The sequence below is a fragment of the Methanospirillum stamsii genome (assembly GCF_003173335.1).
GTDB classification, from domain to species: domain Archaea; phylum Halobacteriota; class Methanomicrobia; order Methanomicrobiales; family Methanospirillaceae; genus Methanospirillum; species Methanospirillum stamsii.
In genome coordinates, this window is sequence record NZ_QGMZ01000010.1 from 110,483 (window position 1) to 210,018 (window position 99,536).

At 41.6% G+C, this 99,536-nt stretch carries 91 protein-coding genes and 1 pseudogene (1 of these 92 cut by a window edge); 43 read left to right on the forward strand and 49 right to left on the reverse strand.

Annotated elements, in window-relative coordinates; all coding sequences use genetic code 11:
* The 4 genes in view from DLD82_RS04785 to DLD82_RS04800 are tightly spaced (each overlapping or abutting the next) and all read right to left on the reverse strand, a layout consistent with a single transcriptional unit that may run on beyond the window.
* On the reverse strand, positions 1-1,289 hold the start of the coding sequence (locus DLD82_RS04785; protein WP_109939968.1) for a hypothetical protein. Its footprint begins 1,861 nt before the window's first position; the window shows 1,289 of its 3,150 coding nt (coding positions 1-1,289); the start codon lies at positions 1,287-1,289; its stop codon lies off the left edge, out of view.
* Positions 1,286-1,600 carry a hypothetical protein gene (locus tag DLD82_RS04790; RefSeq protein WP_109939969.1) on the reverse strand — a complete coding sequence of 105 codons (315 nt, stop codon included), beginning with the start codon at positions 1,598-1,600 and terminating at the stop codon, positions 1,286-1,288. Before DLD82_RS04790 ends, DLD82_RS04785 begins: the two co-directional genes overlap by 4 nt.
* Positions 1,597-1,929 (reverse strand): hypothetical protein, encoded by a 333-nt coding sequence (locus DLD82_RS04795; protein ID WP_109939970.1) that lies wholly within the window; start codon positions 1,927-1,929, stop codon positions 1,597-1,599. The genes DLD82_RS04790 and DLD82_RS04795 overlap by 4 nt, the downstream gene beginning before the upstream one ends.
* The gene (locus DLD82_RS04800; protein ID WP_109939971.1) at positions 1,926-2,285 is read right to left on the reverse strand and encodes a hypothetical protein; all 360 of its coding nucleotides are present in this window, start codon (positions 2,283-2,285) and stop codon (positions 1,926-1,928) included. Before DLD82_RS04800 ends, DLD82_RS04795 begins: the two co-directional genes overlap by 4 nt.
* A gap of 863 nt (positions 2,286-3,148) precedes the next feature.
* Between DLD82_RS04800 and DLD82_RS04810 the strand changes: the two genes are divergently transcribed.
* The 6 genes from DLD82_RS04810 (at position 3,149) to DLD82_RS04835 (ending at position 10,502) form a co-directional block, all read left to right on the forward strand.
* Positions 3,149-6,133 (forward strand): BPTD_3080 family restriction endonuclease, encoded by a 2,985-nt coding sequence (locus DLD82_RS04810; RefSeq protein WP_109939973.1) that lies wholly within the window; start codon positions 3,149-3,151, stop codon positions 6,131-6,133.
* Positions 6,130-6,372, forward strand: coding sequence for a type II toxin-antitoxin system HicB family antitoxin (locus tag DLD82_RS04815; protein ID WP_245920365.1), 243 nt, complete (start codon positions 6,130-6,132; stop codon positions 6,370-6,372). Before DLD82_RS04810 ends, DLD82_RS04815 begins: the two co-directional genes overlap by 4 nt.
* 13 nt (positions 6,373-6,385) lie before the next feature.
* Positions 6,386-6,682, forward strand: a complete 297-nt coding sequence (locus DLD82_RS04820) for a nucleotidyltransferase family protein (protein WP_181391260.1) — start codon at positions 6,386-6,388, stop codon at positions 6,680-6,682.
* Complete coding sequence (locus DLD82_RS04825) at positions 6,679-7,023, forward strand: HepT-like ribonuclease domain-containing protein (RefSeq protein WP_219968304.1); 345 nt, start codon at positions 6,679-6,681, stop codon at positions 7,021-7,023. The genes DLD82_RS04820 and DLD82_RS04825 overlap by 4 nt, the downstream gene beginning before the upstream one ends.
* A gap of 9 nt (positions 7,024-7,032) precedes the next feature.
* Positions 7,033-9,825, forward strand: coding sequence for a site-specific DNA-methyltransferase (locus DLD82_RS04830; protein ID WP_109939975.1), 2,793 nt, complete (start codon positions 7,033-7,035; stop codon positions 9,823-9,825).
* 140 nt (positions 9,826-9,965) lie between these two features.
* Entirely contained in the window at positions 9,966-10,502 is a 537-nt protein-coding gene (locus tag DLD82_RS04835) for a hypothetical protein (RefSeq protein ID WP_109939976.1), read from the forward strand.
* On the opposite strand, the gene DLD82_RS04840 is transcribed toward DLD82_RS04835, so the two are convergent.
* The 7 genes from DLD82_RS04840 to DLD82_RS04860 all read right to left on the reverse strand — a co-directional run bounded on the left by DLD82_RS04840 (position 10,503) and on the right by DLD82_RS04860 (position 17,174).
* A complete protein-coding gene (locus tag DLD82_RS04840; RefSeq protein ID WP_109939977.1) occupies positions 10,503-12,566 on the reverse strand; it encodes a DUF262 domain-containing protein in 2,064 nt (687 codons plus the stop codon).
* A gap of 671 nt (positions 12,567-13,237) precedes the next feature.
* On the reverse strand, positions 13,238-13,378 hold the full coding sequence (locus DLD82_RS19510; protein ID WP_369333088.1) for a Fic family protein: 141 nt from the start codon (positions 13,376-13,378) through the stop codon (positions 13,238-13,240).
* Positions 13,330-13,680, reverse strand: coding sequence for a hypothetical protein (locus DLD82_RS04845; RefSeq protein ID WP_146199696.1), 351 nt, complete (start codon positions 13,678-13,680; stop codon positions 13,330-13,332). Before DLD82_RS04845 ends, DLD82_RS19510 begins: the two co-directional genes overlap by 49 nt.
* Positions 13,677-14,522: a PDDEXK nuclease domain-containing protein gene (locus DLD82_RS04850; RefSeq protein WP_245920366.1), complete on the reverse strand. Its 846-nt coding sequence runs from the start codon at positions 14,520-14,522 to the stop codon at positions 13,677-13,679. Before DLD82_RS04850 ends, DLD82_RS04845 begins: the two co-directional genes overlap by 4 nt.
* Before the next feature lie 85 nt (positions 14,523-14,607).
* A complete protein-coding gene (locus DLD82_RS19150; RefSeq protein ID WP_245920367.1) occupies positions 14,608-14,811 on the reverse strand; it encodes a DUF1016 N-terminal domain-containing protein in 204 nt (67 codons plus the stop codon).
* Positions 14,812-14,950: 139 nt separating this feature from the next.
* On the reverse strand, positions 14,951-16,243 hold the full coding sequence (locus tag DLD82_RS04855; RefSeq protein ID WP_109939979.1) for an RNA-binding domain-containing protein: 1,293 nt from the start codon (positions 16,241-16,243) through the stop codon (positions 14,951-14,953).
* A 457-nt stretch (positions 16,244-16,700) separates the two neighbouring features.
* Positions 16,701-17,174 carry a Fic family protein gene (locus DLD82_RS04860; RefSeq protein ID WP_109939980.1) on the reverse strand — a complete coding sequence of 158 codons (474 nt, stop codon included), beginning with the start codon at positions 17,172-17,174 and terminating at the stop codon, positions 16,701-16,703.
* Positions 17,175-17,241: 67 nt separating this feature from the next.
* Between DLD82_RS04860 and DLD82_RS04865 the strand changes: the two genes are divergently transcribed.
* On the forward strand, positions 17,242-17,679 hold the full coding sequence (locus DLD82_RS04865) for an EVE domain-containing protein (RefSeq protein ID WP_109940059.1): 438 nt from the start codon (positions 17,242-17,244) through the stop codon (positions 17,677-17,679).
* Positions 17,680-17,705: 26 nt separating this feature from the next.
* On the opposite strand, the gene DLD82_RS04870 is transcribed toward DLD82_RS04865, so the two are convergent.
* A complete protein-coding gene (locus DLD82_RS04870; protein WP_109939981.1) occupies positions 17,706-18,257 on the reverse strand; it encodes a hypothetical protein in 552 nt (183 codons plus the stop codon).
* A gap of 178 nt (positions 18,258-18,435) precedes the next feature.
* Here DLD82_RS04870 and DLD82_RS04875 point away from each other — a divergent pair, with 178 nt between their 5' ends.
* The 3 genes from DLD82_RS04875 (at position 18,436) to DLD82_RS04885 (ending at position 20,383) form a co-directional block, all read left to right on the forward strand.
* Positions 18,436-18,633: a type II toxin-antitoxin system HicB family antitoxin gene (locus tag DLD82_RS04875; RefSeq protein WP_109939982.1), complete on the forward strand. Its 198-nt coding sequence runs from the start codon at positions 18,436-18,438 to the stop codon at positions 18,631-18,633.
* Between the two features lie 45 nt (positions 18,634-18,678).
* The gene (locus DLD82_RS04880; protein ID WP_109939983.1) at positions 18,679-18,975 is read left to right on the forward strand and encodes a nucleotidyltransferase family protein; all 297 of its coding nucleotides are present in this window, start codon (positions 18,679-18,681) and stop codon (positions 18,973-18,975) included.
* Between the two features lie 253 nt (positions 18,976-19,228).
* The gene (locus tag DLD82_RS04885) at positions 19,229-20,383 is read left to right on the forward strand and encodes a hypothetical protein (RefSeq protein WP_109939984.1); all 1,155 of its coding nucleotides are present in this window, start codon (positions 19,229-19,231) and stop codon (positions 20,381-20,383) included.
* A gap of 336 nt (positions 20,384-20,719) precedes the next feature.
* Here the strand turns inward: DLD82_RS04885 and DLD82_RS04890 are convergent, their stop codons facing one another.
* Positions 20,720-21,052 carry a nucleotidyltransferase domain-containing protein gene (locus DLD82_RS04890; protein ID WP_109939985.1) on the reverse strand — a complete coding sequence of 111 codons (333 nt, stop codon included), beginning with the start codon at positions 21,050-21,052 and terminating at the stop codon, positions 20,720-20,722.
* Positions 21,053-21,342: 290 nt separating this feature from the next.
* On the opposite strand from DLD82_RS04890, the gene DLD82_RS04895 reads away from it, so the two are divergent.
* Together DLD82_RS04895 and DLD82_RS19515 are read left to right on the forward strand one after the other, a co-directional pair.
* Complete coding sequence (locus DLD82_RS04895) at positions 21,343-21,675, forward strand: nucleotidyltransferase domain-containing protein (RefSeq protein ID WP_109939986.1); 333 nt, start codon at positions 21,343-21,345, stop codon at positions 21,673-21,675.
* Between the two features lie 131 nt (positions 21,676-21,806).
* Positions 21,807-22,079, forward strand: a pseudogene (locus tag DLD82_RS19515) (HEPN domain-containing protein); the annotation flags it as partial.
* 133 nt (positions 22,080-22,212) lie between these two features.
* On the opposite strand, the gene DLD82_RS04905 reads toward DLD82_RS19515, so the two are convergent.
* The 4 genes from DLD82_RS04905 to DLD82_RS04920 all read right to left on the reverse strand — a co-directional run bounded on the left by DLD82_RS04905 (position 22,213) and on the right by DLD82_RS04920 (position 24,437).
* Positions 22,213-22,902, reverse strand: coding sequence for an MBL fold metallo-hydrolase (locus DLD82_RS04905; RefSeq protein WP_109939987.1), 690 nt, complete (start codon positions 22,900-22,902; stop codon positions 22,213-22,215).
* Positions 22,903-23,010: 108 nt separating this feature from the next.
* On the reverse strand, positions 23,011-23,514 hold the full coding sequence (locus tag DLD82_RS04910; RefSeq protein ID WP_109939988.1) for a hypothetical protein: 504 nt from the start codon (positions 23,512-23,514) through the stop codon (positions 23,011-23,013).
* Between the two features lie 361 nt (positions 23,515-23,875).
* Complete coding sequence (locus tag DLD82_RS04915) at positions 23,876-24,190, reverse strand: hypothetical protein (RefSeq protein WP_109939989.1); 315 nt, start codon at positions 24,188-24,190, stop codon at positions 23,876-23,878.
* A 13-nt stretch (positions 24,191-24,203) separates the two neighbouring features.
* Positions 24,204-24,437, reverse strand: coding sequence for a hypothetical protein (locus tag DLD82_RS04920; RefSeq protein WP_109939990.1), 234 nt, complete (start codon positions 24,435-24,437; stop codon positions 24,204-24,206).
* A gap of 146 nt (positions 24,438-24,583) precedes the next feature.
* Here DLD82_RS04920 and DLD82_RS04925 point away from each other — a divergent pair, with 146 nt between their 5' ends.
* Together DLD82_RS04925 and DLD82_RS04930 are read left to right on the forward strand one after the other, a co-directional pair.
* Complete coding sequence (locus tag DLD82_RS04925; RefSeq protein ID WP_109939991.1) at positions 24,584-25,378, forward strand: FHA domain-containing protein; 795 nt, start codon at positions 24,584-24,586, stop codon at positions 25,376-25,378.
* Entirely contained in the window at positions 25,375-26,616 is a 1,242-nt protein-coding gene (locus tag DLD82_RS04930; RefSeq protein ID WP_109939992.1) for a serine/threonine protein kinase, read from the forward strand. The genes DLD82_RS04925 and DLD82_RS04930 overlap by 4 nt, the downstream gene beginning before the upstream one ends.
* A gap of 61 nt (positions 26,617-26,677) precedes the next feature.
* Here DLD82_RS04930 and DLD82_RS04935 read toward each other — a convergent pair whose 3' ends face one another.
* Positions 26,678-26,959: a hypothetical protein gene (locus DLD82_RS04935; RefSeq protein WP_109939993.1), complete on the reverse strand. Its 282-nt coding sequence runs from the start codon at positions 26,957-26,959 to the stop codon at positions 26,678-26,680.
* A 526-nt stretch (positions 26,960-27,485) separates the two neighbouring features.
* Here DLD82_RS04935 and DLD82_RS04940 point away from each other — a divergent pair.
* Entirely contained in the window at positions 27,486-28,058 is a 573-nt protein-coding gene (locus tag DLD82_RS04940; RefSeq protein ID WP_109939994.1) for a ferritin-like domain-containing protein, read from the forward strand.
* A gap of 260 nt (positions 28,059-28,318) precedes the next feature.
* On the forward strand, positions 28,319-28,831 hold the full coding sequence (locus tag DLD82_RS04945) for a hypothetical protein (protein WP_109939995.1): 513 nt from the start codon (positions 28,319-28,321) through the stop codon (positions 28,829-28,831).
* Positions 28,832-29,022: 191 nt separating this feature from the next.
* On the opposite strand, the gene DLD82_RS04955 is transcribed toward DLD82_RS04945, so the two are convergent.
* The 3 genes from DLD82_RS04955 to DLD82_RS04965 all read right to left on the reverse strand — a co-directional run bounded on the left by DLD82_RS04955 (position 29,023) and on the right by DLD82_RS04965 (position 33,262).
* Positions 29,023-31,269 (reverse strand): efflux RND transporter permease subunit, encoded by a 2,247-nt coding sequence (locus DLD82_RS04955; RefSeq protein WP_109939997.1) that lies wholly within the window; start codon positions 31,267-31,269, stop codon positions 29,023-29,025.
* Positions 31,270-31,293: 24 nt separating this feature from the next.
* Positions 31,294-32,682, reverse strand: coding sequence for a COG1361 S-layer family protein (locus DLD82_RS04960; RefSeq protein ID WP_109939998.1), 1,389 nt, complete (start codon positions 32,680-32,682; stop codon positions 31,294-31,296).
* A gap of 139 nt (positions 32,683-32,821) precedes the next feature.
* Positions 32,822-33,262 carry a MarR family winged helix-turn-helix transcriptional regulator gene (locus tag DLD82_RS04965; protein ID WP_109939999.1) on the reverse strand — a complete coding sequence of 147 codons (441 nt, stop codon included), beginning with the start codon at positions 33,260-33,262 and terminating at the stop codon, positions 32,822-32,824.
* Positions 33,263-33,617: 355 nt separating this feature from the next.
* Here DLD82_RS04965 and DLD82_RS04970 point away from each other — a divergent pair, with 355 nt between their 5' ends.
* The gene (locus DLD82_RS04970; RefSeq protein WP_109940000.1) at positions 33,618-36,053 is read left to right on the forward strand and encodes a PAS domain S-box protein; all 2,436 of its coding nucleotides are present in this window, start codon (positions 33,618-33,620) and stop codon (positions 36,051-36,053) included.
* A 75-nt stretch (positions 36,054-36,128) separates the two neighbouring features.
* Here DLD82_RS04970 and DLD82_RS04975 read toward each other — a convergent pair whose 3' ends face one another.
* Positions 36,129-36,539 (reverse strand): HIT family protein, encoded by a 411-nt coding sequence (locus DLD82_RS04975; RefSeq protein ID WP_109940001.1) that lies wholly within the window; start codon positions 36,537-36,539, stop codon positions 36,129-36,131.
* A gap of 180 nt (positions 36,540-36,719) precedes the next feature.
* Between DLD82_RS04975 and DLD82_RS04980 the strand changes: the two genes are divergently transcribed.
* A complete protein-coding gene (locus DLD82_RS04980; protein WP_181391261.1) occupies positions 36,720-38,843 on the forward strand; it encodes a HAMP domain-containing methyl-accepting chemotaxis protein in 2,124 nt (707 codons plus the stop codon).
* A 56-nt stretch (positions 38,844-38,899) separates the two neighbouring features.
* Here the strand turns inward: DLD82_RS04980 and DLD82_RS04985 are convergent, their stop codons facing one another.
* The 3 genes from DLD82_RS04985 to DLD82_RS04995 all read right to left on the reverse strand — a co-directional run bounded on the left by DLD82_RS04985 (position 38,900) and on the right by DLD82_RS04995 (position 46,636).
* Positions 38,900-39,925, reverse strand: a complete 1,026-nt coding sequence (locus tag DLD82_RS04985; protein ID WP_109940003.1) for an ATP-binding response regulator — start codon at positions 39,923-39,925, stop codon at positions 38,900-38,902.
* Between the two features lie 230 nt (positions 39,926-40,155).
* Positions 40,156-43,266, reverse strand: coding sequence for a PAS domain-containing protein (locus tag DLD82_RS04990; RefSeq protein WP_109940004.1), 3,111 nt, complete (start codon positions 43,264-43,266; stop codon positions 40,156-40,158).
* Positions 43,244-46,636, reverse strand: a complete 3,393-nt coding sequence (locus tag DLD82_RS04995; RefSeq protein WP_109940005.1) for a PAS domain S-box protein — start codon at positions 46,634-46,636, stop codon at positions 43,244-43,246. Before DLD82_RS04995 ends, DLD82_RS04990 begins: the two co-directional genes overlap by 23 nt.
* Positions 46,637-46,965: 329 nt before the next feature.
* Here DLD82_RS04995 and DLD82_RS19155 point away from each other — a divergent pair, with 329 nt between their 5' ends.
* The 5 genes from DLD82_RS19155 (at position 46,966) to DLD82_RS05015 (ending at position 52,773) form a co-directional block, all read left to right on the forward strand.
* Positions 46,966-47,559 carry a PDC sensor domain-containing protein gene (locus tag DLD82_RS19155; RefSeq protein ID WP_245920368.1) on the forward strand — a complete coding sequence of 198 codons (594 nt, stop codon included), beginning with the start codon at positions 46,966-46,968 and terminating at the stop codon, positions 47,557-47,559.
* 53 nt (positions 47,560-47,612) lie between these two features.
* Positions 47,613-48,902: an ATP-binding protein gene (locus DLD82_RS05000; protein WP_245920369.1), complete on the forward strand. Its 1,290-nt coding sequence runs from the start codon at positions 47,613-47,615 to the stop codon at positions 48,900-48,902.
* On the forward strand, positions 48,899-49,276 hold the full coding sequence (locus DLD82_RS05005) for a response regulator (RefSeq protein WP_109940006.1): 378 nt from the start codon (positions 48,899-48,901) through the stop codon (positions 49,274-49,276). The genes DLD82_RS05000 and DLD82_RS05005 overlap by 4 nt, the downstream gene beginning before the upstream one ends.
* Positions 49,276-50,421 carry a response regulator gene (locus DLD82_RS05010; protein ID WP_109940007.1) on the forward strand — a complete coding sequence of 382 codons (1,146 nt, stop codon included), beginning with the start codon at positions 49,276-49,278 and terminating at the stop codon, positions 50,419-50,421. Before DLD82_RS05005 ends, DLD82_RS05010 begins: the two co-directional genes overlap by 1 nt.
* Positions 50,422-50,580: 159 nt before the next feature.
* Positions 50,581-52,773: a PAS domain-containing sensor histidine kinase gene (locus tag DLD82_RS05015; protein ID WP_109940008.1), complete on the forward strand. Its 2,193-nt coding sequence runs from the start codon at positions 50,581-50,583 to the stop codon at positions 52,771-52,773.
* 33 nt (positions 52,774-52,806) lie between these two features.
* On the opposite strand, the gene DLD82_RS05020 is transcribed toward DLD82_RS05015, so the two are convergent.
* Together DLD82_RS05020 and DLD82_RS05025 are read right to left on the reverse strand one after the other, a co-directional pair.
* The gene (locus DLD82_RS05020) at positions 52,807-58,587 is read right to left on the reverse strand and encodes a hybrid sensor histidine kinase/response regulator (RefSeq protein ID WP_109940009.1); all 5,781 of its coding nucleotides are present in this window, start codon (positions 58,585-58,587) and stop codon (positions 52,807-52,809) included.
* 12 nt (positions 58,588-58,599) lie between these two features.
* Entirely contained in the window at positions 58,600-59,787 is a 1,188-nt protein-coding gene (locus DLD82_RS05025; RefSeq protein WP_109940010.1) for a response regulator, read from the reverse strand.
* A gap of 849 nt (positions 59,788-60,636) precedes the next feature.
* Between DLD82_RS05025 and DLD82_RS05030 the strand changes: the two genes are divergently transcribed.
* The 6 genes from DLD82_RS05030 to DLD82_RS05060 all read left to right on the forward strand — a co-directional run bounded on the left by DLD82_RS05030 (position 60,637) and on the right by DLD82_RS05060 (position 67,979).
* Positions 60,637-62,259 carry a hypothetical protein gene (locus tag DLD82_RS05030; protein WP_146199697.1) on the forward strand — a complete coding sequence of 541 codons (1,623 nt, stop codon included), beginning with the start codon at positions 60,637-60,639 and terminating at the stop codon, positions 62,257-62,259.
* Complete coding sequence (locus DLD82_RS05035) at positions 62,259-62,933, forward strand: type IV pilin N-terminal domain-containing protein (protein ID WP_109940012.1); 675 nt, start codon at positions 62,259-62,261, stop codon at positions 62,931-62,933. Before DLD82_RS05030 ends, DLD82_RS05035 begins: the two co-directional genes overlap by 1 nt.
* 250 nt (positions 62,934-63,183) lie before the next feature.
* On the forward strand, positions 63,184-64,029 hold the full coding sequence (locus DLD82_RS05040; RefSeq protein ID WP_181391262.1) for a type IV pilin N-terminal domain-containing protein: 846 nt from the start codon (positions 63,184-63,186) through the stop codon (positions 64,027-64,029).
* A gap of 3 nt (positions 64,030-64,032) precedes the next feature.
* Positions 64,033-64,491 carry a type IV pilin N-terminal domain-containing protein gene (locus DLD82_RS05045; protein WP_109940014.1) on the forward strand — a complete coding sequence of 153 codons (459 nt, stop codon included), beginning with the start codon at positions 64,033-64,035 and terminating at the stop codon, positions 64,489-64,491.
* A 9-nt stretch (positions 64,492-64,500) separates the two neighbouring features.
* Positions 64,501-65,742, forward strand: coding sequence for a DUF4114 domain-containing protein (locus tag DLD82_RS05055; RefSeq protein WP_146199698.1), 1,242 nt, complete (start codon positions 64,501-64,503; stop codon positions 65,740-65,742).
* A gap of 632 nt (positions 65,743-66,374) precedes the next feature.
* Entirely contained in the window at positions 66,375-67,979 is a 1,605-nt protein-coding gene (locus DLD82_RS05060) for a tetratricopeptide repeat protein (protein ID WP_109940017.1), read from the forward strand.
* A gap of 256 nt (positions 67,980-68,235) precedes the next feature.
* On the opposite strand, the gene DLD82_RS05070 is transcribed toward DLD82_RS05060, so the two are convergent.
* The 4 genes from DLD82_RS05070 to DLD82_RS19525 all read right to left on the reverse strand — a co-directional run bounded on the left by DLD82_RS05070 (position 68,236) and on the right by DLD82_RS19525 (position 69,666).
* Positions 68,236-68,472 carry an antitoxin family protein gene (locus DLD82_RS05070; RefSeq protein WP_146199699.1) on the reverse strand — a complete coding sequence of 79 codons (237 nt, stop codon included), beginning with the start codon at positions 68,470-68,472 and terminating at the stop codon, positions 68,236-68,238.
* 111 nt (positions 68,473-68,583) lie between these two features.
* Complete coding sequence (locus DLD82_RS19520; protein WP_109940020.1) at positions 68,584-68,916, reverse strand: HepT-like ribonuclease domain-containing protein; 333 nt, start codon at positions 68,914-68,916, stop codon at positions 68,584-68,586.
* A gap of 24 nt (positions 68,917-68,940) precedes the next feature.
* The gene (locus tag DLD82_RS05080) at positions 68,941-69,237 is read right to left on the reverse strand and encodes a nucleotidyltransferase family protein (RefSeq protein ID WP_181391263.1); all 297 of its coding nucleotides are present in this window, start codon (positions 69,235-69,237) and stop codon (positions 68,941-68,943) included.
* A 150-nt stretch (positions 69,238-69,387) separates the two neighbouring features.
* Positions 69,388-69,666 (reverse strand): antitoxin family protein, encoded by a 279-nt coding sequence (locus DLD82_RS19525; RefSeq protein WP_109940022.1) that lies wholly within the window; start codon positions 69,664-69,666, stop codon positions 69,388-69,390.
* A gap of 124 nt (positions 69,667-69,790) precedes the next feature.
* Here DLD82_RS19525 and DLD82_RS05090 point away from each other — a divergent pair, with 124 nt between their 5' ends.
* Positions 69,791-70,117, forward strand: coding sequence for a nucleotidyltransferase domain-containing protein (locus tag DLD82_RS05090; protein WP_109940023.1), 327 nt, complete (start codon positions 69,791-69,793; stop codon positions 70,115-70,117).
* Positions 70,095-70,595 (forward strand): HEPN domain-containing protein, encoded by a 501-nt coding sequence (locus DLD82_RS05095; RefSeq protein ID WP_109940024.1) that lies wholly within the window; start codon positions 70,095-70,097, stop codon positions 70,593-70,595. The genes DLD82_RS05090 and DLD82_RS05095 overlap by 23 nt, the downstream gene beginning before the upstream one ends.
* Positions 70,596-70,872: 277 nt before the next feature.
* Here DLD82_RS05095 and DLD82_RS05105 read toward each other — a convergent pair whose 3' ends face one another.
* Entirely contained in the window at positions 70,873-71,133 is a 261-nt protein-coding gene (locus DLD82_RS05105; protein ID WP_109940026.1) for a hypothetical protein, read from the reverse strand.
* Between the two features lie 355 nt (positions 71,134-71,488).
* On the opposite strand from DLD82_RS05105, the gene DLD82_RS05110 reads away from it, so the two are divergent.
* Positions 71,489-71,686 carry a type II toxin-antitoxin system HicB family antitoxin gene (locus DLD82_RS05110; protein WP_109940027.1) on the forward strand — a complete coding sequence of 66 codons (198 nt, stop codon included), beginning with the start codon at positions 71,489-71,491 and terminating at the stop codon, positions 71,684-71,686.
* A gap of 45 nt (positions 71,687-71,731) precedes the next feature.
* A complete protein-coding gene (locus tag DLD82_RS18205) occupies positions 71,732-71,833 on the forward strand; it encodes a type II toxin-antitoxin system HicA family toxin (RefSeq protein ID WP_146199700.1) in 102 nt (33 codons plus the stop codon).
* Between the two features lie 3 nt (positions 71,834-71,836).
* On the opposite strand, the gene DLD82_RS05115 is transcribed toward DLD82_RS18205, so the two are convergent.
* Entirely contained in the window at positions 71,837-73,585 is a 1,749-nt protein-coding gene (locus DLD82_RS05115) for a histidine kinase N-terminal 7TM domain-containing protein (RefSeq protein WP_109940028.1), read from the reverse strand.
* Positions 73,586-73,738: 153 nt separating this feature from the next.
* Between DLD82_RS05115 and DLD82_RS05120 the strand changes: the two genes are divergently transcribed.
* The 3 genes from DLD82_RS05120 to DLD82_RS05130 all read left to right on the forward strand — a co-directional run bounded on the left by DLD82_RS05120 (position 73,739) and on the right by DLD82_RS05130 (position 76,337).
* Positions 73,739-74,020, forward strand: a complete 282-nt coding sequence (locus DLD82_RS05120) for a nucleotidyltransferase domain-containing protein (RefSeq protein WP_109940029.1) — start codon at positions 73,739-73,741, stop codon at positions 74,018-74,020.
* Complete coding sequence (locus tag DLD82_RS05125; protein WP_109940030.1) at positions 74,017-74,484, forward strand: hypothetical protein; 468 nt, start codon at positions 74,017-74,019, stop codon at positions 74,482-74,484. The genes DLD82_RS05120 and DLD82_RS05125 overlap by 4 nt, the downstream gene beginning before the upstream one ends.
* Positions 74,485-74,612: 128 nt before the next feature.
* On the forward strand, positions 74,613-76,337 hold the full coding sequence (locus DLD82_RS05130; RefSeq protein ID WP_109940031.1) for a bifunctional metallophosphatase/5'-nucleotidase: 1,725 nt from the start codon (positions 74,613-74,615) through the stop codon (positions 76,335-76,337).
* A gap of 36 nt (positions 76,338-76,373) precedes the next feature.
* Here the strand turns inward: DLD82_RS05130 and DLD82_RS05135 are convergent, their stop codons facing one another.
* From DLD82_RS05135 to DLD82_RS05155, 5 genes are all read right to left on the reverse strand, one after another.
* Positions 76,374-77,858: a PAS domain S-box protein gene (locus DLD82_RS05135; RefSeq protein WP_109940032.1), complete on the reverse strand. Its 1,485-nt coding sequence runs from the start codon at positions 77,856-77,858 to the stop codon at positions 76,374-76,376.
* Between the two features lie 90 nt (positions 77,859-77,948).
* The gene (locus tag DLD82_RS05140; RefSeq protein ID WP_109940033.1) at positions 77,949-79,427 is read right to left on the reverse strand and encodes a PAS domain S-box protein; all 1,479 of its coding nucleotides are present in this window, start codon (positions 79,425-79,427) and stop codon (positions 77,949-77,951) included.
* 56 nt (positions 79,428-79,483) lie between these two features.
* A complete protein-coding gene (locus tag DLD82_RS05145) occupies positions 79,484-82,819 on the reverse strand; it encodes a hypothetical protein (protein WP_109940034.1) in 3,336 nt (1,111 codons plus the stop codon).
* Entirely contained in the window at positions 82,819-83,601 is a 783-nt protein-coding gene (locus DLD82_RS05150) for a PP2C family serine/threonine-protein phosphatase (RefSeq protein ID WP_109940035.1), read from the reverse strand. The genes DLD82_RS05145 and DLD82_RS05150 overlap by 1 nt, the downstream gene beginning before the upstream one ends.
* A 6-nt stretch (positions 83,602-83,607) precedes the next feature.
* Positions 83,608-84,309 (reverse strand): vWA domain-containing protein, encoded by a 702-nt coding sequence (locus tag DLD82_RS05155; protein ID WP_109940036.1) that lies wholly within the window; start codon positions 84,307-84,309, stop codon positions 83,608-83,610.
* A gap of 84 nt (positions 84,310-84,393) precedes the next feature.
* On the opposite strand from DLD82_RS05155, the gene DLD82_RS05160 reads away from it, so the two are divergent.
* Both DLD82_RS05160 and DLD82_RS05165 read left to right on the forward strand, forming a co-directional pair.
* Positions 84,394-84,846: a hydrogenase 3 maturation endopeptidase HyCI gene (locus DLD82_RS05160; protein ID WP_109940037.1), complete on the forward strand. Its 453-nt coding sequence runs from the start codon at positions 84,394-84,396 to the stop codon at positions 84,844-84,846.
* 58 nt (positions 84,847-84,904) lie between these two features.
* A complete protein-coding gene (locus DLD82_RS05165) occupies positions 84,905-85,336 on the forward strand; it encodes a hypothetical protein (RefSeq protein WP_109940038.1) in 432 nt (143 codons plus the stop codon).
* Between the two features lie 21 nt (positions 85,337-85,357).
* On the opposite strand, the gene DLD82_RS05170 is transcribed toward DLD82_RS05165, so the two are convergent.
* The 8 genes from DLD82_RS05170 to DLD82_RS05205 all read right to left on the reverse strand — a co-directional run bounded on the left by DLD82_RS05170 (position 85,358) and on the right by DLD82_RS05205 (position 91,445).
* Positions 85,358-87,607, reverse strand: coding sequence for a DEAD/DEAH box helicase (locus DLD82_RS05170; protein WP_109940039.1), 2,250 nt, complete (start codon positions 87,605-87,607; stop codon positions 85,358-85,360).
* Positions 87,585-88,670, reverse strand: a complete 1,086-nt coding sequence (locus DLD82_RS05175; protein WP_109940040.1) for a ribonuclease H-like domain-containing protein — start codon at positions 88,668-88,670, stop codon at positions 87,585-87,587. Before DLD82_RS05175 ends, DLD82_RS05170 begins: the two co-directional genes overlap by 23 nt.
* Before the next feature lie 74 nt (positions 88,671-88,744).
* Positions 88,745-89,377, reverse strand: a complete 633-nt coding sequence (locus DLD82_RS05180; RefSeq protein WP_109940041.1) for a flavodoxin family protein — start codon at positions 89,375-89,377, stop codon at positions 88,745-88,747.
* Positions 89,374-89,991, reverse strand: coding sequence for a flavodoxin family protein (locus tag DLD82_RS05185; protein WP_109940042.1), 618 nt, complete (start codon positions 89,989-89,991; stop codon positions 89,374-89,376). Before DLD82_RS05185 ends, DLD82_RS05180 begins: the two co-directional genes overlap by 4 nt.
* Before the next feature lie 9 nt (positions 89,992-90,000).
* Positions 90,001-90,660 carry a peroxiredoxin gene (locus DLD82_RS05190; protein WP_109940043.1) on the reverse strand — a complete coding sequence of 220 codons (660 nt, stop codon included), beginning with the start codon at positions 90,658-90,660 and terminating at the stop codon, positions 90,001-90,003.
* Positions 90,657-91,004, reverse strand: a complete 348-nt coding sequence (locus tag DLD82_RS05195; protein ID WP_109940044.1) for a carboxymuconolactone decarboxylase family protein — start codon at positions 91,002-91,004, stop codon at positions 90,657-90,659. The genes DLD82_RS05190 and DLD82_RS05195 overlap by 4 nt, the downstream gene beginning before the upstream one ends.
* A gap of 7 nt (positions 91,005-91,011) precedes the next feature.
* Positions 91,012-91,137, reverse strand: coding sequence for a desulfoferrodoxin FeS4 iron-binding domain-containing protein (locus DLD82_RS05200; RefSeq protein WP_109940061.1), 126 nt, complete (start codon positions 91,135-91,137; stop codon positions 91,012-91,014).
* A 68-nt stretch (positions 91,138-91,205) separates the two neighbouring features.
* Entirely contained in the window at positions 91,206-91,445 is a 240-nt protein-coding gene (locus DLD82_RS05205) for a zinc ribbon-containing protein (RefSeq protein ID WP_245920370.1), read from the reverse strand.
* 144 nt (positions 91,446-91,589) lie between these two features.
* Here DLD82_RS05205 and DLD82_RS05210 point away from each other — a divergent pair, with 144 nt between their 5' ends.
* Positions 91,590-92,189, forward strand: a complete 600-nt coding sequence (locus DLD82_RS05210) for a flavodoxin family protein (RefSeq protein ID WP_109940045.1) — start codon at positions 91,590-91,592, stop codon at positions 92,187-92,189.
* 1 nt (position 92,190) lies between these two features.
* Here the strand turns inward: DLD82_RS05210 and radC are convergent, their stop codons facing one another.
* Positions 92,191-92,880 carry a RadC family protein gene (radC, locus tag DLD82_RS05215; RefSeq protein WP_245920371.1) on the reverse strand — a complete coding sequence of 230 codons (690 nt, stop codon included), beginning with the start codon at positions 92,878-92,880 and terminating at the stop codon, positions 92,191-92,193.
* An 87-nt stretch (positions 92,881-92,967) separates the two neighbouring features.
* Here radC and DLD82_RS05220 point away from each other — a divergent pair, with 87 nt between their 5' ends.
* The 4 genes from DLD82_RS05220 (at position 92,968) to DLD82_RS05235 (ending at position 98,570) form a co-directional block, all read left to right on the forward strand.
* On the forward strand, positions 92,968-93,468 hold the full coding sequence (locus DLD82_RS05220) for a rubrerythrin family protein (protein WP_109940047.1): 501 nt from the start codon (positions 92,968-92,970) through the stop codon (positions 93,466-93,468).
* A 201-nt stretch (positions 93,469-93,669) separates the two neighbouring features.
* Positions 93,670-94,080 carry a DUF2493 domain-containing protein gene (locus DLD82_RS05225; protein WP_109940048.1) on the forward strand — a complete coding sequence of 137 codons (411 nt, stop codon included), beginning with the start codon at positions 93,670-93,672 and terminating at the stop codon, positions 94,078-94,080.
* A 207-nt stretch (positions 94,081-94,287) separates the two neighbouring features.
* The gene (locus DLD82_RS05230) at positions 94,288-95,619 is read left to right on the forward strand and encodes a response regulator (RefSeq protein WP_109940049.1); all 1,332 of its coding nucleotides are present in this window, start codon (positions 94,288-94,290) and stop codon (positions 95,617-95,619) included.
* 299 nt (positions 95,620-95,918) lie between these two features.
* Complete coding sequence (locus tag DLD82_RS05235; protein WP_109940050.1) at positions 95,919-98,570, forward strand: PAS domain S-box protein; 2,652 nt, start codon at positions 95,919-95,921, stop codon at positions 98,568-98,570.
* Between the two features lie 129 nt (positions 98,571-98,699).
* On the opposite strand, the gene DLD82_RS05240 is transcribed toward DLD82_RS05235, so the two are convergent.
* Together DLD82_RS05240 and DLD82_RS05245 are read right to left on the reverse strand one after the other, a co-directional pair.
* Positions 98,700-98,942 carry a hypothetical protein gene (locus tag DLD82_RS05240; RefSeq protein WP_109940051.1) on the reverse strand — a complete coding sequence of 81 codons (243 nt, stop codon included), beginning with the start codon at positions 98,940-98,942 and terminating at the stop codon, positions 98,700-98,702.
* A 78-nt stretch (positions 98,943-99,020) separates the two neighbouring features.
* A complete protein-coding gene (locus DLD82_RS05245; protein ID WP_109940052.1) occupies positions 99,021-99,428 on the reverse strand; it encodes a bacteriohemerythrin in 408 nt (135 codons plus the stop codon).
* Positions 99,429-99,536 lie beyond the last annotated feature (108 nt).

Here is a 99,536-nt window from a genome sequence, read left to right on the forward strand (position 1 = left end):
ACAACTTCGTCACCTTCATGGTCAGCAGCAAATGACTCAAGAAGATATTCGATGGGATTTCTATCCCGAAGCACCCGGAATGCTTCTTCGATGATATCAGGATTTACATATGCATCATGTTCCGGTTTTAGAGAACCCACCGTATTTTCAGAATTATTTTTTTCTTCCAAAGGCATTGGACGATTGCCATAATAGGCGGCTTTTGCCTCTGCCCGGTCTCGTGCTAGTTGTTTGAGGCGGTTATCATAATCCCGTTCAGTCCGGGGGGTTTTGCCTTCTAATCGTGCCCGAAGTTCACTCCATCGCTGGGTTCCACCACCACAACTGTTGTGATGGCATCCGGCGAATATTCCACCGTTTTGGAACTGGATTGCATAGGCTCCATCCTTGTGAGCGGAAGAGAACGGGCATTCGTCAAAGAGAAAGAGTCTTCCTCCGGCATAGGGCTTTTCAGTGCAGGAGATGTTATTTTCAGCGAGCCATGAACCAAGATCGATGGAGCGGGAGTCCTGCGAACTATCAGGCCGGATTTTCTGGTTTCCCGGGTTATTTTCGTTTTCATCCGGGATGAGAGCAGCAAGACGGAGGAGAAGGTCTCCGGAGACTGTCTTTACCGATTCCGGGGATGAAAGCACCCGGGATCTCCGGTGTGGCCGCTCTGGTGTTGAGTCCCCTTTTCTTGACTGCGTCCCATAAAGTTTCCAGATTCGTGAAGCATTTGAAACAGCCGTGTCAATCTCGGAATGGTTGTCTGAAAAGAATGCAGAGAGAACGTTCAGACAACTCCGGATAAGTTTCGTGGCTTTTGCATCATTTGGAAGGTCGATTAGATAGAGGAGGTGTGCACCATTTCCGGAGTCGGCACTGACAGGGTCAGGCCATCCGAGTTCAGAGAGAAATTTCCGGATCTTTTCAGCCTTTTCCAATGCTTCATTGTGTTCTTCGTCTGATGAGGATATCCCGGACGGACGCTTTGGATCGATGTCAACCGGGAACCAGTGCCGGCGGATGATATCTTCGTCTCCGGTCGTCCGGTCATCTTTTGAAAGTCTCATATCGGTCCGGTTTGCTCTCCGGGATACGAGTGCAGGGTTTACTTCGTTTAAGGTGACATAGATGCCGGTTATGTCACTTGTAGAGTCCAGTACCTCTGCATCCCGGGCAAGTTTTTCATGGTCGGTGAAGTACCCTGATGCAATTCCTCCGGATTTCCGGAGAGCACGAAGCTCTACGACATTTTCCCGTGGAAAAAGGAGAGAAAGAACCGAAAGGATGTTATTATCGTTCATTTCGACTCCTCCCTGTTTTTCTTTGTCTTCTTTGTACTCCTGGTTTCCCTGGTCTCTCTAATCTCTCTGATTTTCCATACCAACGATGATGACGTTTTCTCCGGAGAATCAGTCCAGCAAGGATGCCGGGCGTTCATTATCCTGCTGATGATGTTCCTTCGGTTTGTCTGGGTTTCAAGGGTAAGGAGCGGATACATGCCAGGGTTATCCAGGATCTGGTATTCGATGCTTTTTCGTGAAACAAGGGAACTGTTATTTCCGGAGGCATGATGGGAGGCATCGATGACTTCGGCTGTAATGTCAGGATTCATACCAATCTCCCAGAGATCTCAATTGCTCCACCAGGGAGAACCTGGTACCGTTTCCATTCATATGACTGAAAGAGCCAGACCTGTATCTCACCTGGAAAGAGTTGTTTCTGAACGAGTCCGGCAAGTTCTGCGATGAGTGATGAGTATCCGGCTATTCCTTTTGTCCGGGATCTCCTGATGACAAATCCGATGAGTTTGTCCCGGTTCCATGCGATGATGTCAAACTTCCGGGACGATCCGGTTACTTTTTCAGCGATGTATCCGGATGATTTGAGGATGGATATGGCAGTATATACCGCCGTACGGCCTGCTTTTCCAATGGTGTTCATAACCGGATACCTCCGGCAGATGATGCAGGTGTCGTGAAAAGGCAGGAGAATAAAGAGAAAGATAATGAACTTATAACATGATATATCCGGTAATCCCCTGCTGAAGTCGGCAGCCCGTCAAAGTTACTGATCAGGCGGGGGTTTTCTCTGTTCTTTCCAAAGTTTTTGTTTTCGGTACATTTCTGCGTTTTTTCTGTGATTGTATCACCTCTACGGTCGGTTATGGCCGTGCCCTGAAATGTCTGTAGAGGGGTAGATAATTCACACCATTTCCAGGCGTCCTGATGACCGAAATGTATTAACCGGTTAGAGACGTTCCGGAGTTGGAGAGGCGTTGATCGCGGAAAAATACTCACCTGAATTTACGCGCAAATAGCGCCTGAATTTTGTTTTCAATAATATATAAGGCTGTAAACAAAAACAGGATCTCCTTATATGCTCAGGTTTCCGGAGTGAAAATATCGGTTAAATGAACGGGATTTTTCTCTGCGGCATGGTCATTTCGGATCACTCCTGCTGACTCCGGGTGATGGCATGAGAGAGTGAGAGAAGCAGAGTCCGGGGGTTGCCGCAATGGGAGAATATAAAGAGAAAATAAATCCGGTTGTGGTCAGGAAGGAACGCAGAAAAATTTCGTTCAGGAAGGGTTCCGGGGAGAGAGGGATGTTGTTTTAGAGTATTTTAGATGTCTGTAGAATACTTTAGATAGTGCGGCAGGGCCTTGAGGTGATTGGTGATGAGTTTTCAAGGGGTCTTGTTCTTCCGGGTTCTATTGAAACCATTATCATATGAGATAAGAGTGATTTTTTGGATGTTAGAAATAGCATATTTATATCCATCATCAAAATCGAGGTCATATCTATTTGATCCGTATATCGATTCCGGGGGATATTCCGGAATAAATGAGGTTATTTTTTCCTTCCGATTTGAAAACCTCATTCGCAAATCGAAGGTAGAGTTCCTTTTTATCTTTATTAAAGAAGTGCAATCCGATTGAAGGAAAGGAATAATCACTAATTAAGCAGATATTCCCAAAAGTCCGGATAAATTTTATTACAACAACAGCGTGTTTTCTTCCTAAAAGTAAGTTCAGGAGAATATTTGTATCGAGGATTGTCATGCCCACATATTATTAATCCAGTTTTCAAAAGGCCAAATGTCTACACTTAAATGGTTGTAAGTAAAAAGTTTTGATTCATTATAATAACATCGCGATCAAATGCCACAAACTGTTATTGAAAATCCAGTGATAAATTCTCCATATACTGAACCTGACAAACATTTTCGCTTTTCCGATGAAGGAATTACTAATGAAATAATATCAGGAAGGCGGGTTAGTTCCTATTTTATCCCAATTCCACAACCGAAACAAAAAACGAAACAACTTACCATTACTGAAAGTGAGTGGGTGGGTGACAGAATTGAAGAGAACACCTTTATTAATCAGATACGCGACCGGGTAAAAATCTGGCGGGATAACAATTGGCCGGGGACTACTGAAGTTACCCGAAAACTTCTTCGCTATTGGACTTCTTCAGAACGTGAAAAACCCTTATTTTTTTGTCAGATAGAAGCACTAGAAACGGCAATATATCTTACTGAGGTAGCAGAAAAGCAGGGAGATTCCTGGATTTTGGAACAACTTAAATCCGCGAATAATGAGGTCAATCCAGGACTATGGCGTATCGCATTTAAAATGGCAACCGGCACTGGTAAAACCGTTGTCATGGCGATGATCCTTACCTGGCAAACCCTGAATAAGATTCAGAATCCACGAGATAGCCGGTTTTCTGATACATTTCTTATCGTCACCCCAGGCATTACCATTCGGGACCGGCTTCGGGTCTTATACCCGAATGATGTTGATAATTATTACCGTCAACGTGATCTCGTTCCTCCGGATATGCTCGAGCGACTTGGTCAGGCAAGAATCCATATAACTAATTTTCATACATTTCAGCTTCGTGAAACGGTTTCTGTAAGTAAACTTACCAAAACAATTCTTTCAAAAGGGGAAAATGGAATATTTACCGAGACACCCGATCAGATGGTCAGAAGAGTCTGCAGGAGTTTTGGAAATAAAAAGAATATAATTATCCTGAATGATGAGGCTCATCATTGTTACCGACCCAAGCCCCGTGATCCATCTGAAAAATTAACCGGGGAAGAGAATGCAATCGCAAAGAAACAGGAAGATGAAGCAAGAACCTGGCTTTCAGGTATAGAGGCGATAGCAGCAAAAATCGGTGTTCGGAATGTTTTTGATGTTTCAGCAACTCCTTTCTTTTTAAAGGGGTCTGGTTACCGGGAAGGGTCACTTTTTCCCTGGGTGGTATCTGATTTCTCTCTCATTGATGCAATTGAATCGGGGATTGTGAAAGTTCCCAGAGTTCCGGTGTCTGACAACTCAATGTCAGGGAATGAGCCCACATACCGGGATCTCTGGTATCGGATCCGGGATAATCTTCCCAAAAAAGGAAGAAAGACTGAAGCGATTTCAGGAGAGCCGAAATTACCTCCTGAGCTTGAAGGAGCGATTCATAGTCTGTATAGTAATTATGAGCAGTACTTCAAACTCTGGGAACAGGATACTATCGGTCGTGAAAATGGAAGAACTCCTCCGGTTTTTATAGTGGTCTGTAATAATACCAACGTCTCCAAACTTGTATTTGATTACATATCCGGGTGGGAACGGGATATTGACGGGCAAAAAGTTGTTGCTGCAGGAAATCTTCCACTCTTTGCGAATGATAACGGGAATGGAAGATGGCTATCCAGACCGAATACCATTCTTGTTGATAGTGAGCAGATTGAATCGGGAACTGCTATGAGTGCCGAGTTTAAGCGGGCTGCCTCCCGGGAGATTGAAGAGTTTCGAAATGAACTTCGGGAGCGGTTCCCTGGCCGGGATGTTTCCACCATTGATGATACCGAGATTCTTCGTGAAGTTATGAATACAGTAGGAAAACCAGGAAAACTCGGAGAACATATCAGGTGTGTCGTGAGTGTTTCGATGCTTACCGAGGGGTGGGATGCTCAAACGGTGACTCATATTCTCGGTATCCGGGCATTTGGAACCCAGTTACTCTGTGAACAGGTTGTGGGAAGAGCTCTTCGAAGGCAGAGTTATTCAGTCGGTGATGATGGTCTGTTTCCGCCAGAATATGCTGAGGTATATGGAGTTCCCTTTTCCTTTATTCCCTGCAGTGGAAGCACCAAGATCCCACGAGCACCAACGCCGACGACCCGTGTCCGTGCTCTTGAAGAGCGTATTGAGTGTGAGATTTCATTCCCAAGGCTGGCAGGATACCGGTACGATATCGGGTCTGAACAACTGTCTGCCTCTTTTACCAAAGCATCCCAGTTTGCTCTTTCAACCGCGGATATTCCGACACAAACCGAAAATGCCCCGATTATTGGTGAGAGTAGTATTCATACCCTGGATGATTTGAAACGACACCGGCCAAATGAGGTGGCGTTCCAGCTGGCAAAGCGGGTGTATGAACAAAAATTCCCGGATAAAAAAATAGAAGATCAACCGTGGTTATTCCCTCAGGTTCTTTCGATTACCAAACAGTGGCTTTCAGAATGCCTGTACTGTAAGGATAATACGTTTATTCAACTGCTCCTCCTTGTGGGTCCGGCTGATAATGCAGCAGAGAAGATCTATCATGCAATCGTAAAAGGGAACACATCTAATCCTTGTGTTCTCCCGGTAATGATGTCATATGATTCGATTGGGTCTACCCGGTATGTTGATTTTGACACCTCAAAACCAATCTGGCCTACATCTCCACAAAAATGTCATATCTCTCATGTGGCAGCGGATACTACCTCATGGGAACAGAAGATGGCACAGGTTCTTGAGGAGATGGATGAGGTTGTGCATTATGTTAAGAACCAGAGTCTTGGTTTTACGATTCCTTATACCATAAACGGGCAGGAACACCAGTACAATCCTGATTTTATTGCGAGGATTGATGACAGTCATGGCCCAGATGATCTTCTCTCCCTTATCGTTGAGGTGAGCGGGCAACAGCGACTTGATAAGGATGTAAAAGTTTCAACCGCCCGAGAACTCTGGATTCCTGCGGTAAATAATCATGGCGGATTTGGCAGATGGGGATTTATTGAAGTGACCGATCCATGGGATGCTGCTCATGCGATCAGAGGGTATATTTTAAGTGAAAGGAATAATTCATGAAGGGAGACCTGAATTCGTTCTCCGTAAGAATAGAAAAGGCAGGGAACAATTACTCCGGATTTGTTCCTGATCTTCCCGGTTGTATTGCCACCGGGAAGACCAGAAAGGAGACAGAGAAACGTATGATTGAAGCGATTTCCTTTCATATTCAGGGACTTATGGAAGACGAACCAGGTCTGCGAAAAGTAGAGTCAAGCTCTCCAATAATAGAATTTCAATATTCAGATAGTTCAGAATGACAGGGTGATGATAATGACAGAACGGGAAGAGGTACTTTCAATCTTAAAACGCGAATCTCATGATTTAAAAGACCGGTTTGGGGTTTTAAAGGTCGGTCTTTTCGGATCCGTAGTTCGGAATGAAGCAGGAGAGAGTAGTGATATTGATCTCTTTATTGAGTTAGATCCAGAATCGGTAACCTACAAAAAATATCTTGATCTTGAAGTGTATCTCCAGTCATTATTCCCCAGAAAAATTGAGATTGTCACTACTGATGGTGTTTCTCCTTACATCCTCCCGTATATCTCCCGGGAGGTGGTCTGGGTTTGAAAGCATCCATCCCGTTTCTGTATCACATCCTGGATGAAATTCAGTATATTCTCGATAAAACTGATACTCTGACTGTTGACGATATCAGATTAGATCCTGATCTCAGTCGTTCTATTCCCCGTTCTCTTGAGATAATCGGTGAAGCGGTGAAAAATCTCTCTCCTGATCTTCGGGATGCTCATCCGGAGATTCCCTGGAGTGATATTGCCGGTATGAGGGATAAACTCATTCACGGGTATTTTGGTATTAAATGGATAGTCGTTTGGTCAGTAATCAAATATGATATTCCTGACCTTGATAGAAAGATCCGGAGGATCATTGAGGATATTAAAACCGAATAGAGTATAATCATGCCACCAAAAAAACAACCCGCAAAATCAGGTATCGACGCAATACGTCACAATGAGAAGCGAAAAAATATTCCCACCGAAGAACTTCGTGATTTTGTTATAGGAGATGAACATAATCCATCCATTCTTCGGTATCCCCGTGATCCTTCTCTTGATCCCCAATTGGTCTGGAAGGGGAAGGATGAACAGGATGGAAAAGATCTTGAGGTTCCATCTGTTCCGATCTACATACAGGAGAAGATCCATCCCAAGGTCATTATTGAAGAGTTTTTAGAGAACCAGAAGAAAGCAGACGGAGTAAAAGAGGCAGGCAGCACCTATCAGGTCTCGCTCTTTGATGATTTTAACGGGCTTCCGGAAGAATTTGATGAGCGGGTAGAGTTCTACCAGCATGACCAGAATTGGAGTAACCGGATGATTCTGGGTGATAGTCTTCTCGTGATGGCTTCCCTGGCCGAGAAAGAAGGGCTGAAAGGGAAAGTCCAGACGATATACCTGGATCCCCCCTATGGGATTAAATTTGGGAGTAACTGGCAGGTTAGTACGAGAAAAAGAAATGTCTCTGACAGTAAAGCAGATGATGTGACCAGGCAACCCGAACAGGTAAAGGCTTTTCGTGATACCTGGGAATTAGGGATTCATTCTTATTTGTCGTATATTAGAGATAGATTAATCATCGCAAGAGAATTATTGTCTGAATCGGGGAGTATTTTTATTCAAATAGGCGATGAAAATGTTCATTTGATCCGCTCATTATTAGATGAAATTTTCGGAACAGAGAATTTTTGTGCTCAAATCGCTTTTGTGAAAACAACAAGTCAGACGAGTAAACTTGCTGCTTCATCTATTGATTATATTCTTTGGTATGGAAAAAACCGAGAATGTATTAAATATCGTCAAATTTTTCAGGAAAAAGGATTACTAACTGATAAATCAGGAGTATATAGTTGGATAGAATTTCCAAATTTAATGCGGCAAAAATTAACTCCCATGCAGAAAGCAGAAATAATAAACTCTCCAAAAATTCCAGGTAAAATATTCATGACCAGTGATATTACAAGTCAATCTGGTGGGAGTACAACGGGATATGAAATAACTTTTTATGGGCAAAAATATTTACCAGGTAAAGGATTTTGGAAAACGCATTCGGTAGGAGTTGCAAGATTAATAAGATCAAATAGAATTACACGTTCGGGATCAACTCTTAGATATGTTAGATACATTGATGATTTTCCAGCATATCCATATGTGAATTTATGGACTGACACAGGTACAGGTAGTTTTACTGAAGACAAGGTTTTTGTTGTTCAAACCTCGACAAAGGTTATCGAACGCTGCATCCTCATGACCACGGATCCCGGAGATCTTGTCCTCGACCCAACCTGTGGATCCGGGACCACTGCTTACGTAGCAGAACAATGGGGTCGTCGCTGGATAACTATCGACACATCACGGGTTGCACTGGCATTAGCCAGAACACGGCTCATGGCAGCCAGGTATCCGTTCTATTATCTCTCTGACTCTCCTGAAGGATTGGAGCAGGAAGCGAAGATTATAGGAAGAGACCCGATCAAAACAAAGACTCTCCATGACATCAGGAAGGGGTTTGTCTACAAACGAGTACCCCATATCACGCTCAAATCTATCGCAAATAACGAAGATATCGATTCCATCTATGAAAAATATCTTGCTCTCATGGAACCGGTACGTGAGAAGATCAATAAAAAGGCGAAACAGAAATGGGAAGAATGGGAGATTCCACGACCTGAAGACGGACCAAAAGAGATTACTGATCTTCTCGAAGAATGGTGGAATATACGCATACAACGGCAGGATTCCATTGATGAATCTATCGCTCAGCGGGCAGATACTGAACTTCTCTATGACCAACCCTATGAAGATAAAAAGCGGGTTCGTGTCACCGGTCCCTTCACGGTGGAATCCCTCTCTCCTCACCGTGTTCTCCCTGCTGACGGGAATATTGACGGGGTGGTTTCATCAGAAGAGAAAGAGCAGCATCAGGACTTTACCACCATCATTATTGATAATATCCGGAAAGCCGGGGTGCAGAATACCAAGAAGAATGAGCGGTTAAAACTGGACACCCTGGAGTTATTTGCCGGTTCATGGATTCATGCAACCGGTACATATCATGAGGAAGACGGGACCGAAAAACGTGTTGCACTTTCCATTGGTCCGGAACATGGAACTGTCGGGCCTCAGCAGGTGAAAGAAGCCGTAAAAGAAGCTGTTCAGGGTCTAGGATATGATCTTCTCCTGGTCTGTGGGTTTGCTTTTGATCCGCACGTCTCTGAAGAAGTAAAGAGGTATGGCAATTTGATGGTATTACCGGTGAAGATGAACCCTGACCTTGCTATGGGAGATGAACTCCTGAAGAAGACCGGAAGCGGGAATCTCTTTATGATCTTCGGAGAGCCGGATATCGATATTGTTAAGGATAAAGGGTTCATTACCGTAGAACTGAAGGGAGTGGATGTTTATGATCCGACAACCGGACAGGTCCGGAGTTCTTCGACAGATGATGTTGCCTGCTGGTTTATCGATACCGATTACAATGGAGAGAGTTTCTTTGTCCGTCATGCTTACTTTACCGGTGCAGATAAACCGTATGATAAGTTGAAGAAAGCACTCAAAGCTGAAGTGAATGAGTCTGCCTGGGAAGAGATATACAGAACGGTGAGCAGAACGTTTCTCGTTCCGGAGAGTGGGAAGATTGCAGTGAAAGTGATAAACCACTATGGGGATGAGGTGCTGAAGGTGTTTGGGGTGTGAGGGGAGGAATCGTCACAAACCATTTTCATAAATGGAAGTAGATCATAATATTCATCAATACACTCCATTAAATGTCAAATATAAGATTCTTATGAAAAAATTTGTAACTCATAAATAATTATTTCGTGAAGGAATAAATTATGGATTATTTATTAAAAGAAATAATTGATTGTTCTTGTGGTAGCACAAATATTTTTTATGACACCGAGGCTTTAAATAAAAATTTATTCTGTATCTCATGTGGAAAAAAATTGGAAAATCCAAATGTCATTGCAAATTTAGAAGAATTTGCAAAAAAGACGCTTCCACGAGGGACTAAGTTCTCTATTATGGATTCAAATATTTGGATTTCTACTCATATCGCTGGAGAATTATTGCTAGAAACGGGATTTGGAAAAAATATTAAATCTATACAAACACAAATTCGAGAAAAAATCAATAAGGGGATTATTAATGGAGAAAAAATTGGTCGAATCTATAGAGTAGCATGGCCCTCCATTTTTGATTATATGAATAAAAAGCAGAAAGAAGTGGTTCGTGGAAAATCTACAAAAGAAATTGCGTTAGAACTTGGTATTACTGTTGCAAGGTTGTATAAATATTTGCAAAATGATGATCATCCTAAATATTATGGGATTAAAGGGGATAATAATCGATGGATAATTAAAGAAAGGTAGTCAAGCAAATTGATATTTTATTTTATCTTTCTTCGCAACTCCATACCAGTCAACATTTGGTTCCCATCCTGCAGACTCAATTAGGTTTCTACAAAATTTGTAAGCATTCTCCAATTTAGGAATTTTTTTACAATAAATTATCCCATTTTCACCACAATCAAAAATATAATCTGATTTCTCTAATTGAACCAGGGATATTTTTTTTTCAATATCCTTATCTATTAAATTTTTAAGTGTCCATTGTTTATTAGATAAAATTCCTTTAATTGTTAATTCAATTAGTGGGGTAATTTTCGTTACATCATATGTTTCACCTTTAATTGTGAGAGATAATAATTGTGAGTTTTTTTCGAGTGGCCGAAATTCTATTCCTTCTAAACCCTGCCAAATTTTTAATGCGATCTTAGAAAATTCCTCAGCTCTTTTTTCTATATCGTTGATTTTCCATTGATTTTTGCATGACAATTCATTATTGATACAAAATCCAGTCTTTTTCAACTCTTCGAATTTAAATGTACAATAATTGTTATATAGTGTGCAATTAACTTGAGACGTAACTAAAGTCAGGTTACCAATCGTGTGAACATAGTATTCATGGTCATTGACAAATCTCCCTAAATGCTCTTCCCACTCTTTTGTAAGATTTTGAGGCATAATATGTTCAATAGTAAATTTCTCATCGGGATTATAGTGCACACCCATACCACCTTTACTTTCTTCAATAGATAGTAGAATAAATTGAGTAAGAAGATTAAATTCGCTTGATTTATAAAAATCGCTTTTTTGAAAATTTTTCTCAAAGGTACCATCTGATGGTAACTCCTTAAAAATGACTTTTTTCAGATTGTTCAATAAAGTGATATTAGATTCTGATGGTATTGATGAGCAAAGATCAAAAAACATTTTTTCAGCGATAACAAAATTTTGCCCACAAACTGATCTTCTTACGTAATAAGTTTCAATTGCTCTCACAATTTCTAGAATAGTTTCAATAATAATTTTTTTATTGTCTTTATAGAGGCCATAAACTTTCATTAAATAGGGCATATATTGGGTCCCTCGGAGGTATCTTAATCGTTGAAATGGGACTTTCAATACTTTATCAATTGGAGGTAATTCATTCGGATTCTTTATTATTTTGTAATAGCGAGCATATTTTTTCATTTCTGCTAAAAAGTCTTCAATATCTTTAAATTGAGAATCTGCCCTTAATTCTATTGATAAACGGTCCATTATTGCTTGGGTAAGATGATCCGGTTTAAAAAAACCATTTTTTAACTTTTCAGGTTCTTTTAATAAAAAGTAACGTAAAAAATTTGGAAAGTCTCCGATGTTATTAAATTCTGCTTCTATGTCTCGCCAAAAAGTTTTATATAAAAAATTCATTTTATCAATATCATCAAACTTTCCAAGAATATTATTTCTAATTGTATCTATTGGTTCAAGATGAATACCTGTTAAATTTATAGTTTCAAATATATATCCTGCCTTATCAGTTTTATCTAATTTTATTACAATAAACTGTAATCCATTAAGAATTGAATCTAACACTCGATAAAAATTTAATTGTGATTGCATCTTTTCAAAATTATCTATAAAAAATGCATGACAACGTTTTATTTTAGAATTTGAAAAACAATTATGGTTTTTTAATACTGCAGAAAAGTCAGAATAATTAGTTTCTGATAATTCTAATTTTGATAAAATTGATTGATTTCCATCTTTATTTTTTAAGAATAATACCGAATCAATTTCACTAGCTTTGCCATCATTATCTGATATAAAGGTTTTTAGTGCAGCCAAAGCTAAGAAGATAGTAGTTAAACGCTGTTGTCCATCTATTACCCAATATTTACTGTTACGATCAGAATTTATCTCCTTTATTACTACACTACCCATAAATTCCAAGTGTGTTGGATCATCTGAATCATATTTCCTCATCAGAGTTGTAAAAAAACCCTCCCATAAATCTTCATCCCATTCAAATGTTCGTTGGAAAACAGGAATTGTATATATTCTTGATTCAGAGAAAATTGTTGAAATTGTTTCTGAGGAGGGAATCATGAATAAATACCGATTTTTTTAATAATCCACTTTTCTTCAATAAATAATGATAAATTTTAACAAATAAGAATAATTTTAAGCAGATCAACTCTTTGAATTTACACAATATATATTATTAACGATTTAATCTCACTACTTACTATTATTATGAGAATCATATCTCTTTTATTTCTTTTACTATGAGGGGAAAATTTGGCTCTGTCTAAAAAACAAGTGATAATACAAACTCAATTATCTTCTCACATTCAAAGATCATTCGATTGGTCTTCTGAATTATAATAAACCAATATGAAAGATTAGTATGAATCAGGTGATAGAAAAATCTGCAGAATCCGAGGCCCTGATAAAACTTCCCCTAAATATTGATTCTTCGTTGTTGTAGGCATTAAAAAAGCATATTGTTATCTACAAATACGCTTGTGTGTATCTGGTGACACACAAATAATACCCATTCATGAAACCAGAACCCTTACCACCACCAGACGGGAAGGAACAGTCATATTCCTCTCATTGGGGCTGTAAATTCAACCCTGATCCGGTTTATAAGACTTTATCAGAGCATCCCGTTAATCACTCAGTAAGCTTTCATATCCTCCGGAAAGAAGGGACACAGGCAACCATGAGAGACCTGTTTCTCTTTGAAGTAGGGAAACCTACATACATCAATTATATTATCCCATTACCCCCATTTTCCAAAAACACCATTTTTCCCGCCGGGTTAACCGGTCCTTCTGTTTCGGGCTATTCGGTGAATCCGGCTGGGTCATCTCAATAAACCCTCCCTCCATGGCAGGTTTAAGATAATGGCACATGAACGTCGGAGGTGATTCAGCCCGACTCCGGACATCATCTCTCTCACGCTCATTGCAGAATTTCCAAAGCAATGAATCGGTCTGGTTACTTGTTCGGTTACTTCTATCCGCTGGCTCTCTGCAAGATATTTAGTTATCCGAACCCGCACCCAGATCTCTGCGATATCCGGCTCAAATAGCCCGAGTTCTTCAGCCTCCCGGAGAATCCTCCAAAATACTGACACCCACTGCCCGATAGGCAGGTTCATATTCACAGAATTGAGAGAACAACAATCCTGGATCATCACCCTGGAAATACTCACCCCTGTTCCCTCATCTGATTCGCAATAAACCGTTGCATCTCTTCTTTGTTCGGTAGTTCTAAAAGATATCGGGATACAAACAGATTATTATCCATCCCTGCCAGGGCATACTCCACGAGAGCATGATCCTTATGGGTACAAAGAAGGATTCCAACCGGGGGATTATCCCCTTCTGTCATCATATTTGCCTGGTACCAGCTCACATACGTATTGAGCTGCCCGATATTCTCATGAGAAAACTCCGCAAGTTTGAGTTCAACAAGCACATGACATTTCAAGATCCGGTGATAAAAAACGAGATCCACATAGTACGAGGTATCCCCGATAAGTATCCGTTTCTGCCGCCCTTCAAAACAGAACCCATGACCCAGTTCAAGAAGGAATTCCTGTAATTTGTCCAGGAGTTGATCCTCGAGATGTGACTCACTCATCACTTCCCTGGGGGTAAGACCCAGAAACTCGAAGACATACGGATCCCTGATGATTCCCTCCGGGTTCGTAGTCTCACTCAAAGAATGGGTGAATTCAGATAACTTATCCTTGTTGGTGGAGAGTCCTGAGCGTTCATAATACAGACCATGGATCTGGCGTTTCAACTCACGGACCGACCAGTTCCCTCTGATGCATTCCACCTCATAAAAAGCCCTCTTTACGTCATCGTCAATCTCTATCAACTCAGAAAGATTCGTGAACGAGAGTCGGGTGATAAGAACGGATCCGGCCGGATGCAATTGTGCAGTCACTGACTGCACAATCTGATCATCGTCCCGGGTGAGGTAATCAGGGGGAACATACTTTGTGAGATCTATGAGTCCTGAACATTGTGGAGTCAGTGACTGCACAATCCGGGGATACGTACGATAGAACTTTCGATACCGGTATAAATCTCTCCGTTCACACCGGGGAAGACCTGCCAGTGAGAGCGTTTCAGTAAGGCCGGTCCATCAACCGTTCACCGTATTCTGCACGGTCAGAACCAGACCGCTCATATTCCTCAATATAATATCCCATCACCCAGTTCCGGAGCGTGAGACTGATATTGATTGCCCAGGTTGCCTGGTCGGTTAATTCCTCATGGATATGACGGATTGAACCGAGAAGGTCCGGGAGTGTTTGTGGATGTACGATCATATCAGGAATACCTTTCCGTATGAAAACTCATGATTCGCCGTGAATTTATTCGCAGATTTTATACTCATCATTTTAGACCAGAACACCTATCAGTTTTTTTATTCATCGGCTGAAGGGTAATTTATTCAATCTATGGATTTTACTGTTTTCTGACATACATGGTCCGTGGACCTGAACCCTTTTTCTCGACAAGCCCAAGGTTCTCCAGGCGGTCAATTCTCCTGAGTATGGTATTTTTGGAAACATTCAGTCTTGCTGCAATATCTCCACTTTTCGTAGGTACCTGAACCAGTTTGAGGATCTGGCTATCCATATCATCAAGATTCGAGGGGATCTCTTTTCTGAATATCACCGTAAAAGAAGATGGAGAGACTTTAAACTCAACCGAACACATCGGATGGCTGGCGACCTCCTCTTCAATCATCTTTATGCCAAACCCATATTGCTCGATGTACCCTGAATCAAACAACAAGTTTGATAATGCAGGATTCCGGGGGATATGCTCTGGATCACTGATTTCTACACCGGGCATTAAGGAACCGGGATTCTTTATCTCAAACCGGTCAGGATACATAAGAATCTTCACATCCGCACTGATGGTGTAGTTCCTGTGAGCAATTGCATTTATCAGAGCCTCACGAATTGCCCGGGGAGGATACTCCTCAATCTTCACTCTTCGTGTGCCTGATACGACATCGATCTTTTTTATATCCCGCATGAGACCGTTATATGCTTCCTCAATTACTTTCCATACCGGCCCTTCATATTCTTCACTCCATTGAGGACCTTCATCACTCATGCCCACTTTTCTTATCCTGGCTGAGGGAATATGTTCAGTGGCCTCTGTGAAAAAGAGTATTCCAGCATTTGTTAGTTTGAAATCATTCTGTGCTCTGGCACTTCTCAGGTATCTGGCCCTGTTTGAAGCAGATATTGATTTACCTCTTGTCTCCTGAACTTTTTCAAAAAACCAGTTAATATACTCGGGTTTTGCCTCTTTTTTAGAGAGCATGGGAATTTCATCCCAATGGATAGTTCCCATCTCTGAAGAGAGCATAATTATCTCCTGAAGAGAAAGGGGCCGGACTCCGGTACCCGCCCGGATATACACAATACCACCGATCGAGCAAAGGGTAGGACTTTTATCTACACTGATTACCAGGATATCCTTACCATCAACTGATATCTTCAGTGTTTTTATCTTGGGTGGTGGAATAATGGATTGGATGGAACTGGTAACCTTTTCAATTGCTTCTTTTACATTCGTCCCGATGATCTTCCCGGAATCAGATACACCGACTAATATCTTTCCGCCATCTGAATTTGCAAAAGCGGCAATTTCATGGTGAATATTTTTGCTTTCCGATTCTTTAAACTCTAATACTTCAGATTCTCCGGATTGTATCAGGTAAATGAGGTCTTCAATATCCATAGGTATCGTTGCAATCTCACCAGACAAAAATGTAACGATAGAGAGGTTACTGTTCCATTACTCAGTGAACAGTAGTGAACAGTAAACTACTGCATAAATGACAATTACACCAGGAAGAATTATCCACCCGAAAGAACGGATTCCCCTCCATTGCAGATTAATTTAACAACCGGATCATTCTATCGTTACATATTTACCGTAACATTATGGAACGATAGAGAAGTTACTGTTCCATTTCTCAGTGAACAGTGGTGAACAGTAGACGGTCGTTATGATGCCGATAAATAGAGGACATATGCACCCAAAAATCGGGATATAACCTCAATATTACCGAAAAATAGTACTGAGTGATATCTCTATCGTTGCACACTCACCAAAGCAGCATGGATGTAGAGTGAGAGTCACGGTTACATCGCATCCCGTTCGACAACCAAAAAAAATCCATTCATCCCTGTTATCACCGGTTTTGACCTTTTTCAGATAAGAACATCACCTGTCCTTTCCGGGAAAGCCGGTATTTCTGGGTCGGGCTTTTTGGTGAATCCGGTTGCGTCATCTCTACAAATCCTCCATCCATGGCCGGTTTCAGGTAATCATACATGAATGTCGGACGATGACTCATCCCTAAGCAGGAGATCATCTCTTTCACACTGAGATCCTTATCTTTCAGACAGTGAATAAGCCGGATTACTTGTTCGGTTACTTGTTCGGTTACATGTATCTTCAGTTGTTCTGCCAGGAATATCGTCACCCTGACCCGCATACCAATCTCTTCAATAACCGGTTCAGAAAGTCCGAGTTCTTCAGCTTCCCGGAGAATCCTCCGAAACCCGGAACCCCACTGCTCAATCAGGTCAAGTTCCCGGAACACCCGTGCTAATACCCGGTTTCGGATCTTTGAAACCCCCTGCTTCACATCCTCAATAGTCATTCCAGGGAGGAGGATGCCGGGAAGGTCGATATATGTTTTTAAATTGTGGTGCGGTGAATCTGATACTATGGCAATATGGATCGCCTCCGGTAACCGGGAGAACTGGGAGGTCGTGAAGAAACACAATATCTGGGGAGTTCCGAAACGGAGCAAAGGACTGCATTCCGGGGTGAAGGTGGGGGATACCATTCTCATCTATGCCCGGTCAGAAACACATGCAAAAGAAGTATTCCCATCGGTCATCATGGGAGAATACAAAGTTACTGAACTCTATGAAGATACAATTCCGCTTTTCACCGCTCCGTCACAAATGGGGGAAGAGGTGTTTCCGTTCCGGTTCCGGTTAAAGCCGGTGAAAATATTCAAGGAGCCGGTTGAGATTAAACCGCTGATTCCGGAACTCGGGTTTGTGACAAATAAGACGATGTGGTCCGGACATTTCAGGCAGGCAATGAGGGAGATTCCGGAAGGGGATTATCGAAAGATTTTGGAGAAAGGAAGATAATTTTCCAGAGATTCAATTACAGGACTTCATCTCAAATTCATATCTCTTTTAAAAGCATCATTAATACTGTCGATTAACTCATATTGATAATAATTATCGTGATATCGCCCCTCGATATCCTTTACTTTTTCTGAAATATCTTTCTTACCGACAATCTTCCCGTCTGATAATTCAAGATCCCAAACAATCCCGTATGCAGACGGTTTCTGAAAGCCCATGTGAATATACTTTTCAGAGTGGAAATCTGCTCCAATTCTCAATAAGCCTGAATACTGGATTGGAAGATTCAGATGAAGATATTCATACGCATCATATCTCCCGGGTGATACATCAATTCCATTAATCGTGGGGTAGGTATCATGCCCATCATTTACACATAATATATCCAGATAGAGAACATTTCTCACAATTTTATAGGTACAGTAAAATCCTCTATAGCAAGCAGTATGCATAACTTGGGGAGATAATCCAAATATTTTCGGATCGAATAACTCCACATCATTTTCTTCTCCTTCATATCCCGGGAGATCATATTTTTTCTTCTTCCATATGACAGTATCAGGGATTTGTCCGGTCATAATTTCTCAATGTGATGATATTGAGATTAACAAGTTAAGAGATTTTTGATTGCTCTTCGTCGTTTCAAGTGGGTGTTGAAGTATAAAGAAAAAAGGATGGAGGTCATCCATCTGAAGGTATTTCTCCAGGTACAGAAATGAGTATTTAGAAACAAACAGCAATTTAGCATGAAAGGATATGCAAAAATTTTTGATAGTTGTTGAAAAAGGTGGTGATAACTATTCTGCATATGTTCCGGACCTTCCCGGAGGTATTGCCACAGGGAAGACAAAAGAGGAGGTCGAAGAACATATGATAGAGGAAATGGAATTTCATATTCAGGGTCATTTACAAGATGAACCTTCACCATTAAAAACAGATTCTATTCCCCAATAATACAATTTCTATATTCAAATAATCCAGAACGACAAGGTGAACATAATGAGAGAACGTGATGAGGTACTATCAATATTAAAACGTGAATCTCATGTTTTGAAAGACCAATTTGGTGTGATAAAGATTGGTCTCTTTGGTTCTGTAGTCCGGAATGAAGCCCTAGACTCAAGTGATATCGATCTTCTCATTGAACTTGATCCGGAATCGGTCACATACAAACAATACCTTGATCTTGAAGCGTATCTCCAGTCATTATTTCCAAGAAAAATTGAGATCGTCACTACTGATGGCGTATCTCCTTATATCCTCCCATATATATCCCGTGAGGTAATCTGGGTATAAGATTCCATCCACTTAAGGTAGCATATTCAAACAAAACTAAGAAGTCATTTTTTTTTTGTTAGTGGTAAATTGGGTTTTAAAACCCGGCTATGTGATTCAAGTATTCTCGTTAGTATGACTCATAACCATTACCCTGACCAACCGGATAGGATCCAGGCGAATTTCCTACTGAAAAGGGTGTGAATGCTTATGAAGGATGAATATAAGGTATTATCGGCAAAAACAGGTAATACTCATTACCTGGTGAACATAAGTGACACTCACACTAACAATCAAGGACTTTGGACCCATTCACTCAGTTTCACTCTCACTCACACCCCTGACAATCCTGACATGCGATGACGATACTGCCCTTTCACTGGTTACCCATCTCATCTATACCCTCTCTGCTGCCCACCGGGACAGTTGGTATATTGTACCTGATTGGGATATCCCAACAGAAAACAGAGATGATCCTCTCCCGGATCTCGCGAAACATATCGCACAATCCGGTATCAGGGATTACTACCATACTTACCTGACCCCAGTTCTCCAACGATATCTTCCCGGATACCCTGACACAGAGAAAGAAGCCACCATCACTATCAGGAATGGTGAGAGTTTTGCAACCCTCCTTATAGAAAAAAACAGTTCAATCACCGTTCCTGAATGTCATTATCCACTTCCACAAGATCTCTTTGAAAAAATTCCATCACACCCTCCAAAAACAGAAAAAGAAAACTATGTAGTAGAATCGTTCATCAAAAAGGCATCAGAATGTTGGTTGGATACAATCTTTCCACATTCCTGCCCGGACCCATATTTCATCCCAGCATCGCGATATGGAATCATGCAGTTATTACCCTGGCTCGATGATAAAGAAACACAATATCCCCCATTTCTTGAAGATTTTATCGCATGGTTAGAAAGCCTTGCATATCATGAAACACCGAAAACAGGATGGTGGAAGGAGTATGAAGAAACACTCCTTGATGGAACAATCATCATAAAAGAGAACAAAGATACTTTCTATGATATCAGGATAAAAAAAGGAAGACTATCACAGAACCTCTTAACCCGTCCGGGGTCAGTAATTGCTCTATCTCCGATTTTTTTGTACACAAAATATCTGTCGGAGGCCGACCAGATCATCATCATTGAAGAAATAGATGCACACCTGACAGAAAATCAGCAGACTCTAATCGGAGAATTCCTGATAGCCATGATTCAATACGGCATACAAATCATAATCACAACAAAAAATGAATATTTCATAAAAAATCTCCGGGAAACTATTCAAAAACTCCCCCCGGAAATGTTTGATGCAGGATTAGTATCGTATGACATGATCTCACTGTGCAAACTGAAGAGTTCATCAACAGGATGTATCGGCACCTCTCAACAATTGTATCCTACTAAAGATCGATAAATTTTTACCGGGCTAACTTATTCATACTATAAAATACCCGGATAGGTTATAGGTACCAGATCCCTATCATGTGATCCACAAACAAGATTGCGGGTATCCGATAACCCACAAATACCACTCCATTCATGAAACCAGAACCCTTGCCACCAACTGAAATTGACCGGATCAATCATATCTCTCTTATTGGTGCTGCAAATGCAGCCCTGGTCCGGTTTGATGGACTACTCCAGAGCACATAAAACCCGGATCTTCTCCTCACCCTGTATATCACTCAGGAAGCCGTCATATCTTCCCGGATAGATGAGAGACCGGTTTTACCAGGTTATTACCATTATTTTATACCAGGGCAGAAACAGGAATTCCCTGACGAATAAATGACATACGTAGAGACTTTTCATTTTCGTACTCTTCAGGAGTAAGAAGAATAAGATCAACAGGTACTTTATAGGTTTTAATTATTTGACGGAGAGAATTTTTAACTTCTTTTCTTCGCTCAAGTGAACTAAGACCAATAAATGAGGGAGAAACAATTGCAAGATCAACGTCACTTTCATTGGTTGCTGTTCCATCAAATTGTGAGCCGAACAGGACAATCACGGCAATCTGTATCCCCTGTTTCTTTATTTCTTCTGATAAATCAGAGATTAAAGATTCAACCCATGAATCCATGTAATAAAATCTCCAGTATCTTCAATAATCATCCGTGCAGTCTTTAGTAATATCATTGAGCAGGATGGCAATAAAGGGGTAATATTCGATCCAACATCCGGACTCAATGAGAAAAATATTACAACTCCTTCTTTTTGAATATGAAATTTTGCTTGATTTTTAGTTAATTTGTGTAGGGTTTTTCAACCAGGAAAAAACCTATCATATTGATAATCTACAAAACCTATAGAATGATACATACTTAAGAAAAATTATATACACCATATCATTAATCAGAAGTTTTTACAAAAATGAGTAATATACCTCCAATCGAACTCCTGTCAAAAATAATTCGCGACGAATTCGCGAAACAGGAGATAGTTGTCATTTCAGTCTATCTATTTGGTAGTCGTGCGAGGGGAACTGCAAAACCGGACAGCGATTGGGATTTTCTTATAATTACAGAGGGAAAAATCCCCCATTTATTGCAAAGAAAAATCATATCAGGAATTAGAAAAATATTCGTTTTTGATTATGATATCGATGCAGATTTTATCGTACTGGCAAAAGATGAAATTCAATCAGCAAACAACGACAAGGGTAGAATCTCGTACTATGCCTTACGGGAAGGATTACCCGTATGAGTATAAATATTGAAACTCTACGACGATGGTGCGTAAAGGCTGATAATGATTTAAAAAATGCATGCCATGAGATAGAACACGAAGATCCGGCTCTGGATACCGTATGTTTCCATGTTTAGCAGACCGCTGAAAAATATCTAAAAGCATTTTTAGTTTTTTCAGATAGTGAAATTCCTAAAACTCATTCATTAATCAGACTCATCAGAGACTGTATACTAATTGATCCATCTTTTAATGAACTAATACAGAAGAACATTGATGAATTAACTGATTTTGCGGTTGAAATCCGATATGCTGATGACTTTTACTTTCCAAGTATAGAAGAATCTCGGGATGCAATAAAGAAAGCCGAATTTGTCCGAGCATTCGTCCTTTCAAAAATAACCAATATTGAAAATAACTAAGAGTTTTTCGCTTTTGGAAATAATATTGAAATTCCGGATTGAAAGAAGGGATAATCCGTAATAATCAGGATTTTTTGTAGTATTGAATGGGAGGACACTTTCTTCTCAGTCTCTAATAATATCGGTACCGGATCTACACATGGTTAATCAGTTCGAGGACATCTTTTCTCATGAAAGGACCTCCATGTCCGGGATAAAAGACCGTAGCATTATCATCGGCAATGGTCCGGATACTTGAGAGTATTTTATCAGGTTCATCAGCCCAGAATGGAAATCCTGGCTTTCCGGATGGAATTTTCGGGAATATCAGATCTCCTGTAAACCTCTCACCTGAATCAAGTGCTACAGACACCGACCCTTTTGCATGGCCGGGAGTTGGAATTACCATTCCGGATATTCCGTAAGAAGAGAGATTATAGGGGGCATCGATGAGAATATCCGGTTTAAATGGAGGAAATGCCGAGTGTTTCTTCATGGAAAAAAAGAATTTTAAAAGATGTCCCGTCATCGAACAGGGCTGTAATTCACCCTGCACCCCTTTTTGCAGTAACTCTGCAGTATTTACATGCGACAATACCGGAGCCGTAGTTCTCTCACGAATAGCAGATACTGATCCGGCATGGTCCTGATGACCATGGGTGAGAATAATAAGCGAAAGATCCTGAAAGTTAATTCCGTTTTCCTTCATTATGTCAAAGATTTTCAATGCACTACCGGGTATTCCGGTATCAATAAGAATAATTCCCTCCTGTTTCACCAGGTATGCATTCACAAACCCGAGCGATATTGGGATTATCTCCAGTGGCGGTACGATGTCAGTCATGCATGAATGATAGATCTGTGAAGTAATAGGATCTTTGGTTGAGGAAAAAAAGAAAATTCAGAAAAAAGGTTCCAATGCAGTAATTCAGCACAAAAAAAGAGAAAAGAATTATGCCAGGGCCGGAATCGTGTCTGCCCAGGTCTCAATGGTTGTGAGAATGCTATCTGCTTCGTAACTTGATACCATGACTCCGGTACGGTTGAACCGGATATTAAAGAGTTCTCCGGTTTCAGTATGACATTTGAGTGTCACGGAGAAGTTATCTTCTGAACTGTCATGTGATGCAGTCCCCCCCATCGCACTTGCCATGGCAGTGTTTGCCAGAACAGTTGAGGTAATGGTGTCAAAGGCTCCGGATGATCCGGCACGGACAGTCACATACCCGACCTGTTTTCCTTCGGTGTTTTCATAGACGACCTTCCCGGTATAATACTCGGAAGTTTTCTGGACCGGAGCAAGAGTTTCCCCTCCGGAAGTGTATGGCGTGCAGTTCCACGGATTATCAGTGATTATTCCGGCGATGATGGTATTCATCGCATCTTTGCTTGCAAACGGAGCTGCGAGAACCCGTTCAGCACTTTTTACGGTTGACTTTGCTACAAAATCTGCCATGTTCGACTTTTCCCCTGTCTCGAACTGAGACATACAGTATTGAACCGGAGTGTATAAGGGAAAAAAACAAAATGAGAACATAGCGAGAATTTCAGCCGATTTAACGATTGATTGGCATTAAAGAGCGTGGCCTGGAAACCTGAAAATGTTTCCATGAAAATAGAAACCAGACCGGAGTGGACTGACTGCTCTTGGCCATATGAATAGGACCACTCATCCACAGAGAAGACAATGTCAGGCTTGCTGTATGAAAAAAGAAGCAGGGATTTTGGTCATTTAGAGGGTTTGATTAAAAAACGGAGGGGAATACCCGTAATGGACGGAAAAATTCACAATCTATGGACCGGATGGAAAAACCATCCTACTGATGGTGGCCTTTTCCATGCCCATGTTGTCCGGACTTTCCACCATTTCCGGATTTGCCTTCTAATCTTCCATACTGCATTCCGGTTCCATCACGGGGCGGGTTTTCGTTATGCGGACAAACCTCCCGGATGCAGGATCCATCAGCACCCTGCTGACCGGCATTGCTTTGATTATTCAGACCAAAGTGGTAGCCGGTTCCATCCTGGGGGCCGGTCTTTCCTGCTCCTGATACCGGAAGAGTCATGATCAGAATCACCAGTACGGCAATGATTCCAATTCCTACAATACCCATGGTGGTTCGTTTCATCATCTCACCTGGTTTCTTATCGCTTCAGGTTTTTTCCATACTGCATTCCGGTTCCATCCCGGGGAGGAGTCTGGTTAAACGGACAATCTTCCTGGGGACAATCCGGATTTGGACACGTTCCAAGGTTCTGGCCTAACTCTCCTCCACTCTGGAGCATCTTTCCATTTCCACCCTGGCCGGCTGCTGATGCCGGGAGTATAAACGCCAGAGCAATCAGACCTAATATGAGAAAAATTGTTATTCCTTTCATGATTTATCTGCACCTCCTGCAGTGCATACTCTTCCATTAGGCTTTGTGAGATATAAACGGACAAAATGGGACTGGTTCCCCCCCTGAACCGGTTGGTTACAAGAGGGTAGACATTGATATTGACCGGCCGCCAATGAACAAGTGAGATGATACATGTGAATCCGGATAAACCAGATGACCGGACGATCCTTACCAGTTCAGATCAGGAATTTATTTCTGAACTCTCAGAATATCTCGATGTTCTTGCAAGTCCCATCCGTCTTCAAATACTCTCATATGTCGGAACCAGGCCCCGGACAGTCAGACAGATCTCACATGAGATTAAAACAAGTTATGAGAATACCAAAAAGCACCTGAATAAACTGTTATCACTGGGTCTGATACAAAAAGAGATAGGGGTTTCAGATGAACCTGCAAACCAGGGTCAGCCGGTGTTCTATTATATTCTCATTCCCGATGCGTTAAAACATGCAGCAAACAATCTTACCATCTTTACCTCGGTAACAGGAAGTAATATTCCGGATTTATCAGAGCGGGCTATACAGGTAAAAACCGGATTGCACAGCATCCTCCCATCATCCGGACCCGGACTTGTTATTACGAGCGGTTCACAGACTGGAGATGTATTTGAATTAACAGAAAATGTCTACCGGATTGGACGGGTAGAAGAGGGATGGGACGGGATCTCTTTGGAACCTGCAATACTGCTCAATGACGGGTATCGATCGGTCAGCCGGGTATCACGTCCCCATGCATGGCTTCGAATACAGTCAGGATTCTGGACGATTTCAGAAGGTAACAGTAAAGGAGGGACGTATGTAAATGGTAAACCCGTGTCTCATGACCCCGTGGTGCTTACAGACGGAGACCATATTGAACTCTCACCCGAATCACTGGGAGTGGCGTTTATCTTTCGTTCAGGAAAAACCGATAATTCATGAAAACCACCATTTTTCCACCAGCAAATACGATTGCAGATAAAAAACACATCTCCGCCGGAATAGGTAATATTCTAAGCCTCATCCTTGCTGTGAATTACCTCCTCGCTTTTGTACTCCTCCTTTCTACATCTGTGCATCATGGACATGGGGGAGGAATGGGAGCCGGGCCGGGGAATGCAATCAATCTCTATATGCCTTCGTTTTTGATACTTTTCCTTCTCCTTATCCTGTTTCACCTCATCTCTCTCTTTCAGGTTCGTCTTCCTGTCCGGTTGATAGTAGTAATCGGCTTTGGTCAGGTAATATCAGGGACACTGGCATTAGGTCTGTTATTATTCTCCCGTCAATCACTCAGTCTTCTTCAGACGGTATACCCGGGCACGACGCTTCTTATCATTTCATTGGCACTATCTATTCTGAGCGGAATGGTAATGATCATAAAGCAGGTCAGACATGGACATTTTTTCGAGATAAAATCTGATTCAAGGAATATTTCCGCATTTCCTCTCCCCATGAACAGATATAAAAATGTCCGGCTCATTGGTGAGGGCGGAGTAGGGGCTGTCTGGTATGCAGAACGCATCGGAGATGGAGTTCCGGTGGTTGTTAAGGTTCCAAGAAGAGATGATGAAAAGACCGGAATGTCATTTATGCAGGAGATAAATATCTGGAAGGATCTGGAACATACGCATATTGCACGGGTTTTTTCGGCTAATATCCTTCCGGTTCCTTATATCGAGATAGAATATCTCCCCGGATCAGTTGCAGAACTGAATACGCCGGTGCAGTTGGAGCAGGCATTAGGGATTATCAGAGGTCTGGTCTCTGCTCTCATGTATGCCCATGCAAGGGGAGTAATTCACTGCGATATAAAACCGACAAACATCCTGTTAACCGCGGAAGGAATCCCAAAACTTACCGATTGGGGTCTTGCCCGGTCAGGTTCATCCCGATGGTCGGTAGAAGGATTTTCTCCAACATATGCATCTCCGGAACAACGAAAAAGTCATCCGGAGTGCAAATTTTCAACAGACATCTGGCAGACCGGGATGGTATTTGCTGAACTTCTGACCGGCAAAGCAGATATTCCTTCAGGTAAAGAACCGGTATTTCTGACAGAAAAGGGAAGTTTAATCCTTTCTATCTTACAAAAGTGCATGGCAATCGATCCAACTGAGAGATACCCATCAGTTCAGGCACTCTCCGATGACCTCTCTCATATCATCATCAGGGAATAATTGAATTATACATCCCCTAAAGCCGGAGAGTTCAGGGATTAAGCAGACTATAAAATTAGATTTAGCGGGGAATTTTCTCATTCAGGAATTTATAAAACTTCACATAGATATCCGGATGTTTTTTCATGTTCCTGAAAATTTTCTGGTTTACCAATTCATCACACGGAAGAAATGGTTCCTGTTTGTTTTTAAGATCTTGTGATGTGATGATGGTTGTTTCTCCCGAATTCAGAGAAAAGATAATAGATCTTTCTTTTTCACCCGGGCCGATGAGCGTTTGAATGGGTTCTCCATGAATATCAGTACGATATCCAAGAACTTTGTTTGGTCGTTTTTGCTGCATGGTCAAATGATACAGTATATATTAGATCTTAATCATAGATAATAGATCGGATAATCCCATTTAATTTAATATTTAAAATAAATAGATGTGATTAACCCTTATTTATGAGTGTTTTTGTAATCTACGTAAAAATACAAAAAATAGGAATAAAGATCACATTCATCAGTAGAATTAATCAACCGATTAGAGGTATCTGCGATGAAATCATCCATTATCCGGAGATATTTTTTCGATATCCCTTTTTTGAACCTCATGGCAGATAGATATGGTATTTGCTGACCTTCCGACCGAAAAAGGAAGTAGCATCTTTTCTATCTTATAAAAGTGCCATGCAGTGGGTCCAACTGATAGATATCAATCTGTTCAGGTACTCACCAATAATCTCTGCCTCATCTCAAAATCAGGAAATAATTGAATTGCATATCCCCTAAAACCAGAAAGTTCAGGGATGTAACCCCCCTGTTTTGAAAGTTTATATCTCTTGAGAATGTATAGATGATTATCCACCAGACAGGCGGTATGCATCATGAAAAAAATTATTGTGCTCCTCATTCTTCTCCTTGCATCCCTGGTAATTATCCTCCCCCTATCTGCTGCCGGACAGGGGAATGGAAACAGATTTGTAGATAATATGAATCTGACCCTTCCAGAGCCGGATACCTACAACCTGACTGATATTGAAGTTTTAGATCTCCTCTTCATCAGAGAAGAAGAACAGATGGCACATGATCTCTATAGAGTATGGTATGATATGTATTCTATTCCGGTATTTGAGAATATTGCAGATGCTGAAGAGACACATGCCAGTGAAGTGCAATTTTTACTTGACAGGTACCAGGTTCCTTCTGACATGATTGGAAATCTTTCATCAGGCTATAGTAACCCGGATATCCGGACATTGTCTGAAGAACTGGCAGAACAAGGAAAACTGTCGCTGACTGATGCACTAAAAGCCGGAGTATCTATCGAAGAAACAGATATTGCAGATCTCGATAAAGCAATTGCAAACACCAGCAAACCGGATATTATTCTGGTTTACACGAACCTCCGGAGCGGGTCGGAAAATCACTTAAGTGCATTTACCAGGCAACTCACTTAAACCGATTTTTATCTGCCCTTATTTTTTTCTCCGGGGATAGGAACATCATGCTCCCTGCACCAGATAGACCAGGATACTAAAATCACAAAATTATTCAGATTTTATAATAGTCGGGGGAATATTCCCTTAAAATGAGTGAGGTCATCTTTTTTTACAATCAATGTAAGTATCAACCCGGGTTAACCGATATTCAAAGAACCATTCGGGCATTATTGCTGCAAACAGGAAGATAATTAATTATTCACAGCAAAAACGTAAGGATGAAAAAAGTAATAATACTGCTTTTCCTTTGCTTTATCGTAGTAATGGTGCAGGGAAGTGATTCTTCCGGCACAAGTGATACCAAAAGGCTGGTTGACTACCAATTAGACAGGTTTAACAAAACACCTGATTTAATCGATACTGAACTTGAACGATTCAATAAAACACCAAAACCTATTGATATAGAAATGGAAAGAATGAACAAGTCACCTGAGTTCATTGATACTGAACTTGAAATTCTCAATAAAACACCAAAACCAATTGATATAGAAATGGAAAGAATGAACACGTCACCTCAATTCATTGATACAAAACTTGAAATTCTCAATAAAACACCAAAACCCATTGACATAGAAATGGAAAGAATGAACAAGTCACCTCAGTTCGTTGATACAGAACTTGAAATTCTCAATAAAACACCAAAACCCATTGACATAGAAATGGAAAGAATGAACACGTCACCTCAGTTAGTTGATACCGAACTCTACCGATTTAATAATACTCCATACTGACCGGGTATCCACAATTCCACAGACCATTAATCTCACCCTTTTTTCAAATTGCCTTCATGGCATCCAATGGTTAATCATAACTCAGATCTCTTCATACCAGTATCTCTGTTTAGTTACAGATACCAAAGACCAGGGAAAATATACGAGATTAAAAAAGATTCATCCGGTTTTTAACCGGAAACATATAAAAATTATTTGTTAGAATGAGGATGATGCAGTACCTCTTCCTCGAATTCATGGACATCATGCATAACCTTGTCAACGAACGAGAGAATTGCGGGCATTACTGCAATTGCTCCAATCAGTGAGAAGAGCACAGCGATAATAGTGGTGAGACCAAAGTTTGAGATAATCGGGAAGGTAGAGAGAATTAATGCCGAGAACCCAAAGAAGGTAGCAAATCCGGATACCATAATGGCAGAGCCTATCTTGCTCACACTGTTCTTGAGTGCTTCGATAACATTCGGAGTAACCTCTTTCTCCTCGATAAACCGTTCCATCACCAGGATAGTGTACTCAGCAGCAACTCCGATGGTCATCGATCCAAGACATGCCGTCATCACATTGTAATCAATTCCAAGAAGATACATCGCCACTGCATTCCACCCGACAACCGCTGCAATGGGCACAATCGGAGTGAGTGCATTGATATTCCGGTAGACAACAGCCAGAAAGAGTACCACCAGGATAAATCCTATGTAGGTGATAAGATCCTTACTCTCAACGATATCATTCACGAGGTTGGTAAACACCGCAAAACTACCGGTCAGATCTGCCTTGATTCCAGGCGGTGGCGGATAGAGTCTTAAATCTCCTTCAATATCCTCTTTAAGATCGCTCTTTGTGGTTGTGGTCAGTTTTACCGTGTAAAACTGGATTACTGCTTCATTGTTCCCATTTATGTATGTCTTTTTGGTACCTTCCGGGATCTTTTCCATTGCTGCATCCAGTTCAGCCTGGGTCGAGGGCATCACTCCGTTATTGTAGGTAATCAGGTAATCTGCAATACTGACTCCCCGGGTAATCTTTGACCGTGTTTTAACCTCAAGATCCGTAAATTCTTTCATCCAGACTATCGAGTCCAGAGTTAAAACATCAGAACCATGAATTACAATAGGTGCTGAGTCAGTTGAGCCTATCGTGCGGGTAACCTTGTCAAGAGTGGTTTTTGCCGGCATATCCGGAGGAACAAAGGAGTTTTCATTCGTATCCACCGGAATCCGGGTATCCATCTGAATACCGATGAAAGCAACGAGCAGGACTGCCAAAAGAACCGGAACAGGACGTCTTGCTATCCATACTGCTATCGCAGATAATCCGGAGTCTACTATTGCTGCCTGTCTGGAAGCCCCATGTCCTTTCGCCTTGTAATTAATGAGTATGGCAAAAAGGGGTATCCCAATCAGTGACGTCAGGTAACAGGTCACAACACCGATGATACTGACAAGACCAAAGCCCTGCATCATCGGTACCGGAGAGATGAACATCGCGATAAAACCCATACAGGTTGCAAGCATCGCAAACATAACGGCAGGTCCGGTTTTGGTGACCGTGGTATGGATGGCTTTTGGAAGAGGATTGTCCCTAGCTTCTTCTTCCAGGCGTGAATGAAACTGAATGGCGTAATCAATACCAAGACCAATCATGACCGGAAACGCAGAAATTACGGCCATACTGATCTGAATGCCTGCAAGACCAATGAATCCGAAGGTAAAGAGAAGTCCGGCTGCTACAATGACTACCGGGAGGAACCGGTGGTTTACATATCCAAAGAGCAGTCCCATCACGATAACCATGAGGACCATTGCAGCCATAATGAGGGTTCCCATGGACGTACCCATTTCAGCCTTCATTTCCTCCTGAAATGCAGCACTACCGGTTAATTTGACCGATACACCCGGTGGCTGGTTGGAACTCTCAATAAACTTTCGAAGGTTTGAAAGTGCACCTGACTTTTGTTCATCGGTTAATCCTGCATCAAGCCCGATTGAAGCCATATTCAGCATTCCGGAGGGCACATACACACTAAGCACATTCTCCGGAACTTTTGCTATTACTTCATTCATCTCTCCGGATGATGTCGGAAGAATGCCGTCATTTAAGGGTTTGATGACATCAACAATGCTTGATATGGAGTTAACGTACTGAAGATTTGTCAGGGGCTCTTCAATCGAATCAATATACCCGAGAAGTTCAGGACTTAAAGAGTTATCCGATTCAACAAGAAGTATCACCGTTTCTTTCTGAAATGTTTCTGTGTAATGCTCATTCAGAATTCCTTCAGGTGATGTGATATCCATATAGGTACTATTACCGGTCTGCATCGTGACCATGGTCATCCCAATCAGGGATATGACCATGAGAACCAGGATTATCTTAGAGAGGGTGCCTGGTTTTTTAACGATAAGATCGGCGATACCTGAAAAAATTGAATCCATGATTTTCTGCTACAGTGTTACTGTTTACTGTTTGCTGTTTTTCCGGCGGTGTTCATAGAGATAGTAACCGCCACCAAGGATGATGACTATGAGTAATCCGACAAATACGGGACTTGAGAGCAGTGCTGCAAGTCCTTCTTTTGGAACTACATCGATTGGTACTTTTATGGTATCAGATACATGGCTGTCGTTTAAGGCATCCCGGTATTTTATCTCTGAATCAAGTCCGTAAATCTTGGTGTCGGCAGTCTCATCAACAGAAAGTCCGAATCTTGCTACTGCACTCTCTCCTGGCTGAATGTCTCCAAGATAGGAGAGATCATCAGCACTGGTGAAGGGATCTACTGCACTGATTCTGACTTCTGCACCATAGACCGGGACAGAACCATCATTTCGGTACGTAACCTCAATGAAATTCTTTTTTCCTGGATTCATCTGTGGTTTCTCACTGGTTATGGTAAATTCAACGTCCGCTCCGACAAATACTCCCACCTTCTGGGGGGTTGTGGTAATTGTCTCTCCGTCTGCATTTTCATACGTCACTGAAATGCCAAGCGGGTAGTCCTGGGGTTCTGCATCTTTTGCAACCGAAACCTTGTACTTTAAGGTTTTTTCACTACCTGGAGCAAACTCTCCGATAAAGACACTGTTTGATACCGGAATGAGTGGTGAGTTTCCGATTCTGCTGATGTTTGCAATGGCATTCTTACCAGAATCAGTTCCGGTGTTTTTGAGCGTAAGGGTAATGAATCCGGAGCCTCCGGAATTAATATTCTCTGCCTGGACATCAGTTACATTCAGGTTGATTGCTGATTTAATGATGAACGGAAGTTCCATCTCGAGTTTTTTGCTCACATACCGATAGACGATGCTATCAGTTCCTTCCTGTTCAGAATTTCCAAGATAGGTATAGTCAAGAACAACCGGAAGAGCATATGTTCCGGCATTTGCCTCTTCAGGTATCCGTATCTCAAAACATACGGGTTTTACTTCAGAGCCAGTGATATCTCCGGCCATCTGCGGATCAGACTTGACGAGAATCGGAGATTCTCCAGGAAGAAGTGTGACGGTTACCATCTTTGCAGTGTTTGGAACATCGTCACTGTCAACAATTCCTGACTGGACGAATTTTATCTGGTTAAGACCCGAGTTCTGGACAAGGATGGTGAGTGGAACCGTCGTTCCCGGAGTAAATTCATTGTTCCCGTCGATGCTTACCGAGAGCTCGGGAGATCCGGTCATGTACTTGGTTCCGGCAAGAACCGGAGTTGTTATGAATGCTGACATAACCAGTAAGGATGCCAGAATTAGAAGGAGTTTTCCGGAAACAGAGAGTTCTGGTTTCCCGTTGTTATTTGTCTTCATTTTTCCGGAATTTCCGGAAAGAGACGAGTATATGAATGATTGTTTCATGAAAAGTTCACCGATGTTACATCAAAGAGAGGAGAGCCGGATTATATAGAAAATCCCTTGCTCCTGACTTTTACCTCTTCCATGGGGAGTATCAATGAGGAGGATTTCAGATTTCATGTGAGAGGTTATGGTAGACGAATTACTGGATTTTCGAGACAATGCTGACAAGACGTTCTCCGGTAGAGCATAAATCTTTTAGATCAGATTCTTCAAGGTCGGAGAGGACTGATCGTAACTGCTTTTGTATCGCTGATTTAACAACATTGAGCCTTTCAAGACCTTTTTCGGTGATACTGATGTTAATTACCCGGCGATCATGATTGTCAGGATGCCGCTCTACCAGTTCTTCTGCTATCAGGGAATCTATCAGGGTTGTCATGTAAGGCTTTGAGATATACAGCATATTTCCAAGTGCTGACATGGATATCATGGGAACAGAGGTTAACAGGAACAGCAGGCGAAATTGTGCGGCCTGTATCCCGGTAAAAGCCTGTTTTTCTGCCTTAAGCAATTTATCATGATAAAATTCCATCAGACGCAGGAGAGTATCTACAGCCTGCTCTTCAATCGTCGCTTCCATAATGTCGTACTACACAAGAGAGTTAATTCCAGAGGTTAATAATTCTTACTACGAACTATTCGTTAACTTAATAATACGCAGACAGAATAAAGCATATCAAAGCAAAAGACAAGCCTTTACCGGTTAAAGAGGTGAGAACCGGCACTGCTTTTATCAAAACCTGGATAAAATGATTAAACCGGCCTGATCAGGATAAAAACCAGAGGATTTCTCTGTCGGGTTTTTGTTCCGGGTAACAACACGCAGGAGATCTATCGCGTTTTGAAGAGGAAGTTTTAGAGACGATAACTTTATTGAAACAGAGACGTAATGCAGGTAGATAAAAGTGAAATAATTTCTGTGTTAAGGAGGCGTCATGCCCATCGGTAGAATAATCCTGCAACAATATATACTAAACCAGGAATTCATAGCCCGTATTCAGAAATATATCATAGAACCGAAATATTGGGCACTTGCTACGATTTTAGTTGGCTTTACAGGATTATTCGGATGGATTTTCTCGTTCAGACACCTTGTAGCAATCATTCCGCAAAGTGTATCTGTTGCTCCGGTCTCAGCGATTTTGTTCATTTTTATAGGAATTAGTCTTTATATCCATGAACGCAGTAAAGCAGATCCCCAGTATTCTGCGATACACCACAGTCTCCTGATAATATCTCTAATTTTAGCAGTTTGGGGAATAATTTCCATTTTTGTCGGAAATCCGGCAGGCATTAACTGGGAGGGTTATACGAGCGAACAGGTATCATGGATTACCCCTCAGGGACAGATGTCCCCGATATCGTCAATCTTGTTTCTTATTCTTATATCCGGGATCGTTTGCAGGCAATATTGCGAGACATATGGAAAAACGGTGAGTGTTATTATTACTGTTGCGGGAGCGGTCATGATCCTGGGATACTGGTTTGGATCTCCGTTTTTTTATGGAGAATCAATAAAACCGGTCTCGTTTCTTACCGCTGCCGGGTTTTTTCTCAGTGGAGTAAGTTTCATGCTGCTTACCCGCCCTTCAGCAATTGATGAGATACTCCACAATGTCAACTCAATTCACTCACAGATACTTCTCTTCTTTGTTCCCTTTATTATTGCAATCCTGCTCATTGAGGGGTGGATAATTTCTTTTTTTCTTAAAAAAACCGACAGCACTCTCGTTCTTACGATTGCGACCATCACTCTCATAAGTATCATCGTCACGGTCATTTTTTCTTCATCATTCTCCCGGATAATAACGGCCAATGTCGAAAATGCTAATAAGAAGAGAATGGCAGCGGAAAAAGCCTTACTAGACTCATTAATACGAGTGAAAATTGCTACCGATGCTGCAAAAATGGGATTTAGTTCATGGGACCTGAAAGAGGATAAAATCACCTGGGACGACAGGATGTATGAACTTTTTGATATCCGGGAGAAAAAACCCATTACCGTTTCAGATATCATGGGAGTTATCCACCCTCATGATAAACCGGAATTATTCTCCATTGAAGCTATTAAAGAAAAGACTGAGTTTCATACCGAGTTTCGTATAATCCTCTCTGATTCTCAGGTAAAAACCATCGAGAGCCACGGAAAAGTAATTCCAGGAGACGATGGAGAACCTGAACGAGTGGTGAGTGTAAGTCTTGATATCACCCCAAAAATTGAGATGATAGAAACCCTCAATCAGAAGAATGAACAGTTAAGTCAGACATATGAAGAACTCGCTGCACAAGAGGAGGAACTTCGAAGTCAGTATCGTGAACTTGCAATGATGAATGACGAAGTTACTAATACCCACCGGTTTATTGACGAAGTGATCAGCCAGGCCGGGGAAGGAATTATTGTTCTTGATAAAAATGGGATAATTAAGACCTGGAACCAGTTTATGGAAGATTTCACGGGTTTTACATCTAAAGAGATGATTGGCCGGATTTTTTCGGATTCTATCCTGGAATTGGTTCCCTGCACGGATTCTCAATGTTCATCTTGCACAAAAGAGGAGAGACCGGGGATTTTTTCTGATAACTCATTTATCCGGAGTAGTGACGGATGCACAAAATGGTATTCGGCAACCAGTACTCCCCATCATGATATTACGGGGAAGCTTTCAGGAACCATCATCATCATAAAAGATATCACAGATAGAAAAGAGTTTGAAAATAAACTGACTCAAAGCGAGTCTCTTCTGAAAGCGTCTCAGGAACTTGCAAAGATTGGCGGGTTTGAATACAATCTTCAGACAAAAGAAACTTTTTGGACCGATGAGACATACCGGATTTTTGGATTAAATCCGGATTTTAACCGTTCAGACGAACTTATTCCGACCATTTTGTCCTGTCTTCTGGAACCTGAAAAGGAATTACTGATTCAGGCAATTAAAAACTTAAAAGAAACCGGAGAATCCTACGAACTGGAACTTCCGGCAAAAACAATAAAAGGGGACCAGATCTGGATACGCACACAGGCAAGGGGAGAATGGCTTGGGGGGCAAATCAGTAAAATCCAGGGGACTTATATGGATATCACCAGGGAAAAAGATCTTGAAAAAGAGAAAACAATAGCCATCAAACAGGTTCAACGCAATTTTGCAGAACTCGCCATGTTAAATGACGGGATTAGAAATCCTCTCACCATTATCTCCATGATGACAGAGAACCACAATCAGAAATTGTACTCTGATGTCGAGGTCCAGATAAAAAAGATAGACCAGATTGTAAACCAGCTTGATGCAAGGTGGATTGAGTCTGAATCGGTATTAAATTACATCCAGAAACATTACAACATTCAGATGAAACCGGCGGATTTAAAAAATTGAGTTTTATATTGATAAATAAGCACCGGATTCAATGATTTCCGTCGATATCTAATACCACCCTTCCCAGAAAAAGCGTCACATTTTTTCGCCCGGAGGTTTGTCTTTTATCTCCAGCATTGTTTCACTTACGTTAAGCACCTGATGGACCCAGGCTTTTGGATCTTTTAAATCTCCCGGATACCGGGGAATTAGGTGAATATGGAGGTGCATGACCGTCTGTCCGGCAACCATGCCATCGTTTATCGCGATATTGAACCCTTCCGGGTGATAGGTGTTGTCAAGATGCTGTTTTCCAAGACGGACCAGGTCCCATAACGCAGATTGTTCATTTTCTGAAATTTCAAAATATGATCTGATATGACGAAAAGGGATGATAAGCATGTGTCCGGGAGTAACCGGATAATCATCAAAACGGGAGTACGCATGAGTATTACTGAAAACAACAACATCAGGTTTTGGAGAACAGAAGATACAGGGTTTTTTCATCGCATATATGTCTGAACGATATCGAAAATTAATTATCGGGATCTGATACTCAACTTGAGGTTTATGTTTTTAAGTGATAACTGTTACAAGTATATTATTTACGGAACTATCCAGGTGCCTTACAGGAGAGGGGGCTTAAAATGATTTTTAAACAGATACATGGCATTACGGAGGGGGATAATGAACATTTTTAACAGTATCTCAAATATCCGGATAGGGAGACGATTAATTGGCGGTTTTATCATCGTCACTATTCTTATGGCTTTTGTCGGGGTTGTTGGTTTTTTGGGGATGAACTCGGTGAGTATTGGAATGGACAAGGTGTACTCAGACGGGACCGTGCCCCTCTATGAAGTAACCAGTATTGAAACGTCACTAAATTCCATACGAGCGCTGACATTTCGGACCGCTGCCCTTCCTGCAGAACGCGAGCAGGATGAAAAAAGGATGCAGGATGAAATTGCTAAGATAGATGCCCATATCGGAGAGTTAAAAACCGCCGAACTTACTCCGGAAGAAAAAGTGAACCTCTCAAAGTTCGAAGGACAGTGGACCACCTATAAATCAGCGGCACAGGAAGTGTTTACTCTTCTAAAAGCGGGAAAAACCAAGGAAGGGCTGACATCTATTGCAAACGGGGGAAATCATGCAAACGCAAGACGAGCCACTGCAGGGACGTTTGAAGATCTGAAAACCGGAATTCTGACCAATAGTAAGCGTATTGCAGCGAACGGCCATGCTGAGATGGAACGGACCATTCCGCTCATGGCAGCTCTTGCAGTGTTCGTGGTAATTCTTGCAATGGGACTTGCAATTCTTATTACCAGAAGTATCACATTACCGCTGTACCAGGTGATGAACCAGTTTGATAGTATGACAAGGGGTGAAATTTCCGGAAGATTATATCTCAACCGCACCGATGAGATCGGGGATATGGCCGGAATGATTGACCGTTTTTCAGATTATCTTGAACATGATGTCGTCGGAACCATGCACCGGATTGCGGCAGGTGATCTTTTGGCGACTATTGAAAACAGAGGTGCAAAGGACCAGATTACTCCTGCATTTACAGAAACCCTTACTGCTCTCAATCACGTTATAGTGGAACTCAAAAACCTTGTTGACCGGACCTCCATGGGAGACCTGTCCGTTAAAGGTTCCCCGGGAGACCTTCAGGGATCATACCGGGACATCATTTTGGGATTTAATCGTACCCTGGGGGCCATCATAAATCCTCTGTCCGGTGCTATTGCGTTGTCCAAGGACTATTCAGAGTGTAATTTTGCTGCCCGGTTTCCTTCGGACATCAAGGTAGAGGGAGACTTTTGTGAATTTCGCTCCGCACTCAATACCATCGGAGATGAGATCTCGAAGTCTCTAGCCCTTGTATCCGGACAGTTGAACGACCTTTCAAGCCATGCTTCTCATGCCTCGGTTGGAATTGAAGATGTCAGGAGAGGTGCGAAAGAAATTTCCTCCAAAGCTGACATGACAAATACAAATGCTCAGCGTAGTGAAGATGGAATCGAGCAGGTGCTCAAAGCAATGGAAGATCTGACGGTAACCGTCACGTCCATATCTTCAAATGTTGATGCAGTTGCACAGGCCGGGACAAATGCTGATAATCTGGCAAAGAAAGGGATTATCTCATCATCCCTGGCTGACGAAGGGATGAGCAAGATAAAAGAGTCTTCAGTCGAAGTTGAGAGAACAATCAAAGACATCCAAGGCCAGATGGCGGAGATAACCAACATCATCAAGATAATTACCGACATCTCGGAGCAAACTAATCTGCTGGCATTAAACGCAGCAATTGAAGCTGCACGGGCCGGAGATGCGGGCCTTGGGTTTGCGGTTGTCGCCGGAGAAGTAAAAGCACTTGCAAACCAGACCGGAGATTCTACCCAGAAAATTGCATTGATGATAAGCGGTCTTGAATCGCAGAGTGCAAAGGCGGTTGCAGCAATGGATGAAGCCGCAAAAGCAGTGAACCAGGGTGAAGGTGCCCTGAAAGAGACGGTTGAGACTTTTGCAGACCTTACCAAAGCAGTCGAAGAGATAAGTCATAACATGAATACCGTTGCAGGGGCGATAGAAGAGCAGGCCGCTTCATTTGAGGAAATTACCGCAAGTGTTACGGATATGAGTGGGTTTATCAAAGAAACGGTGAAAGATGCCCTGAATTCTTCTGCCACCGCAGAGGAAGCGATTAACGTGGTGGAGCAGATTACCGGAATCATTAATGAGATTAATGAGGTGGTGGATGTCACCAGCACTGAGATGAAACGGTTTGTTCTTTCCTGATTACATATAACCTTTTTTTCAGGAATGAACTTTTACAGGAGGACAAGTTTCGAAGATTAATCCTTTTTACCCATTTTGTAATGTTTGAGCAGGAAATTTCTTACGGCATCTGACTGTATCCATCCCTTATCTAGCTGGTTTACCAGATTATCTATTCGTTTAACCTGATCTAAAATATCATTATTTTCCTTTGATTCAGACATGGATGCCAGAGATGCGATGATTGCAAGGGGATTGCGGATTTGATCATTGAGGATGAGAAACTGTTCCATGTTTTGTTCAATCTGCTCAATTCCCTTATTTCTAATCTCCTTCTCAATCCGGACCATAGAAGAGATATCATTTATCTGACCGACAACCTGAATAACTCCGTTTACTCCTTCCCCTCCATCATCTGCCATGACCGGAACAATAGTGGAGTCAAGCCATACCTCTTCTTCCTGGTATGTAAAGGAATGAGTGACCCGAAGAGAACCTCCGAATTCAAAAACCGTTTTTGCCTGTTCCTCCAGGGTAGTTAAAAGATCTGGCGGGAATATGGCATGCATATCAGGAGCCGCTGTCATGTCAGGAACATGAAAATAATCTTTTCCAAAGGAATTGAGATATGCAACGGAGTAATCAGGATTCAGGATAAAAATAATATTTTCTGACAATTCAGCAATAGCCCGGTATCGTTTCTCACTCTCAACAAGGGCTTTATCCATGGCATGTTTATAAAGAGCCATCCGGATGGTGGTATGAAGGGCACGCTCTTCAAGGGGTTTTATTAAGTACCCGAATGGCTCCGAATGAATAGCCTTTTGAACGGTGGCTTCGTCAGAATGGGCGGTCAGATAAATGACAGGAATATAATATTTCTTACGGATGATATCAGCAGCCTCAATCCCGGTCATCTCTCCTTTCAGGGTGATATCCATGATCATGATGTCAGGATGTAATTCTCCGACTTTTTTTACTGCATCTTCTCCATTGTCAAGAATATCAGGCACATCATACCCCAGATCCTCAAGACGTGCCCTTATTTCTAGACCGGTGACAAATTCATCCTCGACGACGAGTACTTTTTCATGCTCTTTCATGGGGACCAGACCACCCTCTTAAGAGAGAGACAGAATTTTTAGATATCCTAAGTTTTCAATCATTACCTATCAGAAAGGATTATCCAATTATCGTTTTCAGGTATCTAGGGTTATCATCACACTACTACAAAGAAGTTGTGGTAATATATCCGGACATTATTATAAAAAAAGGAATAAATTTCAGTTTTAATAAAAACAGTGCCCAGTTTAAAGAAAAAATAAAGAGATAATTAATCTGGAAAAGTGATGAGAAACCGGGATCCTGATGGCCTGTCAACGGTAATAGAACCCTGTAATTGTCCGATCAATCCATATACTAATTGTAATCCAAGGGTTTTCAGGTTATCAACGGAAATTTCTTCAGGAATTCCAATCCCATCATCTTCATACTGGATGGTGAATTCATGATTGGCTTTAGAGATTGTAATGGAAATATTCCCACTCCGGTTGTCAGGAAAGGCATATTTCAGGGAATTTGATATGAGTTCGTTGATGATAAGACTGCAGGGAACCGCTTTATCAATATTCATGTAAACTACCTGCTGACTTATCGTACAGGAGATACGGGTATTGTCAGTATTATATGATTCAAAAATATGGTGAGCAATTTTGTGTAAATAATCAGTATAATCAATATTATCAAAATCTTTTGACTGATAGAGTTTTTCATGGACAAGAGCGATTGATTTTATCCGGTTTTGGGATTCGAGAAGAACATTTTTTACTTCCTGCTGGTCAATCGTCCGTGCCTGCATGTACAAAAGACTGGATACCACCTGCATGTTATTTTTTACCCGGTGATGAATCTCTTTTAGGAGAACTTCTTTGTCCTTGAGTGAGGATTTAAGTTCTTCAGTCCTGGACTCTACCTCCTGCTCCAGTTTTTCATTAAATTTTAGCAGTTCTTCTTCTTTCTTTTTGAGTTCAGTGATATCAGTCAGAACATTGAGCGATGCTGGAGATCCGGAGTATTGAATTTTACACCCTCTGACAACAACCGTCCTGATTGCTCCGGATTTTGAGATTATCTTGATTTCATAGGGGGGAATGTCTTTCTCATCCATCCTCATGCGAATTGCTTCAGCAATCATGCGATGATATTCTGGTGTTATGTAATTTATCAGGGAAGTGCCATACAATTCATCTAAGGTATACTCCATTGCCTCTGCCACACTCGGATTCACATACAGGATTATTCCATCCTTATGCACAAGGATAAAATCAGGAACGTTTTCAACAAGGGAGCGGTATCGCTCTTCACTTTCACGAAGAACAGCCTCTGCTCTTTTCCGGTGGGAAATGTCGGTGTGAGTGCCTACCATCCGGAGCGGTTGATTATTCGCATCAAAGGTTACTACTTTCCCACGGGTGAGAATCCACATATAATCACCGGACTTTTGTCTCATCCGGAGTTCTATTTCATATGGACCTGGATTATTGGAAAAATGCTCTGAGATCTTCTGTATCACCTTATCTCTATCTTCCGGGTGAATTAATGAGACGAATGTTTCATATGATTCCGGCATTTCATAGGGTTCATATCCAAGCATGGTGTACCATCGGGGATTAAAAAAAGTCCTGCCGGATGGAATATCCCAGTCCCAGTACCCGTCATCAATCGCTTCAAGGGTATATTGGAGCCGTTCTTCACTTTTCTGAAGATTTCTCTCAATCTCTTTCTTTTTACTGATATCAAGACATATCCCGGACAATCTGGCCGGAACACCATCATTATTATATTGTGTCTTTCCAGTAGATCCAATCCAGCGATTTGTACCATCTGGGAGAATGATGCGATATTCAACCCAGGGGTCAGTTTTTTCTTTAAGACCTTCGGTAATTTTTTTTATGGCTATTGGCAGGTCATCAGGATGAACAATTGATTTCCATGTTTCAATTGATGGATGTGCATCTTTCGGAAGGCCATATAAATCCAGTAATCCATCAGACCAGGTCATGGTATTATGAAGAATGTCCCAGTCCCATGAACCGGCATTTGCCGCCTGTTGTGTAAAAATGAGCCACTCTTGAGTGTTTTTAAGGGTTTCTTCTGCTTTTTTCTCTTCGGTTACATCATCATAAATTACAACGACTTCTCCGTTTGGAATTTTATAGATGTAATTATCACGCCATCCGGAACGCTGTGAATCAGAATAAAAAGAGACCGGATGCCTTTGTGGAATCCCGGTCATCCAGACCTTTTTTATCACAGGTAAAAGGCCAAATTCTTTGACTCCGGGAAAAACCTCCAGAACAGAATGACCGATTATATCAGGTTTATGGACCCCTTCAATCTTTTCTGCGGCAGAATTCATATCGGCGATAAAAAAATCATTCCCTTCATCCACAGCAGAATAAATTACAACTCCGGAATGCATATTGGAAAATAATCCATGGAATCTGTCCTCACTATCCTGGATTACCTGTGTCTGCTGACGTATCTGATTCTCTTGTGAATGTGATAACTGCAGGTACTTATCAAGAGTTTTTTGCCGTTCCTCAATGGCTGCTTTTAAGAAAAGACTGATGATAGAAGTTACAACCATAAAAAGTTGAACCGAGAGCAATGTCTCTGTCGTTGAAAGTCCGATAAATGCTCCCCTTTCCAACACAACAAGAGAAACGGCCACCATATTTCCGATTAAAAGGGTAAAGATAACATGAGGAATTGATAACCGGAATACCGCATATAAAATAAAAATAAAAAAAAGATACGGGGTGGATCCATCAAAAATCAGGATAGAAAAGGGAAATAAGACAAGATAGTATAAAATATGTTCAATGGACTTTAACGAAGAAAGAAATACCCGGCGGTTTTTTCCGAGGAGAATCAAGGGAGTAATAATGAGAATGCCGGAAAGATCGCCAAGCCACCAGGTAAAGAGATTCAAAACATAATAAGAAGGACTGAGATATTCAAATAGAAAAAGGGTTGAGACTCCCAGTAATCCTCCAATAAGACTTGAAAATGCACCTATAACAATAAACCAGAAGACATTTTCCGGAGTATCAAAACGGAAAGATTCCACATCTAAGCGGGTGAAAAGATAGAAAAACACCAGTGCTTCAGTACAACATGCAAATCCCAGAATCAATGCTACTTCGGGAGCTACCTGTGTACTGCTCACCGCCAGGGTTGAGCCTGCAAAGACCCCTACAAGAACCGGCAGTTTCCAAAGAATAATTGCTGCGATGGCAATACCAGCCGGAATCCAAACGGGCGATACATTACTGTAACTTATCCCGAATAATAAAGAGATTCGGGCAGAAATGTAATAACTTATCGTAACGATGATGATATGAACCAGAATATTTCGATTACTCCGGAAACACGATCTCATACCTGACTCCTTTTGTTTTATCAATGGATAAAGAACCACCCAGTTGTTTCACAAGACCCTGAATGAGTTCAAGACCCAGAGTATGTGGGGATTTTTGTGAATCTGAAAGGCATAGCCCGATACCATCATCAGCATATACGAGATGATATTCACCATTCGTGAGAGAAAAATCTATCAGGATATTTCCCTTCCTAGAATCGGGGAATGCATGTTTGAGAGAATTCGAGATGAGTTCATTGATGATGAGACTACAGGGAACTGCCTTTGAAATGTTTAAATAGACCTTTTCCTCGGAAATCGTTATGGTAATCCGGCCGGTGTCCACTTTATAGGTATCAAATATATTCCGGGATATTTTATGGAGATAACGGGTATAATCAATCTGATCAAGATCCATTGACTGATAGAGTTCTTCATGCACCAATGCAATGGATTTTACCCGGGTCTGACTTTCGAGGAGAATTTCTTTTACTTTTTCATCTGTTGAAAGCCGTGACTGCATAAAAAGCAGGCTGGATACTACCTGCATGTTATTTTTTACCCGGTGATGGATCTCCTTCAGCAGGATCTCTTTCTCCCGGAGAGATCTTTCAATCTGAATTTCCATCTCCTTTTTCTTTGTAACATCACGAAAACTCCAGACTCTCCCGACTATGGAATAACCTATTCGTTGAGGTTTGGAATATCTCTCAAATATCCTGTTATCAGAAAGGGTCAGTGTGTCAAATGAGTCCTCTTCAGGATTGTCATATATAGCCCTGATTCTTTCATTAAATGACTGCTCATCCGGAATAGATTTTCGGAGTTCTGAAAGAATCGGATTTTCTTCTTTTAACCGAAGAACAGACTCCGGAATTTTCCACATATCCACGAACATCCGGTTATACAGCAATACATTCCCGGAAGAATCGGTTACAAAAATGCCATCTGTGGTGGATTCAAGGGTAGCAGACAAGATAGAAAGAGCTTCCTGAAGATTTTTTTCAGCCCTGATTCGTTCATCGACTTCAGACTGTAACTCTTCATTGATGAATGTCAACTGGTTGGTTCTCTCATGAACCCGCTCTTCTAAGGTCTGGTTAATGTGGCAGATCTTCTCTTCATTCTCTTTTATCCGGGAGATGTCGAGGATAAATGCAACCGAATCTTCCCTTTTTTGCCCAACCAGAACATACCCTACTAAAACCCAGGTACGAAGACCATCTTTTCTGATGAACTGTTTTTCATATGGAGTACAGCTGCCGGATTCTTTCGCTTCTGCTATTCCCTGCTCGTCAAGATAAAGAAACTCTTCAGGAGTAATATCAGTCCATCGGACATTTCCGGCAGAAAAATCTTCTCTTGAATATCCGATAATCCGGAGAAACTCATCATTTACCTGGGAGACTGACCCGAAAATGTCACCAAACATAGTACCAAGGACCGGAGAGTTAAACAAAGCCGATACTTTTTCCTGGTAATGACGGATTTTCTCTTCAAACTCCCTTTTTTCGGTAACATCCTGAACAACGCCGATAATTTTATGCGGTTTTCCATGTAAATCATGCTGAAGTTCTCCAACTGATGTAATAATATGGTCAGGAGAACCATCTGCTGGATGAATCCTGAATTCTGAATTAAATGGTTTCCCTTTCTCAATAACCTCAGTAATTTCTGACTGAACCCTGTCCTTCTCTTCAATACAGGCAAAAATCGAAGTTATATCAATCATTCCATTGGAGGAAGGGGAAAGCCCGTAAATCTGGTATGCCTCATCAGTACCCCACATTTTTCCCTGAAGAATATAATACTCCCAAAGTCCGACATGACCGGCACGCTGGGCCTTAACAAGCCTGGAATGCATCTCCTGGAGCTGAATTTCACTCTGGCGGAGCATCTCCATCTGGTCACGAAGTTCTTCCTGCTGTGAAGCAAGTTCTTCATATGAAGCATGTATCTCCTCATTCATCGTCTGCAATTCAACATTTTTCTCAAGGAGTTCGGTTTCATATTTTTTTCTTTCAGATATATCACGAATAATAGACTGTCTGAGTGTAATTCCATTCACGTCAATCAAACGGGTACTGTTCTCCACCGGAATGAGTGTCCCGTCTTTTTTCTGGTGCTCGGTTTGCAAAAATGTGCCTGCGGATTTACTCATTTTTATTTTATCATCTTCAATAGTCCGTTTTGCAGAATCTGACCGAAGATCAAAGAGAGTTTTTTGATAGAATTCTTCAGGAGTATACCCGTACATTTCCACTGCACGGTCATTCACTTCAAGAATACGATAATCATCATCAAGGATTATTATCGCATCATTTGCCTGTTGCATCAGGGAACGAACCCGGCCCGCAAGAAATATCTCTTGTTTTTGCTGATTTAATTCAAGGTTTATTAGATCAGTCTCCCATTTTTTCCTGAAAAAAAGGACGATTACTGATGCACAAACAAAGAGCAGAAAAAGCAGCCCCAATACACTCATCGAAAAATTTCTGAAGGGAGTATAAATTTCATCCTGGTCAACTTTTGCAACGATAAACCAGGGTGTTCCGGTAATGTTGGTAATGGATGCAACTACCGGAATCCCCCGGTAATCATTTCCTTTTACAATACCACGATATCCTTTCGCTGCCATTACCGCTGGAACATCCTCCATCGTTACCGGGATGGTTAAGGTAAGACCTGAATCGGGCAGATGCCGGAGATCATTCAAAAATAACATCTGACCATTGGTCTGCCGGGTAATTAATGACTCGGCGCTTTTACTAACAGAAGGCCATGTCTGAATCAGGGGATAGAGGTACTGTTCAGGATTTAATTGCAATACCAGGATTCCAAGTAATTCTTCGCCGGATTTGCTCCGGATTGGAACCCAGAATTCAAGTTTTTTTTCGCCGCTATCCGGATCCAAAAAGAGATCGGTACTTACGGGGCTTTCTGACCGGATAATTTCCGGGTATATGCTTTGATAGGTGAAAGAACTTATCGTACCATTTTCAGGAACAGACAAAACCTGATTTCCGGAACTCTCCAATAAAATGATACTCTGGTACCTATAGCCGGAAATTAAACTTCTCATCCATGCCTTCATATCCTCTTTCGTGACTTTATAAATTCCCGGATTTGTGAGATTCTCAAGATACTCTCGTAGCATGATATTTTTCTGGGCAACCTCTGCATCAGACCTTCGCTCATGATACCAGTCAGCAATCGATCCCGCCTTTAACTCTGCAATAGTGGAGAGCTCAGACTGAATCTCCTCTTCAGTTTCTGTTTGCTGATGTTGAATCGCTAAAAAACCGATAATGGTGATGCATAGAAAAATAAGAACCAGAGCAGTGATAAAAAAATCCCTCTTGGTTAAAAGAGATCCAGGTATCATATCCATCGCCTCTCTTCTGATGCGTTCAAGAACCAGAAATCAGGAGAGAAAAACTTCCAGTTACTTGATCCGGAATCAATCACGGTTATTTTTTCATTGTTATTATTCCAAGAGATTCGGTTAGACATCTGGCACGATAATTACCAATAGTCGTACGTAGTATAAGATGCCTTCTTCCCAATAAAATCCGCGTATTTTTACTAATTTCAAAAAAAATCTTAAATTTCCCTTTTAAGAGATAAAAAAATCGTTATGAATTCATTAAATTTTTATGATAACTACCAGCACATAATTCAGAGATATATTAAATAGATGGAGATAACATAATCCAATTCATGAAACTCCGGACACGGGTATTTTTTCTGTATCTCTGTATTATAACCCTTGTTCTTGTTTGTATCGGAGTTATCATGCCGTCATCATTGCATGAACAAAACCTGGAGAATGTCAGAACTGATTCTGTGAACCAGCTGAGGCATATTGACTTTGCCCTGTCTAATTTTATCAAAGAAGTAAAACAGGATATCTCTGAACTCCTGATGCATGAAACGGTGATTGATCCTGATGACAGGGGATTTACCAGTTTTCTGAATGTCTCTGAGGATACGTTTCAGTATGACATCGGAGACAGGGAAGCCAGGATAATTGATGATCTGAATGCATTCCGTCTTACCCACCCGGCTGTCAATTCTGTATACATGGGAAGAGAATCCGGATCTTTTGTCAGATCTCATCCAAGACCAGTTCCAACCAGGTATGATCCCCGGACAAGGCCGTGGTATACCTTAGCAAAAAATAATCCGGAGGCTGTTATGATAACTGAACCATACCAGTCGGTCACTTCTCCGGATGTGAATATTGGAATCGTAAAAGCCATGATGTATCCAAATGGAACCGTCTATGGCGTTCTTGGGGCAGAGTCACCTTAATTAATCTGACAGAATATATCTCATCAATAAAAGTTGGAAGGTCCGGAGAGATAATGCTGGTAAATGAATCAGGAATCATTCTGGCCTCAAAGGATTCGAAAAATACTTTCTCCGATATCAGAAATATCATTGGTAACCAGACTGACTATCTGCTCAATAACTCTGAAGGTATCATTACCCTTCCCTCATCATACCTCATCTTTTACACATCGCCCATGCTGGGATGGAAACTGCTCATCACCATTCCCTATAGTCAGATAGAAGAGGAGATAATAAAATCAATAGTATTAATCCTTCTTTTTGTATTTGCAGCCCTGATTCTTCTGAGTATTATTACTCTTATCATTCTAGACAAAACCATCATCCGTCCCCTTTCCACGTTGACAGATATTACGAAAAATATCACCGAAACAGGAGATCTGAATCAGAAGATAGATGTTGATATGAAAGGAGAAGTGGGAGAGCTTGCAAGTTCATTTACCCTGATGATTGCAAAAATCCAGGAGCAGGAAGGATTAAAAAATAAGGCATTTGCCGAGTTATCATCATACCGGGACCACCTGGAAGAGCTGGTTCGTGAACGGACAGGTCAGCTGGAAAAAAGTAATCAGGAACTTGTCATCGAAAAAGACCGGGCTGAAGCAGCCGACCAGTTAAAATCGGCATTTATTGCAACAATGTCTCATGAGCTGAGAACCCCTCTGAATTCTATCATCGGGTTTACCGGAATAATACTCCAGGGTCTTGCCGGGCCATTAAACCAGGAACAGCATAAACAGCTGACAATGGTCCAGCAAAGTGCCAGGCATCTTCTTGCCCTGATAAATGATGTTTTAGACATCTCCAAGATTGAAGCCGGAGAACTCAATATTACCAGAGAACCGGTAGAGGTCCAGAATACAATCCAGACCGTTATTACCACATTGCAAAAATCTGCAGAAGATAAAGGTCTCCGGATTATAACCGATCTTTCCTCAAAACCCATGGAAATTAGCGGCGATCCACGAAGGATAGAACAGATATTAATTAACCTCATTAACAACGCGATAAAATTTACCGAACAGGGAACTATCACGATAAAAAGTATTATGAACGGTAATACGATAGAGATATCAGTATCAGATACCGGCATCGGGATTGAAAAAGAGGATATGGACAAACTCTTCCGGCCATTTCATCAGATTGATACCGGGACAACCCGAAAACATGAAGGAACCGGTCTTGGTCTTTCAATCACGAAAAAACTGGTTGAACTTCATGGGGGAACAATATCTGTGACCAGTAAACCCGGACAGGGCAGTGTGTTTACGATTATACTCCCGGCATTGGAGGGAACTTCATGACTCAAAAGATCCTGGTAATAGAAGATAATGAACAGAATATGTACCTCATTCACTTTTTGCTTGAATCGCAGGGATATATAGTGTTTGAAGCAGAAAACGGCCTGATTGGAATAGATAAAGCAGTCAACGAACACCCGGATATCATTCTCCTTGACATTCAGTTACCTGAAATGGACGGGTATGAAATTGCACGAATTATTCGGAAGACAGAAGGAATTGATAAAATCCCCATAATCGCTGTGACATCATATGCAATGGCAGGTGATAAAGAGAAGATTCTTGCAGCCGGTGCAACAGACTACATTGAAAAACCCATAAATCCGGCAACATTTGTAGATCAGATAAAAATTCACTTTCCGGATGGTAAGAAATAATGAATGTGCTCATTATTGATGATCAATATATCAACCGGTATCTTTTGGAAAAACTCCTTGCAGGATATGGATATACCGTTATATCTGCAGTTGACGGAGTTGATGCACTTGAAAAACTCCGGGAGAACGATATCAATCTTATTATTTCTGATATCCTGCTTCCAAGGATGGATGGTTTTCAGTTATGCCGGGAAGTCAAAAATAACCCGGACTTTAATAAAATTCCCTTTATTTTTTATACTGCCGCATATACCGAACAAAAGGACAGAGAATTCGCAGAAAGTCTTGGTGCAGACAGGTTTGTCATTAAACCCACAGATCCTGCAGACTTCATGGATATTATTAAAAATCTGACCAATGAGTACAAGGGAAAAGAGGTCCCTGAACCAAAGAAGATAATCCTCGGAGAGAATGAATATCTCTCTGAACATAATAAGCGGCTTATCTATCAGCTTGAAAAGAAACTGGTTGAACTTGAAGATATGAACAAAGCCCTTCGATTATCTGAAAAACGATATAAAAACCTTTTTGAATATGCAAATGATGCAATAATTCTCCATGAAATTACCCCCACCGGAGAGTTTGGAAAGATTATGGAAGCCAACGGGGTTGCATGTTCCCTTTTAGGATATTCACACGACGAACTGCTTGGAATGAGTATGAACGAGATAGATACTGCAAAACAATCTGCTCATTACCAGGAGTTCATGGAAAAGTTACTGGAGAAGAAACATCTCATGTTTGACGGAGAGCATCTGTCAAAAGATAAGAGAATAATCCCGGTTGAAATTAGTGCACACCTCTTTATAGAGAATGGTTCACGATTTTGTCTGGTGATTTGTCGGGATATTACCTTTAGAAAGCAGGCAGTGGAGGAACTGAAAATAGCCATTGAACAGATTGATGATAATCTCCGCCAGATTTCAACAATCGGAGATCAGATCCGAAATCCTCTCTCTATTATTCTTATATGCTGCGAAGAAAAAAAGACAGATGAACAGATACAAATTACCGAAGCGGTCCAATCAATTGATTCCTTTATCAAAAAACTTGATATTAGCTCAATAGAATCTGAAAAAATCCGGAGTGCTCTTACGAGATTACATGGCAGTTCAATATATACCATTGGGAAAGAAGAACCGTAACGGGATTTTTAAACTATCCAGAGGGTATTTTCTGATGAGTCCGGGTTTTTCTGAAATATTTATGAATCAGAATGAATCGTGAGAATAATACCAAGGACTGTAAACACTTTAACCTTGTAATCCCCTTATAAGAGGGCAAGAGTTTCAGCGTTTTATCCTATGCATAAAGATCCTCACTCAATACATCTCCTGCTGACGGGATATAGAGAACCTGATTTACAAACATTACTGGAAGGACTAACGTCCCTGAATTTTCTGGTATATACCGAAGATGAGATTTGTTCTTCTGAAGATAATATCATTATTGATTGTATCCTGACCGGAGATTTGACCAGCGATTTATTCGGGGAGGATATATACCGGCACTACCTGACACTCGCTGAAAAATATCCGGGGAGTGCAATAATCAGGGGGATAACGACTCCGGACAATCAAAAGAATACGAACCTTCTCACGAATTGTTTTGATGGTTCTTATATTATCGACTTTACATCATCTTTCTGGAAAGAAAACCTCTCATACCTTATCCTCCGGGTGACTCTGGAACATGATAAGAGTAAGCCGGATGATAGTAACTGTTTACAGATATTTAATAGAATATTTGAGGAAAATTCCATACCGATGGCGTTATCCGACCCCTCGACCGGGGTTTTTATCAGGGTAAACCAGTCATTTCTGGATACTCTCGGGTTTTCGATGGATGAGGTTATCGGTAAGAGTTCTATAGATCTTCAGGTCTTCAAAAATCCGGATGAGAGAAATAAAATACTCAGTGAAACAGACCGGAACACACCTGCACGAAGGAAAGAACTTATAATCAGGAGAAAAGACGGGCAATATATTTCCGGGCTTTTCTCAGTAGATCTTTTTGAAATCGGTAAAAAAGAGATCATCCTGACGACCATGGTTGATATCACTTATCAAAAAGAAGTGGAGTCATCACTCTCATCAAAAAACCAATGTCTGCAGGAGATATTGTCCAGTATTAATGAGGGAATCGTGGTCTATGACACCAATCTTACCTACCGGGTATGGAACCGGTTTATGGAGGAAATAACTGGTGTTTCAGAGAAGGAAGTACTTGGAAAACCAGCACTCTTTTTTGTTTCTCCGGAAAACAAGGGAGAGTTACTAAACCTTGCATCCCTGGCATTACAGGGCATTGTTTCAACATCAGAGGATTTCAGATATACCATTGACCTCAACAAAAAAACCGGCTGGGTCTCTATCATTTATGCTCCGTTCCGGAATACTGAAGGAAAAATAATCGGGGTTATCGCAACTGTCAGGGACATGAATGAAAGAAAGAAGGCCGAAGATGAGATTAAAGCACATAAAGGGCTTTTAAGATCAATAATCGACACGGTTCCGGTTTCCATCATCTGTTTTGATGAAAAGGGGAAAATTCTTCTTGTAAATAACAACTTCGGTGTTTTATTCGGGGTCACACCCGAGATAATTGAAGGTCATTCATATGAGGAATTTACTGATGAGGAAAGATTTGAACAACAAATACCACTTATCAAAAAAGCACTTACCGGACGGGAAGTTCCTTTTAATGAGGTATTGGATGGTGAACGGGGTTCCCCGAAACGATACTTAAGAGGCCGGTATTCGCCACTGCGTGGAACTGATGGTGCAATCTCCGGAGTTGTTGCCGTCATTATTGATATCACAGACCTGAAGATTGCACAAAATTCCATCGAACAGATAAATTCGAAACTGAATCTTCTCTCTTCCATTACGAGGCATGATATTTTAAATAGTCTTACCGGAGTTTTGGGATACCTGGCATATGCAGAAAACGAAGAGGATCCGATACTACTCCAGAAATACCTGACGAAAGCATATCATACTTCCTTACAAATTCAGGAACAGATTGAATTTACCAGGGATTACCAGGATCTCGGGGTGAAAGAACCAATCTGGCAGAATGCAAAAAAAATCTTTTTATCAACAATTTCAGTTCTTAAAACAAAAGACATAACCGTAACTGAGAACCTTGACGGGCTCTTTGTATACGCCGATCCCCTGCTTGGGCGGGTGATATACAACCTGATTGATAATGCTCTCAGGTACGGAGAGAAGATTACCCGGATTTCATCATACTGGTATGAAGATGGAGCAAATGCCATCTGGGTTGTCGAGGACGATGGAACCGGAATCGCTCAAGATATGAAAGAGAGAATTTTCAGGAAGGGTGTCGGGAAACATACCGGTCTCGGACTTTTTCTTGCCCGTGAAATCCTGGAAATTACCGGTCTTGTCATAACTGAGACCGGAAAAGAAGGGGAGGGTGCGGTATTTAAAATTGTAATCCCTCCCTGGGCATGGGAGAAGAGAAAATCCTGAAAGTCCGGCAGAATACCAAAGCAGGATAGAAATTTACGTTTTTTCAGATATTTTTTTCATCTCCAGAAGAAATGTCTGCATTTTTTCCTCTTCATACCCTGATACGAATTTTCGTATGTTCAGACAGAAAGGAGTATATCCGGAATCTTTTTGTTCGATGTCATCCAGCGTTTTTTCTATCCTGCGATAATCTCCTTTCAGGGAGGCCTGATATAATGACTCAAGAATATCATTGGAAGGGACCAGGTAAGATTCCGGGGTAGTGCCAACACCCTCTTTTTCCGGCTGCTTATATATCCAGGTGAGATTGAGCAGATCTCCGATAGTCTCCATCAAAAGAGGGATATTCACCGGTTTTTCTACAAAGGCATCAGAAACTGATTTGAACAGGTCTTTTCGTGAGTCATCTGAGACCGTTGCAGAGAGTCCGATAATTTTTGTCCGGTCAAATGAGGAGTCTTTCCGGAGTTCTTCAATTACCATAAGACCATCGCATCCTTCCATTACCAGGTCAAGCAGAATAAGACCAGGGCGGATATCTTTTGATAACCGGAGAGCATCAGACCCGTCATTTGCAATACTTACGGTAAAACCCAGAGGTTCAAGAAGAGAAGCAAGAAGTTTTGCATTGTCATAATTGTCATCTACCACCATTACCCTGATGGTATCCCAGGTATATCCGGAAATTGCTGAGTGTATATCAGATACCCGGTCCCTGCCTTCCGTCTCCGGCAGAGAAAGTTCAACGTAAAAAATGGTGCCTTTCCTTTCTTTCGTCCGAAACCAGATTCTGCCTCCCATCAGGTCTGTAAGTTTCTTTGTTATTGAAAGACCAAGTCCCACTCCTCCATTTCTTTGTTCTTTTGAAGAAGCCTGAACAAAGGGTTCAAAGATTTTTCCCTGCATTTCAGGAGGTATACCAATTCCGGTATCTTCAACCTCAAAATGGAATATGCCGGATGAATCATAACTTGTCCGGACAATAATACCGCCTTCCTCTGTATACCTGACAGCATTATTCAAAAGATTGATAAAAATCTGCGTTATCTTTCGTTCATCGGCAAGAACAAAATCCGGCAGAGGAGTATGTGATTCGATAAGAATATGGAGGTTCTTTTCCATGGCCCGGATACGGGTAATATTGATTACCGTTGTAATTACCTGGTTGAGATTTACCGGAGCGGTCAGTAACTCCATCTTTCCGGCTTCAATTTTTCCAAGGTCAAGGAGATCGTTGATGAGTGTCAGGAGGTGCTCCCCACTCTTTCGTATGATTCCAATCTGTTCAGCCTGGTTTTTGGTAATTTTCCCCTGGTGTACCAGAAGATCAGAATAGCCCAAAATGGCGTTCAGCGGTGTTCGGAGTTCATGACTCATACGTGAAATAAAAGCAGATTTTGCCAGGTTGGCCCCTTCAGCTTCTTCCTTTGCTAATTTCAGTTCATTTGTCCGTTCCTGTATTAGATCTTCCAGGTGATCCCGGTACCTGATGAGTTCATCATAATACCAGGAGTTTTCAAGAGAAATTGCAGCCTGGGCAGATAAAATCTCCAGGACTTCAGTGATCTCCGGGGTAAAGGCACCTCCTAGTTTATTATTTTCCAGGTACAGAATTGCCCGGATAACTCCCCGGCTTTCTAAGGGCATACAGATGAGAGAACGAACGTGATTTTTTACTATTTCAGGATCCGATACAAACTGGCCTTCCTGAAATGCGTCAGAGAGAATCAGCCTCGTTTTGGTCCGGATGACATAACTGATAATTGAAGAGGGAACCGGATACGATTCAAGAGAGAGACCCTGTAATACCTGTGGCTCTGAATTCAGATCGGCATATGCTTCAATAAACCATTTTCCATCTTTTTCTAAGATCAAAAGACCCCGCTCTGCACCTGCTGTCTCGATGAGAACCTGGATCATGGTAGTCAGGAGAGAGTGTAAATCCACTTCCCGGGAGATTGTCTGGGCTGCTTTCATAACCGAGACTGAATCAAGGGATAAAGAGGAGGAAGGCAGGGTCCGGATAGTAATGAGGGCTGAATATTTTTCTTCAAGAAGTTTAGCCTTTGAAAACGCTTCCCACTGGATATACCGGTCATACGCCTGAGTCATGTACGTTCCGGCGATGTTTGCCATACCAGATGAGAGATAGAACAGTGCTGCCAATTCACATGCTAGTGCCTCTTCCTGGATAAACCCGTTCTTTCCTGCACCGGTTATGGCTGATTCATACAACATGGCAGCGTTCCAGGTATCACCGGAATTTCGGCACAATTCAGCCTGAATAAGAGAGTATTTGTGCTGATAGTTCATCGGAGCCAGTTCAGCCATTTTTTGCAGTTGTTCCTGGTTTTCATGAATAAGAGCCATGTCAGAGATTTCGGTGTTGTCGCCACTCCCATACTTCAAAAGGGCAAGAGATGAATAGAATAAGGATACCGGCAATGCAAATGAGCCTTGTATCGCGGAATTGTACGGGATGATCTCTACAGCATATTTTCCGGCCATTTCATCATCCATCACATAACAGCACATCAGCCTTGTCAGGTAGTAAATAGACAGACCATGATAATCTTCCGTTTCAATTGCTGATTCAAGCCAGGATTCTTCATCAAAATCATCAAAGAGATCTAAGCAGTCAAAGGTTGTCAGGTACCTGATAGCAAAAAGGTAATTCATCAACCAGCCGGTGAAGTGAGGTTGTTCTAACCGGTTGATTGTCTCCAGGTTTTTCCTGATTCGTTCATGTACCAGTGAAAGCCGTTCTCCGGAGTAAATTGCTGCAGGACATGAATGAACCGCATTAAGAGAGGCATAGGTGAAATTACCGGACTCAATCCCATTAGCCATTCCTTCTTTTAACGTCTGAACGGTGTTTTTCAGCGGTTCATACCAGGGCTGGATAATACAGCCAAAAATATCTTTTATCAGGCTGTTTGTTATGTGAACCGGTGTTTTTGATGCAAGATGAAGCGCGACTTTTGCAAGGTCATAAGCTGTTCTCATCTCCTGTTGAATCATCATCAAAGCACAACAAAACCCCAGGTAATCCTGCGGTGCCATTACCGAATTTCCCCATAATAAGGTTAATTCACAACTTCGTGATGACTGAATCAGGCATCTTCGTGGTGCTGTTGAATAGAGAAGAAATCCAAGTGGAGTCATAATCTGAAGTGCAGCAAGAATATCCTCTCTTTTCATTTCAGGCAATGAGGTAATATTTTCAAGTCCGATGGTGTATAAAAGGGTAAGAGTTTTTTGAACCTGCTCTTCTATCTCTTTATCTGAAGGGTCTTGTGGGATAATAATTCCAAATCCTGCGAGAAATCCAAACCCATAATCAATTGCCTCAAGAATTTTTCCCTGTGCCACTAACGCATCAATCTCGGTTAAAATTACCGGGACCTTATCAAGGATATTTACTGCATTCTGGTGAACGACTGATGCATATCTGGTCATCTCATCATACTGACCGGTCAGATAAGAGACATTCGTTGCACTACTGTATAATTCAAGGGTCTGATGGTAATCACTCTTAAAACTCCTCTCATTTAGTAAAAGAATACCCCTGCGAAAATATTCCAGGGCTGACTGGTAGGCAGTCTCAAGTCTGGCTTTTTTTCCGGCAGTTACGTATAAATTCACCCTCTCTCTTTTTTCTTTTTCAGCGGTTACGGTTTTTTCTGATAATGAGATGTGCCGGATAATTTCAAAGATATTCTCGCGGATCTCTGGTTCAGAACTGTTTTGAAGGTAATAATCACTGATTACCTTGTGGATTTTCTGCCTTTTTGTATGAGGTAGCAGGGAATATGACGCCTGGTAGACACGATCATGGGAGAAGAGGTAGCTACTCCCGACAGGAACAATAAATCCTTTCTGAACCGACTCACGAATAAAATGAGAGACTGTTTCTTCTGATTCTCCGGTGATTTTTCTCAGTATTATCCGGTCAAACCGGTTTCCAATACATGCAGCGTAGGGTAATAAACGATTGATTTCAGACGGAAGGCTCTTCATCTTTGACGTTATCACCTCCACCACATTATCTGAGATTTCTGCCTGCTCAATCGCCCGGATCTGCCAGTTCCACCGTTGAGTTACGGTTGAAAAAGTAATTGCTTCCTGTGAGATAAGGCTGGATAACACCTGTCTTACAAAAAGAACATTTCCATCGGTTTTTGATAAAATAAGAGAAGAAAGAGGGATTATATCTTCTCTTGTGGTATGGAAAATATCTGCCAGCATCCTGTCTAACGAGGATCTTTCAAGTTTCTTAAGGGTGATATTTGTTATTTTGATTCCTGATTTGAAAAGAACCGAAATTTTTTTCCGGAGGGGATGATAATCATCCACTTCATTGTCCCGGTACGCTCCGATAACAAGAAAGAAAGGAATTCCCGGATTTGCATAGAGAGTTTCAAGGAGATCTAATGATGCATCATCAGCCCATTGCAGGTCATCAAGGAAGATAACAAGTGGATGCTGCTCTGTCGCAACCGCACCGATGAACCGTTGTAATACGTAGTTAAACCGGTTTCTGGCCTCTATTCCACCGGCATCAGGAATTTTTGGCTGTTTACCGATTACTTTTTCAAGGTCCGGGACGAAATCGGTTATAACCCTGCCATTATTTCCAATTGCATTCATTATCCGGGAAGATATCTCTTGTAACTCTTCGTCTCCCAATATAAGAAACTGGTTTGCCAGATCTGTGAGCGCCTGTATCCAGGCTACATAGGGCCTGTTTTCTTCGAACTGATCATATTTTCCTTTTACATAAAATCCCCCGGCTTTACGAATGAGGGGACGAATCTCCTGCACCAGAGCAGTTTTCCCAATACCCGGATACCCTGCTACCAGGACTAATTCCTGCTTTATTTCGGATATCTGACCGGTTATATCTTTTAACTGATCAATCTCACGCTCTCTTCCGTAGAGTTTTTTAGGAAAAGACAAAATCCCGGCAGAGTCCCTCTCTCCAGGTAGAAATGATGAAATTTTTCCGGTCTGATTGAGTTCAGAGAGACATTTTTGCAGGTCTAATAGTAATCCGCTTGCTGACTGGTACCGACTATCAGGATCTTTTTCCAGGAGATGCATGATGATGGCAGAGATCTGGTCAGGAATAGCAGAGTCAATTTCTGAAGGGGAAACCGATGTTTTTGCCAGATGACAATGAATCAGTTCCAGCGGGGAGGAACCGGTGAAGGGATATCTACCGGTCAGGATCTCATAAAAGGTGACACCAAGGGCATAGAGATCGGCTCGTGCATCATATCCCCGGTCCATCCTTCCGGTCTGTTCTGGGGCCATGTGGGTAAAAGATCCCTTCGGATGGGAATGATCAGCTTCTATCTCTTCATGTGAGATGACAGCAGACCCAAAGTCTATTATCCAGACATTTCCGGTCTTTTTCTCCACTATCAGATTATCTCCGGTCAGGTTCCCGTGAACGGTATGATTGTCATGTAAGATGGCAACCATTGTGGCGGTTTTAATGGCCAGAGAGAGAAATTCCTTTGTAGATAGTCTTCCGGATTTTGCAAGAGAGAGTAGTGTTTCTCCCTCGATATATTCCAAGGCTAGTTCACTCCGGCCTTCAGTGACATCCTTAAAAAAGACTTTTCTTACCGGAGGAGAAGGAAGGTTTTTACAAATCTCATATTCATGAAGAAGAGCATTCTCTCCTTCGCTGTCATGTGAGCGGTTTAAAATTTTATATACCTGTTTTTCTCCACTCCGGGGATCCTTATACTGATAGATGGATGTTTCATCTCCCTGATATATCCGGATGAACCCCTCTTTTTTCATAATCAATCCCTTTCATCCGGGCAGGGCAGAGAACCTCAAGTCATCAGATGAATCCTCATTCAGGGTGAAGAAAAAAGTGGATCCTGAACCTTCTTTTGAGATTGCACGAACTTTTCCGCCATGCTTGGTGATTATCCTCTTTACAATGGTAAGTCCGGCACCGGTTCCTTCATAATCATCAGAATAGGGGAGAGTAAAAAAAATTTCAAAGATTTTTTCTGCGTATTGCATGTTAAACCCGATACCATTATCTTTCACATAATACTCTCCGATTGAGCCGGATAACTCGTGCCCGATGGTGATTTGAGGGATTTTTTGTGATTTTGAAAATCTCATCGCATTTGAAACCAAGTTTACAAAGACCTGCCTTATTAAATGAGGGTCGCCAGATGCAGGAGGGATATCATCAATAGTTACGGTAAACGGTATGGAGGGGTATAATTTTTTTATCTCCTGAACTACCGATGCAGCCAGGTTTTTCATGTTAATTTCTTTATCGTCTATCTGTATCCGGGAGATACGCGATATCCGGAGGAGGTCTTCGATAAGCTGATCCATGATGCGAACATTTTCATGGATTTTATCAAGGTAATGAGTAAAGTCCTCTGATTGCCCGATTGCATCTGATGACGAGAGGAGATGGGCAAATCCATCAATAGCACGGACTGGATTTCTCAGATCATGAGATACGAGATAAGTAAATGTGTCCAGTTCTTCCAGTCGTTCTTCAAGTTCCCGGGAGTATGTGATTACCTGGTTATGCAGCCGCGATACCTTCAGATGAGTGTCAACTCTGGCAAGAAGTTCTGCGGCAGAATAGGGTTTGATTAAGTAGTCAACCGCTCCGGCCTGAAACCCTATGACTTTATCTTCCGGGTCAGAGAGGACGGATAAGAAGATTACCGGAATTTCTGTCCATTTTTTTTCTGCTTTTATCTTCTTACAGGTTTCATACCCGTCCATTCCGGGCAGCATTACATCAAGAAGAATGAGATCTGGAATCTGTATTCTTATCCGGTCCAATGCTGATTCACCGGATGTGGCAATGAGCACATAATATCCCGCCTCTTCAAGAGTGGCCCTGATAAGACTGATGGTTGCCGGTGAGTCCTCTACCACCAGGATTAATCCATTATTATCCGGTAAATCGGACCTGGATTTTTTCTTTTTACTCATCATTGCCTCCGGTGAAACTGACATTTCGCATCCGGATATGGTTTCAAGAATGATCCGGGTATCCGGATAATCAGACCTTGCGCGGAAAAAGCCAGGAGAATGAAAGATAGTATTAGATATAAGCGGGTTTTTAGTGACAAGAGTCCGGAGATAAATTGTATTGAGAAATTCCAGGGGTGAAGTATTTTTATCCGAGATAATTGGGCTATTATCGAGTTATTTTGATAAAAAAAGGAGGTAATGAAAGAGCGATCAGGTGCCCTGTGAGATTCACGAGGTGATGAGACCGGAAATAATCTCCGGGATAAACAGGAAACATTTACGGATATTTGGTTGGATATGGCTTTTTTATTTGCAAAATTCATCTCTCTCCGGGAACATAGCATCAGGGAAGCAGTACGGTTGATGCCTGTACGGTAATGCTATCTTCTAAAGAGAGAAGTTAGATTATGGGATAATAAAACCATTGGTTCAGAGATATTAGTAAGCCCCCGGGTCTGAGTGTATTTATGACCGAGGCATTGGCGATATTGTGGTGAGTGATTCAAGGAGTCCGGGTAAATAACGGGAATGGATTGTGTGGGTAATCCGGATATTTAACCGGAATGTATGTGGAATGGTTTGGGAAGGTGCGTTTTTTTATGAGGGAGAGTTTTTGATGTCCGGTCGTATTTGATGAGACTTTGTGTTGGCAATAGTTTCATGAACTTTGAGAGATATAAGTATCATATTCGGGGTGGGGGAGTGAAACGGGAGCAGGCGCTATCAGAAGTTATTGGGTTTTTAATGATAGTAGCCCTGCTAACTATTTTATTTTCAATGTACCTCTTGTATGTAGTCCCGATTCAGGGAAGAGATGCAGAAATCTCTCATATGAAATATATTACCCAGGAATTTATCGGGCTGAAAGCAGATATCGACGGATTAATCATTAATAATAAGATAAATTTGCCAATTGCCCGGTCTTTTGAACTGGGAACACTATCATCCGTTGGATCCGGAGCTCTGAGTATTATGCCTCTTAGTTCGTTTATTGAAGCAACCGGGACTTTGATGGTGAATGAACAGAATGATTTTCTGATGGTTTCTGTTAATGGGAGTATGATGGATATTTCAGATATTGAATATTCTACACCCCCAATTTCGAATCCAATCTTAGAAATTAATTGCATATCCAAAACTGAGTGTTTACCCAGTAATATTGAAAATCCAAAGTGTATTTCAGATAGATGTTACAATTTTACCATTAAAGAACGGTATTCAATGAATAATACTCCGGGGACAATTACTGTAACAAACCCTATCTATATTATCCCCACTCCAACAGCTCTACCAACATGGTCAGTCGATCAAATTATAAATATGTCAAATTTTACGGCAAATATTTCCTTTAATATGGTTCCTCAATATGATCTTGTTCTAGAAACTCTCGATAATTCTACTTCAAGGAATTATATTGCTGAAAAAACAATTATTGAAAACCTGACTTTTGGAAAAAATTATACTTACAATATCCTGAAAGATAATGATATTATACCCAATAATTCAACAGAGTATTCTTTTATTCACCGAGATGAGGAGATGATTTATTCACCTCATACAATAATGTCAAAAGTTGGAAAATTTCCTCCAAGGATTGGGTCATTTCAATATAATTCTAAGAACAGATATTGGGTTAACCAAAACCTGTTTTATGAAATGGGAGGATTATTTTTAATTCAACCAACAGGAGGGTCTTCTGTTATGTTGATACCGTCAATTGCTTTAACTCCCTTTAAGAATATCACTTCTGAAACGACGGATTATAATCTTAAGGTCAGTGTGAACAATATCAGAATTACAGATACTGAAGATATCAGCGGTTCAGTCAGTGCACAAATTTTTTCTAAAGTTGATCAGATAAACCAAAATTTTTTCAACGGTTCAACAAATATTTCATCAATTACATCAAACTACGGAACAGAACAAACCAATGTCACACTGTGGAAGATGCAGGATAACGAAGAACCAAATGCAAAGGTGATTTGGATTCAGTTTCTCCCAGATGATCCCCGAATTATCAATGCATCATCCAGAGAATCAAGAAAACTTACTGAAGATGAAATTAAAAGAATGAGAGAAACCACAATACTCTGGAAACGAGGGTTTGATCAGATAAAAACAATTACAAATAAAACATTATCAGATAATTCAGAATTAAGCCCAATTATTGGAACTTATAGTACATGGATATATAATTTTCGTACAGATTATATAAATGATGATAGCGTCCCTCTTACTCCTCCTTTTTCAGCAAATCTTGTAATAGGGCAAAATGTTGATAGCTTAAAATTGGCTTGCCCACCAAATACCACAAGCACTGAATATGGGGGGTGTATGGGGAAAGTACAAGACTATCTTGAAAATCCCTGTTCAGAACCTTCGAAATGTGAAGATTTCATTCTAGATTATTCAGAATCAGAATTATCACTTGTCATGCAAAGTGGTGCACTCTGATGTTCTTTGAAGAAGCTGTATCAGAGATTATTGGCGCAATATTACTTATCAGCATTTTGGTTGCTGCATTTGGCATTTTTGCAGCGTTATACATCCCAACTCTTGTACCGGAAAAAATTCCTCGTGTTTCTCTTAGTATTGCCTGCAGCAATGTAGCAGATCCTCCTAGTATGGAAGAATATCCGTGTACTCGTGGGTCATTTAATTGTAAACCCTTTGATAATGAAACTTGTGAAAATGATTGTAAATGGAGAGATTATTCACTCAATACAAATTTAAATAATGATGGATACCAAGACAAAATTTCTCAGTGCATGGAAAATTGCTTAAAACCGATTTGCTCGAATATAAGTGATTGTAAAACTCTCTATTTCTGTCACAATGGTGGAGACTCCCTAAAATTAGAAGATTTAAGTGTTGTAGTGAATGGTAATATAATTATTGATGAGGGTAAATCAGGATTTACCTGGCAATTAAAAAAATTTGAGAGTGAATATTTTATCAACCTAGAGTCCACGCCCTCACCTACAAGTTTTTTTGAAAATGGGGATTCCTTCCGTATACGAAACCCATCAGGTTGGAAGCCGATTGATGTCGTTATGATTGTTTATACCCTTCCATCAGGGGGAAAAGTTAATCTTATTATGAATCAATTTGGAACTGATATAGAATAATTATTTAAATTTTTTTTAGAGTTAATTATTATTTTTATTTTTCGGTAACATTTTTCAGTTAAATTTTTACTCACATAGATTTATTTTTTTTACAAAAAGCAATTCAATGGCTTTATTATTGAAATTTTTTTTTTTGAACACCATTGGATAAACAATATTATTTTAGTATATTGCATCGGAGTAATTTCTACCCACTCCAAAGTTATAAGTCTTCACAAGAATATCAATCATTGCCCAAAGGGGTATGAGTATGAGGCATGATGTTGCTGTATCAGAAATAATTGGGGCAGTCCTTCTGATCGGCGTTGTAATAGGAGGCATGAGTATACTCGGGGTGATCTTACTTTCTACACCACCACCTGAGGAAACCCCTAAGGCGTCAATTAGTTCCTATTGTGTACAGTGTGATCCCTACAGCAGTTATGAAATTATTATGTACCATGGTGGTGGTGAAACATTAGAAAGACAAAAACTTCAGTTCTTCCTTCAGACAAAAGATGGAAAACTAGAAAAAATGGATGATCCAGACTGGGTATACGAAGGCACACCTGAAGATTGTATGTATCCTAGTATTGGTAGTAGTAGTTTATCAGGACGAGAAAACTGGACTACTTCAGATATGTGGAAAAGCGGACAAACATTACGGTTTATTTTTAATAGTAATTCAGAGCCCGCAGGTTTGGATACAAGATATTATCCATTTAAATCTACAATGTCCAGGGCAGAGTTTACGGATAAAATCCGGGAGAGTCCCTGTGTCAAAGAAAATAATCCGTGGGGATGTAATGATCCAACTGGTGAACTGATTCCAGTTCTTATTAGTCCAACAAAGACTAATACTAGCGGTTGTGAGGATGATTGTTCTGGGGATAAGTGTACCGCTTACTTTACATATAACACAACATCAACTAAGGTTTCTATTCCTGTTCATGAGACAGGAAAACCCTGGAATAACTTTGATGGAGTCAGTACAGTAGTTCCTCAGGAAGTATTTACTTCCTCAGGTTCAGGGAAAGATATCATCACGGTCAAATTCTCTAAAAGCGTAGTCTGGCGACTTAATAGATCAAAAAGTGCAAAAGCATCATGTGGGTAGATCATGAAAAAAGAACATGCTGTATCAGAAATTGTTGGAGCAATCCTCTTGGTTGCAATAGTAATCACAGGAATTGGAATTGTCACAGTTTTTATGACTTCAACTCCTCCTCCACAGGCAAAGGAGAAAGCCGTTTTGAGTTCTTCATGCATTGATTGTAATGGATCATATTTTGCGATTGTTGTCCGGCATGAAGGAGGAGATACGTTTGATCCTAAGAAATTAACGTACTTTTTGAATACTGAGTATGCTAATAAGACTCGATGTGAGACAGGAATCCCAGTAGATCCAAGCAGATTTTATTATGCCGAAGATTTTTCTGAGCTCTCAAGAGATAAAATCTGCTGGAAAGATCCCTCTAAGGATAAGTCAATAGATTTTGAATCGATAATTAATGGAAATAAAAAAGTAATAATGACCAATGGTGACGCGATTATAATTGAATATCTGATAAAAAAATGATTTGAAAAGGTGAAAAAAATGAACAGATTTCTTAAAATCAATTACAAATGGTGTACTTTGATTTTACTAATGATTGCAGTTTCAGTTATTGGAATTGCTGGATCCGAGACAAACACCGGACTAGGGAAACCTGTTGGAATGGATATTTACATAGGAAATGTCTCTCAATCTGCATCTCTCTCGGGATCAGTTGCTGACTATCAGGCAATCATCGATGATGAAAAGAATCCGGATCCTGAAAGTTTTACAAATCTAGGGAAATCAACACCAACAGCGACTCCTACACCTACACCAACACCTACTCCATTACCAACTGCAACTACAGAAGTTCCAGTTAATATAACAGGTGTAGGAAAATCATTGTGTGTGTTGGATAACACTTCAGAAATAATTGTTGAATTTGCATTTTCTAAAGCAGGATATAAGAACACATTTTATCTGGCCGGCCCCCGATATCAGGCATTAGGCTGGACAAAAGGAGATCCTAAATCATACGGCGATCCCTTGGGAAAAACCTGGAGTCTGGGAACTTTTGAAGTTGGTGATGAATTAAAATTTGCAGATACTGCAGATATGGGAACAACCAAAACGAGTGATGATCAAACATATTATACCGGACCAGCCTCAAGAAATCCAGATGGAGAAGAACACGGTGCCATTACACTCTTCAATAATACGACTGGAGGAACTTACCACAAATATTTAGTTTCCTATGAAGATTTATTGAAAAAGGACTGGAAATCTGGAGAACCAGATTACAATGATGTTGAATTTTATGTGAGTGGTAGTATTGATAAGTGTGTGATTGAGGATGATACTGAAGAAGAAACTGAAATTGATGAAAGTGCAGCGATAATTCCAGAATACGAGGGCATGTGCCAATGTTATACGACTAATTCACATGGACAAAAAATGGGTACGGGTTCATGTGTTGCAGAATTTTCTTATACCACTACAGTAGATAATTGGGAAATTCTACCCAAAACAAAGGGCGGTGACTCTGATCAACCATGGAATGAATTTACCGCTTCTGGAAACACTGACCCAGTCAAGGAATATCGGTGTCAACCAGATATATTCTATGTAAATTCTTCGATTAATGCACCATTCTGGACAAGTCCATTCAGTAAAGGAAACACCGGAGGATCACAACTTCATTGGAAACTCGGTAGCACATGGGTATCTTCCGGAGTATGTAAAAAGACTACTCCTCTCTGTCCAAGTGACGAATGTTCACAATGTTCTAGTTAAATCCCTTCTTTTTTTTGAGTATTAGTAATACTGGTACCATATCAAAACGCTATTCCCCCCTCATTTACTCTGTCAATATTTATATGCCTCACCCCCGGATCCGGGCATACCGTCAATCTACCGAATCGTTTTCCGGGCCATATTTCAATGGGACCTGTGATCAGCCAGGATAGCACAAAAAATAGTTCGAAATTACTTAATAGATTAAGAAATACCGCCACAAATAGTATAAATCTTAAATCTGCATGAACAAATTCACCCTATGGCAATTTAACCCCCAAATTACCTTCAAAAAATAATCATTCCTTTCATTTTCGTGAAAAAAACCCGGATAACGCATTTCCAAAACCTGACTCTCCCGTGATTGATATTTTTCTTCTCACATTGACACCCCGGACCATAAAATACTCCATTATATCTTTCCAAATTGAAATTAAAGCCCATAATACAATTATTACCCCAATGCCCATATAATAACTAAATTGTGGGCTCTTTTTTTGGTTTTTTAAAAAATATTCCCATAAAAAGAGGTTAATTGAAAAAATAGAGAGTATATCTCTCTTTTAAGTAATACTGAAGTTCACCAATGTAATTTCTCAACAATCATTACTCCGGACATACAATTACTATTGATGGTTACTTTCTTTGGCGAACTTGACAACGTATGCTCATCCAGTGACGGAATTGACCTCATCGGAGAAAAACTTACAGATTTACAATTACTGGACATCTATACTGAAATAACCAACCTCGGGACCAGGCATCCGGATGATTACTGTATTCTGAAGTCACGTGAATCATTGCTGACCCTGCTTGGTGAACACGAAGAAGCAATCGATCTCATCTCTCAAAAAAATATCCTGGAAAAACATCCGAATTTACAGCTCAATTTAGCCGGACATCTGGGTGCAATGGGAAGAAAGGAGGAGATAAAAGATCTTCTCTCTTCCCTCATATTAAAACAGGAAACAACAGTTGACCTCCTTATCGCTTTCATCGCTGCCGGAACACTTGACAAAAAAGATGAAGCAGTTACCATTTGGAACAAAATACTCGAAGCTGAAGAAATTACCGATCTTACCATTGATGACGATGTCCTGGAATATCCGGATGAATATTCATGCCTCTCTGGTCTCCCTATGCGGGAAGTAATCACCGGATTGGAAATATTACAGCGATATGGTATCCGGGAAAATTATGAGGTCGAACTCTATTTCTTTGTCGATTTTATAAAGATCTACCTTGAGGGCATCAGCGATAATATCTATCAGACTCTGGATAATGAAGGACCATATGAAGCATTACCAGGGTTTTTGGTAGCTGAAGCTGTCGGTGATAATGGATTTGCTCTTGCTACAAAATTATGTAATGTAAGGCCGGTCGAAGATCCTTCAATCTCACTTCGCCTGCATACCTGTCTCAATGATATAAAAAAATACACATCCGAATATTCCATTGGAAACCGATTGATAGAATCACTGCACACTGACGCCATTAATAAGCCCGGATTTCTTAAAACCCTGCAGACAGAGACCGGCGGAGATGAATGTCAGGTTTTTGAAATGTTATATCACCTGGAGGATACCGGAATATCAGATATCATACCGTCCCTGATGGATGAGATGGAGAGAAATAATCCGGACATACGAAGTAAAACCATTGAACAGAGCAGAAAATTTCCGGGATTATGGGAAAACCCCCGGAGTGAGGATTGGAATTATGATGACCCGGAGGAAGAATTGTATGATACACTGGATGAACTCATGGAAAAAAGAGAGGATGAAAAAGCTTTTGAATTCCTCACCGGGAACATGAGGGAGGGCAGACTTCTTTCAGAATCAGGCGTATCATTATATCTTGCCGGAAACCTTGGAAAGATGGATGAGATGACAGACTTCATTCCCATGTTCAAAGAAAAAGAACTAAACCAATATGCCTATCTCCTGGAAGGATACCAGTTCCTTCTGCGAAAGGATATCAAAAGAGGTCTCGACCTTGTTAATCGGTCAATTCAGGCAGGATTTTCTGAAGAAGATGCCATGATCCATCTGGCACGATTTTTAAACCAGTCCGGGTATCCCAAACGGACCATTGGAATCTGTGAAAAACTCCTGAAAAAACCCGGAAGCAAGGTCACTGAAATTTATCCGGCTCTCATTGAAGCATACCGGATGCAGGGAAAAGAAAAAGAAGCAACAGAGGCAGAAGATAAATTTAAGAAAATAATATCAGGATAATTTTTTTTTTGTGATGCAAAAATAACTACGTCACTTATAGAGACAATCAAAATGACTTCCGGACCTTTTTTTACAGAATGCATCTCCAAGTTCTAAAATAATTCCTTCTGTTAGAAATAAAGGATTGTTCACTCGAATAATTTTCGAAAACTTTTTTGCAATCATATGATACTGATCAGATTCATTCATAAGTGCTATAAAAAAAGAAGTATCAATAAATATTGATTCAGCAGTGAAATTTTTCATAGATTAATGGTTACTCCATTATTTCTTTTTTTGGAGTTCCATGAATATAGTGATCATGCTCTGAGGACCAGTCTGGTGGACCATCTACAATGCCAGTATTTCTATCCAAAATATCCCAAAGATCTTCTGATTTATCTGAGTCATCAACGATTATTGAAATAGTAACATCAATGTCCTCTTGAAGATCTACTTCATCAATAGGTTTGAAAACAGAACCAGTATAATGTGCACGAATTGTCTTTATCATAACCATGCATTTGTCCTTAAATTCATAAAATACTTACGAAAATAGAAAAAAATATCCGACTCTTCATGGTTCTTTCCAGTTGTTAATTTTTTATGTTAAAGAGCTCAGTGATCATAGATCACCACTGTTTGTTTCCTCTATATCAGAAATTATTTTTTTCAGACAATTTCTCACATCTCCGATTGCTCTTTGAACATTTGAAAATAACAATTCTGTATCGGTCCTAAAATACTGATGAATCAGGATGTTTCTTGAACCGACCATTCCTTCCCAAGGGATTTGAGGATATTTACTCTTAAGATCATCTGGAATGTTCTTTGCCGATTCTCCAATTATCATAAGTTGATCACGAACTGCACTTATGGTCTTTAAATCCCGACAAAACTCATCGTAAGAACAGCCAGAAGTAAATTCCTCGATACGATCAATAGCTTCTAAGCATATCTAACAGCCAATTAATGGTTTTTCTCATGAATATGCTACTTCTGCCAGGATTGACTCTCGCATATCCGGCCTGATACCTGAAACAGTTGTAATATCTACGGGTTTTTTAAAAACGACCTCGAGTTTTATTTTTAATCCGGATAAATCCCAAATATCGGCCCCATCTTCGAACTCTGCCAGAACATCTATATCGCTCGATTCATTCGCCGTTCCGGATACATATGACCCAAATAAACCCATCTTCTTTACCCGGTATACTGCATGTAATTCAGGAGTGAGGGAATGCAAAGTCTTAATGATGCTATCTTTATCGAGTATCACAGAACTTTCCATATAGATCATTCAGAACTTTGTCGTTAATAAATATCAATACAAGGGGCTCTTACGGATAATACGATGATGAGTGGAGAAAACCTTTTTTATTAATTCTGTTAGCAGAGAATGATCAGGAGAAGAATATATCGAATATATCTAAAAAGATGTCCAAGACTCTTTCCGCAATGACTGAATGGTATCATCTGTAATTGGCATATTAAGTTTGATCGGATCAAAAGAGTGATGACATTCAATATGAACAGTAAATCGTTCACCCTTTTTTAAATTTATTTTTTCAAGGGGACGGAAGACTTCTCCATCATATATGCATTCAAATGATTGAGTCATATTTCTTATCTTATGATAGAAACAAGCACATGTATATTTTATTCGTTTATCACCAGTATGAATGATCTGATTCAATTGTAATTTCATAATTTGTAGCTGTGCTCTCTTTTCAAGAAATTTTAAAAATCTTTTTCTTCATTGATAACGGTGTTACTGATATTATTATATTTTCAAGATAAACCCTATCATATGTGGACACATATTATATCATATGCTCTCTGATGAGCAAATTCAGACATCTGCAAAAAAAATATTAAACGTAGAAGAGCCTTTACAAATAATTCTCTTTGGATCATATGCCAGAGGTGAAGCCACCGAGGAATCTGACCTTGATCTTTTAGTCATTGTAAAAGATATTCAAAAAAGAGGAAGAAAAATGGTTACCTATCGGAATGCAATCGGAAGAGTTGCACCAGGGGTAGGGGTAGATATTCTGGTTTATAGTGAAGATGAGGCATCAAAACCAGTTCCGGGGACTGTATTATATTGGGCTCTTTCAGAGGGAAAAATAATCTATGAATCAGCAACAAGAAAGTGAGAGATTCCTGGAGCTTGCATTTGCCGATCATGATGCAGCTCTTGCTTTATCAGATATTAAAGAAAATACACCCCATGAAGAAGGACTTCGCTGGCTTATGCAGGCTGAAGCAGACAGAAAAGGAGCACAAGCACTTTTTGATGCCGAATGTTTTCACCTTGTCTGTTTTCTGGCACAACAAATTACAGAAAAAGCATTAAAAGCATATCTCTATGCCCAGGGAGAAGAACTTGTTACCGGCCGTTCGATAAACAAACTCATTCACAGATGTGGAGAGTATGATTCAGATTATCTGACTTTGCGGCCCGAAGCTGCACCACTTGACGGATTATATATTCCGACAAGGTATCCAAATGCTGTTCCGGATAGTATTCCGGCAGATGTATTCACCAGACCTGCTGCTGTATCAGCTCTCGAAATCACAGATAAGGTACTTGACCGGGTAAAAACCTGGTTTGAAAAGAATGTTGATGAATAAAATCAGTGATAATGAGTAAAAAACAATCATTCCATCTCAAAATCGCTTATATTTTTTATGTGCCTGCTCAATAGTCATGACATCTAAAATCTTAATACAATCTGGAAATATTATAAAAAATGCAGTATATGAATGTGCAATGTGCATTCGGCAGATTCCATCACGTAACAATTCAACATCACGTGCAGTAACAGGATCTTCAAGTTGAACAAGATGTTCCTTAATTATCCTTCTATCTTTATCAGGAAGGCTATTGATATATTCCAAAACCTTTCTTTCAATCTCGAGTTTCAGTTCCTGCCACCTTTTTCCTGATTTGATTATATTCTATGTCAGTATCCAGGCTTACAAAGTCTCCATTTTCTGCAAGACTCTTTAAATAAGAAAGATAATCATTTTTTTTACGTTCCTCCAATAATCGTGCCACAACATCCCCATATCTCTCCCCAGGTTGTTTTATCTGGATTAGTTCACGCTTTGTTTCTACTGATACAAGGATCTTTTCAGTAGGTCTATTTGCACCCTTCACTGCATTCATATTTACACACAATTAATTCCCCTTAGGTCCATTTATACTATTAGGCCATTTTCGTACTTTGTCAATACTACTGATGAATCTAATCTTGACCTCTTAATAATTGCAAAAGACAGACAAGTATTGTGAACCCCTGATAGATCATGAAAGCCATTATAAATTGCGTTCAGGTGAATACCGAATTATTATTAAAATATCCAACAATGAACTACAGTTAATTGTTTTAAAAATTGGTCATCGAAAAAACGCACATAATAATTTTCATGCCAAATTACACAATAATCATGAAATTGGTGGATTTATCTATGATATTCGGCCTTAAGAAGTATCATAATAATTCTCTTACTAATACTATGATATGGAGAAATACTTGATTCCGATAACGATAAAAAAACTCGAAGAAGGAACATATTTAGCAACCAGTGAGGTAATTCAGGGATTAATCGCTGAAGGACGAACCATTGCAGAAACTATGGAAATAGCTCAGGATGTTGCCAGAAAAATATATGAATCGTGTATCGAACATGGTGATCCTCTCCCTGATTATATCACATGATAACTTCCAGGTAACTCAAATGTCGATACCAATAGAGAATCGGGCATGAGCATTATTCCGAGCATATCAACCCGTGACCTTGTTAAAAAACTCAGAAAAGCCGGATACGAATTTGATAGGCATGCCAAAGGAAGTCATGAAATATAAAAATTATTCATCCCTCTCGAAACGAAACCCGCCTTCCGGAATAATCATCTCAAACCTGGCCCCTTCTCCATAAACCCCGCATTCCTGTATCCTAATCCCGGTGATATCCAGGATCTCCCGGATTAAAAATAACCCAAGACCGGTATTTTTCCCATGACCCTGTCTGAATATTATCTCTTTTTCTTCAGGAGGAATTCCGGTCCCGTTATCCTCATACACAAGACAGTACTCATGACCCCTGACCTCCCCGAAAACCCGGACTTTTGATGCCCCTTTACTATGCCGGAGGGTATTATCAAGCAGGTTATAAAAAACCCTTGAAAACATCAGATCTGCATATACAAAGAGTCCGGAAATATCCAATGAAAAGAACATCTTTTGTGTAAGCGGGAGGATATCCGGTTCATTAAATATACTCGCGACACGAATCCACCGGGGAGCTGTTGTGCCCATGTTTTCATAGACACCGGTAAAAGAAATTATCTCTACTATCTTTTCACCGGCCTCGACAATTCGAAGAGGTGCTTCAGGATCTCTTTCATTGCCGGATTCCTGCAGCATCCGGGCATATCCGTTAACCACCGTCACCGAATTCAGGATATCATGCCGGGTAATACCGGAAAGAAGTCCCAGTTTTTTATTTGCCTGCCTGAGGCTTTCTTCAGCCGCACATCGTTCAGAAACCTCATGCTGAAGCTGTTCATTTCGTGCAGAAATTTCCTGCTTGGCAATTTCACGTTCGGTTACATCTATGCAGAGGATAAGTATTCCATCCGCTTTTAAGGGATTCTTATCCAGGTTTATCGGATACTCCCGAAATTCCAGCCACCGGGAAGAGACCTTTGAAATCCCCGAACGGGAGACAGAAACTCCGGAACCATCGTTAAAATTCCCGGGAAGATATGGAAAAAGAGCAGAGTAATGCTCTCCGATAATATCCTGTGTTACCGGAAGATACTGCACCGCAGCAGGATTCATCTCAACGATCCGGGAATCTTTATCCAGAACAATAACCCCTTCCTGCATATCCTGGATAATCTGCTTGTAGGCTATCGGAATTAGATCAAAGAGAGAGTACCGGGTTATCGCATAAAAAAGGACGATTCCAGTCAGGATAAATGAAAACGGAGTAATATCAATCCCCCGGAAGACCGGAGCAGCAAAGGCATAGAGAAGGCTGGACACAAACGGAAAGAGTGAACTTACAAATACCAGCCACATCTGAACTGCATAAGCCGGAGGAGACCGGATAGCTGACTGAAGCAGCAGCCATACTGCAGCAGAGTAGAGCATAATACTGTAGATGATCTCCACCCAGTACCATGCTCCATGCATATAATAGAGGGAGAACCCGGCAAAAAATGAGTGAATCAGGTAAATTTCCGGCCAGACAAGACCATGAAAGGGAAATGTTGCAGAAATAAAAAAACTGATACAGGGAATAATGATCAGGGAATAGAACATAACCGGCGGTATCCGGTCAGATGACCTCGTGAACTGGAGAACAAAAAACAGGAAAAAGACCGGAACAACGAGATCAATTACGGATATTACGGACCAGAATAACTTGGAAATAACCGACGTCGATACCGACTCAAGAAAGTAAGAGAAAGACCAGCAGAAAACACCGGCCATGAGATACACAAATGACCGCATTACCTTCTCATGTATCCGGGTAAGTGCATACCCGGCAAGAGCTATGGATATCAGGGAGGATAGGAAGAGCAGGGAAGCATAGAGTGAAAATTGCATGATGTGTTAGTTCCAATGATTTGATTCGTTAAGCTGAACAGTGATGGTTCCTATGTGTATAGTCGGAACAGATAAACAGGTTTCTTATTTTGAATACCCGAAGATACCTGTCCGGCGTATATCTCATTAACCTGAAAGGTACACATATAACAGATGAGGCTATCCGAATGGGAAATTTCTGCTATCAAATCCGTCATTCATGGTCTTGATCCAAGAGCCCGTATCATCCTGTTTGGATCGCGGGCAGATGATTTAAAAAAAGGTGGAGATATTGACCTTTTTATTCTGTCAGATACTCTGACAGGAAAAGATAAGAGAAATATCAAAATAGAGTTGAATGAAAAAATCGGGGAGCAAAAGATAGATATTCTCATTAAGCCAGATGCCGGAACGCCTCTTGGAAGAGTTGCAATGAATGAGGGGATTGAATTATGAACCAGGCAGAAAGACTGGCAATACTCATACAGACTGAAAAGTATCTCCTTGAGAGTAAAAAATGGCTGTCGCACTCATATAATATCTGCTCTGGTATTGGGAAAAAAAACCATTATTCAATTGAGGAAATGGATGCTTTTGAAGCATTAAGCAGCAGATTTGCCCGTGCAAGTGATATCCTTATTCAGCAGATGCTGCGAACCATCAGTCTTATTGAACTGGAACCAGATGGAAGTGTTCTTGACCGGATTAACCGTGCCGAGAAACGGGGGTTCATTCATTCTGCTCAGGATTTAAAGAATATCAGGGAGATAAGGAATGCCATTGTGCATGAATACCAGCAGGATGATATTATTCAGCTTTTTCATGATATTCTTGAATACACACCAACTCTGCTGGAAACAATAGAATCAACACTTGCGTATATCAAAAAATATACCGGTGAAAGGTCTAGTGGGTTTTAATCAGAAAACCAGAATATTTCAAATAAAAATACATTTTCTCTTTTTTTCTCTGGTTTCAAACTTATTTCATGGTAATGGGGATCTTTTTTCATATCACTATACTTATTTAGAGAAACCTAGATTATACCATGCAACCTGATCAAAAACCACCCACACATACTAATCAAGTAATTTTTTACAGGATTTTTGCATTACTCCTCATAGGATTTTTGTTCTGCATTCCAGCGGGAGCCCTAGAAGAGACGAATACTACAATCCCCCTCCATATCCTTGCGGTGAACGATTTCCATGGACAATTAACTTCCGGCCAGAGCATGAACGGTTCCCCGGTGGGAAGTTTACCAGTTCTCGCCAGTTATCTTCGGGAAGCAGTATCACAATATGGAAGAAATAATACTATTATCGCTCTCCCCGGAGACATGACAGGTGCATCTGAGGCTGAATCAGATTTACTTCTGGATGAACCGACAATTCTCTACTTTAACAGTCTTGCAACCGGTGACTGGAAAAAAACCACATTAAATAATGATACAAACATTCAGGTTATTGGATGTCTAGGAAACCACGAATTTGATCGGGACACAGATGAACTTTTCCGGCTCATTAATGGAGGAAATGGAAATACAAACATCACACATCTGGTTGATCCGTATCCCGGAGCTCTCTGGCCGGTTGTAACAGCAAATGCTTTTGATAATAGCACCGGAGAATTACTCTTTGAACCGTACTTTATCAAAGAGATTGATGGAATTCCGGTAGCATTCATTGGTGCAGTAACAATAGAGACTGCAGAGACCACCCTGCCTGCCAATGTCAAATCATTATTATTTACAGATGAAGCAGATGCCATAAACAAACAGGTTAAAATCCTTCAGAAAGAAGGCATTCATTCATTCGTCATTCTTATTCATGAAGGAGGAACACAAACCCCTTATGATGGCCTGACCAGAGAGACAGGTGATCTTTCCGGAAGAATCACATCAATTATTTACAGACTTGATGAAGATGTTGACGTAGTCATATCTGCTCACACCCATCAATTTACTAACCAGTATCTTCCTAACGCCGGTGGAAAACCAACCCTGGTAACTCAGGCTTATTCCTATAGTAAGGCATACGCTGATATTGACCTGGAGATAGATCCGGAAAGCAAAGATATTATTGAAAAATCAGCAACTATTGTTTCAGATTACGCAAACCAGGGACTGGGGTTAGAACCGGATAAAAATGCAGAGGAACTTCTAGATGCGGTAAATATTGCTGTTGATCCGTTAATTGATGAAATTATTGCAAGTACTGACATACCAATCACCAGGAATGTTGAGGAAAATGGAGAATCTCTTCTTTATGATATTGCAGCAGATTCAATGCGTTGGGCAATGAACACTGACATGGGTATTATTAATGAAGGATCTCTTCGTGCAGATATCCCTGCCGGGGAGATAACCACAGGGATGGCTTACTCAGTCATGCCATTCCATGACCAGATATACACCATCCAGTTGTCAGGTGAGCAGGTAAAAGATCTCTTAAACCAGCAATGGACCCGGACGATAAAACCGGATCATCTCCTGCAGATATCCGGATTTTCCTACTCCTATGATAATTCCAGCGAATCTGATAAGGTAACTGGTATCCTGTTTGATGGAAAAGAACTGGATATGGATGAAACATACACCATTGCATCAACTGATTTCCTTGCAGAAGGAGGAGATGGGTACACGGTTATGGAAGAGGGAGTTATCAGCGGATATGGAAACCTGGATGTCGATATCTTTATTGATTATTTAAAAAGTCTGCCGTCACCAATACAGACAAGAACCGGTGGAAGGATAAATTCAACCAATAATTAAAATCCGGAGATGAATAAGTCATAACCGATGGAAAAATCACGATGCCGGATTCAGGGGTTCAAAAAATAATGCCCTCATACCTCCGGATAACGGTACCTCTTTTATTCTGACCCTTTTTTCCGTCTTATCATGACACCGGATAGGAATTACTGGTGATTTAAATGATGTTTTACTTTCAGAATCCAGCGGAGTTGGATGAATTTTTTCCCGGCATCCCAGATCCGGAATAGTGCTTTGGAGCCATTCTCCGGGATGAACACAGTCATCACTGGTAAATCCGAATTCTTTTGTGAAAACAGGATTTATTTTTATAATCCGGTTCGTATTATCAATGAGCATGGCCGGTGTCGGAATCGCAGAGATAAACTCATCAACCTGTCTTATACTCCGTGAAAGTCGTTCTTCAGTCTGCCTTCTTGCGATGGCTATCGAAGCCTGGCGGAGAAATGATTCTATTGCCTGTTTATTCTGAAGTGTTTCATCCTTTCCAAGTAATATTCCCACAATCCCATAGAGCCGGTCCTGCCATACAAGACCGGTGAGATAGACTTTTGCCAGGTTAAACCTCAAAACCATCGCATTACAGGCCTTCTCTGGAAACATATGAGCACAGAGGTCATAGAAAGAAATTTCTTCGTCCTCAAAAAAAGGCCTAAACCGCATTTCTCTCATTGCTCGTAAAGTCAGGGGGGTCTCATAGAAAGGAGCCGCAGAAAAAAATTCTACAATAGGACAGGGGAGACCTACGACATCATAACCGAGGAGTGAACGTACACCATCACGAAGTTCCTTTCCCTGAACTGCTTTTAGAAAAATCTGCCCGGAAGCAAGGTCAAATGATTCCACAAAACACCGGGGGGTGCCGGGTAATAGTTCGACAACCTTTTCAGAGACATATTCATAAATATCAGCATCAGGAGGTAAATCAACAAGCTCCACTGCTGTTCTGGCCAGAAATTCCATGTTATTTACATGTTGTTTCTGTTCGGTGATGTCTTCCAGGACAATGGTCAGACCTTTGTTTTTTTCGTCAAACAACGTGGGAATTACTTCCATCTTGTAGTAATACTCAATCCCCTCTCTGCAAAACCTTACATCAGTAATTATCTGTTCTCTCTCTGTTGAACGGATAATATCCATGGTTTTTGGAGTTGACAGGATAGGAAGACCATTCCCGATAATATTTCTCCCGATCATTTCTTCCTTTGAAAGTCCGGAAAGGCTTATGTATTGATTGTTTACCTGGACAATATTCATGTCCATATCCACAATTACTATCATATTCTTGGTAAAACACAAAAATGCAGATAACGGAACCCGTTGTGAAAGCCAGTATATCCGGGCCGAACCTACCTGCCTTGTCTCAACCTTTCCCTCCGCTTTCAGAATGTCAAGATATTTAGCGGTAATAGTTCTGTTTTTATTGATTTTTTTAGAGATATCAGAAATGGTAAGTCCACGGGGACTGGACTTCAGAATTTTCTGGATAACACCGGATACTTCCTGATCCTCTCCCATCATGAAATGTTAGTTGAAGTGTCGATTATTAATAATATCTCCCCTCCATTTTTCCAGATAATCGGGATTAAAATTTTAGATTGTGGGCATATTTCAGGGTTTCATAAAGAAAAGAAGCATCCCATCCGATACCAGGACCGGCTGTATACATACTTCAGCCCTCACGTTGTTTTTACTGGTTAGAGAAATAAGAATAGACTCGCTTTTTATTGTGCTATCAGATGCGCTTTTCAAAGTTTCCAGTATCCTGTGTTGATCCTGAATACCCGGAAATGTTTGTTTAAGCCATATATCCCGGGTAGGGATATCAGTCAGTGAATATCCAAAATCATCTGTGTATTTTCGGTTTACATGGGTAATTCTCCCATGATTATCCATGGTTAAAACCGGGAGTTCTGCTTCGTTGATGAGATTGTGATAATCCTGTTCACTTTGGGATAATCGCTGTTCAGTCATACGTCTTGCAATTGCAATAGATGCCTGACGGAGGAATGATTCAATCACCTGCCAGCTCTCAAGGTCTTCATCCGGACCCATGCAAATTCCAACAACACCAAAGATCTGTTCCTGCCAGACAAGTCCGGTAAGATAGGTCTTCCCGATATGATTCGTGACGAGAAATTTTTCACATACATCACGGGGAAACAGATGAGCACAGATATCATAAAAGGAAAACTCCTCATCTTCAAAGAGAGGTCTGTGTTTTAATTCACGCATTGCTCTTATTGATAAGGGACCTTCGAAATATGATTTCTCAGAGAAACATTCCTGTAAAGGAACAGCAAGTCCGACCAAATCCCTTCCTCCGGCAAGATATGCAGATGCTTTTCTGAACGCTTCTCCAAAAACTGCCCTTATTAGTAACTGACCGGTTACCTGATCTAATGAGATAACCCAGCACCGCTTACTTTTTTCCGGGAGAAGTTCACAGACACATTCTGCAATATACTGGTATATATCGGCATCCGGATTAAGCTCAACCAGTTCCATTGCGGTTCGTGCCAAAAATTCCATGTTTTTCAGATGCTTTTTCTTTTCGGAAATATCTTCAAGGACAATGGTAAGCCCCTTCTCTCCGTCTTCAAAATGAGTGGGAATTACTTCAATTTTATAAACATATTCATAATTGTCTTTAAAATAGGATATCTCACTGATGACCTGTTCGTTTCCAGAAGAACTTATTATGCTGATTGCCTTTTGAGAAGAGATAAGAGGCAGACCATTCTCGAGAATACTTCTCCCGATTAATTCTTCTTTTGAAAATCCACTGATAGAAAGATATTGATTGTTCACCTGGACAATATTCAGATCCTTGTCTAATATCAGGATGATATTCCGGGTAAAACATAAAAATGCAGATAACGGAATTCGCTCTGAAAGCCAGTATACCCGGGCAGAGCCAACCTGTCTTGTATCAACCTTCCCTTCTGCCTTTAAGATATCCAGATGTTTCGCAGTAATATTTCTGTCCTTTTTTATTTTTTTCGAGATCTCTGTGATGGTGAGCCCTCTCGGGCTCAGTTTCAGGCTCTTTTGGATCAAATTATATAGTGCCTGATCCTCTCCCCCCATAATAAACGTTAAGAGACTTGTCTAATCTTAATACTTATGTCATTACCGATAAATTCTCAAAAAAAGTCCTCGAAAAAATCGGATAATGTTTTTGATATCTTCTTACCTTTTTTAACGTTTTTGATTTTCATTGTCTTTATCCGGATTAAAGGAGATGGATCTATAAAAACTCCCGGAAAGATCATGACCGATATCGTTTTTCGAATATACTGACGCCTTTTTGGTTTTCTTGGAACAAGTACCGGAAACAATTCCCCCTTCATATACTCCATATCTCCAGTCCATTTCATCTCATCAAAGAGTGAATAGACCGGTTGAAAGGCAGCCGGAAGATGGGGAGAAAGGTATTTTTCCGGAAAAATTCCCTGACAGAGGGATTGATACGGGATGATTGTTGATTTTTTTAGCCATACACCCGGTGCATCATTATCCTGGCTTTGGGAATTGAGTAATCCGGGAGTTTTTCCGGAAATACGGAATGGAACAGTAAGAGAACAGGGAAGAAAGATAACCGGAATCAATGGGTGTTTTCTTTGAAAAGCTCTATGTTTTAAGGATCTTACAGGTGTTGTTGGATGAGACAGGAGGAGGACAGCCGGTGATGAGAGCTCATTAGGAACGATGCCGGAAGAAAGAAAAAAGCCAATATATCTTTCCGGCCTGCAAAAAGGGCAGTATCCAGGAATAATGGAGTACCAGTGATCCGGATTGACCGTGCAGGGAACAAGGGAAAATAATGTATTTTCAGCACGTAAAAACCACCGATAGAGGGTTTTTCCAAGGGATTCACCCACCCTGTCTGCAGTGAAAATGCATCGGAATGGATATGGAATCACATCAAAAGAAGGTGAAAAGACACTTTTCCATGCATCATGTGAAGAATGATACCCGTCCATCATCATCGAAAAAAGCAGCGTTCTGACTTCATCAAGGAGAGAAGATTCCCTTTCACCATTAAAATCACTCTCTTCCCGGGGGACTGCAATCACTTTGACCGAACTGTCAGGTCCGACAAATACCGAACGTGGAGAGAGACTAAATGGCATCAGAGAGGCCTCCACTATTGTTTTAACCGTAAAAAGCAGATTCCGGCATGCAGCGACCCGGTGACGAAAAGAAAACTGATCTCCTTTCCAGGATTGCCGGCTCTCCGGGTCGGTAGCAATATGCCAGTGAATATAAAAGGAAAAGTCAATTTCAGGAATAAGGTACCTGATGGCTTTTGCTATCTTTTGTTCCTGGTATACCATCATCTCCGGAAGGATAACAGACGGAGGGAGAGATCGTTTATCTTTCGGACAGGACACCAGGGGTTTAAAACCGGAATGGCCGATAAGCAACTGAAACCCGGATCTATCTGTCCGTCTTATCTCTCCATGATGTATCCGGATAACGTGGGTTCCTACGGTAACCGGCCTTCCCATTTCATCAGAGTATTCCGGGATCTTTTGCTCCTGAACTGATGAATGAATAAGAATCCTGGACTCCTGGGATTCATCAGAGAAACCAGAAGATACCCTGTCATTTCCATTGAGGAGGACATGTTTCCATCGCCTCGGTTCCGGTCTTGCCTGGGGGTGCTGATGGCCGGTTACAAAGGCCTCGTGAAAGAGAGTTCTGACCTTTTGAGGTATCCGGTCATACGGGGGGGCATATTCAGGAGGATAAAGGCCAGGTATCTTTGCTTCATAGGAAAAAAGGCCACGGAGAATTTTATCTGTAGTTGTCGGTGCGTCTTCGATAAGCGGACCTCTTCCCTGGTATGGATGAGCACCCTGCATTAAAAACCGGAAGATAAGCACTGCAAGGGCAAACCTGTCTGCAAACAGCCGGTCAATATCCTGTTTTTCAAATGAACCATTGATGAGTTCAGGAGGTAGATACTCCCCGGTCCCGACTTTACAAAACCAGGTCCGGGAAGAAGAAGGATCGGTAATCTGAAATGAATCGGTATCAATCAGGCATATCTCACCGGATGTGCTGATAAAGACATTGTTCTCACGAAGGTCGCCAATACAGTGACCAGCATTGTGTACAATCTCCACAAGTCCTGCAAGTCTTCCGGCTGCAAGAAGGCAGGCATTAAACTCCTGGTCCGGCTGGTCATACCAGGAATGAACCGGAGTGAATCGACTGTCAAGTCTTGTCATAATATACCCCACGAACCTCGGGGAAGTTCCAGCAGACCTGACAATCCCGGCAGGCCAGCAGATTCCGGTTAACTGTGGTGTGTGAAGTGGATTTTTCTGCATGGCCTGGATCTTTTCTTCCATCTCCTGACTGCACCGGTGTGGATGAAAGACTTTCACACATCGTGATTCATCCCCGTCAATATACCAGATCTCTCCTTCTCCACCAGATTTTCCGGAAGATACAATCTGAAGAGCCATCCCGAGATTATCAATGACGGTCATCCTGGACCGGGCTCTTATCCGGGGGACGTGCATCCGGGGTTTTACCTGGGCCTGATATGTCCTTACAATCTCAAGGTTCAGGGTATACGGACCGGCATTTGTAATCACCATAACCGGTACTGATGCAGGAACAGTTCCGGGAAGAAGACGGGTATCCACCCGGATAGTGATGATAGAAAAATCCTCCACCGAAAAGATAGAGGGGACTGCAGTAATCCAGGGAAATTTCGAGGGTATTGTCCCCCGGAGAGTTCCGGTACCTACGTTCCGGATGATGAGACGCTCTTCAATTATTCCCTTGACCGACCAGGAGATCCGCAGCGATGACGGGGTTAACCGGGCAACAGGACCTTTTGTGGGGGAACGGTGAATTGATACCTCAACAATCTCTTCTCCCCCGTTGGTCCTGACATGAATTCTCCCGACCGGGTGACGGGCCGGAGGAGCTTTTGCCGTTATAACTTTTACCGGAATCACCTGAACAACTCTGGCCCAGATCCCCCGTACCGGAATTTCAATCCAGTCACAAAGCGGGACTGCAGTTCCGGATAAAAAACCAGGCCCTGAATTTCTTATTGTAAGGGAGAAGTCAATCGTCTCATCTTTTGTAATACTACAAAACTGGAAGACCTTTTCATCTATCCGGAGCGTTGATACGGGAACCAGAGAAGGTTGTATCACGACCTTTATCCGGGTAATCCCGCCGGTTGACAGAATATATACCCAGGTTATCGCATCAGAAGGGGCTTTATCAGCTCTTATCTCAAGGGCTATTTTCTGGATGAATGTGGTATCAAGATTTGCATCAAGGACCGTAACCCAACTGGCATCAGAACGAACACTCCCATACAGTCTGCCTTTTCCTTCATTCATGACCACCAGTTCTTCACGAACCGGGCCGGATGAAGAGGGAGAAACCTGTATTTCAGTACGGTCAACCCGGATTTTTGGGCCATTCCCGGTTGACCTGTGATTCATCAGACTGGCTCACCCGGACTGCTAAAACCTGCAGCAAGGGTCATATCATCCGAAGACAGAGCACGCATCCGGTCAGAAAAGAGGAGGTCGCAAATCTCTGCATTACAGTCCCGGCCTTCAATATAATACTCCCGGAGTGCTTTTACCAGGGGAATGATGAATGGTTTGTATGGCTGTAATCCACCTTCTTCCCTTCTTATAAGTGCCCCCTGGCATCCGTCGGTGGCAAGAAGTACGGCATCTGCCTTTCCAGAAGATATCCGGAGATGTTTTTCCCAGGTCCTGGCAGTCAGAACTGCAGTTTCATTGGCATATTCAGCATTACCAGGAGCTGAAAGCACCGACACATCATCGCCAAAAACGCAGGCACAGACACCATCACCGATATGACCGCACCAGACACAATCCCCCTTCATCACAACCAGTGCAAGAGTTGTTGCATAGGATGAAAGCGGATGTCCGTTTGTTTCTGCTAAAGCGGTGAGACAAGACCGCCCACTGGCGATACCATCCCGGATAATATCAGATACAGGGATTTCTCCATCATCATCCGCCATTTTTATGAGTCTGGCAACCTCCCTGACACAGGCGGTTACTGCAGCCTCCGCTCCTTTGCCCCCATAATCAGCCGAAGAAAGACCATCTGCCACCGCCAGAACCAGGCATCCGGGAAGATTTTCAAAAGCCCAGGCATCTTCGCAGGGAATACTTCCCTGGATATGGCGGGTTCCCTGAACTGAACCTCCACAGGCAAAATAATCCGGACCAGTCATGGTTTTCATAATACCTTAGAGCTGAATAACACCCCAGCCTTCAGGCCCGACCGGGTTTTCCAGAGAGATCTGTTCACCAATCCTGGAGTCTGATATCTGGGACAGACTTTTGGAGAGCCATAGGAACATCTCAGCCCACTTTGCTTCTTTGAGCATCAGAGGGGTTCGTGAAGGCGGAGAGATCTCACTAAGCAGGGATATGTTAGCCTGGTCAACTCCCAGTGCCCAGAACAGGAATTTATGGCTCTCCTCACCCCCATGCACGGCATCAATTACTTCCTGCCATCTTGCATCACCTTTGCGCATATCGGTTGGCTGTCCGTCGGTGATCAGGAAGATCCACGGCCGGTAATAATCAGTACCGATCCTTTTGTACTCTTCTTTTCTATCATCAATGACCCTGACCGCTTCCAGAATTGCTTCACCCATCGGAGTATATCCACCTGCGACAAGTTCGGGGGGTTCAAACGCTGATATCCCGGTAAAAGGTCTGACCAGTTCAACCCCTTTTCCAAATGTGATAACCGCAAGATCAATTCGTTTCACGGCAAGATCATCCTGCTGCAGTTCATCAGTCAGAATGCGAAGCCCCTCGTTCAGTTCAGCGATTTTATTACCTGACATCGATGCCGATGTATCCAGGACAAGGACCGTTGCACAGTGAGGGTGCTGCGGATAAGGAATGTCAACGACGTCTTCGAGTTTTTCAGGACCCATTGATTGAAAATTGACTGGTAAATTATAAAATGATTGTCAATACAATCCGGTTATTTCATGACTTTTGGGCACAGTATATAACTTATGCATCTGCTCCTTGGCATTGGAAATGACCTGCTTGGTGATGACGGGGTAGGCCCATATATCGCAGACCACTTCAGGAGCAGTAACTGGATAACCATCAATGCAGGAATTGTTCCGGAAAATTTCACAAGTCCGGTCAGGAAACAGAGCCCAGACAGCATTGTCATCGTTGATGCAGTGGAAATGGGACTAAAACCCGGAAGCATTCGTATCATCCCTCCGGAGTCAATCAAAGACTGTGGCACCGGGACGCATCAGATAGCTCTGAACTTTATTACCGACCAGTTTTTATCCTTCTGTCCGGAGGTGATTTTTATCGGAATACAACCGGGTTCACTCGATCCTGATTCTCCTCTCACAGATCCGGTCAGAAAAGCTGCGGAGTGCCTCTTGTCTGTATTACCGGACCAGAGGTTTGATACAATAAAAGAACTTCAAAGTGATAAAAGATAGAACAAGTTTGATGTTATCTCGCGGATTATACTATAATCAGACCTGAAAGTGAATACCTATGCAATATGAGAATGTCGATAGTGCAGAGATGGCTGAAATTGCATTGTCACAGGCAGTTGATGACCATATTGAAAAAAGCCAGGAGGTCATTGACCGGATATCTGAACTTGAAGGACTCATTCTTCACTGGAACCAGGAAGATGTCAGGGAACTGAAGAAATATATCCAGGAGATGCGGGTTCTTCTCTTAAATCACTTTAAAGTTCAGATAGATAATTTCATCAATATGCGAAAAATTCCGGGAATACATGTGCCGGAAGAAATAAAGCAGATGTACAAGGTTATATCCGTAGACAAGAAAGGAGTTGCGCTGTATGGCGTCGAGATGGATAAAATCGCGTACTATTCTAAAATTACAGACCATTATCAGAAGAAGAAAGAAGAAATGGTAAAAGCTGCTCAGGCGGCAAAAGACAAACTCAGGAAATAATCTCTCTTTAAGCCATCTCATCTATTCTTCAAGAGCACGAAGGAGAGCAACACATCCTTTTTTATCAAGCGGTTGATTGTCATTACCACATTTTGGCGAATAAATACAGGCCGGACACCCGTCTTTGCACCGGCATTCCATCACCATGGATCTTGCATTTCTGCAAAGTTCTTCATAAATATCATATGCCCGCTCAGATAGCCCTATCCCTCCTTCATACCCGTCATAAATAAAGATAACCGGTTTTCCATCGGCTTCCGGGGAACATATCGTTGAAAGACCACCTAAATCCCACCGGTCACATAGGACATGGTACGGCATCATCGCTATCAGGGCATGCTCAGCCCCATGGAGAGATCCTTCAATATCCCGGTCAGCCGAAACTGATTGTATTCCTGCATACGAAAATTCGATCCAGACAGAAACCGTTTCAAACGTAATCGGAGGTAATGAAAGAGACTCGGTTGAGATAGTTTTCTCATCAACCATTCTTCTGTATCCATGATACCATTCCGAGACATTGACCCGGCCTAAAACGAGGGTTCCCGCCTGAATGGTCCGGCTCTTTATCCTCTCAAGAACCGTAATCCCGGTCTGATGATTCACCTTTGTATAATAACCGGGATCCTCCTGCCTGGCTATTATACGATGGTTTTCATGATCCCAGGAACTGACCATGTACCGTTCTCCCTGATGAAGAAGAACAGCACCCGGATGTGCCTCCCTACATGCCTGCCTCATATCCAGTGTCTCGATAATCCGGGAACGAACCGCTACAGTCCAGACCTCACTTATCTGTGATAATGACACAAGTTCGCTGGCTCTTCTTCTCCCGGTATAAACAAAACCCCGGGCAGTAGGGGCTATGAGATTATTATCCTTAAGTGCCTCCAGTTGACCGGATATTCCAATGCCAAACCATCGGGTGTCTATTTCAGGTCTTACCGGTAGTTCTGCAGATGCACAAAGGAGCTGACCTGAGAGGATATAGGGATTTTTGATGTCAATTATAGCATGTTCATGAGGACGGGAGAAGAATTCCTCCGGATGCCTCATGAAAAACTGGTCAAGGGGGTTTTGCATCGCAATAAGAATTGCCATGGCATCTGAAACAGACCGTCCCGCCCTTCCGGCCTGCTGCCAGACTGACATCATGGTCCCCGGATACCCGGTCATGATAACCGCATCAAGTGAACCGATATCAATACCAAGTTCCAGAGCATTGGTTGAGACCAGGCCCCGCATCTTCCCTTCTTTCAGCTTCTTCTCAAGTTCCTGCCGCTCAATTGGAAGGTATCCGGCCCGGTAGGCAGCAATGCTTTTTGCTTTTTCAGGGGAACGTCTCATCAGGCTGTTTTTTGCCCACAGGGAGACAAGTTCAGTCATTCTCCGTGATCCGGTAAAACACAGGGATTGAAGCCCCGAATCCACCAGTACCGAGAGAATCTCTGCACTTTCTGAGTACACCGACCTCGGTAGGGACATCTCCCGGTACGGATTATAGAGAATGAAATACCGATCACCGGTCGGGGCGCCACTCCGCTCAATAACAGCCATATCTCTTCCGGTAAGGCGAGATGCAAATTCTGCAGGGTTGGCGAGGGTTGCTGACGAGAGAAAAAACCTGGGTGATGAACCGTAATGCTCACATATTCTGAGCAGACGACGGATGAGCAGTGACATACTGCTTCCGAATACCCCCCGGTACTGGTGTGCCTCGTCCAGGATGATGTACCTGAGCCGGGAAAAAAAAGAAGACCACTGCCGGTGCCAGGGAAGAATCTGGTGCAGTTCATAGGGATTCGTGAGAACGAAACCGGCCTGTGCCCTGATGAGTGGCCGGTCATGCTGGGGTGTGTCTCCGTCGTAAATCGCCGGATCCAGATGTATTCCGGTCTTTTGTTCAAGTTCCCGGATAGTTTTTAACTGGTCGCGGGTCAGTGCCTTTGCCGGATAAATCGCAAGAGCGGTTGCGTCCCGCTCATCTTCTCGGACACTAAGAAAAGGCAGGATAAATGCAAGCGTCTTTCCGGATGCGGTAGGGGTACAGAGGATGACGTCATCTCCTGCTGTAATGGCATCAATGGCTGCCCCCTGGTGTGAATATAATGTGATATTTTCACGTAAGAGCCATTCTTTAACTCTTGCCGGAAGTACATCAGGAACCGGACAGAAATCCGGCGGATGTGCAGGTATTTTTTGGATGTGCGATATGTACCCGGAAAACCTTGGATTTTCAAGGAGATGATCAAGTAAACCGGAGACGCTCATACCATTCCACTCCTAGGCGGGAGAGAAGATATGCAAGGCTTACTACATCCTGCCGGTTATGTTCAACAATTGGTACAACCGGACCTGGATTGCCCGTTTCCATGTATCTGCAGTACCATTCCGGTACAAGGGCACCGGGAAGGTCTTCACTTCTGGATATCTGTAGATATTTTTTTTCAAGAGTAGAGAGGCGGCAATCAGAAATTTCGCGTTTCCAAAGCCTCCGGGATGGATGCAGCAGATCAAAATGGGGAACCTGAGGCAAAGAAGGCAGACCATAATATGCCAGCCGATCCGCGATATAGGGTATATCGAAAGATTTTCCGTTAAAGGTAACAAGAACCGCATCATCCGGAATTAATTCGAGAAATGCAATCAGAGCAGAGACTTCCTCTCCGATATCACGAAGAAGAAACTGTCTGACCTGAAAAGTTCCATCTTCAAAGTATCCAAGTCCTATGAGGATGAGTGGCCTTCCAAAGATGCCCAGTGTTTCAATGTCAACAAACCGGAATTTGCTCAAAGGGAAGAGGCAGGAACAGAGCAGGCTGAAGGGATGTGCAGCACCTTTTCTTGCTGATAACAGCCGGAAGATCTCCACAGAATCTCCGGAAAGGGCCTCAATGATACAGGACGCTGCTGACCTGTACCTTCGCATGTATGCAAGGTTATCTATCGTCCGGCACCCTCTCGACTTAAGCTGTGCCGATACTGCAGGCCCTATTCCTCTGACAAGGGTAAGTTCATGCTTTAAAAGGGATTTGAAACCGGAAATATCTACAGATATACTCGGGGCGTCCTGGCTGGAATCAATGACATAATATTCGCCTTCAGAGTTCGTTAAGGCGGTTCCGGAAAAGCAATCTTCGAGGGAGAAACCATCATAATCCTGGCACAATCGTGTGAGAAGGCGGTGCTGGGAATGAAATACTGACTCCTGCACCGGATACTGACTAATGCCCTGCCTGAAGACATTGTCATGGAGAACCACGGAATATTCGGGGGAGGCACTAATCCGTTCCTGCCACCTCCTTCCAATCCCTGCCAGGTCTGCTCCGGACATAATTACCAGAAAGTTCACCAAAGAAGAATATAAAGTGAGATACCCGCGGGGTGAAAGTAAACAGGAAGAAATGATTATTTTTTTACCTGTTTATTACAGGGTATTTGAAGATTTATCCCTTTTACTGCATCATTACCTTCCTGGTATGCATCAGAAAGAGCAGTTGGATGACCGGTTATTCCCTTGTATCCATCCATGTTGCCGGCCAGAATATCAGTGCAATGAGAAAACCCTAAGATATTAAAAAGAGCATTAAGCATCGGAAACGTGGTATCAAACACATCTTCCTGGTCCATCCCGGCAGTAGAGAGAAAGTATCCACGCCGGAGTTTTTTCTGGTCAGGAGTTATGATGTGTGAATCAAGCAGAAAATGCCGGACCCACAGGTAATGGGCACGGTCAATAAACGACTTGAGTTCGGTAGTAATACCCATGGTATAAATCGGAGAACTAATAGCAATACAATCTGCGGATATTAACCGGTCATAGAGTTTTTTTGCATCATCATCCATAATGCAGATTCCATTCAGATGACAGGCATTACAACCCTTACAGGAAGAATAGGTAAGACCGGAGAGGATTATCTTTTCCGCTTCGCCTCCTGCATCAGCGGCTCCCTGCAAAAAACTGTCTAATAATTGTTCGGTATTGCCTTTTCGTCTGGGACTTCCACACACACCAATAACAGTTACTTTTCCAGGGTTCATGAACAAAGCCGCTCCTTCATCGTCTGCACCAGCCTTTGTGAGAGTGCAATTGCATCATCTTTTGCCGTTGGATGATTTAACACCGCCCCTTTTTCATCAACATTTCTGACCATCAGGTACGACAGGTCACGATTTTTCACCTCGATGACATGAAAAAAGCATTTCACTACCGGAACAGCCGCATCAAAAACATAATCCCAGTCCTGCCCTGCTGTGGAGATAAACAGACCAAACCGTTTACCTACCCGTTCCAAAGGAACCACCGGTAATTTCAGGACATATTTTCTGGACCTGAATACCTGGGCTCGGTCAACAAGTGCTTTTGCCTGGGCACAGATACTCATACAGTAAATCGGAGCTGCAAGGATGATTAAGTCCGCTTCAATTATCTGCTCTGAAAGCGTGTCCATACCATCATGATTGATACAATAATTGAGTTTTTCACAGGCATTACACCCTCTGCATGGCTGAATATCTGCATCATTTAAAATGACTTTCTGGACGGTGATGCATGAGTCCGTCTCCAGTTCTTCAATCACAAAATCAAGGAGTGTTTCAGAATTTCCATGTCTTCGGGGACTACCTGCTATCGCCAGAACTCGGATATTATTCATACAAAAAAGTTAGAGTTTTTTAAAGCAGAGATACCAGTCTTTACACTCATATCCCTCTGAAAGACGAACTTTTGCAGCCTCAGTGGTCAGAGGTGCAGGCACAACGACATTATCTCCGGGCTGCCAGTTTGCCGGTGTAGCAACACCTGCTTTATCGGTTGTCTGCAGGGCTTTAATCAGGCGGATGACTTCAGGAATATACCGTCCGTTACTGAGTGGGTAATAGATCATTGCCCGCAATATCCCTTTATCATCGATGAAAAATACTGCACGGACAGCGGCAGTCGAACTTTGTCCGGGATGGATCATACCGTACATTGATGCAACGTTCATGTCCAGGTCTGCAATAATTGGGAACGGGATCTCAACACCCATCTTCTCTTTGACGTTCATCACCCATGCAAGATGGGAATGAACACTGTCAATAGAGAGTCCGATCAACTGGGTGTTTAGTGCCTTGAATTCATCATGAGCTTTAGTAAATGCAATAAACTCAGTTGTACAGACCGGAGTAAAGTCAGCAGGATGTGAAAAGAGCACCACCCATTTCCCCTTCAGGTCTGATAGTTTCATCTTGCCATGGGTTGTTACTGCTTCAAAATCCGGTGCAGGCTCTCCCAGAATTGGAAAACCTACGCAATCGCACTCATCATCATCATCGTAGTTCATGGTACCACAAAAATCTCCTCTTCGATCACTTTTCCGTTTACATAGGCAGGCATTCCGGCCAGAAGATACGCAACACGCAGTGCTTCTTCGACTTCTTCTTTGGTTACGCCAAGGTTTTTTGCACCTGCCATCTGTGCTTTGATTGCATGCTGATCACGCATCGATGTAGCAATCGCAATAGCAATGAGTTTTTTAGTTTTTCGGGACAGGGCTCCGTCATCCCAGATATACTGATCAAGCTTGAGAATCATCTCGTGCATGTCAGGATCAGTTTCAGCCAGTTTTTTAAAGATCTTGGGAACTTTCCCTATCTTTTTTTCAAGATCATCCATTCCGGAAGTCATACACGAATCACCCCTGCAGAACCATCGGTTCACCACAGCAGATAAGTTCTCCGCCTCCGACTTCCAGGACTTTTACCACATTACCACAGATTTCACACTCGAAAACCTGTCCTTCATCAGACACATTGACCATAAGAATTTCCTCCAGATGAAAATGTTCGTCAGGCGTTACCCGGCAATATGCCAATTAAAAAAAGAATATTACCGTTTAGGTGGATTGATTGCATCCTCAGGGGTTTTCACATCAGACCGGATGTGAGTCATGGGGAGGCAGTCATACATCTCACAGGCACAAACAGGACATTTTCTCAGGTCCTGCTCAGCCTCGGTAAATTCAATTGCTTTGCCACAATCAATGCAGACGTATTTTCCGGGGCCGACTTTATCGCCAGCCTTGACCTTCTTTTCTTCGGCCATGGTTGTCACCATATCAGTAATCATTCTTTTCCTTTAAGAATGATTCGCATCCGATTTTTTCGATATTTGGAGGATATTATGCATTAATGCAAATTTATGCTCTCCGATTTCCGGGGCCCTGATATCACCGGATAGGTTCATAAGGGTATAACGTATGAAGAGTATTGTATGAAACCGCAGATTGTTGCGCTTCTCGGAAGCCCGCTCCCCGAAGGAAATACGGCTAAATTACTGAAAAAGGCTATTGAAGGGGCAGAAGAAGCAGGATGCGGTATTACTCTCATTGATGTCCCTTCACTTGAATTTTCTTCCTGCAGGGAGATGTATTATTGCCGTGAACAAAAGTCCTGCATCATGGAAGATGATATGGGGAGAATGTACCCGCTTTTAAAATCCATGGACAGCCTGATTATTGCAACTCCGGTGATGACGATGGGAGTCCCGGGCCATCTTAAATCATTCATGGATCGCTGTCAGGTATTTTATTGCGCAAAATATGAACGAAAGGACTCTCTCATCCCAAAAGAGAAGAGGAAGTTACGAAAAACGCTCCTTCTCTCGATATCCGGAATGAATCTGCCGAATAATTTTGATGGAATCACCATAACCACCCAGGCATTTTGTGATATTATTGACTGTCAGCTTTCAGATGAACTGTTAATCCGGGATATGGATAATAAGGTTGACCTTGACCGGTATCCTGACCTGATGCAGGAAGCATTTGATAAGGGTTTTAATCTCGGAAAAAGACTCACAAATTCGGGATGATTTATAGATATCCAAGACTCCTCAGGGAGTTAAGCCCCCCTTTTGTTATGATGAGGTGATCCAGCAGGGATATTCCAAGAAGGGTTCCGGAATCTGCAAGTTGCCTGGTTACCTTAATGTCTTCAGAACTCGGGTCAGGGTTTCCGGACGGGTGGTTATGGGCACATATTATTGCAGCTGCCCGGTCAGTAATTGCGTCAGCAAAAACCTCCCGGGGATGTACCAGACTATGGTTTAACAGTCCCTTTGTAATGATTCGGGTATTGATCACCTCCGATGCCCCGTTCAGGGTGATGCAAACAAAGTATTCCTGCTCTTTTTTGCGAAGTTCTGTAATTATCGGTATTTTTTCGATATCTTCAGGTCCGGTAATCTTTATCACAGTAGGAGGTTCGGTGATGCCATACCTGCGGGCAAATTCAAAACATGCCATCAGTATCGCAGCTTTCGAAGGCCCTATTCCATCAATCTCAAGTAATTCATCATATCCGGGAAAGTTTTCAGGTTTTATTAATGCAGCAACTTTTTTGGATAATGAAAGAACATCATTCTTTTTCGTCCCCTTTCCGAGAATAGCTGCGATGAGTTCATAATCACTGAGTGATGATGCTCCCTTTTTCTCAATTTTTTCTCGCGGACGATCAAGCGGATTAATTTCAGTTATTCGTTTTGCAGCCATTGATGAGCTCATAACTTTTAACCGGGTTTACTAATGAGATTACTGAAGTACAGGATTTACTCGAAACACTTATCCGGCAGGGTTTTTAAAGTATTCAGTATGACAACGAAAGACGACCTCATGGCCGGCTTTGCCGGAGAGTCACAGGCAAACAGAAAATACGCTTCATTCTCTAATAAAGCAGCAGAAGAAGGTTTTACAAAGGTTGCAACTCTTTTTAAGGCAGCCTCACTTGCTGAGGAGATACATGCACGAAGGCACCTGCAGGTATATGGGATCCCTTCAACAGTAGAAAACCTTAAAGCAGCCATCGAAGGAGAAACTGAAGAATTTACACACATGTATCCTGAATTTGTAAAAAGATCGCAGGAGGAGGGAAATGAAGATGCAACCCGTTCATTTACCTATGCCATGAAGGCGGAACAGGTTCATGCCGGACTCTATGAAAAAGCTCTCTCTGCAGTGAAATCCGGGAAAGATCTCGAAGTATCCAAAGTATTTCTCTGTCCTGTCTGTGGGAATGTTGCACTTGAATCTGCACCAGGGGCATGCCCTATCTGTGGTGTTCCGGGTAAAAAATTCCAGGAAATTACCTTATAATCACCTTATTTCTTTTTTAAAAATTTTCAAACCGAAAATTCAGAGAAACCTGATTTTTCAGAAGACCAAAATTTATATTATATAATCTTATTTTAAAAGGACTCCTGAAAAAATACCTATTAGTCAGGAAAGATGCAAGATGATGTGTTCACTTCTGGCATCCTGGTGCTGATGCCACAGCGAACTACGGAGTGATTTACCATGAAAAAACTGATTGTAACCGGCCTTCGGACCTGCGAAAGAAAAGATCTCGTATATTCAGAAATCTCCAAATATATTTCAGAAATCGGCGGAGTTGAGGAAATAGTATCAGGAGGATCACAAGGCGTGGATCTTTTTACAAAAGAATATGCACAGGAACATGGAATCAAATTCAAGGAATTCATCCCAGACTGGGAGAGTTTCATCAATGGTGCCAGTTTCATCCGTGACGAGCAGATGGCATCATATGCTACACACCTGCTGGTGCTTTCAAACGGAATCAGTAAGGAGTCCAAAAACCTCATCTCTGAAGCACGTGCAAATAACCTTCAAATTAAAAATGTCGGAGGATTTGAAGGAAAAACAGATTCAGATACCACCTTCACCGGCGCATTTCCAACTTTCTACTAATAACCCATACATACGAAAGACTCTATTACCATACATGAGAAATACCCTCATTTCTCATATATTCCTCTTAATATCAGTATTTTTCTTATTTATTTAATAATTATTGGTTCATGATTCATCGGTGCAACCTGTGTTCCCGATACAAATCATCAGTTTCATCTGTCTTTACAGCATGGTTTTTTACATAGTACTGGGGAAACCGGACCTATGAAAAAAAATCCTGACAACCCATTATTGCAGATCCTGATCGTTGAAGATAACCGGACTCAGGCAGAGTATCTGCGCCATCTGCTTGAAAAAAAAGGGCATATGGTCACCATCACCAATAACGGATTTGAAGCACTTGAAAATATCGGCTCCATTAACCCTGATATTATCCTGACCGATGTCATGATGCCGGACATGGACGGGTTTACTTTATGTAAAAAATTAAAACAGAGTGAAGTTACATCCCACATTCCGATAATCCTCGTCACACACCTGTATAGTCCGGTCGATGTCATTAAGGGACTTGAGGCAGGAGCAGATAATTTCATCATCAAACCCTTTGATCCGGAGAATATTTTTTCCAGGATCAGCAGCATCATGCTGGCAAAAAACCATGTGCAGACTGAAGAGGCATTAAAACCACTTGATGTTGTCTTTTCCAGTGAAGTACACACCATATCGTCAAGCAGAATGCAGATACTAAATATTCTCCTCTCTACGTACGAAACCGCAGTAAAGAATAACAGTGAACTTCAGGTTGCGCATGAACGCCTGCATTATACAAATGCCCAACTCCAAAAAGTAGTCGAAGACCTCCAGCAGACAAATGAATCATTACACCTGAAAAACCTGGAACGTGAAAGACTGGAATCATCCCTCATCTCCGCCCAGGAAAAAATAAAAACAATTTCCGAGGTCATAAACCAGGTAATCAGCTCACAGGTTCAGGTTGCGTACGATGCTCTCTGCATTCCAAAAAAGACGAAAGGGAAAGATGAAGCAAAAAAAGCAGGAACAGATCCCTGCCTCCTCATGCTTCACGGCATAAAAACCCTGAAAAACGCAATATCCTATCTGGATAACGGCAATGAGCCGGGAAGATGGCAGAGCATCCGTAAACTTATCAATGAGAGCATTGATCCAATCAGATTACAAAGTATACGATATAATAATCTGATTCCGGAGGATGTTGAGATCTATACTAATCCGGGTCTGTCAGTCTCGACGAGACAGGTAATTTCTTCGCTACATGAACAGAAACAAAAGCCCTCCGAGATAAGGTTTACATTCCACCTCCAGGAATCCGGATATGCCATTATCGTGGAGGATAACGGAGCAGGCATTCCTGAATCAGATAAGGAACGTATATTTTCTTTAAAGGAGGGACAGAATGTTATGCCGGATCTTTACCTTGTTAAAGAAATACTGTCATCATATGGATATGATATACACGAGACCGGGGTTTCAGGCCAGGGAATCAGGTTTGAGTTCTTCTGTCCGGAAGGAGCTGTCCGTTTTTCATCTGATATCGATCTTACAGACACAATCTGATGACTAGCAGATAATAAAAACCTGAATTCCAGAAATTTCGAAAAGAGGTATCTTTTTTTCAGGGGGTGATGAGGAAGGGAACATTTCTCTTGTTCCAGGAGAATTATTGTTCACCACTGATGAGATATTTAATATCGGCCCCTGTTTGTGTGTGTGTTTTAAGCGTTCAGAGCGGACTCCGGCTCATTGTCAGAGAATTTCTCCACCCATATGAGCATAACAGATACACCGTATCGAAATTAATATCTGTATAAAAAGGAGTCCAAAAGAATAAGTCTTAATAATGAAAACATAAAAGCGTGGAAACAGGTAATTCACAAACATACCAGGATATTCTGGAAACGTTTAAATTAGGGAAAAAAGCCCTTACAATATCTGATATCTCCAGGCTTTCAGGCCACCATCGACATACCGTTGCCCGGTACCTTGATAATCTGGTTCTTTCCGGAAAACTGGAAATGCGTCAGCACGGACAGAAAAAGAAATACTATATCTCTGATATTCAGCCCGAATCATCAATTTTGAACTTTTCTCCCCATATGCTCATCATCCTCAATACCGACCTCTCAATCAGATGGGCCAATAACTCATTTTTGCGGATGATAAACACCAGTATCGAAGCAATTTCAAATTTAAGCATTGAAGCACTTCAACTTGATGAGTTATTCGGGCCCGAACTTCTTGCTGCAATCCGTACAGTAAGTCCGGGGGATACCAGAACTGAAGAAGCAAGGATAGAACATGATGATAAAGTCACCTTGTACCTGTTTACCATCTCATCCGTGGCTTTTTTCCAGGAGCGCCCAGCTCTTGTAATCACCGGCGAAGATATCACAGAAAAAAAAGGCCTTCAGGAGGCGATTCGGACCAGCGAATCAAATCTCAGGGTAATTACTGAAAGTGTCCATGATATGATAATCAGATGGGAACCTGACGGGACCATCACGTATGTTTCTCCGGCATGTGAACTCCTGACCGGGTATGTATCTCAGGAATTAATGGGCAAAACCATCGTTGAATTTATTCATCCGGAAGATATTCCAAGGTTCCAGAACGGGAACGATGAACAGGCTGTAAACTGGTCACGACTTCCTTCTTCATTCAGGTTCAGGACACTGAAAGGAAAATGGATCTGGTTTGAGACTACTACCACCCCAAGGCTTTCAGAGACCGGAGAGGTTCTTGACTATATTTCAGTATGGCGTGACATCACCGCATGGCTTGAAGCAGAAACCAAACTTGCCCTGAGTGAAGAGAAATATCGTCGTCTTTTTGAAGGTGCAAAGGACGCAATCATCCTGATGGAACTGGCCGAAGACCTGAACCATGTCAGGTTCAGGGAGGTGAATAATCTTACCTGCCAAATGACCGGATATTCATACCAGGAATTTTTTAACCTCTCGCTCTACGATATGATTCCAAAAGCCCAATGGAATCTCTTTAAGAACGTGACTGAAAAATTCAGGGAAAATGAACAGGCATTTTTTGAAATTGATATCATGAGAAAGGACGGGAGACACATTCCGGTTGAAATTAATGCTCATCTTTTTTACCTGCAGGGAAAACCCGTCGTCCTTGCAATTACCCGTGATATCACCGAACGAAGAAAGACCGAAGCAGCAATCAGGGAAGCTCATCAAAGACTGGAAGATATTCTTGAATTCCTTCCAGACCCGGTCTTTGTCCTGGACACTGAAAGCAGGGTCACTGCCTGGAACCGGGCAATGACAGAACTGACCGGAGTTACAAAAGAGGAAATAATCGGAGAAGGCGATTATGCATATGCTTATGCATTTTATCACCAGAAAAGACCGGTTCTTGCGGATTATATCCTGCACCACGACGAATCAGTATTATACCGGTACAATAATCCGGAAACCTCAGACAATGTGGTGACGGTTGATGTTCAGACCTTTCATCCGGTTACAAAGAACAGGATCTGGTTATGGATTAAAGCTGCCCCGATATACGGACTTTCAGGAGAGATAATCGGCGTTATCGAGACACTCAGGGACATTAGCGAACGAAAATTGATGGAGCTTGAGATACGAAAACAGAATGCGATATTCGAAGCATTAAGCCGGGCAGCGTCAGATATTCTCCAGTCATCAACTTTTGAAGATGCTGCTCTTCGAACCATCAGCCATATCGGAGAGGCAACCTCGGTAAGCAGGGTCTGCCTCCTGGAAAAATCCCTTTCAACAAGTGTTCAACTGATAAAATCTGAACTTGAATGGAACGCAAAGACGGGTAATGCCGGAAGAACAAGGTCACCCTTTTCTCTCCGGTCAAAAAACGAAGAGGAAGAATCGGTAATACAGACCGTATTTAAAGAGGAAAAACCAGTTTACAGCCTGGTAAAAAACCTTGGAGATGGTGACAGACAGGTCCTCGAACCATACGGTGTCCGGTCAATCCTTTTGGTTCCGGTGAAAATTCACCAGGAGATCTGGGGTGCTGTTGGTTTTCTTGAGTCCCATTCTGACAGAATATGGAGCAGAAAGGAAATAAATGCACTTGAAATCGGATCTTCGCTGATTGGGAGCGCAATCATGCGGTTTAAAGCCGGAGAAAACCTGGAAAAGAGTGAAAAGCAGTTCAGAACCCTTGCACAGAATATTCCCGGCATCGTCTTCAGGGTTTCACTTGCCGGATCAGATATGGAGTTTTATAATGAACACCTCGAGTCGGTCACCGGGTATTCGGCAAAGGAACTTGCAAGCGGACAGATAAGTTCCCTCATTCCTCTTATCTTCCCGGACGATAAACAGCGGGTCATTGAAGTGAAAAAGGAATCTATTAAAACAGGAGAGCCATACGAGATTGAATACCGCATTATCGATAAATTCGGTCATATCCGGGTGATGAGTGAACGGGGAAGGCCGGTCTCTGATGAATCCGGACTGGTAGTGAGTATTGACGGAATTATTCAGGAAGTTGCCACAGCATAACGCATCAGGTACTCAAAAGATAACAGCTTGTGAGATACAAAACCGGCAGAATTACAACATAACCGGAATCCCAAATGAACAAGATAGGTTATTTAATAGAGGGTGGGAGAGCCCCGAAACCTAAAGAGGTTATTCACCAAATGCTTCTTTAAAATCAAGTTGATTAACATTATACCGGAAATGCCTGCGGATAGCAACACTTCTGCTAATCGGGTTAATTCTGGGAAGTTCTTTTTTCGTTTCCGTCATTTCATGGTAGATGAAAAATTCACCTACATCGTTTTTATACATAAAAGAACCACGTTCTTCTTTTTCTCCAATCAAAATAGAGACTCTCGTGTCATACAAATGACCATCAATAATACGTTTCACAAATACCTACGCAAAAAATTGCGCCTATTATGAATGAGGTAAAAGAATAAAGATGTTCCCCCAGCCAAAATTCTAATTTCAGGAGATTCCTGCTTTCTTCATTGCCGGCACATATTGCTGATCAATCATTGATAAATGCTCATTTATCCAATTGGTGAGAAAAATCGTAACTTCAGCGGTCAGTGCTTCATCCTGTAGATCATATTTTTCAGAAAAGTCCTTCACTTTTTCTGCAAAGTCCTCATGATAGCGATGATGCTGGATAAGCCCTGAAAAGTCTGCTTTTTTCATGAGGGTCTCTTCGGTGGTAAAATGATATCCGGCATATTTTGTCATCTCATCTATGACATACTTAAGCTCATCTTTTCCTTTTTTCTGAAGTAATGCTTCAAACATCCTGTTCAGCAAAGAGATCAGATGTTTATGCTGATTATCTATCGATTCAATACCGGTTGCATACAAATCATCCCATATGATAAATGCCATACATGATACTGACTCACAAAGATTATGAATGCACCGGCATGACTGAATAAAAAAACACCCATGAGGCTCCGCCTCATGCTTAACTCATGAAAAACTGTAACCTCCAGT

Bases quoted from the DNA above. Each gene is read 5' to 3' on its own strand.
- DLD82_RS05125 (WP_109940030.1), top strand. From the start codon at position 74,017: ATGAACCAGGCAGAAAGACTGGCAATACTCATACAGACTGAAAAGTAT.
- DLD82_RS04975 (WP_109940001.1), bottom strand. From the start codon at position 36,539: ATGAAAAAACCCTGTATCTTCTGTTCTCCAAAACCTGATGTTGTTGTT.
- DLD82_RS04920 (WP_109939990.1), bottom strand. From the start codon at position 24,437: ATGAAAGGAATAACAATTTTTCTCATATTAGGTCTGATTGCTCTGGCG.
- DLD82_RS05060 (WP_109940017.1), top strand. From the start codon at position 66,375: ATGGTTACTTTCTTTGGCGAACTTGACAACGTATGCTCATCCAGTGAC.
- DLD82_RS04795 (WP_109939970.1), bottom strand. From the start codon at position 1,929: ATGAACACCATTGGAAAAGCAGGCCGTACGGCGGTATATACTGCCATA.
- DLD82_RS05005 (WP_109940006.1), top strand. From the start codon at position 48,899: ATGACTCAAAAGATCCTGGTAATAGAAGATAATGAACAGAATATGTAC.
- DLD82_RS04985 (WP_109940003.1), bottom strand. From the start codon at position 39,925: ATGAAAGAGCATGAAAAAGTACTCGTCGTCGAGGATGAATTTGTCACC.
- DLD82_RS05245 (WP_109940052.1), bottom strand. From the start codon at position 99,428: ATGGCATTTATCATATGGGATGATTTGTATGCAACCGGTATTGAATCG.
- DLD82_RS05040 (WP_181391262.1), top strand. From the start codon at position 63,184: ATGAGGCATGATGTTGCTGTATCAGAAATAATTGGGGCAGTCCTTCTG.
- DLD82_RS19155 (WP_245920368.1), top strand. From the start codon at position 46,966: ATGAAACTCCGGACACGGGTATTTTTTCTGTATCTCTGTATTATAACC.
- DLD82_RS05110 (WP_109940027.1), top strand. From the start codon at position 71,489: ATGGAGAAATACTTGATTCCGATAACGATAAAAAAACTCGAAGAAGGA.
- DLD82_RS05120 (WP_109940029.1), top strand. From the start codon at position 73,739: ATGAGGCTATCCGAATGGGAAATTTCTGCTATCAAATCCGTCATTCAT.
- DLD82_RS04855 (WP_109939979.1), bottom strand. From the start codon at position 16,243: ATGGATATTGAAGACCTCATTTACCTGATACAATCCGGAGAATCTGAA.
- DLD82_RS04925 (WP_109939991.1), top strand. From the start codon at position 24,584: ATGATACATGTGAATCCGGATAAACCAGATGACCGGACGATCCTTACC.
- DLD82_RS05210 (WP_109940045.1), top strand. From the start codon at position 91,590: ATGAAACCGCAGATTGTTGCGCTTCTCGGAAGCCCGCTCCCCGAAGGA.
- DLD82_RS05195 (WP_109940044.1), bottom strand. From the start codon at position 91,004: ATGACTTCCGGAATGGATGATCTTGAAAAAAAGATAGGGAAAGTTCCC.
- DLD82_RS05115 (WP_109940028.1), bottom strand. From the start codon at position 73,585: ATGCAATTTTCACTCTATGCTTCCCTGCTCTTCCTATCCTCCCTGATA.
- DLD82_RS04810 (WP_109939973.1), top strand. From the start codon at position 3,149: ATGCCACAAACTGTTATTGAAAATCCAGTGATAAATTCTCCATATACT.
- DLD82_RS05045 (WP_109940014.1), top strand. From the start codon at position 64,033: ATGAAAAAAGAACATGCTGTATCAGAAATTGTTGGAGCAATCCTCTTG.
- DLD82_RS05025 (WP_109940010.1), bottom strand. From the start codon at position 59,787: ATGTCAGTTTCACCGGAGGCAATGATGAGTAAAAAGAAAAAATCCAGG.
- DLD82_RS05020 (WP_109940009.1), bottom strand. From the start codon at position 58,587: ATGAAAAAAGAGGGGTTCATCCGGATATATCAGGGAGATGAAACATCC.
- DLD82_RS04910 (WP_109939988.1), bottom strand. From the start codon at position 23,514: ATGGCAGATTTTGTAGCAAAGTCAACCGTAAAAAGTGCTGAACGGGTT.
- DLD82_RS05180 (WP_109940041.1), bottom strand. From the start codon at position 89,377: ATGAACCCTGGAAAAGTAACTGTTATTGGTGTGTGTGGAAGTCCCAGA.
- DLD82_RS05140 (WP_109940033.1), bottom strand. From the start codon at position 79,427: ATGGGGGGAGAGGATCAGGCACTATATAATTTGATCCAAAAGAGCCTG.
- DLD82_RS04815 (WP_245920365.1), top strand. From the start codon at position 6,130: ATGAAGGGAGACCTGAATTCGTTCTCCGTAAGAATAGAAAAGGCAGGG.
- DLD82_RS05010 (WP_109940007.1), top strand. From the start codon at position 49,276: ATGAATGTGCTCATTATTGATGATCAATATATCAACCGGTATCTTTTG.
- DLD82_RS18205 (WP_146199700.1), top strand. From the start codon at position 71,732: ATGAGCATTATTCCGAGCATATCAACCCGTGACCTTGTTAAAAAACTC.
- DLD82_RS04995 (WP_109940005.1), bottom strand. From the start codon at position 46,636: ATGGATATGATACCTGGATCTCTTTTAACCAAGAGGGATTTTTTTATC.
- DLD82_RS04880 (WP_109939983.1), top strand. From the start codon at position 18,679: ATGAGAGAACGTGATGAGGTACTATCAATATTAAAACGTGAATCTCAT.
- DLD82_RS04875 (WP_109939982.1), top strand. From the start codon at position 18,436: ATGCAAAAATTTTTGATAGTTGTTGAAAAAGGTGGTGATAACTATTCT.
- DLD82_RS04840 (WP_109939977.1), bottom strand. From the start codon at position 12,566: ATGATTCCCTCCTCAGAAACAATTTCAACAATTTTCTCTGAATCAAGA.
- DLD82_RS05070 (WP_146199699.1), bottom strand. From the start codon at position 68,472: ATGATAAAGACAATTCGTGCACATTATACTGGTTCTGTTTTCAAACCT.
- DLD82_RS05150 (WP_109940035.1), bottom strand. From the start codon at position 83,601: ATGAAAACCATGACTGGTCCGGATTATTTTGCCTGTGGAGGTTCAGTT.
- DLD82_RS04830 (WP_109939975.1), top strand. From the start codon at position 7,033: ATGCCACCAAAAAAACAACCCGCAAAATCAGGTATCGACGCAATACGT.
- DLD82_RS05230 (WP_109940049.1), top strand. From the start codon at position 94,288: ATGAAAAAAAATCCTGACAACCCATTATTGCAGATCCTGATCGTTGAA.
- DLD82_RS04935 (WP_109939993.1), bottom strand. From the start codon at position 26,959: ATGCAGCAAAAACGACCAAACAAAGTTCTTGGATATCGTACTGATATT.
- DLD82_RS05105 (WP_109940026.1), bottom strand. From the start codon at position 71,133: ATGAATGCAGTGAAGGGTGCAAATAGACCTACTGAAAAGATCCTTGTA.
- DLD82_RS05220 (WP_109940047.1), top strand. From the start codon at position 92,968: ATGACAACGAAAGACGACCTCATGGCCGGCTTTGCCGGAGAGTCACAG.
- DLD82_RS19510 (WP_369333088.1), bottom strand. From the start codon at position 13,378: ATGTGCCATTATCTTAAACCTGCCATGGAGGGAGGGTTTATTGAGATG.
- DLD82_RS04895 (WP_109939986.1), top strand. From the start codon at position 21,343: ATGAGTAATATACCTCCAATCGAACTCCTGTCAAAAATAATTCGCGAC.
- DLD82_RS05200 (WP_109940061.1), bottom strand. From the start codon at position 91,137: ATGGTCAATGTGTCTGATGAAGGACAGGTTTTCGAGTGTGAAATCTGT.
- DLD82_RS04930 (WP_109939992.1), top strand. From the start codon at position 25,375: ATGAAAACCACCATTTTTCCACCAGCAAATACGATTGCAGATAAAAAA.
- DLD82_RS05130 (WP_109940031.1), top strand. From the start codon at position 74,613: ATGCAACCTGATCAAAAACCACCCACACATACTAATCAAGTAATTTTT.
- DLD82_RS04960 (WP_109939998.1), bottom strand. From the start codon at position 32,682: ATGAAACAATCATTCATATACTCGTCTCTTTCCGGAAATTCCGGAAAA.
- DLD82_RS05090 (WP_109940023.1), top strand. From the start codon at position 69,791: ATGCTCTCTGATGAGCAAATTCAGACATCTGCAAAAAAAATATTAAAC.
- DLD82_RS04955 (WP_109939997.1), bottom strand. From the start codon at position 31,269: ATGGATTCAATTTTTTCAGGTATCGCCGATCTTATCGTTAAAAAACCA.
- DLD82_RS19150 (WP_245920367.1), bottom strand. From the start codon at position 14,811: ATGATCGTACATCCACAAACACTCCCGGACCTTCTCGGTTCAATCCGT.
- DLD82_RS04835 (WP_109939976.1), top strand. From the start codon at position 9,966: ATGGATTATTTATTAAAAGAAATAATTGATTGTTCTTGTGGTAGCACA.
- DLD82_RS04860 (WP_109939980.1), bottom strand. From the start codon at position 17,174: ATGACTATTGAGGATGTGAAGCAGGGGGTTTCAAAGATCCGAAACCGG.
- DLD82_RS04865 (WP_109940059.1), top strand. From the start codon at position 17,242: ATGGCAATATGGATCGCCTCCGGTAACCGGGAGAACTGGGAGGTCGTG.
- DLD82_RS05000 (WP_245920369.1), top strand. From the start codon at position 47,613: ATGCTGGTAAATGAATCAGGAATCATTCTGGCCTCAAAGGATTCGAAA.
- DLD82_RS19525 (WP_109940022.1), bottom strand. From the start codon at position 69,666: ATGAAATTACAATTGAATCAGATCATTCATACTGGTGATAAACGAATA.
- DLD82_RS04915 (WP_109939989.1), bottom strand. From the start codon at position 24,190: ATGATGAAACGAACCACCATGGGTATTGTAGGAATTGGAATCATTGCC.
- DLD82_RS05225 (WP_109940048.1), top strand. From the start codon at position 93,670: ATGAAAAAACTGATTGTAACCGGCCTTCGGACCTGCGAAAGAAAAGAT.
- DLD82_RS05185 (WP_109940042.1), bottom strand. From the start codon at position 89,991: ATGAATAATATCCGAGTTCTGGCGATAGCAGGTAGTCCCCGAAGACAT.
- DLD82_RS04970 (WP_109940000.1), top strand. From the start codon at position 33,618: ATGCCCATCGGTAGAATAATCCTGCAACAATATATACTAAACCAGGAA.
- DLD82_RS05175 (WP_109940040.1), bottom strand. From the start codon at position 88,670: ATGTCCGGAGCAGACCTGGCAGGGATTGGAAGGAGGTGGCAGGAACGG.
- DLD82_RS04870 (WP_109939981.1), bottom strand. From the start codon at position 18,257: ATGACCGGACAAATCCCTGATACTGTCATATGGAAGAAGAAAAAATAT.
- DLD82_RS05155 (WP_109940036.1), bottom strand. From the start codon at position 84,309: ATGGGTCCTGAAAAACTCGAAGACGTCGTTGACATTCCTTATCCGCAG.
- DLD82_RS04945 (WP_109939995.1), top strand. From the start codon at position 28,319: ATGAAAAAAGTAATAATACTGCTTTTCCTTTGCTTTATCGTAGTAATG.
- DLD82_RS04905 (WP_109939987.1), bottom strand. From the start codon at position 22,902: ATGACTGACATCGTACCGCCACTGGAGATAATCCCAATATCGCTCGGG.
- DLD82_RS05030 (WP_146199697.1), top strand. From the start codon at position 60,637: ATGAAATATATTACCCAGGAATTTATCGGGCTGAAAGCAGATATCGAC.
- DLD82_RS04820 (WP_181391260.1), top strand. From the start codon at position 6,386: ATGACAGAACGGGAAGAGGTACTTTCAATCTTAAAACGCGAATCTCAT.
- DLD82_RS04980 (WP_181391261.1), top strand. From the start codon at position 36,720: ATGAACATTTTTAACAGTATCTCAAATATCCGGATAGGGAGACGATTA.
- DLD82_RS05145 (WP_109940034.1), bottom strand. From the start codon at position 82,819: ATGAATCACAGGTCAACCGGGAATGGCCCAAAAATCCGGGTTGACCGT.
- DLD82_RS05015 (WP_109940008.1), top strand. From the start codon at position 50,581: ATGCATAAAGATCCTCACTCAATACATCTCCTGCTGACGGGATATAGA.
- DLD82_RS05190 (WP_109940043.1), bottom strand. From the start codon at position 90,660: ATGAACTACGATGATGATGATGAGTGCGATTGCGTAGGTTTTCCAATT.
- DLD82_RS05160 (WP_109940037.1), top strand. From the start codon at position 84,394: ATGCATCTGCTCCTTGGCATTGGAAATGACCTGCTTGGTGATGACGGG.
- DLD82_RS04965 (WP_109939999.1), bottom strand. From the start codon at position 33,262: ATGGAAGCGACGATTGAAGAGCAGGCTGTAGATACTCTCCTGCGTCTG.
- DLD82_RS05165 (WP_109940038.1), top strand. From the start codon at position 84,905: ATGCAATATGAGAATGTCGATAGTGCAGAGATGGCTGAAATTGCATTG.
- DLD82_RS05170 (WP_109940039.1), bottom strand. From the start codon at position 87,607: ATGAGCGTCTCCGGTTTACTTGATCATCTCCTTGAAAATCCAAGGTTT.
- DLD82_RS04990 (WP_109940004.1), bottom strand. From the start codon at position 43,266: ATGAGATCGTGTTTCCGGAGTAATCGAAATATTCTGGTTCATATCATC.
- DLD82_RS04890 (WP_109939985.1), bottom strand. From the start codon at position 21,052: ATGGATTCATGGGTTGAATCTTTAATCTCTGATTTATCAGAAGAAATA.
- DLD82_RS05205 (WP_245920370.1), bottom strand. From the start codon at position 91,445: ATGATTACTGATATGGTGACAACCATGGCCGAAGAAAAGAAGGTCAAG.
- DLD82_RS05095 (WP_109940024.1), top strand. From the start codon at position 70,095: ATGAATCAGCAACAAGAAAGTGAGAGATTCCTGGAGCTTGCATTTGCC.
- DLD82_RS04940 (WP_109939994.1), top strand. From the start codon at position 27,486: ATGAAAAAAATTATTGTGCTCCTCATTCTTCTCCTTGCATCCCTGGTA.
- radC (WP_245920371.1), bottom strand. From the start codon at position 92,880: ATGAGCTCATCAATGGCTGCAAAACGAATAACTGAAATTAATCCGCTT.
- DLD82_RS05035 (WP_109940012.1), top strand. From the start codon at position 62,259: ATGTTCTTTGAAGAAGCTGTATCAGAGATTATTGGCGCAATATTACTT.
- DLD82_RS05135 (WP_109940032.1), bottom strand. From the start codon at position 77,858: ATGATGGGAGAGGATCAGGAAGTATCCGGTGTTATCCAGAAAATTCTG.
- DLD82_RS04790 (WP_109939969.1), bottom strand. From the start codon at position 1,600: ATGAATCCTGACATTACAGCCGAAGTCATCGATGCCTCCCATCATGCC.